The sequence below is a fragment of the Clostridium sp. CS1-1 genome, assembly GCF_056135525.1.
Window position 1 is genome coordinate 1211102 of sequence record NZ_CM148680.1, and the last position, 115343, is coordinate 1326444.

Genomic DNA, 115343 nt, shown 5'->3' on the forward strand with positions numbered 1-115343 from the left:
CAGAAAACTGTAAAAATAATTGAGGGCTTTTAAGTGCTTTAGTATAAGATTTTGTAACCTCTTGTTCGAAGCTTATTCCACACCATAAACCTAACCTTATAACAGTTGTAAATTATAGTTTTAAATCTAACTTTCTAAATTACATGCTGTAAATTATCCATCCTAAAGGCATAGTAATGCCTCATGCCGCAGGCTTCAAAAGCATATATCTTTTATATTATTATGATATAACACAGTATAGAAAAACAGTATCCGTAAGGATTCAAATATAATATGAGTAATATACTCAGAGAGAACTTATGAATAGAAATTTCTTATGATATAGTACTAAATTAAGACATATTAGAGTGCTAACGCACTGAGTTATTGTTTGAATTTAAATAGCTTATTTTTATATTAATTTGCAAGACTAGTCTTCAAACAGTGTTCTAAACTTACGGGTAAGTCGCACTCTTCTTTTAAGTAGATTCTAATGCCAGATCTACAGCTGATAATGCGTGAATCATAGCAGTATTAAATACGGGTATATTACAGTCCTGTTTACCTATTAAAAGGGGAAGTTCTGTACAACCAAGTACAATACCTTGAGCACCTTCAGAAACTAACCTAGATATTATTTCTTTAAGTTTATCTCTAGAAGCATCTTCAATCTTTCCTAAAACTAACTCTGTAAATATTATCTCGTGAATGGTTTGTCTATCAAATTCATTCGGGGTTACTACAGCTATGTTATGTCTAGAACTCAACCGATCGATATAAAAACTTTCTTCCATTGTGAACCTAGTTCCTAAAAGGCCTACTTTTTTCAAATTCATATCTTTGATTCTTTCAGCTAGTGTATCTGCTATATGCAGTATTGGGATTTCAATATGTTCTTGAACATCTTCGGCGATTTTATGGGTTGTGTTAGTGCATATAACTATAAAATCGGCACCAGCGTTCTGTAGTTTGCGCGCTACATCAGTGATGATTTTAGTGATTCTATTCCAGTCTCCTATATCTTGAAAGGAAGCAATTTCATCAAAGTCAACTGAGTACATTATACATTTGCTAGAATGAAGTCCGCCTAGTCTTCTATTTATTTCTTCATTTACTATTTTGTAATACTCTAATGATGATTCGAAACTTAGCCCGCCAATTAATCCTATGGTTTTCATGGGTATCTCCTCCTTCAAATTACTATTTAAGTTATATCCTATACTAAGCCTAGCTTTTTCGATTAATTAAATTTTAGAATGTAAGAATTTTTCAAAGAATAGCTTTAAAACTGATATCTTAGATTTATGAAGATTTTATAATTAAATAATATAGTTGAAAATAAATTATAATTACTATTGATACTATTTTATAATGGAACCATAATATATAGAAATAAATTAATAAAAATATTTTAACATATGTTATATAACTAAAATTATATAGGTTTTATCATCAGGATATGGATTGATTAATGCATATAAAGCAATAAACAAACTGAAAAACAATAGTTAACAAAAACTTTGAACAACGAAATTCCACAATTAAAGGAAGAACTAAGATTTATCTGAGGACTACCAGCTCTAATATTCCCTATCTCAAAAGAAGGAGTATTAAGGCGGATACTCATCAGATAAATAGTTATCAGTTTTTTATTTTATAAGGTAAGCTTTCGTTTATAGTCTATTTAACGACATTGGGAGCCTGAGACTTTACCATAGGTGTAACCACCTTTACTCTTATTTTCTCTTCTTTCTTTTGAGAAATACTCAATTTTGAAGAAGTAATTAAGTATGATGAAACAAATGTAGCAACAAGCAATAAAAAGATAAATGCTATTTTAATTCTAGATTTTCTCTTCCTATTTTTTCTTCTGCTACTTCTAGTTGAGGTCACACTAATCACCTCGCTATTATCTTTCGAAATAAAGTAAAATATTAATTTTATTAGGATTGTATTCACGTACAGTATTAATACTTATTCTGCTCAGAATAAACAAAACAAATTCCTTTCTTTTGATGTACACATATTTTAAATGGTCTAGTTATTTTTGTAATTTTTGTTCGAAAAATTTCATAATGATATAATACTTAGAGTATTTAAAATCATTCATTTCATAGGAAGTCTAATACCAACAATTCTTACACGTGGAAAGACCCGCTTTAAATTAATTAAGTAGGGGCTTAATAAAATTGTATTTATCCGATGACTACCCGCTCTAATACCTCCTTTTTTCAAAAGAGAGAGTAAAGATCGGTTATATCCCTGGATAACGAGTTCTAAGTGTCAAAGACACTAAGAACTCTGTTTATGTAAGTTTCACTTTATTAAACCTATTTAAAGGAGGCATATGAAATAATGCATTTAAGTGATTCTTGTATTTTTACGATAAGTGAAGTTCGTAAACAATTTCCGGCATTAAGAAGAATTTACAATGGTAAACCAGCTGCTTATTTAGATGGGCCAGGTGGATCACAAGTGGTTAATTCATCTATAGAAGCCGTAGCAAACTATATGATAAATGGTGGTGCAAATCTTCACGGAGAATTTCCGACTAGTAGAGAAACAGAAGGTATAATAATGGAAGCTAAAGAAGCTATTGCAGATATGTTTGGAGCAAAAGCAAAAGAAGTGGCATTTGGAGCAAATACTACAACGTTAGAGTTTTCAATTTCAAGAGCTATTTCTAGAAATTGGGACGAGGGAGATGAAATTGTTATCTCTGAACTAGATCATAGAGCAAATGTAGATCCGTGGCTTTTAGTTGCAAAAGATAAGAAAATGATAGTGCGCTCCCTAAAAGTTAATCCGGATACTCTGACTTTAGATTTAAGTGATCTTGGTTCGATTATTAATAATAAAACTCGTGTTGTTGCAGTGGGGCTTGCTTCGAATGCTGTTGGAACTATAAATGAAGTGGAGTATATTTCTAGTCGTGCAAAAGCTGCGGGGGCTATAGTTGTAGTAGATGCCGTTCATGCAGCACCGCATTTTTCAATTAATCGTGATAAGCTAAGAGCAGATATTTTATTATGTTCATCCTATAAATTTTTTGGTCCCCATGTGGGGATAGCGGTAATTAAAGAAGAGTTATTTGAAAGAATGAACACATACAAATTAGAACCAGCATCGAACGATATACCTGATAAGCTTGAAACTGGCACTCAAAATCATGAGTGTATATCTGGTATTAAACCAGCCGTTGAATTTATTTCATCACTAGGCACAGGTAAAAACCGTAAAGAAAGGATAGTTTCAGGTTTTGAGAGAATTGAAGAGCAAGAGAATAGATTAGCAGCAAAAATCCGAAAGAGGTTAGGAAAGTTAAAAAAAGTAACATTATATCAAGCTCCAGAATGGTGTAAAAAGACTCCAACTATTGCTTTTAGAATAGAGGATATGTCTCCAAAGGATGTATGCAGGATAATGGCTGAAGAATATTCTATATTTATAGCGGATGGTGATTTTTACGCTACTACCTTAGCTGATAAGCTTGATGTTAATAAGAGTGGCGGATGGATACGTGCAGGGCTAGCACCTTACAATAGCGAAGAGGAGGTCGATAGATTTATAGATGCTATTAAGAGAATAACTGGTGTGTAGTTATCTAAGTAATTTGGGTCGGTAAATGGGTTGAAATTCATATAGTGTATTACTTCCTAACGAAATATGGATATAGGGAAGTAAGTGTTTTAGTTTTATTAGATATCCGATGAGAGATAGTGTTATACTATCTCTTTATTTGTTATCAACTATTAAGTTAAGTAAATAAGATGATGAAAAAACTACAAAATATGACACAATATGATTTGTAATGACAAGAAATTTATAGAATGTTATACTTAATTTATATGATGAGTTCATCTTGATAAGATGGTAAGCGCGATAGGGTCGAGAAAGATTTCGAAAATAGAGCAAGAACATTAGCTGGATATGATAGTCTTAAGAGGAACTCTTCATTACTGGAGTAACAGGTGTTACCGAATTACCGACTAAGTAACACTATAATTAAATGTGAATTGAATTTTCAACCCGTATAAACAAGGTGAATTATTATTTTATCATCTTTGAAAATCATAACAAGCATCCGAAAATACATATTGGTGATTGACCAAGTTATCTGTAAAACAAAATATTATATTAAAATTAATACCATAAAAATAGACCAAGATTGCGGATGATAACAATGCGAAATATAAATCAACACAGAATGTTTAATTTATTAGTACAGTAAGTGTAACTGTACTAATAATATTAATAATTCTTTTAAAATAGTAGCAAAAAGGTATTGATACAGATGTAAAAATAGTATATAATAGACTCATAAGATAACAAAAACAAATTGAAATTTTAGTTGAAATGTAAATGAAAGAATCAAAACATCAATAATTTATTGGTGTGATTAAGGAGTGAATATAAATGATGAAACAATGGACAGGTTTTAAGAGTGGTAAATGGGCAGAAGAAATAGATGTAAGAGATTTTATTCAGAAGAACTACACAGTATATGAAGGAGATAAAAGCTTTTTAGCAGCTCCTACAGAAAAGACTAAGAAAGTTTGGGATAAAGCAGAATCTCTTATTATAGAAGAAATCAAAAAAGGTGTTATGGATGTTGAGACTAACAAATTCTCAGGAATAAACAGTTTTGAACCAGGATACTTAGATAGAGAAAATGAGGTTATTGTTGGTTTTCAAACAGACGCTCCATTAAAAAGAATAATGAATCCATTTGGTGGAATGAGAATGGTAGAGCAATCTCTTGAAGCTTATGGATTTGAAATGAATGCAGAATTAAATAAGAATTTTAAGGAGTATAGAAAAACTCACAATGAAGGTGTTTTCGATGCTTACACAGAAGAGATGAGAAAAGCAAGAACAGTAGGATTACTTACAGGGCTTCCTGATGCTTATGGAAGAGGAAGAATAATAGGTGACTATAGAAGAATAGCTCTTTATGGAATGGACTTCCTAATTGCTCAAAAGAAAAAAGACTTGAAAGAGTTAAAAGGATCATCAGAAGAAATTATAAGACTTAGAGAAGAAGTGAATATGCAGATTCGTGCTATGGTTGAGATAAAGGCAATGGCTGCATCATACGGAATTGATATATCAAAATCGGCTGAAAATGCGGTAGAAGCTGTTCAATTCTTATACTTTGGATACTTAGCTGGAGTTAAAGAAAACAACGGAGCTGCAATGTCACTAGGAAGAAATACTAGTTTCTTAGATATATATATAGAAAGAGATTTACAAGCAGGACTTATAACAGAAGAGCAAGCTCAAGAAATAATTGATCAGTTTGTTATAAAGTTAAGAATGGTAAGACACTTAAGAACTCCTGAATACAATGACTTATTTGCAGGAGATCCAAATTGGATAACAGAATCAATAGGTGGAGTTGGTGTAAATGGAAAGCCGCTTGTAACTAAGACAGCTTACAGATTCCTACACACATTAACTAATTTAACACCAGCACCAGAGCCAAACATGACTGTATTATGGTCAGAGAAGTTGCCAGAGAACTTCAAAAAATATTGTGCAGAAATGTCCATAAAGACAGATGCTATTCAATATGAAAATGATGATATAATGAGACCAATATACGGAGATGACTATGCTATAGCTTGCTGTGTATCTGCTATGGAAGTTGGTAAGAGAATGCAGTTCTTCGGAGCAAGAACAAACCTTGCAAAAGCATTATTGTATGCTATAAACGGCGGAGTTGATGAAAAGAAAAAAGCTAAAGATGGAAGCCTAATTGAACTTGTACCAGGAATTGAAAAGATAACTGATGAAGTTCTTGATTTTGATAAAGTAATGAAAAGCTACAATAAAGTTATGGAATATGTAGCGGAGTTATATGTTGATACAATGAATACAATTCACTACATGCATGACAAATATGCTTATGAAGCAGGACAAATGGCTCTTCACGATACTAGCGTTAAAAGATTTATGGCTTTTGGTATAGCAGGACTATCAGTTGCTGCTGACTCACTAAGTGCTATAAAATTTGCTAAGGTTACACCTATAAGAAATGAACAGGGAATAGCTGTTGACTTTAAGATAGAAGGAGATTTTCCTAAGTTTGGTAATGACGATGATAGAGTTGACGATATAGCTGTAGAAGTAACAAAGAAATTCTCAACTGAGCTTAAAAAGCACAAAACTTATAGAGATGCAGAACATTCACTTTCAGTTCTTACTATAACATCTAACGTAGTATATGGTAAGAAGACAGGTTCAACTCCAGATGGAAGAAAAGCGGGAGAAGCTTTTGCGCCAGGAGCAAACCCAATGCATGGAAGAGATGAAAATGGAGCACTTGCATCATTAAACTCAGTAGCTAAAATACCATACAGAGAATATTGTCAAGATGGAGTTTCTAACACATTCTCTATAATACCAGATGCCCTTGGAAAAGATGAAGAAAGCAGAGTAAATAACCTTGCAAATATGATGGATGGATATTTTGGACAAGCAGCTTTCCACTTAAATGTAAATGTACTTAGAAGAGAAACATTAGAAGATGCCATGGAGCATCCAGAGAAATATCCAACTTTAACAATAAGAGTTTCAGGATACGCTGTTCACTTCAACAGATTGACTAAGGAACAACAAAGGGAAGTTATAAGTAGAACATTCCATGGAACAATGTAAGAAATACTAAAGATATATTGTAGTACCCCCTATAATATAATAATATATAGATATTATACAATTGCCCGTTGTTATTTAGCAGCGGGCAATAATTATAAGTGGGCAGTTGAGAATTAATAGTGTATAACTATATATTTGTGAAGAATCCATTTTAAGTTTCATTTTTAATAAGATTAAGTTAAAATTAAAGCAAGTTTTAATTTTAAGTAGTATGTTTTAGCGAAGATAAAACAGGCATTGAAGAAATCAGTTGTGTTTCCGACGTAAGAAGGAAAGACCTACTTAACTATCCGCTGTCAACTAAAGAAAGAGGAGGTAATAAGAATGACCATGGGAAGAATACATTCATTTGAAAGTATGGGGCTGGTAGATGGACCAGGAATAAGGACAGTAGTATTCATGCAGGGGTGTGCCTTAAGATGTTCATATTGTCACAATCCAGATACATGGGCTTTTGCAGGTGGTACAGAAATGACACCGCAGGAACTTGTTAAGAAAATAAGTAGATTTAAACCTTATTTTAAAGATGGTGGCGGAGTTACATTTTCTGGCGGAGATCCTTTAATGCAGCCAGAATTTTTAATAGAAACGTTAAAATTATGCAAAGATGCGGGAATTCATACTACGATAGATACTGCTGGATATGGTAAAGGAGAATATGAAAAAATATTAAAATATACAGACTTAGTTCTTTTAGATATAAAGCATGTTGATGATGAGGGATATAGAGGTTTGACAGGGGCGAGTAAAACAGGGTTTGATATATTCTTAGAAGCTGTACAAAAATCAGGAACAAAGCTTTGGATAAGACATGTAGTAGTGCCAGGTATAACCGATTCTAACGATCATATAAAAAAGCTTGCTAAAATGATAAAGGGAATTAAAAATGTAGAAAAAATTGAACTTCTTCCATACCATACTTTAGGGGTGGATAAGTATAAAAAGCTAGGAATAGAGTATAAGTTGGAAGATATCGAGTCAATGGATAAGGACGATTTAAACAATTTAGAAAATGTATTGAAAGAAGAATTAAGTAGTTAGGAAGATTGCTTCTATATTTATAAGTAAATAGAAGATAGTTGTGAAATAGATGAGTTTTGTTAACAAAAACTCATCTGTTATTTTGAATAAATTTAATATATAAAAAGCAAGGTTTAATAATTTAATAAAAGTTTGTATAATAACAGTTTTCAATGGCCTTTGTGGCGTTGGAAGCTGTTATTCTTTATTATTTTAAAATACCGAGAAAGGAAACAATATAAAGAGAAAAAAAGTATGGTTTATTACATAAAGTGTTATGTAAATATAAATAGAGAAATATGCGGAATTCTATTATCACAATATACTGAAAATTGTAATAACAATGATATGGAATTATATGGAATAAGATGATAATATTATTTTAGGGATAAATTACATATATCCTTTTAAGTTAAATATATTTTCCGAAGGGGGAAAGTAAAAAATGGGGAATGAAAAATACTTAGCGGAAACAAAGAAAACAATGTCTCCTATCATAGCAGTGGAAGAAGCATCAAGATGTCTTCTATGTCATGATGCTCCATGTAGTAAAGCTTGTCCTGCAGGAACTGACCCTGCAAAATTCATCCGTTCAATTCGTTTTAGAAATTTAAAAGGTGCAGTAGAGACTATAAGAGCAAATAACCCACTTGGAGGTATTTGCGCCAGAATATGTCCTTATGATAAGTATTGTGAAGGAGCTTGTAGTAGGACAGAAATAGACAAGCCTATAAAAATCGGTGAATTACAAAGATATTTAACAGATTATGAAAAATCTATAGATATAGAGATATTGGAAAAATCACAGTTAACTAAAGAGAAGGTAGCTATTATAGGATCGGGGCCAAGTGGGCTTACTGCAGCGGCAATGTTAGCACAAAAAGGATATAAGGTTACTATATTTGAAGAAAAAGATGTTTTAGGTGGATGGTTAACATATGGAATACCACCACAAAGGTTACAGCAGGAAGTCGTGGAAAATGAAATAAGCTATATAAAAAAATTGGGCATTGAGGTCAAAACTAATTGTAAAATAGGAGAGAAAAATACTATTGATTGTTTAAGGAATGATGAATATAAAGCGTTTTTAGTAGCATGCGGAGCACAAAAAGGTAAAAGAGTAGATATAAAAGGTGCTGATTTAGAAGGTGTTGTAAATGGTGTGGATTTCTTGGCTGAAGCTAAAACTAAAAAAGGTGAAGTTAAAGTTGGTAGTTATGTAATTGTTATAGGCGGTGGAGATGTTGCCATGGATTGTGCTTCAACAGCGAAACTACTAGGTGCTAAAGATGTTAAAATAGTGTATAGAAGAACTATAGAGAAAATGCCCGCTAGTAATGAAGAAAAACAATACATCCAGGGAGTATTAAAAATCCCTATATTTACAGGATTCAAACCATTAGAAATATTGAGCAAAGAAGGAAAGGTTACAGGATTTAAAGCAGAAGGTATGTTTGATGGATCAACAATGGAATTAGAAGCTAATATGATATTGTTTGCCATTGGACAAGAAGTTGAAGATATTTATAAGATAGCAGACCCTAATTTAGAAGATGTATTTGTATCTGGGGATATAGTTGAGGGAGATAAGACGGTTGTTCAAGCGGTTGCAACTGGTAAATTAGCTGCAGAGAAGATAGAAGCTTATTTAAATGGAAAAAGAGAATCGGATGAAGCAACCATAGAAGCCGCATCATCTAAGGAGGGTGTAAAGTAATGAAAAAGAAAGATCTTTCAATAGAGTTTTGTGGAGTAAAATGTGAAAATCCCTTTTTCCTATCATCCTCACCAGTAGGAAACAATTATGAAATGTGTGCAAAAGCATTAGAAACCGGTTGGGGTGGTATAGTATTTAAAACGGTTGGAGTTTTTATACCAAATGAAGTTTCACCACGTTTTGATACTTTGAGAAAAGAATCTACTCCATTTGTAGGATTTAAAAATATGGAGATGATAGCTGAACATCCATTGGACTATAATCTTGAACAAATGAGATTACTAAAGCAAAATTATCCTAATAAAGTTTTAATAGCTTCTATAATGGGAGAAAATGAAGAAGAATGGACTAAACTTGCTCAGCTTGTTACTGAAGTTGGTGCGGATATCATAGAATGTAACTTCTCATGTCCGCAAATGACAACCAGTGCAATGGGTTCTGATGTTGGGCAAAACCCAGAATTAGTTAAGAAATATACGGCAGCAGTAAAAAGAGGAACACATCTTCCGATTTTAGCTAAGATGACGCCTAATCTTGGAAATATGGAACCACCAGCAATTGGAGCGGTAGAAGGCGGTGCTACAGGAATCGCGGCTATAAATACAATAAAATGTATAACTGGTGTAGATTTTGACAAACTCGTTGGTACGCCAATTGTTAATGGTAAGTCATCAATATCTGGATACTCAGGAAAAGCTATAAAACCAATAGCTCTTAGATTTATTGCCCAGTTAGCTAAAGAGCCTAAGCTTAAAAACGCACAAATAAGTGGTATAGGTGGAATAGAAACATGGGAAGATGCACTTGAATTCATAATGCTTGGAGCAAGTAATATTCAGGTTACTACAGCTATAATGCAATACGGATATAGAATAGTTGAAGATATGATAAGTGGGCTTTCATACTTTATGGAAGAGAAAGGAATAGAAAAGCTTCGAGATTTAGTTGGAGTTGCTCTAAATAATATGGCTCCAGCTGAAGCTCTAGATCGTAATTATGTGGTATATCCCAATTTTGCACATGATAAATGTGTGGGTTGTGGTAGATGCTATATATCTTGCTATGATGGGGGACACCAAGCTGTAGTGTGGGATGGTGAGGCTAGAAGACCTTCGCTTAATAAGGATAATTGTGTTGGTTGCCATTTATGTTCTTTAGTATGTCCAGTTGATAAATGTATAACAAAGGGAGAAATAATCTTTAAAAATGGAGAAATGCCAAGGGAAGTGGTATTGTAGGTATTGAAATTTTGGCCAGAACTTAATAGTTCTGGTTTTTTTGCTTTAAAATAACTTGTATTTTAAAATTCTTAACCTGAGATAAAGTAAGTAATTTGGTTAACGGATGATATTTATACATATTATTTTGGTAAATTTATGGAAAATGATTTTGTACAAAAACTAAAGATATTTTATAAAAATCCGAAAAATCTCAGATAAGGCCAATGATTAAGGGCGAAATAAAAACTGTTTTTTTATGCACATATATGCTATACTAATTATATAATATATTACAATATATATTACATACTATACTAATTGGTAGTAATATTGAATGAAAAATATCGATGAGTTTATAATATATTAATTTAAAAGGGGACAAAGATTATGATTTTCTATGATGAAAATAACTTGGATGTAATAGAAAAGGATTTAAGATATTTACAATTACTATCTAAGCAGTATCCAACAATATCGAGCGCAAGTACAGAAATAATTAATCTTCAAGCTATTTTAAACTTACCTAAAGGAACAGAACACTTTATGACTGATGTGCATGGAGAGTATGAATCCTTTACTCATATGCTTAGAAATGCTTCAGGAGTTATAAAGCGAAAAATAGACGACGTGTTTGGTAACTCCCTTCGTGAAGAACAAAAATCATCACTTGCAACGTTAATTTATTATCCAGACCAAAAGTTAGAACTTATTAAACAAACAGAAAATAATTTAGAAGATTGGTATAAGATAACTCTTTACCAATTAATTGATTTATGTAAAAATATATGTTCAAAGTACACTCGCTCAAAGGTTAGAAAGGCCTTGCCAGGGGATTTTGCTTATATTATTGAAGAACTACTTCATGAACATGATGACAGAGTAGATAAGCAGGCTTATTATAATGGAATTATAAAAACTATAATTGATATAGATCGTGCGGGAGAATTTATTGTTGCTATATCTAATGTTATTCAGAGGCTTGTTGTTGATAGGCTTCATATTATAGGAGATATTTATGATAGAGGACCAGGTGCAGAGATTATTATGGATGCTCTAATGGACCATCACTCTGTTGATATTCAATGGGGGAATCATGATTTATTATGGATGGGGGCTGCTGCAGGCTGTGAAGCTTGCATCTGTAACGTAATTAGAATATCCTTAAGGTATTCTAACCTAAGGACTATTGAAGATGGTTATGGAATTAATTTACTACCTTTAGCTACCTTTGCAATGGAATTTTACAATGACGATCCTTGTAGTGGCTTTGCAACTAAAACATTAGACAAAAATATAAGTGAAAATGAGTTAAGCCTTCTTGCTAAGATGCATAAAGCTATTTCTATACTTCAATTTAAGGTTGAAGGGCATATTATTAAAAGGCATCCTGAATTTAAAATGGATGACAGATTGCTTTTAGATAAAGTAAATATAGAAAAGCAAGAAATTGAGTTATATGGCGGAAATTATAAATTAAATGATACTTTATTTCCAACAGTTGACTGGAATGATCCATATGCCTTAAGTGATAGAGAAAAGGATTTATTAGAGAAGCTTACTCGTTCATTTATAAATAGTGAAAAGCTCCAAAGGCATATTAAGTTTTTATATAGTAAAGGGAGCATGTATTTGATATATAATTCTAATCTCCTATTCCATGGATGTATCCCTTTAAATGAGGATGGAAGCTTTAAAGAGATGAAAATAGGAAGCATTAAATATAGTGGAAAAGCATTACTAGATAGGATTGATCGTGTAGCAAGAGACTCTTACTTCTTTAAGGAAGATCCCCAGTTGAAAAAGTATGGTATGGATATGATGTGGTATTTATGGTGTGGGCCAGATTCACCTGTGTTTGGAAAACAGAGAATGACCACTTTTGAAAGATATTTTGTTAAAGATAAGAGCACTCATTTTGAGAAGAAAGATTATTATTATAAATATAGAGATAATGAAACTGTGTGCAAAAACATTTTATCAGAGTTTAAGCTAGATCCTGAGACTTCCCATATAATTAATGGGCATATTCCTGTAAAGACAAAAGAAGGGGAAAGCCCTATTAAGGCAAATGGAAGATTACTTGTAATTGACGGAGGTTTCTGTAAAGCTTACCAACCACAGACGGGAATTGCAGGATATACCCTGATTTATAACTCTTATGGTCTTTTGTTAACATCACATGAACCGTTTGCAGCTATCAAAAATGCTGTTCAAGAGGATAAGGATATTATATCTTCAACTAGTATATTGGAACATGTAGCCATAAGACAAAGAGTAGATGATACTGATATAGGTATAGATTTAAGAAGGCGAATAGCAGATTTAGAGAAGCTTCTTATAGCTTATAGAAAAGGGCTGATTAAAGAAGGAAGCGGCGAGATAATTGCATAGATGCAGGAAAGGGCGGCTTAACCGTAAGTTACGGCATGTTATAAGGTTAGGCTTATGATGTTTCATCAGCCCTCACTTCGAGGACAGAATCTAATACTAAAACACCTTTAAAAGCTCCAATTATTTTTAATGTTTTCTTACAGAAAACTGTAAAAATAATTGAGGGCTTTTAAGTGTTTTAGTATAAGATTTTGTAACCTCTTGTTCGAAGCTGATTCCACACCATAAACCTAACCTTATAATAGGTGTAAATTATAGTTTTAAATCTAACTTTCTAAATCACATGCTGTAAATTGTCCACACTAAAAGGCATGCTAATGCCTTATGACGAAGTCTTAGAAAAGTTTCTTTTTTCTGATTTATACTTATATTATAAAATATAACAAGATAATTGCCCGCTAGGGCTCTAGTATAAAATTGGTACATATTCTTAGCGAAAATTTTAAAATAGGATATAATTAGAATACAGAGCTTTTTAATATCATTAAATGAGTCGCATCAGTAAATAAAGGCGATGCAATATAATTTTTTTACTTAGTATCAGTTTTTCTTCATGGAAAATGCATATTTGTATAATATAATTATTTATTAATGGTCCAAAATTTAAGGTATCATAAAAACAAATAGGTATTTTGGGCAAAAGTATACTATAGTTTTATATATAAAACTATAGTATACTTTTTAGAGCGAGGCTTTATGTATTAATGTTTGACGAAAACAACGTTAATAGCTTTAATTAAAGCTTCAACTGTATCACCTTGTTTAAATCCAGCATCCTCTAAGCTTTCTTTAGTCATTACAGACGTAACGACAGGAGAGTTGGCTCATCCATCAACAGACATTTTTATCTGAGCCATAACAGCATCAGATTTTATGTCTTCAACTTTACCAACTAACTTATTTCTTACACCAGCTTCCATAATTAATTATCTCCTTTCTTGTCTTGAAATCAATATTAGCATTTGTAATAGTTAAACTTAAATCCATAATTTTAATTTATAGGTTCTATAAGCTAAAGTTATGGATTTAAAACTCTTAGAAGGTTAGGTTTATAGTGTTACGTCAGCCCTTCAAACTATGCTATACATTATAATTAGGTCGTAATATTCTTATTGTGTAAACATATCTAATTATCTAGATTTTTAAATATTAGGGTGCTAACGCACTAGGTAATTGTTTAAATTAAATATCTTATTATCATATTAGTTATAATTCTATTATCATTTTATGCTGTCGCATAATAGATTAGGGAATTGAAAATTAAGAGATTTGATTATTAGAAAAACTTATGTAACTTCTGTGTCAGCTAAAAGAACGTTATAATAATAATCTAAATTTTGGTATGTTTTAAGAGTAGGTTTATAGTGTGAAGTCAGCTTCGAATAAAGGATTACAGAATCTTATACAAATAAACTTGCAAGCTCATAATATTTTTCACAGTTTTATGTAAGAAAACATTGAAAAATATTGGAGCTTTTAAAGGTCTATTTGTATTAGATTCTGTTCCTGAAGTGATGGTTGATGAAACACTATAAGCCTACTCTCAAAATAATGTTCTAAATTTACAATTAAGTCGTACTCTCCTATAAAAGTGCAGAGAACATTCTGGAAAAGGCTTCGAAGGCTTTTGTAAGAGGAGAAAGATTATTAAAATAATCTTCAGTTACTCTTTTACTTCTTTTTAGATCTTCAAAAAATAAATTTTCAAGTTCTTCAGTAGTTTCCTCGTCATAAATTACTGCGTTAATTTCATAGTTTAATACATAACTTCTAATGTCCATATTGGCAGTACCAACAGTACATATTTTGCCATCTATTGAGGTGGTTTTTGCATGAATAAAGCTATCACCGTCATAAAGATATACCCTAACTCCATTTCGTGCTAATTCTGATAAATAGGTTCTAGAAGCGTAGTGAACCAGAATGTGATCGTACCTTGCTGGAAATAATATATGAACACTAACTCCACTTAGTACGGCTATTTTTAGAGCATTTAATATGCTTTCGCTTGGTATAAAATAGGGAGTAGTTATATAAACATGATCCTTTGCCATGCCAATCATTTTCAAAATAGTTTGCTCTATAGCAGGGAATTCTGAGTCTGGGCCGCTTTTAACTAGTTGCATTAGTTTTCCGTTACCGCTCACTATTTCAGGAAAGAACTCCTCAAAGTTATCCCCGTAATAGAAAAATTCTTTATTAGCTTCTTTTATAGTAGCAAAGTCGTCTAGGAAAACTGCCTGTAATCCGTAAACAAAATCACCTTTAACCATAATGTGAGTATCTCGCCAGTATCCAAACTTGCTCTTGCCCATGTATTCGTCGCCGATGTTTATGCCGCCAATAAAGCCGACTTTCCCATCAATTACTACAATTTTTCTATGATTACGGTAATTAATTTGGGTGTTTATTTGTCTAAGTAAAGGGGCAAGAAAATAAGAATATTGGACAACATCCACTCCAGCATCCTTTAGTTCTTTGATATAGCTTTTTTTTAATCTAATACATCCTACCCTATCGAGCATTATTCGTACTTTAATACCTTCTTGTGACTTTTTTGTAAGAATATCCTTTATTTCATTACCAATACCATCACTTTTTACTATATAGTATTCCATGTGAATGTGATTTTTGGCTTTTAACAATTCCTCTTTCAATATTTTAAATTTTTCATTACCGTCCTTAAAAATTTTTATACTATTATCTTTAAAAAGAGGAGATTCACTATTTTTTGAAAGCAACTCTATTAAAGGGGTATAGGTGCTGTCTTTAACATTTTTTATCACTTCATAGATTAGTTCCTCTAAGTTGATACTAGTTTCATTATGGAGTTTATGTTTCTTCCAATTTCGTCCTAAGAAAATATATAGAAACAAACCTACTGGAGGAAGTACAATAAAGACTAACAACCAAGCAATGGTTTTTTCAGGATTCTTCCGTTCTAGGACTATTAAGAAAATGGATACAAGTGCATTTATGAGGAATATCCAATATAAAGTAGATCTCATAATTAACCCCCTTTCACAGCAATTATTTTATTTAAGAATACGCTTTAGTTATATTCGTAAGTATTGAATGGTTTTTGAATACTTACTTAATTATAACATATTTGGAAAGTTGAAATATGTACCTAAAAATATAAGATTATAGTTAAGCTATCATGATCAATATCAGATTTTCTTAGTAAGGTATCTTTTACTTTGCCCATTAGTGTGTGGTTTTAGTCGCATTTAGTAGTTGTTATAGAGAATATCCTAAACTTAACTCTATAATATGAAGTAAAAAAGGAATTTTAGATTGAATCTAGAATAGTTAATACTTAATATACTAAATATGAAACCTAAGAATAGTAATTTTTATGGAATAGATCTATTAAATAATCTTAATAAAGTATAGTTGAAAGGATGAGGGTTTATGGACTTTGGGAAAATAATATATTATTCAGCTACACCTATTTTTACTTTACTACTTATTTTTTTACTTTATGCAGTAATAAAAAATCTTAAAAATAATAAGAAATAACTAAGGTGTTTATACTATAGGTGAAATTAAATAATTTAATCTAATTTTACTTATAGTATAGGAGAGTGATAATATATGCCACCATTAGTAGTTAAGGCAAGTACGAAAAGTATTAATAATAGTACTGCAGTAAAGTGTGAGAGTAGAGGTTTTAGTTTTATCTTAGAACAGACAAAAGAAGCACCAGAAAAAAATTATGCAATGAATCCAATGGAAGCAGTATTATGTTCCTTAGGAGGATGTGGAGTTATTACTGCAATCAATTATGCGAATAAAAACAATATTAAATTAAATGATGTTTCCATTGAACTAGAAGGCAATTTTGATACTGATGGAATGATGGGAATGAAGGATGTTAGACCTGGATATAAGGATATAAGATGCAAAGTTATATTAGATACCGATGCAAATACTGAGCAAGTTCATAATTTGATAAAATGCATAAATGAGTCAGCACCGGTTGTTGATACTATCAATAATCCAGTAAATTTAACTATGGAAGCGGTAGTTACAGCTAATCACTAATAATAAATAGAAAGAACGAAATTTACATATTTTGTGATTTCGTTCTTTTTTGTTGTGGAAAGTAATGGTGTTTTTAAGCTTTTATTAAAGAAAGTGGACCGATTATAGATAGAGTTACATATTCTAATAATAAAAGAATTTAACTAGATGTTTAGTATATAGGTTTACTACGAATTGAATTGCTTAAATATATGTTCACTACTAACTATATGTTTGTGTGAATTGATTTTTACTGTATGATTACTTAGGCATTTTTTCTTAAAAGGAATTATTATAAATTTAAATAATTTATGGATATGGTGATGAAGAATGGGAAATGGTGTTAACTCTCTTAAACTTGTCTTAAGTGAGAAAGAGTCATTAAATCAAGTTTTAAACTTCGGTTATATCAAGGTAAAGAATCTATTAAAGGGCCAAACATCTCAATTCATCAACCTATACGAGAATTGCTGTGAAGCAGTTGCCATTCTTGATAATCAAGACAAAATTGTAAATATAAATAAAAGTTTCACGAAGATTTTTCAATATTCAGCTCATGAAGTAATTGGAAAAGAAATAAATAGTGTAATTTCAAGTGATGATATAAATAAAGGTAAGGTTAGTATTCCTAGAATAGCACTAGATAGAGAACACATTAGCCAGGAAACTATAAGGAGAAGGAAGGATGGAAAATTAATAAATGTAAATATAATAACTTTACCAGTAATAGTAAGTAATAAACAAATAGGACTTTCTGTTATATATGAAGATATAACAGAAAAGAAGAGAATAGAACAGGAAATGAAAGACTATCAAGAATGGTTAAAAGTAACTTTATCTAGTATAGGAGATGGAGTTATAGCTACAGATAAGAAGGGGAAGATAAAATTTATAAATGATGCAGCTGCGAAACTTACCGGATATAGTATAGAAGAAGCAGAGGGGAACAATCTCAGAAGAATATTTAATATAATATGTAGAAAAACATATGATGAAACTTTTAGTAGACGAGAGGATTTGCTTACTACGATAATAGATGAAGGAAGTCAATTTAAAAGCGATGAAGACATTATTCTAGTTTCTAAAGAAAATAAAAGATATAGTATAAGTATAGCAGTTGCACCAATAAAAAGTGAATGTAAGGGGGATATCGGAACAGTAATTACCTTTAGAAATATTACAGATAGGGTTTTGCTGGAAGAAAAACTAATGAAAATTAGTATATGTGACAGTTTGACTGGCGTTTATAATCGAACTTATTTTCATAATTTTATCAGTGAATGTGATAAAAAAAGGCTAACTAACCTTGGATTAATTGTATGTGATTTAGATGGATTAAAAATTATCAATGATACATTAGGGCATTTTATAGGAGATGAGTTAATAATCAGTGCTGCTAATGTATTAAGGAGAGTTAGTAATAATAAGCATATTGTGGCAAGAATAGGCGGAGATGAGTTTATAGTTTTGCTAAAAAACAGTAGTGAAAAGGAAGTTAACAAACTAAATAAAAGGATTAAAATTGAAATAGCAAAAAACAATTTTAATAGTGACAAGATACATTTAAGTATGTCAACAGGAACAGCATTTAGTGGAGATAGTTTTAAGCCTATAAAAGATATTTTTAAGGAAGCTGATAACAAGATGTATGCTTCTAAACTAAATGGAAAGGATAACACAAGAAGTGTTATAATGAGAACTCTGATAAAAGCTCTCAAAGAAAGAGATTTTGTTATGGAAGGGCATATAGAAAGAATGAAAAGTTTATCAGTAGGATTTGGAAAAAGGTTAGGATTACCAAGTAGTATTATGAACTCACTAGAACTTCTTGCACAATTCCATGATATTGGTAAGGTGGGGGTTTCTGATAGAATAATAAAAAAGCCTGGTGAGTTGAATCAAGATGAAAAAGATGAAATGATGCGTCATAGTGAGATAGGATATAGGATTGCGAAACACACCCCTGATTTGGAACAGATTGCTGAATTAATATTAAAACATCATGAGAGTTGGAATGGAAAGGGGTATCCTATTGGTATTAAAGGAGTGGATATTCCTCTAGAGTGTAGAATAATCTCAATTATTGATGCTTATGATTCTATGACAAGTAAAAGGCCGTATAAGAAAGTTATGAGGAAAAGAGAAGCCATAGAGGAATTGAAAAAGTTTAGCGGTACTCAATTTGACCCTCTATTGGTTAATAAATTCATTAAATATTTGGAATCAAAAACTTAAAGCTTTAAGGCGGCTAGTAAATGTTTTAGCTAGCAGCCTTAAAGTCAAGTTTAATGCGTAAATGAATTTGTAAATTAAGCATTAACCTCAGTAGAAACTTCTGTAGACTTCTTTTCCTTATTTCCAAAATAAGTTGACAGAAGAATCAGTAGGCCACCAATTATTTGAAATACAGTCATAGTTTCTTTTAAGAATATAACACCAAAAATAACAGCTGATATTGGATCTATATAGCTTACAATGGCTATACTTTGAGCTCTTAAGTCCTTCATGGCAGAAAAGTATAGTAAATAAGGTATTCCTGTATGCACTAAGCCGACTATTAATATAAATATTAAAGTCTTACTGCTTGATATATGAAGATTACTTCTGTGGATAATAAAAGGAATCAAAACTAATGCAGCTGTAGAAATTTGAACTACAGTCATTTGGTAACCTGATAACCCTTTAACATATTTGTTTAATAGGACAACTGAAGAATAAAAAACGGCAGCCATAAGTCCGAAGGTAATTCCCTTAACATGATTGTATTCTATATTAGAAGTAGATGCTTGGTTGTTTAATATTAAAAATAATCCAAGTAAAGCTCCTGTAACTGCAATAAGGTTAAATTTAGTAAACCTCTCTTTTAAAATAAATGGGGATAGCAGTATTACAAATACAGGTGCAAAATAATAACTTAATGTTGCATTTGAAATCGTAGTATACTTATAGGCCTGGAATAGAAGTATCCAGTTAAATGCCATTGCAACACCTGATGCAATTAAAAAATATATGTTTTTCTTATCTATACTTTTGAGTTCTACTTCTTCACCTTTCTGCTTAGAATTATTGAAGTTTTTCGAAATAAAACCATACAACATAAGAAAAACACTGGCAGTAGCAGCACGCAAGAAAACTGTTTCTATTGACGGTAAGTCAATGTTCTTTACAAATATTCCGATACTACCCCATATGGCCATTGAAAGAATAACTTTAAACATTGCGCTCATTAAAATCCCCCCATAGTAAAAGATTATTGTCTTAAATGAAATTTTTTCAGATGGACAGTAGAGCCAAAAATATATCCTTAATTTCTGAACATTAATGTGCTCTATTACTCCTATCTGATTTAAGCTATGTTTAATTATAACATATACCTAGATAAGGTTGATAAGATAAAATATAGTTTGTTTGAGCGAAACTGAATATCTTAATGCTCTAAATTAAACCAATTTCATAATTATTTGCATATGAAATATTTATGAGATTATGATATAATTGATTTAGAAATTAATTGTTTGATTAAATAGGAGGGGAAAAATTGCTAAGGTGCGAAATCTGTGGTAAACAAGCGGATAAACATCATATAGTTTACAGAAGTCAAGGCGGCGTAGATTTTCCGATAAATTTTAGGTATCTATGTTCTGAGCATCATAGGGGAAAGAATGGGCCTCATAAGAACAGGAGATTAGATTTAGAGTATAAGATTGAAATGCAGAGAAATTTAGAGGAACTGCTGTTTAAGGACTATTATACCATGGATGAACTCTCTTTCTTGTTAGAAATAAATAGAGGGATGCTGAAAAAGCTCCTTAAAGATTATAGGTTATATAAAGAAGGATACAAGAAACCAGATATAATTCATAGGCTTATGGGCAAAAAAGTATACACAGAAGATATGATTGAAGAATATTATGATTTTATAGCAAACTTTTAACATAAATAATATATTAAATTGAGATTAGATGACAATACTAAACCCTTAGATAGATATAATACTAAAAAGGAATAAAGTGTTGTTGGTAAACATATTCTTAATTACTAATGAATTGTCAGGTGTATTTAGGCATCTGACTGAAAAAATGACTTCAATTTTCAGAATCTTGAATAATATGAAAAAACGAAGCATACTAACAACCAATTTGTATATACTTTATTTAAAAAGTGCTTTACTAAATGATGTTAAAAGCTTAATTTGTAAGCACTATTAGATTTAAATAATAAAATATGAGAATAAGGGGGAAATAAAAATGCAAGAAAATATATTGATGATTTTAAGCTTAGATGAAATGAAGAAAATTACAGAAGGATTAAAAATTGCTTTGTGCTATATGGATGAAGATGATGAAAAAATATATGAAAATAAGAGAGATAATGTTGAAGATGTATTAGTAAAGCTACTTAATGCACAATATGAATGTTCAAAAAACTAAATTAAACCCTATAATACCAATAATCACCTAAAAGCCTGAATTTATTTTATAATAATTTTAGACTTTTAGGTGATTTGTTTTAAGGAATACTATCATAGATTCTATAAAACGGAATAATTATCCAAAGTATCTTATTATAGTCACACATTATTTTATAGTTATATGGATAATCTATAAATGTAAAAAAACATATAAGGGGGCTATAAAGTGAAGGATAGATTTGAATTAGATGATATAAAAGATATTCATGTTGGTGATGTTCCAATAGCTAAAATGGGGGTAATTGATAGCCTTACAGGTAAAGATACCCATAAGGACTCAGTTCCGCTTGAAAAACTTTCATCTTACAGAAAAGGACATGAGATTGGAACTCATATAGAAAACTTACTTAAAGGAGACCAAGTAGATCGTAAAAAAGATGAACCGGAAATTGATTAAAATTTAAGAACTAAGTTTACTAAAAGCTACCTTTGCGTTAAAGATAAGGTAGCTTTTGGTATGTACAAATGCATATTGTATAAAATATAAACCACCTATATTTAAAATCTTAAAATTTAATAATGTGCAGGATATGCTTCTTCTATGCAGGCCATTCTATAGGAAACTAGAATTTATTACTATAATGTTAATATTATAACTTGCAAAAGTAAAGAATTTCTAATATTATATATATAAACAAACTATTAAAATTAATCAATATATTAAAAATTAAACTTTATAATTATGGTCCTAGATTAATGATTTATATAAAATCAAAATAAATGAATTATATGTTTTAATAACTAAGGAGGTACTGTATTATGAATCAAGGAAGACTTAATAAAGTATTAAAAGAAATGGAAGCTAGACATATACAACAAATGTTGGTTTCAGATCCAGCAGCTATATTTTATTTAACAGGAAAATGGATTCACCCTGGTGAAAGAATGCTTGCATTATACATAAATCTTAATGGAAATAATAAGTTATTTATAAATGAACTTTTCCCTGTAACTGAAGATTTAGGTGTTGAAAAAGTATGGTTTAATGATACTCAGGATGCTGTTGAAATCGTTTCAAGATATGTAGAAAAAGAAAAGCCAATGGGCGTTGATAAGAATTGGCCAGCTCGTTTCCTTTTAAGACTTATGGAATTAAAAGGTGGAAGCACATTTGTAAATGGTTCTTTAATACTAGATCGAGTTAGAATGTGCAAAGATGATCAAGAAAAGGATTTTATGAGGGAAGCGTCTAGAATAAATGACTTAGCAGTAGATAGAATGATTAAGATTGTTCCAGAAATGAATTCTGAAAAGAAAATGGGACAGATTTTATCAAGCATTTATGAAGAATTAGGAGCAGAAGGATTTTCATTTGATCCAATAATAGCTTATGGTGCAAATGCAGCTGATCCACACCACGGATGTGATAACACAGTAGTTAAAGAAGGAGATAGTGTAATAATAGATATTGGATGTGTTAAGGATTCTTACTGTTCAGATATGACTAGAACTGTATTCTATAAATATGCTTCTGATAAGGCTAGAGAAGTATATAATATAGTTTTAGAAGCTAATAAAAAGGCTATAGATATTATTAAACCAGGTGTTAGATTCTGCGATATAGACGCAGCAGCTAGAGATCATATATCTGCTCATGGTTACGGAAAATTCTTTACTCATAGAACAGGACATTCAATCGGAATAGAAACACATGATTTTGGTGATGTTTCTTCAGTAAATACTGATATAGTAGAGCCAGGCATGATATTCTCAGTAGAACCTGGTATATATTTACCAGGAGAAGTTGGAGTTAGAATAGAAGATTTAGTATTAGTTACTGAAGATGGATGCGAAATACTCAATAAGTATGATAAAGAATTAATAATAGTAGAATAAGAAAAGCATGATATAAGTTACAATAGGGCTAAATACTTGTTTTTCAAGATAAAAATGATTTCGTAATTTCAATAAATATCTAAGCGGTAGATTAGGAAAAAACCTTATCTACCGCTATTTTAAAAAGTTTTATTAAATTAATTTGTTAGTGATATTAACAATCTAAATTACATATGGGAACCATTATCATTATTTCTATTAACTCTTGCTTTTTGATGAATAGTTGCAGGATTACCACGATGCTGAAATCCATGTTCAGACTCTCTACTTTCATTACTTTCAGCTGCCATAGAATGTAATTTTGCATCTAATGGAGATAGTTTCTTTTTTTGCATGATTTTATCCCACCTTTATTTTTAATATTGAAATTAAACATCAAAAGATTATCTACCGGAATATTTTCCAGATAATCCTGGGGTTTCTTTATCCATTCTTCCTTTAGTATCTTTTACTGCTGGGTTATGAACTCTATCTTTTTTTGTTAAAACTTCAATTTTCTTTTTAACCATTTTCAACTCCCCTTTCAAAATTAGTTTTACCTTGAAGAATAGTTTTATTCTTAATAAACTGTGGTTAGTATTCCATTTTTCTTTAAAGAAAAATTCTGAATAAAACAAAAAAGTTTATTTTTATAATTGACAGTAAAATGTTTAAGTGGTAGTATTTAAGTAAATTAATAAACTTAATCTTTAGACGAGGAAGAGTAGTTAATAAGTTTAGCTTCAGAGAACTGAGGGGGGTGTGATCTCAGTGCAATAACTATTAGTGAATGGACCTCCGAGGTGTAGCCCGAAATTTAAATTAGTTCTTTAAAGAGTAGTAGCTACCGTTAGCCATACGTTATAATGGATAGAGCATGTTAGTGCTTGAAATTTTAAGGGGTATCAATTTTTTAGATACAATTTAGGTGGCACCGCGGATATCACTCCGTCCTATTGTTTAGGACGGAGTTTTTTTATTTCTCAAAATAATTTAAGAATTCTTAAATAAAAATTTTAAGGGGGGCTTAGTATGTTGTGAAGGTCAAATAAAGATACTAAAGAATCAATATTTTTTCATGTGAAAATTAATATAACAAGATTAAGAAGCTCAATGGTTAACCAAATTTATTAAATTTCTTATGTAGATGCTTGCAAGCTATTGTTAATTATTTAGAGATTTATACGTTTAGTAAACCCAAAATTAAAATTTTTAAAGAGAATAAATTAATAAAGAGGAGAGATTTGTTATGAGTATAAAAAAGATTATTATAAATTCATTATTTTTAGCTATGGGAGCAGTACTTCATCAAATGGCACCACCATTAGTTTTTGGGATGAAACCAGACTTTTCTTTAGCAATGTTATTTATCATAATGATTCTAAATGATGACTATAAGACTTGTTTAAGTGCTGGAGTTGTAGCAGGAATATTAGCAGCTGCAACAACAACTTTCCCTGGAGGTCAATTAGCAAATGTGATAGATAAACTTATAACTACTAACGTGATTTTTGTAATAATAAAACCTTTAAGAAATGTATTAAACAATCAAATAAAGATAATTATAGCCTCTGCAATTGGAACATTGGTAAGTGGAACAGCTTTTTTAATGGTAGCCTTAATAACAGTTGGATTGCCTATAAGTTTCCGTACCTTATTTTTATCAGTGGTTGCTCCAGCTTGTTTAATAAATACAGTGTGTGCAACTATATTATTTAATGCATTAAATGTCGCTCTAAAGCGAGGAGCTATCAAGGGAATATAATTAGAATGGAGGTTTTTGTACAATCTCTGTTAGTTCTTATTTTTATTGTCTTAAAAAACTAATTAAAAGATTGAACTTAAAGAAAAAGATATATCTTGTCCAGTTAAGATTAGTTGAAATAAGCCTGTGTATGCAATAGGAACATTATACATATTGCATATACAGGCTTGATATAATGAGTATATTTATCGACTGAGTTATCACTAATTAGATATTGGTTGAAAATCCAAATTTTTTAATAAAATATCTAAATTACCTTTAAAGGTAAAAAAAAGTGCGTTGTCATTGGTATCAAATACCATAAGATATTCCCTATCCTTTTCAGGGAATATTATAATTACTTGGTCAACAAAGGCGCTTAACCATTTATTCTGTATCATTATAGGCGTTTCTAAGGGAATCTTAACCATATACCCTTTATCAGGTATAGGATTAAATTTAGTATATATTCCTGTTATTCCTTTAAGGTAGTTTTCAACTTCTTTTTGTATTGCAGGGTTGTGTCTAACTTCTTTTACTATGCATTCCTTATTTATATCAAAGATTTCAATGTTAATATTTTCGTAAGCTGAAGTTTGTACTGAAGTTAAGAGTATAAAGACTAAGATAATAGCAATTTTTTTAAACATTAAGACCACCTCTTAGTTAATGTCTCCAAAAAGGAGAAATGCTATTTTGAATAAATAAGCAAATAATTAAATGGCAAACTATAAAAAATACGCATACATATATTTTTATCTAAATGGAAACTTCTTTCAGATAATTATAAAAGCAGTAATAACCAATTTAGTAACTAATTGATTATTACTGCCTACTAAAACAATGTTACTCCATTTGGTCCATTGTTCTTTCTCTATTTTTTTGCTTTTCTTCTACATTTGCTAAAGTTTCATCATCAAGTCCTGAACCATAATGCTCTAAGTATTCTTTTGTATCTTCATAGTTTTCTTTTAGGTTTTCTAAAGGATGATCATGATACTCAGAGCCATATACAATATGATTTTTTAAGTGCTGAATTTCTGATTGTCTTTCACATTGTATATCTCTTGCATGAGCTCTATTTTTAGGATCACCTATATTTGAATACTGTTCAAGGTGTCTTTCAGTTCTAGTATAATTTTCTACAGTATTAATCAATTGATCTAGACGATGTTCTGTATCTTCTTGAAGTCTTCTTTTTTGTAATTCTCTATCTTTTTCTTTATCGTTTGTCATTTTTAAATTCCTCCTTACTTGTCATATGATACACTATTATTTTGACTTTTAAGAGGAGATTTAATACTATAGAAAGTTTACTAAAATTGCAATTATTTTAGTGGTTATTTAAAGGTGTTTATTTACATATAAAAATAAATTTAATAGATAAATATTAGAAAATCTAATTTTGTTGTGTTTCCCACTGAGAAGAATAATATGCCAATACAGGTAAAATTTAGATTTCGTAAATGAATAATAAATATTAGGTTAAAGCTTTAAGGTTCTTCATGCTTATATCTAAAACCTTAAAGGAGTGAGTCAAAGCTCCTGTAGATATATAATCTACTCCAGTTTGTGCTATGGAGTTAATAGTGTCCAATGTCACATTTCCAGAGGCTTCAGTTTTAGTTCTTCCATTCACTGTTTTTACAGCAATTCTTAATGTTTCAATATCCATGTTGTCTAGCATTATTATATCAGCATTTGATTCTAAAGCTTCCCTAAGCTGATTTAAGTTTTCTACTTCGACCTCTATTTTTCTAATAAAAGGAGCATTTATCTTTACAAATTGGATAGCGTTTTTTATTCCACCCGCTGCATCAATGTGGTTATCCTTTATAAGTACTCCATCATTTAATCCAAATCTATGATTATATCCGCCTCCAATCTTCACTGAGTATTTTTCGAAAATTCTCATATTAGGTGTAGTTTTTCTTGTGTCTAAAAGTTTTGTATTTGTACCTTCTAGTTTTTGTACAAACTGTTTTGTGAGAGTGGCTATACCACTCATTCTTTGAAGAAAATTTAAAGCTGTTCTTTCTCCAGTTAAAATTGTTCTTGTGCTACCATTAACCTCTCCGATTTTTTGACGTTTATGCACTATATCACCATCTTTTACAAAAAACCTCACATCAGCATTTCCAAGAATATTAAAAACTCTTCTAAAAACTTCAAGTCCTGCTATGATTCCTTCTTCTTTTACTATTAAGTCAACAGTAGATTTTGAATCCTCAAAAACTATAGAGTTTGTTGTTATGTCTTCATAGCTTATATCTTCGTTAAGAGCTTTTTTTATAATATCATCAGCAAATAACCAATTCATTTTTTAAATCTCCTCTCAATTCAAGTAGGTTATAGATTATAATTTTTTTACTTAAACTTTCATAGTAGTCTAAAGAATGTTCAAGTTTTTTAGCAAATATGTTAGAGAAAGATATTTTGTTAATTTCTAGGTTGATTCTTTCTGCTCCTCGCTTGGAGAATACTAAAGCTTCTAATAGTGAATTACTAGCTAATCTATTAGCGCCATGAACTCCAGTACAGCTTGTTTCACCGAAAGCATATAAATTTTTCATGGAAGTTTGTCCGAATAAATTTACATCTATTCCACCCATAAAATAGTGTTGAGCGGGAGACACAGGTATAGGTTCTTTGGTTATATCAACACCATTTTCTAAGCATTTTGCATATATATTAGGAAATCTTCTTATTAAGAATTCCTTAGCCATGAAGCTTACATCAAGATAAACATTTGTGCAATTAGTTTTGATTTGTTCATCAATAATATGTTTTGTTACTACATCTCTTGGAAGTAGCTCATCGACAAAACTATTTCCCTGAGAATTTATAAGTTTACCACCTTCGCCTCTGACTGATTCGGAAATCAAAAATTTTCTTTCATTATTAGAATGTAAGAAGAACGCAGTAGGGTGAAATTGTATATAATTTAAATGTTTAATTTTAATTCGATTTTTTATAGCGATGGATATACCATTACCTGTAAGTATTCTTTGATTTGTTGAATTTTTAAAAATGCCACCTATTCCCCCAGTAGCAAATATAGTTATTTTTGAGTGAATATTAATTTGTTTATTATCTTTCACGCAGATACCACCAATACAAAGGTTATCTTTCTTGAAAATATCTACTAAGCTACAATTTTCTAATATATTTATATTATCTTTAGATTTGATGTTATCCAGTAGAACATCTTCAACTCTTTGACCGGTTATATCCTTGTAATGCACGATTCTATTTATACTATGGGCACCTTCGCGAGTATAACAGAGACCTTCTTTGTCTTCATCAAAATCTAATCCCAAGTTACAAAGGTTATCTATATTCTTTATAGATTCTTTCGCTAAAATTTTAACAGCCTCACTATTATTTTGAAATTGACCTGCCTTTAACGTATCTTCAATAAATGAATCTACATCAGTATAACCTCTTGCTACAGAAATTCCTCCTTGGGCTAGGCTTGTATTACATTCATCGATTTTACCTTTTGAAATCATAGTTATTTTTAAGTCGTTTCTTAGATTAAGGGCAGCGTAAAGGCCTGAGATACCAGTACCTACTATAAAAATATCAGTGAATATTTCCATAGGTCTTACCTCCCAAGTTCGTGCATATTAGCCAGTGCTATATAGGCTTTTAATCTTACCTCTTCATTTACTTCTATTTCATATTCCATATTTAAAAGACTATTGTATATATCCTTTAGATAAGTTTTTTTCATATTGATACATGACATGCCACCACCAGGAATATAAAATTTTTTTTCTGGATTTTTGCTTTTCATTTGATGAAGAACACCTTCCTCAGTAACAATAAGGAATTTTTCTTTTGCACTTGTATTTACAAAATTTATAATTTCACCAGTACTGCCAATGAAATCGGCTAAATCTCTCACTGGTTTTTCACATTCAGGGTGCGCCGCAATTAAAATATCCTCGTATAAGTTTCTAGCTTTTTTGAGCTCTTCGGCTTTGACTTTTTTGTGAGTTATACAAAAACCATCCCATAAAATAAATTTTTTATTTGGGATTTGTTCGGAAATATACTGACCTAAGTTTTTATCAGGTAAGAAAATTATTTCTTTCTCTTGTAAGTTTTTTATTATTTTTAAAGCATTGGAAGAAGTACAACATACATCAGATAATGCCTTTACTTCTGCAGTAGAGTTTATGTAGCAAACCACCTTTGCATTAGGGTGTTTAGCTTTTAATTCTTCAACAGCGCTAGGTTCAGCCATATCGGCCATAGGACATCCTGCATCTATTGCAGGTAAAAGAACAGTTTTTTCAGGCGATAATATTTTTGCACTTTCAGCCATGAATTTAACACCGCAAAATATGATTACTTTTTCATTACATTCTCTAGCTACCTTACTTAGGTAGTAAGAATCTCCAACCTTATCGGCTATATCCTGAATTTCTGGTCTTTGATAGTAGTGAGCTAAGATTATTGCGTTTCTCTCTTCTTTTAGCTTTAGGATTTTTTCTTTTAAATCTGTTTCCATGACTATACCTCCAAAAAATATACAATTGACATTACAGGTGTATATACACCTGACTATATATAAACTATACCACTAAAAATTATTAATGACAACCTTGCTAATTAGTATTTTATTTATTAAATAACGAAATTTATATTTAAATTTTTATAAAATTAAATATATTTTCATTTGAAGGTAAATAATAAAATAAGGTTAAAACCAAAAGAATTTAATATTTTTGATATTTTATAAGATATATCTAAGGAGGGATTTTTGTGTTAAAACATAGTATACAAGGTAATAAAAAGGGAAATGTGGATAAAAGCAGCTCTGGAGTAATAATTGTAAAGGAAAATATAGATAATCTTAGAGGAACTGAAAGAGAAAAAGCAATAAAGAAAGACATATGGGATTATTAATAGGTAATATGTACAAGTATAATAACTTTTTAAAAGGACATTATAAATAATGTACACCGGAAAATGTACATTAAAATGTTGGAGGTGTTCGATAATATGAGAGTAGGAGATAAAAGAAACTTTAAACAAAAAGGCTTTAAAGATCAACATCAGTTTTCAAAAAATCAAATAAAACAAACTATACAGAAAAGAGCTTATAACGAGAGTGGATATAACAATAAAGATGGAGAACAGTTTGTTTAAAACAAGTTTTTAGCTTTAGACTAGTCTTTAGAAACCTTCAATTTCTTCAATATATATGTAAGTATTGTAGATTAAAGTCGATTTGTAAAGGTTGACAAAAATTTATCTAGTGATAAAATTAAACTATAACCTAATTGTTTGCTTAATCGAATATTTTTAGAGATGTCTAAATTATTGGATTAGCAAATGAGTTTAATGTGTCTAAGTTGAAACCTAACAGAGAGGACTTATCTAATCTGGAGGGGAAAATTGGAATACACAGTAAATAGATGGTATAGTTGTATATATCTATAAACTTGCGTAGAAATCTAACTTTCCCTAAATAGATAATTTTAGGGAAAGTTTTTTTGTTTTAGGTTAGAACACAATATTAAACAAGAATTTTTGGCAATTGTTAGTTAGCGAATAAAGACTTTAAAATATGGTTTGGGGGGAAGTAAAATGAAAGAATTTTTAGCAGAAGAATTTATTGTAGATTCTGAAATAAGAGAATCTATACAAGAAGGAAAAAGAAGGGCTGAAGACAAAGAGTATGTAAAATCCCTTATAGAAAAAGCTAGAGAATGCAAAGGTCTAACTCACAGAGAAGCAGCTGTACTTTTAAACATTAAAGAAGAAGGAATACTAGAAGAAATGTTTAAAGTAGCAAAGGAAATAAAGGAAGCTATTTATGGGAAAAGAATAGTTTTGTTTGCTCCTCTTTATGTAAGCAGTTACTGCGTTAACAACTGCCAATATTGTGGATATCAGCATTCTAATGATACTTTTAAAAGAAGAAGATTGTCTATGGATGAATTAAGAGAAGAAATAAAAATTGTTGAATCAATGGGACATAAAAGAATTGTAATGGAGGCAGGAGAGGATCCTGTAAATTGTAATCTTGACTATATAATAGATTGTATAAAAACTATATATTCAATGAAGTTTGATAATGGAAGTATTAGACGTATTAATATTAATATAGCAGCAACGACAGTAGAAAATTATAAAAGATTAAAAGATGCGGAAATTGGAACATATACGCTTTTCCAAGAAACATATCATAAGCCAACTTATGAGAGATTGCATCCAAATGGACCAAAGCATGATTACAATTATCATACAACAGCAATGGATAGAGCAAGAGTGGCAGGAATTGAGGATGTTGGAATTGGTGTGCTTTACGGATTATATGAATATCAGTATGAAACAGTAGCAATGCTCATGCATGCAGAGCACCTTGATAAAGATACAGGGGTTGGACCGCATACCATATCAGTTCCAAGATTAAGAGCTGCAGAGAATGTAAAACTTGAAGATTATCCTCATTTAGTAACTGATGAACAATTTGAGAAGATAGTAGCTGTCTTAAGACTTTCAGTACCTTATACTGGAATGATCATTTCTACAAGGGAAGAATCAAAATTTAGAGACAAAATTATATCTCTTGGGATTTCTCAAGTAAGCGCTGGCTCTTGTACAGGAGTTGGTGGTTACAAGGAAGAACATGGATTTCAACCAAGTGATGAAAAACCTCAGTTTGAAGTAGGGGACCATCGTTCACCAGCACAAATTCTGAAGAGTTTATGTGATTCTGGATATGTACCAAGTTACTGCACAGCTTGCTATAGGGCAGGTAGAACTGGTGATAGATTTATGGAATTTGCAAAGAGTGGTACAATTCATAATTTCTGCTTACCAAATGCATTAATGACATTTAAAGAATATCTTCAAGATTACGCAGATGAAGAACTTCGTGTAGTTGGGGAAAATATGATAAAGCAAAATTTAGAAGATATTCCAGATGAAAAAATACGTGAATTTACTATTGAAAGCCTTGAAAAAATCGAGCAAGGTGAAAGAGATATTAGACTTTAAAGTAATGACATAAGATATTAGTAAAATTTTATTGATATTTAATTTAACTTAATTTGAATGAATAATAGGCAGTTGATGTTAATTGTAAGTTTTTCTTAATAAAACTACAAAAACATCAATTGCCTTATTTAGTTAATCATACTTTATTTTACATAGCTAAATTTATTAACAAAAAGTTCTAGTAATTTTAATATATAATTTTAGAATATTACTACTTTTTAATATTTATATGCTATAATGTATTATTAATAAAATGAATAGGAAGGAGATAGATATCAAGAGTGTACTATCTTGATACAGGTACAGAATAATGAACAGATTAGTAAAAGTGGTAAGTGAAAAAGATATATTTTTACAGTATAAGGATACACCAATTGAGAAACTACTAAAATATAATAACTTAAGATATCCATTTGAGAATTACGAGAAAGCAGAGTTAGTAGTAGGAATGTGTATGGATAACCGTAAACAACTACATATACCAAATAATTTTTCATATATTATTCGTTCGGCAGGCGGAAACTTACGTTATAGTGAATTTAAAGTTTCCTATGCAATTTCTGTTGGTGGAGTTAAAGCGATAGCCCTTATAGGTCATAATAATTGCGGAATGGTAAATCTAATGTCAAAAAAAGAGAAGTTTATTCAAGGTTTAGTAGAAAATGCAGGATGGAGTGAGAAACAAGCAGAGGAACACTTTATAAGTTTTGCTCCAATGTTTGAAATTGAAAATGAAATTGACTTCTTGTTAAGTGAAACAAAAAGGTTAAGAAGCAGATATCCAAAGATACTGATTACGCCATTATTTTATAGGATAGAGGATAATCTGTTATATTTAATTGAAGAATAAACTTTCAACTATAGGGAAAAGGCGACTTAATCGTAAGTTGCAACACTGTTAGAAGTAGAGGCTTATAGTGTTACGTCAACCCTCTCTTCAGGAACGGAATCTAATACTAATAAACCTTTAAAAGCTCCAATATTTTTCAATGTTTTCTTGCGGAAAACTGTGAAAAATATTGAGAGCTTTTAAGTTCATTAGCATAAGATTCTGTAATCCTTTGTTCGAAGCTGACTCCACACTATAAATCTACTATTCAAACAGGCCAAAATTTTAATATTTAAAAATCCAAATAATTAGATAGAGTTACATAATAAGAAAATGTAGTATATAAAATTAAACTATAACTTGTGCAGGTGTATTTTACTTAAATAAGGTATAGTTTTAATTGATAGGGAGGTAGGAGGTTTGAACCTAATAAGAGAAAACTTTTTAAAAAAGTATCATCTTACAGAAGATGATATAGTAAATAATAAAATAAATTGGGATGATTTAAACAACATATATCTTGATTTTAGCATTTACAAGAATACTTATGAAACTCAAGCTGAATTTATAGCTAGTACACTTAGAACACATGAAAAGATACACACAGTAAAATCAAGAGTGAAGGATCCTGAAAGATTAATTGAAAAAATCATTAGAAAGACAGCTGATAGAAGAGAAAAATACGGTGAGGAATTTCAGTTTTCTGTTGAAAATTACAAAGAAGAGATAACAGATTTAATAGGAATAAGAGCAATACATATTTTTAAAGATGACTGGGAAGATATACATAATTTTATTACTAGTACGTGGAAGGTAATTGAAATTACTGCTAATGTTAGGGAAGGGGATGGTACTCAAAGATTTGAAGAGTTAAACATACAAATTCACTCTAGAAAGTCTGGGTATCGATCTGTACATTATTTAATAGAATTTTTTCCAACGAATCAAAAAGTTATAGCTGAAATCCAAGTAAGAACAATATTTGAAGAAGGATATGGTGAAATAGATCACCAATTAAGGTATTCTCATAGTGAAATTCCAGAAGTATTGGCTTTAAATCTTCTATTATTCAATCGCATAGCTGGTAGTTCAGATGAAATGGCATCCTTTATAAATTTACTTAATAAAAATTGGACTGAGATGGAGAAAGAATACGAGAGAGTAATAGATTTGAAGGATAAAGAGATAGAAGATTTAAAAAGAAAGATAGAACAAAACTCCCTATAATGGTAGTTTTGTTCAAAATGCTTAGTATTTAATTTTTATTAACTATAATTTGCTTATTCTGAGTCAATACTGTTCTAATACTGTCTCTTATATGTTTATTTTGGTAGGCCATGTCCGTTGTTATTTTGCATTTATTTATTATTGCCATAAAAGTTATCCTTCTTGCAGACTTAATTAAACTTTTAACAGCTCTATCTATTTTTTGATTTATAACGTGCATTTCTTTATAATAAACCATTTTTTGTAAGATGTAGTTTCTCAGCTCTGGATATTGTCTAATTACAAAGCGAGTCACACCTGCTCTTTCCGCAATAACTGCAAATACTAATCTTTCCTTTTTAGAGATCATTGATATAATAACAGTATCTACATCGACTTCATAGTCATCTATTTCTTTATAATATGATTCGGTAATACTTAGACAATTTTCCATTTTTAATCTCCTCATTCGATAATATCTATAATTTAATAATATAACATTATCGATATATTGTAAATTATGTTATTATTTATAATTATATATCATATAACCACTTTTTATACGATTAATACTCATATTTTAAAGAAGAGTTAACCGATATTTTTATAAAGAAATTACAAAAATGTTCGAGACTAAAATAATAGGAGTTAAAATATTGTTCATATATAGGGAGGATTACAAATGAAATATACTAAGTATGGTAAGACTGAGAAAACAGTTTCTGTAGTGGGCTTTGGCGGACTTAGATTTGATTTAAATAAAACTAACGAAGAAAACGCCGAGTTAGTAAAATATGCTTATAGTAAAGGTATTAATTATTTTGATACAGCTCCAGGGTATTGTGATGGTAGAAGTGAGGAGATATTTGGAGTAGCTTTTAGAGAAATGATGAAAGAAGGAAAAACGGACTTTTACGTTTCGACTAAAGGAAGACCTACAGTGTTTGATACTGCAGAAAAGTCCATAGAAGGAGTTAAGAAATCTTTAGAAAGATTAGGAGTACCAAAGATTGATTTCTATCACATATGGTGCATAAGAAAGATGGAACACTATGAACTAGCTATGAAAAAAGGTGGACAATATGAAGGGTTATTAAAATGTAAAGAAGAAGGCCTAATAGATCATATTGTATTTTCATCCCATCAACCAGGAGATGAAGTAGTAAAAGTACTTGATGATAACAAGTTTGATGGGGTTACTATGGGAATAAATATTTTGAATTTCCCATATAGATGGAAAGGTGTTACACATGCTTATGAAAATGGTTATGGAGTAGTTGCAATGAATCCATTAAGCGGAGGGTCTATACCAAGTCATGAAAAAGAACTATCATTTTTAGCTTCTGAAGGAGAAACAGCAACAGAGGCAGCTATAAGATTCAATATATCAGTACCACAAATAACAATATCATTAATCGGATTTGGAAATAAACATGATATCGATGTAGCTTGTAGAATAGCTGATGAAGCTACAGTTTTAGATGAAGAAGATATTAACAGCATAAAAGAAAAATTAGGGGAAAATATGAATCAAATTTGTACTGGATGTGGATATTGTAAGGTTTGCCCAATGGATATTAATATACCAGGGTATATGCTATTTTATAATGAAAAACAAATGTTTAAGAAAAGTGATGAGGAAATGATAAAAGAAGTTTATGGGCTAGAATATTGGAATTATACAATGAATGGCAAAAAGTTTGCTGCTGATTGTATTAAGTGTGGCAAATGTCAGCAGGAGTGTACTCAGCATCTTCCTATTATTAACAGGTTAAAAGAGATTTCAGTATGGGAAGAAAAGGGAACAAATAATATAACTGTATAGGTAAAAAAACAAAGACAGAATTAAATTTCCAGAAATTTAATTCTGTTTTTTACTTTCAAAGATAGCAACATAGAGAATTTGAAAATTGACTTCTAAAAAATTATAAAATTTTTTGTTGTTTTTAAAGTAAGGATGATCAAATCTGAGTTATAATATTTATAAAAGGAGATATAAAGGAGGATGAAAAATGAGTGACTCAAAGAAAGTGGACATCAGGAATACTGTTAGAGAGAGCTATAAAAAAATTGCTATAGGAAATATAAAAAAAGGTGGATGCTGTGGTGGTGATAGTATTAGTTTAAAAAATTCTGCCATAGAAATATCTCGTAAAGTAGGATATTCTGATGAAGAAATATTAGTTGCCCCAGAGGGGGCTAATATGGGGCTTGGTTGTGGAAATCCCCAATTAATAGCAAATATAAGAGAAGGAGAAACAGTTATAGATCTTGGAAGTGGTGGAGGATTTGATTGTTTCTTAGCTTCAAAGAAGGTCGGATATAATGGTTATGTTATTGGAGTTGATATGACTCCAGAGATGCTAAGTAAATCAAGATTTATCGCGAAGAGGGATAAATACAGTAATGTAGACTTTAGATTAGGAGAAATTGAAAATCTTCCAATTGCAGACAATACTGCTGATGTAATTATATCTAATTGTGTTATAAATTTATCACCAAATAAACAAAGGGTATATGATGAAGCCTATCGCACACTAAAAAAGGGTGGTAGAGTTGCTATTTCTGATATAGTTCTTGTGAGAGAGTTAACAGAAGAAATGAAAGCAGATGAAAAATTGTATTGTGGCTGAGTAACTGGTGCATCTTCAGTTGAAGAGTTAAGAGTGTATTTAGAAAAAGCTGGCTTTCAAGAAATTAGCATTGATACTAGTGAGGTTTCTAAGGAATATGCTGAAAAATGGGGTCATAATTTAAAGGTTGGGGAATATATTATGTCTGCATCTATTAAGGCAAGAAAATTGTAGTAAAGATTTAATATTTTTATAAGCCCTGTATTTTTAATAGTACAGGGTTAAATTTTTCTATTATTATGACAATATTACAAAAAAATGCTATAATGTATTCGAAAATATTTTACAAATTATGTTATTGTCTTATATAATTAATCTGAATATATTAAGGAGGAAGAGTTAATGTTCCTTATGATTGATAATTATGATTCATTTGTATACAACCTAGTAAGGTACTTCGAAGAGCTTGAAGAAGATATTAAAGTGATTAGAAATGATAAGTTAACTTTAGAAGATGTAGAGAAAATGGAGATAGAAGGAATAATAATATCACCTGGACCAAAATCACCAGAACAATCTGGAATTTGCGTAGATTTAATTAAAAAATTTAGTGGAATAGTTCCCATATTAGGAATATGTCTAGGGCACCAAAGTATTGGACATGCTTTTGGAGCAAAAATAGTAAGAGGTAATGAACCTGTGCATGGTAAAGTAGATGAAGTAAAACATAAAAATGTAGGAGTATTTAAAAAACTGAAAAATCCTATAAAGGTGACTAGATATCACTCGTTAGTCATAGAAAAGAAAACTCTTCCTGATTGTTTCGATATCACTTGTGAAACTTTTGACGGAGTGATAATGGGGATAAGGCATAAGCATTATCTGATAGAAGGAGTGCAATTCCATCCAGAAGCAGAACTTACAGAATGTGGACATGAAATGATTAAGAATTTTTTAGAGGAGGCAAAGATTTTTAATAGGTCTAAAAGGTAAGACTAGTCTACGTAGTTTTTGAGATAACTTAGTAGTAGAATTTAATTAATAATGGGAGTAAGTTTTGATTTATGGACAAGTTGAAACATAATGATTTAACATAAAGTGAAACTTATACTAGACTAGAATATTATTAAATTGTTTTTGCAAAGCAAAAGGGAGAATATATGGTAGTAGAGATTATATGAATTAGGAATTGGGGGTACTAGAATGCAGGTTTTAATTCAGGAGATACAAACGCAGTTAGATGGATTTGATATATATTCATTGTTTAGGGAGGATAAAACAGTTGCTCTTCTTGACAGTGGAATGGGCGCTGAAGACTTAGGAAGATACTCTTTTATAGGATTAAACACTTTTAAAATATTTAAATATCAAGAGAACCTTTGTACTATGGATGATATAAAATTTGAGGGGGAACCTTTTGAAGAACTAAAAAAGCTAATAAATACATATAAAATTGAAAACAATACTGAGCTGCCTTATGTAGCTGGTGCCATGGGATATTTTTCTTACGATTTAGGTAGATCCATAGAAAAACTCCCTGCTACATCTTTAGAAGAAGTAAAAATACCAGATTGCTATTTTTATTTTTATGATAATGCTATTATAGTAGATAATTTGAAGGGAAAAACCTTTATTACCGCATTAGGAATACTAGAATCAAGGGAAGTTAGTATTGATAAGATAAAGAATAAAATATTAAAAGGAAGTAAGATTCAGTATACACAAGTAGATAAAACTAATACAGAATTTATATCAAATTTTGATAAGGATAATTACATAGATACTGTAGAAAAGGTTAGAAATTATATTAGAAGCGGAGATGTTTACATTACAAACTTAACTCAAAGATTTTGCTCAGAAACTAGAAAGGAGGCTTATGAGGTTTATAAAAACTTAAGGAATATAAATCCAGCTCCTTTTGCCGCTTTTATGAATATTGAAAATTTTAGTATAGTATCGTCATCACCTGAAAGATTTTTGGAAATAAGGAATAGAGTTGTGCAGACAAGGCCTATAAAAGGTACAAGACCTAGAGGAAGAACTTATGAGGAGGATTTACAAAATAAACTAGAATTAATAAACAGTGAAAAAGATAAGTCTGAACTACTAATGATTGTAGACTTAGAGAGAAACGATTTGAGCAAAGTTTGTAAACCTCGTTCTGTAAAGGTAACAGAACTATTCAAACTTGAAGAATATAGTACAGTTTTTCATTTAGTTTCAACTGTAATAGGAGAATTAAGAGAAGAATATACAGCTGTAGATTGTGTGAAGGCTTGTTTTCCCGGAGGTTCAATAACCGGTGCTCCTAAGATAAGATCGATGGAGATTATTGAGGAACTAGAGCCTACGAGAAGAAATCTTTATACAGGCTCTATTGGATACCTAGGTTTTGATGGTAATGCTGATTTAAATATTGTAATAAGGACAATTCTTATTAAGGATAAAAAGGCTTATTTTGGTGTTGGTGGAGGGATAACTTGGGAGTCTATAAAGGAAGCAGAGTATGATGAAACTATAGACAAGGCTAGGGCTCTTATGAGAGTATTGTAATAGCGCTATACACCTGATAGATAATGAAATGAATAATTTGCTAGTTATCAAGTGTATGGTGTTAAAGAGAGTGAGGAAAATAATGATAATTTTGAATGGAGAACTCACAAATGAAGCAAAAGTAAACATAGATAGTGGTTTATATTTCGGTAAAGGACTTTTTGAAACCATTCTTGTTAAGGAAAAACCTATTTTTCTTAAAGAACATCTTGACAGAATAAACAATGGTCTTAGAATTATAGGAATAGATAAAAGGATAAAATCTGAAGATGCTTTGGAAGCAATAAGAAAATTAGGGTGTAGAAATTCCGTACTAAAACTAGTTGTTACCGAAAAAAACACTATTTATACTATAAGGGAAAACAGTTATGTTGAAGAGCAATACAAGAAAGGCTTTAGGGTTAAAATAAGTTCTACAAAAAGAAATCCTTATTCACAGATTACTTATCTAAAATCATTAAATTACTTGGAGAACATTTTAGAGCGTGAAAACTGTATTAAGGAAGGATATAATGAAGTATTGTTTTTAAATTCTAATGACAAACTAACTGAAGGTAGTATATCTAATATGTTTTTTATAAAGAATAAAAAAATATACACTCCCTCAGTAAAATGTGGTCTACTTAATGGAACTATAAGAAAGTTCATAATAAATAATTATCCTGTAATTGAAGGAGAGTTTAGCATAGAAGATTTAATGAATGCAGATGAAATTTTTTTAACTAATAGTATAATGGGGGTTATGAGCGTTTCAAGTATCGGTAGAAAAGTTATTGTAAATAGTGGTATTATAGAAGTTATAAGACGAAATTATGAAGGTAAGATTAAAGAATAGATGTTTGTCAAATAAAACAACAAAAAGGGGGGAACTGGTACATAGCTGTAAAATTTACAGCAAATAGAACCAGAAAAACTATGGCAAAAATAATGAAAATAGGAAATAGAAATTTTGAACTAGGAAAAAAGACTTATATTATGGGGATTTTAAATGTTACCCCAGATTCTTTTTCAGATGGAGGAAGGTTTAATAACCTTGAAATAGCCATTAAACGCGCAAGAGAAATGATTGATGAAGGAGCAAATATAATTGATATTGGTGGTGAGTCTACAAGACCCAATCATGAGCCAGTATCCGCGGAGGAAGAATTAAGAAGAGTTATACCTGTAATACAAGCCTTAGTAAAAGAAATAGACGTACCTATTTCTATTGATACATATAAAGGAGTAGTGGCAGAAGAAGCTATAAAGTCTGGGGCTGCACTAGTAAATGACGTCTGGGGTTTTAAAAAAGATCCTTACATAGCTGAAGTAACTGCAAAATACAATGTACCATGTTGCCTAATGCATAACAGAAACAGCACAAATTATAATAATCTTATGGAAGATGTGTTAAATGATTTGAGAGAAAGCATAGATATTGCTCTGCAGGCTGGAGTCAAGCCAGAAAATATCATGGTGGATCCAGGAATAGGATTTGCTAAAAACTATGAACAAAATCTAGAGGTTATGAATCACTTAGAGAATCTTCATATCTTAGGATATCCTGTGCTCCTTGCAACCTCAAGAAAATCAATGATTGGAAATGCCCTAAACCTTCCATCAGATCAAAGAGTTGAGGGAACTGTTGCTACAACTGTTATTGGCATTATGAAAAAATGTGATTTTGTAAGAGTACATGATATAAAGGAGAATATAAGAGCAGCTATTATGACTGATGCGATAATTAGAATATAAACATAATAGGAAAAGGCTTTTGGATGTTTTATACCAGAGGCCTAATTTTAATTATGGTCCAAATTTATTAACATTGTCATTTATAAAACTTAAGTTAAATTTTATCTAAAAGAATAATTATATTCTATAGGGTATTGGTTCATTGTCCCACTTTTAATAAAGGTTGGACTTTTTTCATATAATTCAATAGATTAATAATTCTAGAACTGCATATACTTTTACTACAACAACAGATAAACATTATAAATAAAAATCAAAGGAGGAATGTAATTATGGCAAACAGAAATAGTAATAGAGTATTAGTACCAGAGGCAAAAGCAGGATTGAATCAATTTAAGATGGAATCAGCAAGAGAAGTTGGAGTAAACTTAAAAGAAGGATATAATGGAGACCTTACATCAAGAGAAGCTGGATCAATAGGTGGAAATATGGTTAAAAAGATGGTTGAAGCTTATGAAAGAGGCTTGAAGTAAAATATGAATAAATATTAATAAGTCAGATAGTGCTATTTACTATCTGACTTTGTTTTTTTCATTATTTTCAATATAAATATTTAAAGCAGTATTTGCTAACTTCGCAAGTTGTATGAATTCAATAAGGGCATATATTGATAAACCCACAAGTGCAAGGCATAGTATTAAACCTAATATCATTACTATAGTTGCTAATGCCATATTCATTTTGGTATCACCCCCTAAAACAAATATATTATAGGACTTACAAAAAAATTCTATTTCATAGAAAATTAGAAGCCGATAGTTAACAATTCCATTAGTTACAAATAATTAGTTCGCGTGATTTAGAGTTCTAATTATAAAACTCTAAGGATATTATAAGAAAATCTTGTGATGTTAGAAGTATACAGGTTTAAAAACATAAAAACTGTCAATAATTATAGAAAATATAACTTTAATGAGGGGAGATTAAAATGACTAGTGACAAAATAGTATGGTTCATTTGTGGTCTATTCACAGGATCATTAGTGGGATTTTTAACGGCTTCTTTGCTCGTTGCTGCTGGATTAGAGGAAAGCAGAGAAAATAGAATATAAAGTTTACAGATATAATATGGAAATTGGATTGTGTTTCTCCACAGGGACTACAAAGGTGGGAACAGCTTTAATTTCTAATAATATTTTAAAGGCACCTGGAATCTTCTGGGTGCTTATTTAAGTTTTATAACTTAAAGTTTAGATATATTTATAATTTATAGGGAATAAAGCTATTTGAAATAGATTACAAGAAAAATTAGTATAAATCTTGTCAGATATGCAGAGCATAAATTTAAAATCTTAAGAACAGCTGGAGAGGTGCAAATTATGAATGAAAAAGTGGATAGAGATAAAATTACAAGATATGAGAAGGACGGAAGTCTAATTGAGGATGGTATAAAGAGAAATCTAGACAATATGCTATCTTATGGTTCCAACAACTTAGGGCTAAATAGAGTGGAAAAAGATAATACTGCCAAAGAAAGACTAGAAGAAGATATAAAAATTTGAAATGTTAGATTGCTTTTATGCATAAGTTTCTACTCTTAAGAATATGTAAGAGTAGGAGGGGTTTATTATGATAAATACAGTGGTATGTAAAAAAGAAGGTTGCGTGGGGAATAGATTTAAACTTAGTGTACAAAGGCTAAAAGTCGTTCTAATATGCACGGAGTGCAGAACCTGTGAAAAGTATAGTAGGGATGTTAACCAAAATGTTCCGACAATCTGTACTGCATGTGGAGGAGAAACATTTAAGGTGTGCAAGGACGTTGAAAAGGATGAAATGTATTTTGAATGCGTAGAATGTGAGAAAAAGTTTACATTTAGCTCAACTTGTTGATTTTAAATATATTTAAAACATTGCTGGATAAATAAGAATTTTTAACTAACGGTTTAAAAGTTCTTATTTATTCAGCAATTTTTATTTCCTATTTTTGTTCATAATAAATAGTTTTTATTGTATTATTATAATGATAAGTATAATCTAAAATAGTAATTAAGCATTTGTTGATAGATAAATAATTAAACTGGTTGGTGATTTTATTGACGGACAGAATTAAATCCTTTTTATTAGAAAATAAAAAACGATATGCTAAGGGGGCTATAGCTCTTCTTTTTATAAATGCTCTTCAAATAAGTATACCTAAAATTACAGGAAAGCTTATAGACAGTATTCAAAATGGAAGTATTGGGATAAAAGGTACTATAGCGTATTCATTACTTGTAGTAATTACTGCAACTTTAATTTTTGGCTTGAATTATTTATCAAGACTTCAAATTATGGGAGCATCCTTGTTATTTCAATATCAAACTAGAAATCATATGTTTAGACATGTTGAAAAGCTTTCTATGAAATTTTTTAATAAAAATAGCATAGGAGACATAATGGCTCTTTCCGTAAACGACATTTCTGCAGTTAGAATGGCGCTAGGAAGAGGTATTAACTTAATTATAGACACATTCATATTATTATTTTTAAGTTTGCTCATCATGGGGAAAACTGTAAGTGTTAAGTTGACCCTAATGGCTTTTTTACCTTTTCCTATTTTAATTTTTATAGTAACTAAGTTTGGAATAGTTATTAATAAGAGATTTAGAAGAGTTCAGGAGTCATTTGGAAATTTAACAACAAAAGTTCAAGAAAACATTTCTGGTATTAGGGTTATAAAAGCTTTTGTTCAAGAAAAAGAGGAAATAGAGAATTTTAGAGAGATTAATAGAAAAAATTATGAGGTTAATATGAAATTAGTGAAAGTATGGGGAATATTTTATCCTCTTATTGAATTTACTACCTCATTATCCTACTTAATTGTTTTGGTATATGGAACTTATTTAGTTCTAAAAAGAACTATAACTTTAGGAGACTTTATTGCAGTTAATAGTTATGTAGGAATATTAGTAAGACCTATTAAGTCAATAGGATCTATATCAAATGTTATTCAAAAAGGTAAAGCATCTATGGAAAGAATAGAGAAACTCTTTAATGAAAAATCGGAGGTAATAGACAGTGACAATAATAAAGAAAATAATGTTACTAGCTCTATAACTGATTTATCTAATGTGAAATTAAAAGGAGTCGTTCAATTTAGAAATCTCACATTTTCGTATGATAACTCTGACAAGAATGTTCTGACAAATATAAATTTACTTTTAAAACCAGGTAAAATTACAGCTATAATTGGAAAGGTAGGTGCTGGAAAATCTACAATAGCAAATTTAATTTTGAGACTATATAATCCTAGAGAAAAAGGGCAGATAACAGTAGATGGAGTTGATATTACAGAAATTCCTTTGAGAATCCTAAGAAATAGTATAGGATATGTTACACAGGAAAATTTTTTATTTTCCCAATCAATTAAGGATAATATTGATTTTTCGGAAGATAAGTATGATATAGAAAAGATAGAGGAAGTGACTAAAATAAGTAAAATTTATGAAGATATTTTAGATTTTCCTTATGGGTTTAATACGATTTTAGGTGAGAGAGGAGTAAATATATCTGGTGGACAAAAGCAAAGAATTTCAATAGCTAGAGCGATTATAAAGGGACCTTCGATACTTATTTTAGATGATTGTTTATCGGCAGTGGACACCAGTACAGAACATAAGATACTAGAAGATTTAAGAACTGTTATGAAAAGTTCCAGTACACTTATAATTTCTCATAGAATCAGGAGCATTGAATATGCTGATGAAATTATTGTGTTAGATAAAGGGGTTATTGTAGAAAGAGGATGTCATGCTGAACTTTTGAAGTTAAACGGTGTGTATTCTAGAATGTATGAAAGACAATTATTAGAAGACAAGCTAAAGGGCATATAAGGTGGTGAGCAATTAAATATTATGACAAAAGAGTTTGCAGGTCGCGGTTTCTCGGAAGCCAATGAAGAAAGAAAATTTGAAAGAAAACATGTTTATAAAGATGATATTCAAATAACAAAAAGACTTATGCAATATATTACTCCATATTGGAGGGAGTTTCTGTTATCGCTAATACTAATCCTAATAGTATCTGCTGCTAGTCTAGCTAGACCTTATATAGTAAAAGTAGCTATAGATAGCTATGTCAAAAAAGGAATATCTGGAGATTTAACGTTAGAAAGGTCTTTAGCAGGGATAAAATTATTGGGTTTTGTGTATTTTTTATTTATGATTACTGAATTAGTTTTAAGTTATTTTCAAACCTATATTTTAGGTATGACTGGAAAAAAGATAATAATGAATTTAAGGGAAGAGATTTTTAAGCATATACAAAAACTTCCTATTTCATATTTTGATAAAAATTCTGTAGGAAAAATGGTTACAAGAGTTACAAATGATACAGATTCACTAAATGAAATGTTTATGGATGTAGGAGTAGGCTTTATTCAAAATATATTTATAATGATAGGCATAATTATTGTTATGGCAAGCTTAAATTTAAATCTTACAATAATTTGCCTTTTAGTTACACCACTAATGTTTTTTGTTGCTCTTTTATTTAGGGAGAAAGCAAGATTAGTTTTTGCTGAAATAAGAAATAAACTTGCACTTATAAATAGCTTTATATCAGAAAATATATCAGGCATAAAGATAATTCAAATATTTAATATGGAAGATAAAAAGTACGAAGAATTCAGAAAACTAAATAAAGATCACTATAACTCTAGTTTAAAGCAAATAGTGCTATTCGGTATTTTCAAGCCTTTTATGGATGTAGTGAAAAATTTATCTCTTGCTTTGATTTTGGTTTATGGAGGAATGGGATTAATCAAAGGAGCAATAGAAGTAGGAACCTTGTATGCTTTTATTAACTATATAAATAGATTATTCCAACCGATAATAGAGCTTACAGACCAGTATAACACTTATCAAAGTTCTATAATCTCTGCTGAAAGGATATTTAACCTGCTAGATGAGGAAGGTGAAGAAAGCCCTAATCATGCTGAAGGAAGAGAACAAGTTAAAAAACAACATACTCAAGGAACAAGTATATTAACGGATGAAGAAAAATCAGGGCAGAAGATGAAATTAGGAAAGATAAATGGAGAGATAGAATTTAGGAATGTATGGTTTGCCTATGAAGGTGAAAATTGGATTCTTAAGAACGTTTCTTTTAAAATACTCAAAGGACAATCAGTAGCATTTGTTGGAACTACTGGGGCTGGGAAAACAAGCATTGTAAACTTAATTTGCGGATTCTATGAATATCAAAAAGGAGAAATATTTGTAGATGGCTTAGAAATAAAGAGTATAAAAAAAGAAGACTTAAGAAGAAATATAGGACTAGTTCTTCAGGATGTATTCTTATTTGCTGGTGACATAGAGGATAATATAAAGCTATTCAATAAAAATATTACTTTAAAAGAGGTGAAAACAGCAGCAGAGTATGTAAATGCTGATTATTTCATAAGAAATTTACCAAACGGATATAATCATAAAATAAGCGAGAAAGGGAGTACCATTTCAATGGGACAAAGACAGCTGTTATCCTTTGCTAGGGCTTTAGTGTATAACCCCACTATACTAGTTATGGATGAAGCTACGTCTAATGTTGATACAGAAACTGAAAGGCTTATACAGGAAGGGGTAGAAAAGCTTATGAAAAATAGGACTAGCATCACAGTGGCTCATAGGTTATCTACCGTAAGAAATGTAGATAAAATTATAGTACTACATAAAGGAGAGGTTAAGGAGACGGGGAGTCACGAGGAACTTATAAAAAAAGGTGGTCTTTATAACGATTTATATGAATTACAATATAGGTAAAATTTAAATTTGGTATAATATCCTTATAGAGAAAGAGTTCATACATTAAAAGGTGTAGTAGTTGCTTATGATTCAAAAATTTTAAGACGCTTTACTACTAGATCAAGCCAATTGAATAATACATGAACTTTGCCTTCTTGATGATTTGATATATAATAATTATTGAACTGAAGAACTTGATATCATAACGATTTAAAAACTAAAAACAAGTGAAGACTTGGGCACATCTGAATAATTCGGAGTGTCCAGTTTTTCTTCTCCTGTAAATTTATTTCATAGAATAAAGTGTATATTTAATTCGGTAATTATAGAGAGAAAGATTGGTAATAGAAAAGCTTTGCAAAAAAATTATGATAAATATAAAATATAGATGATAATAAAATTTGGAGTTGATTGATATGGATAAGATTCTAAACGTAATAAAGGATAAGGTATTAACTTATGAGCAAAAGGTTTTATCCCTTGCTCGAGAAGCAGAAGCTTCAATAAATGTTTTAAATATAAGCAAAGATGTACAAGCTCTTAGAAAAGAAGGAATAATTTGTGATTTAAGTGAAGGAAATGCTCCATATAGACCAAGATATATAGTTCCTGATTATGAAAAGTTTATGAAGCATGGTAGTGAATTTTTAGATTTAAGACCTGCAGAAGACATATGGGATGCAGTGAATAATTTATTAATTTTATACAAACATGTTCCTTCAATTACGTCAATGCCAGTTTATATAGGGAACATTGATAAATTATTGGACCCATATATCACCGATGAAAAAGAAGCTTATAAAGCAATAAAGTTATTTTTAACTCATATAGATAGAACCGTTACAGATTCATTTTGTCATGCTAATATTGGACCAGAGGAGACAAAAGCAGGAAGGATGATACTAGAGGTACAACGAGAACTTGAAACGGCCATACCAAATATAACCTTAAAATATGGCACAGATACGCCAGAAGACTTTGCAATAGAAGCAGTAAAGACATCATTAGTCACAGCAAAGCCAAGCTTTGCAAATCATAAGATGTTTTCTGATGAATTTATTCATCATGATTATGCAATTGCAAGCTGCTATAATGGTCTTTATATAGGTGGGGGAAGTTATACTTTAGTCAGATTAAACTTGGCTGCTCTTGCTCAAAAAGCTGAAGGAGTAGAGCACTTTGTAAAAAAAGCACTTCCAGATGCAATGAGGAAAATGGCTGATTATATGGATGAAAGAATAAGATTTATTATAGAAGAAAGTGGATTCTTTGAGTCTAACTTCTTAGTTAAAGAAGGATTAATTCATAAAGATAGATTCACAGCAATGTTTGGCATGTTTGGACTAGCAGAGTGTGTAAACAGACTTTTGGAAGCAGTAGAGGAGAAAGACAGATTTGGACATAGTGAAGAAGCTAATATACTAGGACTTAAAATTATAGAAAAGATGTATGAAGTAGTGAATAATCGCACTAATTCATATTGTGGAATAACGAAAGGACACTTCCTTCTACATGCACAGGTAGGTATTGAGACTGATAATGGAACAAGCCCTGGTTGTAGAATACCTATAGGGGAGGAACCGGAATTATTTATGCATTTACTTCAAAGTGCCAAGTTTCATAAGTATTTTCCTTCAGGAATTGGGGATATATTCCCGTTTGAGCCTACTGCAAAAGAAAATCCAGGTGCAGTTTTAGATATTATTAAAGGTGCTTTTAAGGAGGGAATGAGATATTTTTCCCTGTATTCAGCAGATTCTGATGTAATAAGAATAACGGGATATCTTGTTAAAAGATCCGATATAGAAAAGCTGAATAGAGGAGAGCAAGTACTTCAAGATACTGTTGTATTAGGACTTGGAGCAGTTAAAAACTCAAGGATATTAGAGAGAAAGGTTAGAAATAATGCTTAGAGGATATATAAATAAAATTATTCCATTTAGTTCAGTAGATGGACCAGGAAATAGAACCGCAATATTTTTCCAAGGTTGTAATTTCGATTGCTTATATTGTCATAATCCAGAAACTATAAAAAGATGTGCAAATTGTGGAACCTGTTTATTCAGCTGCAATTTTGGTGCTATATCTATGACTCAGGATATTGTGATATGGAATGAAGACAAGTGTAAGAACTGTGATGAATGTGTAAAGATATGCAAAAATAGTTGTGGACCAAAACAAAAAAGAATGAGTGTAGGAGAGATATTAAAAGAAATATTAAAAGTCAAATCTTTTATATCAGGAATAACGGTGTCTGGTGGGGAGTGTACTCTTCAAAACGAATTTTTAGTGGATTTGTTTGATAAAGTTAAGAAACTAGGACTTACAATCTTTGTTGATACAAATGGCTCAACAGATTTTGCAAATAATAGAGAGTTGACAAATCTAATGGATATGGCAATGCTTGATATAAAGTCTTTCGATAGTGAAGAACATAAGAGGCTCACAGGAAGAAGTAATGATATAGTACTGAAAAATGCTAAATATCTTGCTAGTGTAAATAAACTCTATGAAGTTAGAACTGTAATAGTACCTGGTGTTTTGGATAACTTCAATAATGTAAATGAAATTAGTAAATTACTTGTATCATTAAATCCAGAAATAAGATACAAGCTTATAAAATATAGACCTTTAGGAGTTCGTCTAAATAGGATAAATGCTAATCAACCTACAGATGGTATGATGGAAGAACTTAAGAACATAGCCAATAATAATGGATGCAAAAATGTAATAATAGTTTGATGCGAGTCGCTGAGGTATAACCTTAGCGGCTCTCTGCTTTTATCCAAGGTGTACGTCCCTGGATAACGGTTTTTAAGTGTCAAAGACACTAAGAACTCTGTTTATATTATAAAGTGAAATTAGATTAGTATAGAATTATATTTTCAACTGATTTATTTCTAGTTACTGTATTAATATTTAATATTATTGTCAAAAATATAAGCTAAGTGATAAATATAGATATACAACATAATTGAATTTTATTGTTTGCCTGAAAAAAAGTTAACGTTTAGGTTTGATTTTTGGTAAAGTTAAGATTTTCAAGTTAGATATCTATAACCTATTTAAACATTTTAATTTAGAAAGGTAAGGATAAAATAATGATAAAGGCATTTAAAAAACAAATGTGTATTGTCGTGTTTTTTATAATTGTATCATCTTTTGCAGGATGTACTACCAATCCGGATATAACTATAAAAAGTTTTTTTGATGCAATAAAAAAATCAGATATTGAAACGGCCTCGAAATATTTAAGCGAAAATACTTCTGTAAATAAAGGTGGACTAAAATTTGATAAACCTGAACATGAAAAATTAGCTAAGCAGGTTTTCTCAAAAATAACTTATCAAATATTATCATCTAGTAATAGCGGTGATACAACTATAGTGAAAACAAAAATTACAGCTCCTGATTTAAGTGGTGTTAGTGGGGAACTAGTGACGGAGCTATTTCCTACAATATTTAATCGGGCGGCAAAAGGAGAAGAAATTAGTCAGCAAAAAGTAAATCAATTAGTTATGGAGTATTATAGTAAAAGACTTAACGAAAGTAACATTCCTATGAAGATCAGCGAAGTAGATATAAAGTTAACTAAAAGTAAAGACAAAAAAATGTGGCTTATAAATCCAGATGAAGGACTTTTAAGTGCCATGACAGGTAATTTATTTAAATCAATTGGAACATTGGAAGGTGGAAAGATAAGTATAAATCCCAGGAGTGATTCTGGAGTTCACAAAATAGGAGAAGAGGCTAGAGTTGGATCTTTAGCAGTAAAAGTAGATAAGGTGCAAAGATCTTTAGGAGACGATTATATTAAGCCATCAACTGGGGATGAATTCGTAATAGTTACTGTGAGAGAAAAAAATTTAGGAGATGGCGGAAATCTAGACTACAATGAGGCATATTATCAGTTGCAGAACTCAAAAGGTCAAATAAAAAATTTATCTATTAACGCCTTTGACAAGAGATTGGACTCTGGAAGTTTGGTACCAGGTGGAGAAGTTGATGGAACTCTAACCTTTGAGGTTCCTAAAGATGACCCCCAGCTAACGCTTATATATAATCAAAATTCCATACCAGTATTAAGATTTAGATTGAATTAGATAATACTTTACATTGAAAAGATATATGGTGATATACACTAATACATTAAATTTATAATGTGATATAAGTTGATAAATTAGCTATTGATAAAATGGAATGTTATAAAAACGTGTTTTGTGTGATATAATTATACTAGAATAATGGAAATGTAACGTAAAACAATGTGGAGGTAATTCATATGATAAGTTATGTAGTTGCAATGGATTATAATAACGTTATAGGAAAAGACAATACATTACCATGGTATTTACCAAACGATTTAAAAAAGTTTAAGGAAATCACCACTGGTGGAACTAAAACGATAATAATGGGTAGAAAAACCTATGAATCCCTTCCTAAAATACTTCCCAATAGACACCATATTGTTCTGACGAGAGATAAAAACTACAGTGTAGATGATAGTAGAGTTACTGTGGTTAATAGTTTAAAAGAGTTGACACCCTTAATCGAAGATTTTAATGAGTATTTTGTAATAGGTGGAGGAGAAATTTTTTCTTTATTATTCCCATTTGCTAAAAAAATGTACATAACTAAAATAGATTCAGATTTTATGGGAGATACTTATTTTCCTAAGTATGATGAAAAACAATGGAAGATAGTTAAGGAAGAAAAAGGTTTAAAGGACGAAAAAAATAAATATAATTACACATTTTTAACATTGGAGAATATTGGTGGTAGTTTGCATGAGAGATAGGATTTACAGCTTTAAAGTAAATCCTATCTCTTTTGATATATTTTAATTACAAGGATAGCCTAAAATTTTATTTCTCTAAGATAGTATGTCATACCCAGTGCTTTTTATACATTCTGTTATTTCATTAGGGCTTACTGGTTCATTATAGTGTACTTCTACAGTCCCCCTACTAATATCAACACAAACTTGTTGAATTCCTTCTATTTTTTCCAAAGCGTTTTTAACTTTAGTTTTGTCTTGTGAGTCGATTATTCCAGTAACATTGCAGTGTAATGTATACATATAAAATCTCCTTTCAGTGCTATATTTGTATTAGTAAGTCTAATATTCCATTGGTTCAATACTTTAGGAGGATTCGTGTTTACCAGTGGTCATTACTACTTATACAGAGTAAAACTATAATAGTAAAGCAATTTTGTAGTTACATGTATAGTATTAGAAAAAATGATGAATTTTATAGATGCAATTTAAAAGTTTTAAATTATAGTATCGTAAATAAATTATTTATAAATTACGAGGCTTTCTCAAAAAAACAAGAATACTTGAATATACGCATTTTTAAAAATCTATTTATATCCTACCTAAGTAAAATAAGCATACAATTAACTTTTTTTACACATAATTTTAAAGTATAACTTTAAAGAATGGCAATACAATTTATTTAACATAGGGGGTGCTGATATGCCAGAAAAATATTGGCCAGAAACAGTAATATTATGGGGTGCGGGAGCTACCAAGTCTTTAGGGCTTTATGCAACTATGGAACTAATTCAACTAGTTATCAAGATAAACAATAATGATTTTTCTTTTTTGGAAAGCAAGAATAAAAAACTGAAGGAAGCATTTAAAAAGTTAGTAACAGAGGATCTTATAAATGACTCCAGACTTTCCAAGACGTATGACTTAAAAGCCTTGGAAATTATTATAAATACAAATCCAAAATTAAATATGCATGAACTTTTTACAATGCTTGACCAGCTTATAGATAATGATATGGGGTTTAATGCTTTTTGTAATGGTAGGACAGAATTCTTAAGAGTTGAACGAATAAAGGGAGCGAAACGGTGTTTGATTTTGCTTATAGAGGAATTAGAGAGACTTAGCGTTCAGAAGACGCCAGGATATATGGATAAGATAGATGTTGAAGCTTATTATGGATTTTCCAAAATTCTCACCAAACTTATGAGAGAAGAGGCTTTACATTTTGAAAAAAGAGGATATAAGAGAGACACTAGGAGATTTTATCTTTATTCCTATGCTATAATATCTTTTAACTGGGATCCAATATTACTTTGGAACATCTTTAATGCTCATAAAGAAGAAAATGATAATCCTGTTTGTTTAAAAGATGGATTAAAGCTTAGATTATTCGATGATTTTGGGACCAAAATAGCGTCCACGGAGATAGGATGTAAAGAGTCGGAGATATGGTATACAGCAGACGAGTCCCAGTGCAAAAGAGTAAATGATTATAGATATCCATCTAGAATAGTAAGAATAGGGAAAATTCTTTTTCCTCACGGAATATTTGGATCAAGAATATGTCCAGAGTGTAGTAAATATATAACTACTTTTGGTGGACGGTGGGACAGATTATCTACAGAAGTTTTTGGGCCATCTGTATGTGAAGAACTTCAGAGCAATTGGCAATATAAGACTAAGAAAGAGACAAAATATAGAAGAGGAGCGTTAGAATGTCCTTATTGTGGTCAAATAACATATCCTTATGATATGCCTCTAATAATGCAGACGCTTGCTAAAAAGAGGAGCATACCTCCACTTGAAGAAATAAAAACTGAAATGGGATTACTTATGAAAAATGCAAGACATATAATATTTGCTGGCTACAGTTTACCCTTAGATGATATTATGGTAAAAACCTTCTTTATGTCCTCTATAGCAGGTAATGATAAAAATAAGCTAAAGTGTACAGTTATAAACTTTGACGAGAATTATAAAGGGAATGAAGAATGGTTAAAAGGAGATAGTATATATAAATATATAAAAGCAAATAAGAATAGGCAAGTGGTTGAATGTATAGAGAATGTATGTGATATATTTAATTTATCGAACGTTAGAGTTTCCTTAAAAGGAATACCAGAGGTATTTATGGAAAATGGTAAATGTACAAAACAAAAAGTTATTGATTTTTTATATCCAAAAGAATATTTTAGTGAAGGATTTCCACTTATTAGAGATTAATCGAAAGGTATATAATCAAATAACTAAGTATCGATTCAGTTAAATATATATTCAAAATCCAGCTTATATTACATTGAACTAGTTATTCACAAATAATTTAAGTAACAAATTTTTCTCTTGGTGCAGTATAAATGGGAATTTTTTGAAAACTAAGAATGTTACTACTTTAGTAGTTATATTGAAATTCTCTATAAAAGTGATAAAATTAGATTGTCGGTATTCGTAAGAAACTGAACATTAATTTTATTAAGGAGGATTCCGAATTATATCCCTTGGGGAATAATAGCGGAGAAGAATTATGGAAAAAGGATTAAGAACAGGAACAAAACTAAAAACAAGACAAATTACTGTAATTGGAATGCTATCAGCAATTTCAATTATACTAGGGGTAACAGGACTTGGATTTATACCAATTCCACCTGTTAAGGCAACTATAATGCATGTACCAGTTATTATAGGGGCTATACTAGAAGGGCCAGTAGTAGGAGTTACAGTAGGGTTAATTTTTGGCGTGTTTAGTGTAATACAGTCGATTACAACGCCTACACCAGTATCTTTTATCTTTATGAATCCATTAGTATCGGTGGTGCCAAGAATACTTATCGGATTAACAGTTTATTATACTTATAAAGCAATGAAAACGAATGCAAAGGGTTTAAATATAGCGGTTGCAGCAGCAGTAGGCTCACTCACAAATACAATAGGAGTACTTGGAATGATTTTCTTAATCTACTTAGAGCCTTACGCAAAAGTACTTCATTTAAGTGTTGGTGCAGCAAAGAAGGGAATAGTAGCAGTTGGGGCTACAAATGGAATTCCAGAGGCAATTATATCAGTAATACTTACTGTAGCTGTTGTAAGTGCAGTCAATAAGATAAGGCGTAAATAAAGGAGAGTGTGACTTAACGCAAAGGTAGCTACCTGTTTGAAGATTAGGATCATAGTGTTTCGTTAGCACTTCCTTCAAGAATATCATTTAATGCTAACTTATATTTAAAGACTCCAATTTTTTCAATATTTTCTTACAGAAAACATTGAAAAAATTCGAGTCTTTAAATTCGTTAGCATAAAAAATGCACTAGCCTTATACTTAATATTATGAGAGAATATCTAACTTTAAACAAAAATAAAAAAGACTTCTTATTTTTTATAACTAGAAGTCTTTTAATCATTCCTTATCTTATTTATTTCATTTACTAGTCCTGCTTTGGAATGTGTTTGTTGGGCTTACTTTCTGAACTAGATTTATTTCCACTTGAAATAGGATTCTTCTGGTTAGAGTGATTTTTTGCATTATCTTTCTTAGACACTAAAACTCCTCCTTCTAAAACAATATAGATATATTATCTCTAACAAATTTCTTAATATACCATCCAAATTAGTTTATTTACAAAAGAAAAATGATAAGGTAAGAAATAAAAAGCATGCTTATGATAGATATTCACTACTGACCATTTGTTTTTAAAACATTAGCTTGATGCTCAGGAGTAATCTTATTTGTATCATGGCTTGTACTATTATGAAAATAAGTATCAAAATGTCCATTCATGCCATTATCATTTATATTTGTAGTTGAGTGAGGCATTCAAGAAAAGCTCACTGCCATCTAATATTTAATTTATTGTATATAAAGTATATCGGAGATAACGGGCAGATATTAGCTTGTAATATATTCTGATACTGGATAAGAGTATCTGCAATTCATAATTTGAATAAACATAACAAGTTTATAAATAGAATAATGAAGTTTCAGAGTAATTTTACAGGTAATTGTTATGCAAAAGCTTATGAACATTTACTAAATAAGTTGTACATTACGAATTGTAGGAGAGTGTAAATGAGTTGAGTAATAGATATATTAAGAGTAAAATGTTAGTTAAAATTAGTTAATTAGATATTGTTTTAAAGCATAGCTGATGACTAATTATATTTTACTAATAAGTTTATGCTTAAAAATAGATTAACAAAGGATAACTAGGAGGTAATTGTAAAATGGAAGAGATTTTAGTGAATCAAATAGAAGGAATAAAAATAGGCAATGCACAAAACATAGAGGCTGCAACCGGGTGTACAGTGGTGATATGTGAAGAGGGAGCGGCGGCTGGAGTAGATGTTAGAGGCGGAGCACCAGGAACGAGAGAAACTGATCTGCTTAATCCAGTCAATATGGTAGATAAGATTCACGCAGTAACTCTTGCTGGTGGTAGTGCATTTGGTCTTGATGCAGCTAGTGGGGTAATGCAATATTTAGAAGAAAGAAATATAGGATTTGATGTTGGAGTTACAGAAGTACCTATAGTGTGTTCAGCAGTACTTTTTGATTTAGTCATAGGGAATCATAAAATAAGACCGGATAAAGCAATGGGATATGAAGCTTGTAAAAATGCTGAGTTGAATGAATGTAAAGAAGGTAATTTTGGTGCTGGCGCTGGTGCGACTGTAGGAAAAATTTTTGGACCAGAGTATTCAATGAAAGGTGGACTTGGATGCTATGCTGTACAGGTTGGAAATCTACAAGTGGGAGCAGTTATTGCAGTTAACTGTCTTGGAGATGTAGTAGATCCTTCCTCAGGAGAAATTATAGCTGGAGCACTAAAAGAAGATAAGAATTGTTTTGCTAATACAGAAGAAATAATGATTTCAAAATATTCAGAAAAGAAAAATTTATTCAATGGAAATACTACAATTGGAACAGTTATAACTAATGGCAAATTTTCAAAAGCTGAAATGAACAAGATAGCATCTATGGCTCATAATGGCTACGGAAGAACCATGAGACCCGCCCATTCTATGTTCGATGGGGATACAATTTTTACTATGTCTACAGGTAAGATTGAGGCAGATATAAACGTAGTAGGATTGCTTGCGGCGAGAGTTGTAGAGCAAGCAGTGCTAGGGGCAATTAAAAATGCAGATTCAGTTTTAGGTTATAAATCACATAGAGATTTAAGCAAATAGAGGAAATAGGGATTTGATTGTATGGTCAAGCGAGAAAGTATAATTTATGGAACTTAACCATGCGATTAGCACTTTTTTCTTTAGGTGGCATGTAATTAATAACACACATTTGGATAAATTTACATATCGGTGTAGGAGAATGTATAGAATCTATGGTAGAATAAAATTGGAATTAAAGTAAATCTTAATAATATGAATCTAAAAGGAGATGGTTATATGTCATTTGATAATAATGAAGTAAACTCAATGGATGAAGTTATGGGGGATATAGATTCCTCAATGAAAACAGTTAAAAAAGGAGAAATAGTAAAAGGAAAGATAATTTCTGTAACGTCCGATGAGGCAATAGTGAACTTAGGTTACATGTCAGATGCTTTGCTTCCTAAAAATCAGGTCTCTGATGATGTAGATGTGAATCTTAAAGAAATACTAAAGGAAAATGATGAAATTTATGTTTACATAGTAGATATGAATAATGGAGAAGGAAATGTAGTTGTATCTAAAAAAATTGCTGATAAGGAAAAAGCTTGGGAAGACTTCCAAAATTATTTTACAAACGGCACTCCCTTCGATGTAACGGTAAAAGAAGTTGTAAAAGGAGGAGTTGTAGCCTATGTAAAAGGAATTAGAGCATTTATTCCAGCTTCTCAGCTATCTACATCCTATGTAAAGGATTTGAATGAGTTTTTAGGAAGATCATTAAATGTAAAGGTAATAGAATTAGATATAGAAAAACAAAGACTTGTCCTATCAAGAAGAGAAATAGAGCAGAAAGAACTTGAAAGTAAGCAAGATAAGGTTTGGGAGAGTTTAAAAGTAGGCGAAAAGAGAAAAGGAGTTATAAGCAGACTTGCTAAGTTTGGAGCTTTTGTTGACTTAGGAGGAATAGATGGGCTAATTCACATATCAGAACTGTCATGGAAGAGAGTAAAAGATCCTTCAGATGTAGTTTCTGTTGGAGATCAAGTAGAGGTGTATGTACTTGAGGTAGACAGAAACAAGGGCAGAATCTCATTGGCTTTAAAGGATGTCAGCGAAGATCCTTGGAATAACGTAGTTAAAAAGCATAAGATCGGTGATGTAGTTGAAGGTGTAGCTACTAAATTTTTAGAATTTGGTGCTTTTGTTGAGATAGAACCAGGTGTAGAAGGCTTAGTTCATATCTCAGAAATATCTGAAGAAAGAATAGTAAAACCAAGTGATGTATTAAATGTGGGCCAAGAGGTTAGAGTAAAAATATTAAATATTGATGAAAAGGAAAAAAGAATAAGTCTAAGCATCAAAGAAGCTGTGGAAAAACCAAAAGAAGACATTAAAAAATACGTAGATACCGAGTCTGGAACAACCATAGGAGATTTATTTAAAGATAAGTTAAAAGATTTCAAGTTTGATTAGGAACTTAAATAAAGTAAAAGAGTAAGTTACTATAATTTTAGTAGCTTGCTTTTTTATTAACAAAAGGTTAAATATTCAATATCATGTATAAAAATAAAAATCATTGTAAGAAACTCAATTCATATTATATTATAATGTATAATTAGTGTATATTTCATATTTTATGTGGAAATTTATATAAAATATGATTGTAAATTATAGAATTTTTATATATATTAATAAGTAGATGTTATTATATGGTTAATAATTTCCACAGAAATCAGTAAGTTATAAAATTTGACAAAAAAACTATAAATTTTTAACACAGGAGTTATTTAATGTGGTAAAATGGTAGAGAAGATGATTTGAAATTTTATTTGCATTGAAGTTTTAGGTAAAATTTATATTTTTTTTATTATTATATATTAATTACAAGAAAAATAATGGGAAATATAGCAAAAATAGTTTGTTAAAGTATATTATTTCACTATGAAAGATGAAAGTTGGTGTAAACTTGAAATATAAGTTTTCAGAGCTAGTGGACAGGAGTGAACTGCAAAAGTTAATGGAAAGCTTTCGCTCAATGACAGGAATAAGGTGCTCAATAGAGGACAATAATCAGAAAATCTCAAATTTAAATAAAAATAATAATTGCTGTGCTAATCTTGATGAAGCAAATTCCATTACTAACTTTAGATGCTATGAAGCTGAAAACAATATATTATCACAGATAAGTAATGGAAAAAGACATGCAATTTTCAAATGTGAAAATGGATTAATATATTTAGGTGTTCCTATAATTGTAGATAATAATTATATTGCAACTATCTTCGCTGGTCAGGTATTTCTCAAAGAACCAGATATGGAATACTTTAGAAATCAGGCTAAAGAACTTAGAATTGATGAAGATGAATATATTGAAGTTGTAAAGAGAATTCCTGTTATTCCAGAGGAAAAAATAAAAAAAATAATTGATTTTTTTTGTGAATGTGGAAAAATGCTTGGTAAATTAGAATATAAACAATCAAATGAGTTAGACATAAACAAAAGATTAAATGAGAATTATATTGAACTTTCAGGGGTATATGATCAACTAAGGGCAGCTGAGCATGAATTGAGAGAACAAAATGAAGAACTTAAAAGAATGGCATACTATGATTTGGTTACAAGTTTACCAAATTTAAATCTTTTTAGAAAGAATCTTGAGGAGAAGATTCTTTCTAGGGAAAGGTTTGCAATTTTTCATATTGATTTAGATAACTTTAAAAATGTTAATGATACTTTTGGAAGTGAGTATGGAGATAGATTATTAAAAAAAATTGGACAGGCTATTAGAAAAGAATTAACTGAAGACATTAGCGTTGCTAGAACTAATGGGGATGGATTTCTGATTTTGCAATCGCATATAGATGAAAGAAAACAAGCTGTGCACACAGCTGAAAAAATATTAGAGTCACTAAATGGTTTGTGGGAGATTGATGAGAAAGAATTTTTTATATCTTGTAGCATAGGTATAACAATTTATCCCGATGATGGGGAAAGTGTTACTAGAATATTAGGGAATGCTGATATTGCGGTAAATAAGATAAAGAATGATGGTAAAAATTCTTATAAGTTTTTTGAAGATTCAATGTATGATGAAATATTAAGAAAAACGGAACTTGAAAGAGAACTAAGGAAAGCTGTAAAAAATCAAGAGTTTACCTTGTATTATCAGCCACAAATAGATGTATTGACTAGGCGAATAGTCAGTTTTGAGGCTCTAATTAGATGGAATAACAAAAAATTTGGATGGGTTTCACCGCGGGAATTTATTAGTTTAGCAGAAGAAACTGGGCTTATTGTTCCTATTGGAGAGTGGGTACTGCGAACTGCTTGTATTCAAAATAAGGAGTGGAGGAAAAAAGGCTATTCTTATAATTTTATTTCTGTTAACGTTTCTGCCATACAACTTCAAAAAAGCGATTTTGTAAATGTAGTGAAAAGCATATTAGAAGAAACAGGAACAGATTCTCAGCATTTAGAAATTGAAATAACTGAAAGTGTTATGATGGAATCACTGGAATTAAATTTAAATGCACTTAATGAGTTGAAAAACATGGGAATAAGAGTTGCATTAGATGACTTTGGAACAGGTTATTCATCATTAAACTATTTAAAAAGCTTGCCTATAAATACGCTGAAAATAGATAAAACGTTTATAGATGGACTTTGTAAGAGTTCTTATGAGGAGATAATCACTGAGCAAATAATAAAATTAGCTCATAAGATGGATTTAGAAGTTGTAGCTGAAGGAGTAGAGTTAGAAGAACAATTAAAATCGCTAGAAGGAAAGAATTGTAACAAAATTCAAGGATACTATTTTGCTAAACCGCTTCCACCAGATGATGTGAAAAATTTTTATGAAGGTTCGATTGTCGAAACTAGTAATATGATAAAAATAGTAAAATAATACAGCTATGCTAACAAAAATAAAGAGCCACGAAAGTTTAACTGCTTTGTGGCTCTTATTTTAGTTATAATAAAACTTTATCAATATTTGAGTACTTTCATAACATCTTCTCTTTTTAGTAAAAACCTAAATAGAGGATAGCCTACACAAGTTACTACTACGATTTCTCCAAGAGCAACATATAGAGCTGATGACCAAAATGGTAGATGTAAAACATAGAACAATTCCGCACCAACGATTAAACCATTTACAATTGTAGGCCAAAGAGTGGCAACAAATAGATTTCTTGTTTTATTCACCATATATACAGCTATAAGTGTAGCAGTAGTTCCTACAACCACATCTACCAGCCCTAAAGGACTATATAGATTAGAGATTGCACAGCCAAGCGCAAGACCTGGTATAAATATAGGGTCAATAAACGCAAGCAAGGTCATTACTTCTGAAAATCTGAATTGCACTGCTCCATAACTTAGAGGTGCTATTGCCATTGTTGCAACTGCGTAGATTGCAGCGGTTATTGCTATTTTAACTAATTTTTTTAAGTTCAAACTTCTTTTTTTACTCATATTAAACCTACCTCCTTGTTTTTTGATTAAAGAAGTGGTTAAACAAGGAACACTTCTTTATACTCACAAACATTGATTATACAATACTTCTAGCTTGATGACAACCGATTCGTCAAAAATTCCTAAAAAATTAAAAAATACTATTAATTAATTTAGAAGCGGTATTTATCATATCATCATTTACATGAGAATAAGTTTGCATAGTCATTTTAATATCATGCCCGAGTAGCTTGGATGCAGTTTTAAAATCCACACCATTGGATATTAGTAAGGTTGCATAAGTATGTCTTAATTCATGTACAGATACTTGATTGGATCTATGTCAATATTTTGGACACCAAAAGTTGAACAAATTATGCAGATTTTCTAGCTAGATCCTCACACTTTTGTGGAGTCATATATCCAATGCTGCTATGCAGCCTTCTTAGGTTGTACCAAGCTTCTATGTATTGAAAAATAGCAAGTCTAGCAGATTTAAAATCTAGGTATGTAACAAGATTTACTTCCCCCTTCTTGAGAGATGCGTGAAAAGACTCTATGCAAGCATTATCATATGGGCATCCCTTAGAACTAAAGGAGTGAGTGATTAAGTTAGTACTCTCTATATATTCTTTAAAAGCGGAGCTTGTATACTGGCAACCTAAATCACTATGAAGTACAAGACTATTTGTTGGCTTCTGGAGCCTCACGGCATTTTTCACTGCCTGTAGGGCTAGTGTAGTATCAATTGATTTTGACATGGCGTAGCCTATTATTTTCTTACTATATAGATCCATAACTGATGCTAAATAACACCATCCGTCTTTGATAGTATGAATATAGGTTATATCAGTTACCCATTTCTCGTTGATACTCTCAGTTTAAAAATCTCTTTTGAGTATATTTTCTTTTTCTTCTATTTTATATTTAGAAGTTGATGGTCTGTATTTCTTTGTTATTACAGATTTTACTCCGATTTTCTTCATCAACCTTTGAGTTCTTTTTATACTAATTGTTACACCTATTGCTTTTAGAGATGCGTGTATCTTATGTGCTCCATAGCGACCTTTACTGGATTTATGTATATCCATAATTGCTTTCGCAATGTTACTATTTTCTAACTCTCTTTTGCTAGGCTTCTTTTTTAGGTATAGGTAATAGGAGCTCCTAGATACCTTAAGAACTTTACACATTAGTCTGATATCATGATATTTCTTGTTGGCTGTGATAAATTCAAATACTGACGTTACTTCCTTGCGAATATGCCCATAGCTTTTTTTAGTATTTCATTTTCTTCCTCAAGCCTTGCCATTTTCTTAAGCATTGCTTGATAGTCTGCTGCTGTTATTGTTGTATCTTTATCTATAGAGACAGGCTTATTCTTTTTAAGCCATCCAGTTATGGTTGATTTAGAAAGGGCATATTCACTACTTAACTCTGCTAAAGTCTTTCCAGAGTTGTAAAGTTCTATTATTGTGTTCTTAAATTCTTCTGTATATTGGTTTTGACCTCTTGCCATTGTAACACTTCCTTCTCTTTTCTTTATTATAAAGTGTTCGGCTTTTTGTGTCTACAATATCATACTAACACCAGTATTCCGAATGTGATTATATTTTAGCTGATGCGTTTTTAAATGAGGATGATATAGATTTGCAGGATTCTGAACATAAAGCTAACACAGGAATAGCTATAATGCAGTTATTGCTTAATGGCCAAGCTAAGACCAGAGAGATAACTCTAGAAACTGCAGCTAAGGTGTTTACATTATTAGAATTTGAAGCAGATCCAGGAGTAGATATTTTCATTAATAATGCTAAGTTTGTTACTAACCAAGCAATACTGCAGGAGTCTGTAGATAAATGCACTATAAAATTTATTAATACTACAAATAAACCTAAGTTAGTTAAATCTTATGCTATAGGATATTAGGAGGTGCGATATGTTACAAATAACAAGGGAAACAAAAAAAAGCCTAAAGAACTTACACCAGAGGAAGAGTTAGAAAAGTTAAAAGAAAATCAGGCTTTAATGCAAAAAGCATTAGATGACTTATTACTAGGAGGTACAATGTAATGGCAGATTACTTAGGACAAAGGATAATAGATGGAGCTTATAGCTATAGTTATGTAATTAGTAAAAGACCAGATCTTAAAACTGGAATTGATGCTTATTTAACTGAACAAGGTAGGCAAGATTTAATAACTCAATAGAATATACCTAGGCAAAATAAGGACTAAGGATAGTCTTTTTATTTTGCTTTTTTGTACAATTGAAAGATTAGACGTAAATATCATAAGATTTGAATATAAAATTTGAATTAGGAGTTTGGATAGTTCAGGCTCTTTTTACTTGAAGCAAACTTGATGTATTATAAAAATGTTGAATATATTATTTAATTGTATTATAATTTACATTAAGTATAATTGATTTACAAGAGGGTGTAATTATGGAGATTAAAATAGTATTATTTTTAACATTTTTATCACTTGCAATGTTTTATATTGTATACAAAGTTATGTATAACCAAGATGAAGAGGGAGAAGAAACAACATATCAAGATTTTGAGTCATGTAACAACGTATGTTACCGGTGCAAAGTCTCCCAGAAGTGTTGGGAATTATTTAATCATGTGTATTAGACAAAGGGAACTTGGTTTAACCAGGTTCTTTTTATTTATATAAGTGGAGTACTTGTATGCAGGGTAGAAGATAGTTTTAGTGATTATTGGCAATAATTTAACTAAAATATTTATTAGTTATGTAGGAAAGGTTTAAAATGAAATATCTAGTTATAACAATTGCAACTTTAATAATAGGATTAACCTATGCACTAGCAAAAGTGGCAGGAAATGCTGATAAGAGAATCGACGAAATGAGGGTAAAAGAGGAACTGAGTAACAAAGATAATAATACTAAATAGAAGAATTTAACGAATAAATTATGAAACTTGAATATGTCAATATAAATTGAGGCCTAAAAATGGCCTTTTTATGTTCACTCTAAATGAATTTTTAACCTTTTATGACAAGAAAAGGTGCTTTCATGACAATAACATTCAATGCCTTGGAAAATATTGATAAAATGTAAGTACAAATACGATTAAGCATAGATTTTAAATTAAACAAACATTAGAATGGGGGAAGAACAAATGAAATCAAAAAAATTATTATCAAGTTTAATGGCTCTTTCAATTATTGCTACAGGAAGTGTAGCTTTTAAAACTAATGTTAGGGCTGCATCATTAAATAAGACAAGTACTAGTAGCTCTAATAAATTATTTGCAGCTACTACATCAAGCACTGTGTTAACAGATGGAGGATCTTGCACACAAACAGTAACTGGAGGTAACATTGGCGCATTTTCTGTAACTGTAAATGATTCTGATATGAGAGACTTCATGGTATCTAGTAATGCACCTGTAAAAACAATAATATCAGCACCATATCCATATTCAAATTTTATTGGCTATAATTCAGGCGATTACAGAATGTTTAATCAAGTTGGTTGGCATTTTATACCCGGCATACAATATAACATATTGGTTATACCTCAAACCACTGCTGATGTAACAGTAAGTATGTCGAAAGCAAGCGCCTTAAATTGGGTAGTACAAGGAAAGTCTACAACCAAAGAACAAAATATTTTAACTGGTGGACAAGAAGAGGACTATGGAATTGCATTTGATACAGCTGGGACATATAGAGTCACTGTATCAACAGTTAGTAAGTTAACAGCATCGTTGAATGATACAATTACTCCATATCAAAAGGTTGCTACGCTTTCCAATAACAGTTATGTATTTAATAATGTTGTAGTAAAGGAACCAACTGGTTCATCTCAAACTATGTATACTTTATCTCTTTTAGGCACTGATACTGTAGGGAATGGTGGAGCTTATACTGTTACAATAGAAAGATTGTACTAAAGCTTACTATTAGAAATTTCATTTATTAAGAGCAAGTTAAAAAAACACTCTAGCAATAGGGTGTTTTTTACTTCAGATTAGAAATAATTCCTGCTCTAAAACAAGCTTCTACTGTAACTATATACCTTAGAGATAGTGATGCTACTGCAATTGAAAAATGGATGTATGAATTTTTACAGAAAAATAGCATTTTAAGATTTGCTAGAGGAGGAGTGCGCATTGGCGGGAATGGGGCACATCATGAATTTAGTATAATACCAGATATTAAATTTCAAGAAATTAAAGATAACCTAAACTTCAAGTATTAAGATAAAAAACTAAGTTTAAGGGCAGATTGTAAGTCTGCTCTTTTTTAATACATAAAAACAGGAGGTGCAGCATGCATGAAAAGAATATATTCAACACTATCGTTGCCCTAGGAGGATCTATCCTAACATATCTATTTGGATATTGGGATGAACCTTTAAGAATACTATTAATATTAATGGTTCTTGACTACTTAACTGGAATCATATCAGGAGTAATTCAAAATAAATTAAACAGTCACATAGGTTTCAATGGGATACTTAGAAAGTCAACTATCCTTTTGGTGCTTATAGTGGCTGTTTTGCTTGATAGGCTTATTAGCAATGATACTTGGGTATTTCGAACAGTAGTATGTTATTTCTATATTGGAAATGAGGGGATTTCTATATTAGAGAATTGCGGTAAGTGCGGCGTACCACTTCCAGCAAAGTTACTAAAAATTTTAGAACAATTAAAGAAAAAAGAGGAGGAAGTTATATGAATATTATAGAAACAAATTTAACTTTTAAAGGACTGGCTTACGGAAACAAGCCTAACAAAATAGTATTACATCATTCAGAAGCTTCAAAATGCACTATCTACGATATCCATTCATGGCACCTGGATAGAGATTGGGCAGGATGTGGATATCACTTTTTAGTTAGAAAAGATGGTAGTGTTTACAGAGGCAGACCAGAAAATGCTATAGGAGCTCATTGTCCTGGTGCTAATAGTAATAGCATAGGAATATGTGCAGAAGGTGAGTACATGACTGAGACAATGCCTGAAGCACAAAGAAAAGCTATCGTAGAGTTAGGACAATATCTTAAGGGCAAATATCCTATAAATGTAGTCTATGGACATAGGGAGCTATATTCTACAGATTGTCCAGGTGCTAACTTTCCTTTAAGAGAGTTGGCTAGTTCCATAATGAACGAAAGTTCTATTATTTTAACTTCATCTACAGCACCTACAGCTAAAAATCCTATATTATTAGAGCAAATAAAGGCTTTACAATACAACTTTAACAAGGTTAGAGGGACAAACTTAACTATAGATGGTGTAGCTGGACCAAAGACTATAGAGGCTGTAAATTCATATTTAGTTAAAAAGGGTCAAAATAACACTATAGTGCAGTGGTTACAACAAAAACTACAACTATGGGGTTATAAAGTAGCTTCTATAGCTGGAGTTTTTGATAATGAAACCTTCCAAGCCATTACTGAATTACAGAAAAATTGGGGACTGGCTACTGATGGGATCATAGGACCTAAGACCTGGAATATATTCTTGAATAACTAGGGAGCTGTAAAAGGCTCTCTTTTAGTTTATAAAAATAAATTTTGGGAGTGATATGTATGGATATAAGGAAAAGACTACAAAATAAAGCTTTCTGGTTGGCTGTAGTTGCTTTTATTGCACTTATGGGAAAGACATTTAATCTCTTTCAGATCCCAGATAACTATAATGAGTTAGTTAATGCAATTTTAGGAGTGCTTACTATGTTGGGGATTATAATAGATCCTAGTACCCCTGGACTATCAGATAAGTAATTTTCTCCCCTAGGTTAACACCTAGGGGATTTTTTATTTTTTGTAAATACTTGTCCTTTTTGGTAAAAGGTTTTACAATATAATAAAAGAAACCACCTTGACGACCAAATCAGTAGTGGTTTCTAAAAATTCAATGTATTTCATTATAGATACCTTTATTATAGCACAGATATAGTGAAATACAAGAAATTTGGCTATACCGGAGGATGAAAGACTGTGGAAAATGATAATATAAATAAAATACTTGAAAGTATTAATATAAAAAATATAAGTTCAACGATAAATTTTTGGATGGTAAGAAGTAAGAAAGGTTTTTTCTTTGATGAATTTGTTAATGAAAAGTTTATAGCACTTGGTTGGAATAATATTACGTATAAAGAGGTTGAAAATATTACATCTCAAAAAGACAAGAAAAGTGAAAAAGCTGTAAGGGATAGACTCAAAAAAGATATTGAGAAAAAATATCCTAGGAATAAACAGCTATCTCAATCTCTTAACAAATGTATACGTTTTATTTGCGAAATAAAAAAAGGAGATATTATAATGATACCAAGTAGCGAAAATCAGCAAATAGCATTCGCTACTGTAGGGGATTATTATGAAGATCCTACATGTACATATAAAGAAGAGGTTGAAGTAATTGATAGGATTGATAGTCATATAGACTATGGTATTAATGAAAAATGCCCATATAGAAAACGTAGAAGAATATCAATTTTAAAGATTATTGATGGAGGCAAACTAAATATAAACTTATACAAAGTCTTAGCATCATATCATGGTTTAAGTGAGATAAATAAATACAGTGACTTTATTTTAAGTTCTATTTATAATCTTTATTATCGGAATGATAAGATAAATATGGTATTTAACGTAGAGAAAAAAGGTGAAATTGATGCTTTTGATTTATCTTCATTTATGTATAACTCTTCAAATATGTTTAAAATATTAAATGACAATATTAAAGTCTCTACAAAGGCTAATTTAAATTCTCCAGGAGACTTAATATTGAGCGTTCAACATTATGGTGGCACTGCAATAGAGCTATTGAAGTCCCATAAATTTATTCTGGCAATGGCAACAATCTGGTTTAGTGTAACTGGTGGCAAAATAGGACCAATTGAATTTAAATCAGCCGCAGAGCTTTTAATGAAATGGAGAGAACATAATCTTAAGATAAAATCAGATAAGTTAGATTTAACTAAAAAAGAGAAGGAAATATCAGAACTAGATATGAACAAACTTCTAATTAGCCAAAAAGAAATTGAGAAATCATCAGAAAACCTAGAAATAAATAAACAAAATGCGTCTAATATTATTGATTTCTCAAAGTATCATCATTATAAAAATGAAAATAATTAGAAGGAGTATATAACCTAAAAGTGATAAATAAAGATAACAAAATATTAAATACTAATAATATTAAATTAATAGCATTTGCATAATCAACATAAGCAGAGGGCATTACTATTTCAAATAAGTGAGTGATAAAAAAAGTAAATAAGGATAGGAAAAATAAAAAAGATACTACGTATGAAAAAAGTATATGGAACTTTCTTATAAAATTTTTTATCATCTTATTTCCCTCCTCTTATTATAATTATAAACGAATGTCAAATATTTTCAACTCATATTACAATCAATTATAATCAATATAATACATAAATATGATGTTATCTTTAAGTTTATGATATTTAAGTGCTAGCTTTATTTTATGCAAAAAACAAATAGCCCTAGACTAAGCCAAGGCTATTTATCAACTCTATGTATTTAGTTAGAGTTTTGAATAAAGTAATTTTAATCGAGGTATCTTAAATTATAACCACATAATAAAAATTCATAAACTAAACACCCTTACTTTTAGGGGAATTTTATTATAGCAAAAAGCCTGTGTCTAATTGATGCAGGCTTTTGATATGCTACAAAATAAGAACATTATGTACTAATCATAACAATAGAGTTTATATATTATATGCATACATCAAATTATTGCTGTAAGAGACCATGAATTAGAATAAGAAACAAAAGTGGAAAAATTGGTGTTGATATCACTTAATGTATTTAGTTTGTAAAGAACTTTTAATTGATATTTTATAAAAAGGTATTGCAAAAGTTTAATTTGTATGATACTCTATGTTTGATTTTAATGAATGGAGGGTTGCTTAAAAATGTGGATTTCATCTCGATTATATGCTTTATGTAACTAATTGAATAGTACTTAAAGGCTCTACCCATGTGTAGGGTAATCGGGATTAGTCTATCTATTTTTAAGAACCCTTATTAACGGAGTTTATGTAATGCGTTTAGGGATAGAGACAAATCTATCCTTTGTGTGTTTGTTTAAAGATAGAATGGTACTTAATGAAAAACAAATAAAATTTTCTTAATCAAGATGAATTTAAGGTTTCATTTCTTTATTTTTGCTTGTGTAAGCTTATAAGAGGGGTGTATTTTATACTTAAGTTCTTAGATTAGTGAGAAGTATTTTGTCATGTTATGTGATTATAGGCTAAATCAACAAGGATAACTTTTTTTGCTATTGTAGAATAAGGAATTCTTGTGATTTTTGTCATATTCTTCCGTTTACTTAAAGCATAGGTAGCTAGCCTGTGCTTTTTGTATTTAATATGTAAATGAGGTGCAAAAAATGCGTTAAAAAGTTTGGAATTAACAATGCTTTATTTCAATTTTGAACAAGTATTTAATAGTAAAGGAGATTAGATATTATGACATACAATAATGAAAATAAAAGAATATGGTTTATTACAGGAGCAAGTAAAGGTCTTGGATATGCGTTCACCCTTTCTGCTCTGAAAGCTGGGGATAAGGTTGTAGCAGTCGCAAGAACTATCGACAAATTGGAAAAGCTAAAAGAAGAGTATCAAGATACTTTATTGCCATTGAAACTAGATATCACAGATAGAAAAGCTGTTTTTTCCACGGTTGAAGCAGCAGTCCAACATTTTGGGAAGCTTGATGTTGTTGTTAACAATGCGGGCATAATGACTTTAGGTATGATTGAAGAACTAAGCGAATCTGATGCTAGAAACCTGATGGAGACAAACTTTTTTGGAGCTCTTTGGGTATGCCAGGCAGTAATGCCTTATTTGCGTTCTCAAGGCTCTGGACATATCATACAAATTTCCAGTATCGGTGGAATTATCTCAGGTCCTATGAGTGGTATTTATAGTGCAAGTAAATTTGCTATAGAAGGAATGAGCGAAGCCTTAGCAAAAGAAGCAGCTCACTTTGGCATAAAACTCACTATAGTAGAACCTGGCGGGTACTGGACAGACTTATATACCTCAATGGGTTACAGCAATCCATTAGACTCATACGGAACGCTACGTGAAGAATTGGCTAAACAGTACTCAGAAGGTTCTGTAGATAGCGACCCTTCACTGGCTGCAGAAGCTCTTATGAAATTAGTAAATAGTGACAATCCTCCTCTTAGGCTTATCCTTGGCAGCGTGGTCTACGATTTAGCTATAAACACATTAACAGAACGAATAGTTACTTGGGAGGAATGGGAAACAGTTAGCCGAGCTGCTGAAAAAGGTATCCCTGCACCTGAGGGTTATGGGGTATCCGAAGAGTAAAAACTGAAATGCTTCGAGCGGAGATTTCTTATGACGCAGTAGCAATTTAATTATTTAAGTTCGCTTTTTCTTATAATGTTCACCAACTACTAATGAGATAAGAATAGGCTGCATTATGGAAACTTACTCAGTCATGTGGTATATTTTTACACATATCGACTGCACCAGATTTACTTTGCCCTGGTTAAGATGCTCCCTCCACCACAGTTAGCACGTTTCATAATATTCAGAAAAAATGTATCAAGGACTTACTTTATAGTAAGTCCTCCTTTATTTAGCCTTTATTACTATTACTTATTATATTGGTATTTTGCTAAGCCTCTAGTCTGCAATGACTATATAAAAAAGTCTGCGTCATTTATGGTACGGTTCGGCGTTCCTAATTCTAATACTATGATATAATTAAATCGTCATAATCTACAATTTCGTCACTTCATAAGAACTTTTTAAAGTATCATTTAGCACCTTCTCGTGATTTCTCATAATTTCTTTTCGCAGTTTCTACTGGGCAAATTTCAAACTCTTTATCTGTACGCATTAAGCATTTCTTATAGATACATTCTTTACAGTTTTTCATCATTCCCACCTACTTAATTCTAATATAATTACTATATAGGTTGTACCATTAACTTAGATACATAAAAATAATAGACACTAAAATTAATTAACACCTACTATTAAAAACTCTCTTCATTATTCTCATCCACTATATGCTTTATAAAAAACCCGGCCAGTACTGTCGCGTATACAAATAACATTATAATTGCACTTCCAAACCCGTAACACATTACTTTTATTATATCTAATTCCAATACCATCACCCCTTTTAAATTAAGTCCATGCATTCAGGAGCAGTAACAATAAGTCCAGCAGTATTTTCATCTATAGCTTGTATAGCTTCCAAACTCTTAATCAAATTCTTAATCAAATTCTTAATCAAATTCTTAATAATTGTCTTATTTTCATTTATAATTTTTATCTTTACAGGTATCTCAAAAGTTTCTTTCAAAATCATCACCTCATCTTAATTCTTGCCTTAAAAAGGAAACTTAATCTTTATGTAGAATAATTAACAAAGAGAAATTTATTTCGACACTATATACAGGAGGGGATGTAATGTAATTTTTAAGAAAAAAGATAGTATCAATTCCACTGGCTATTATTGTATTTTTTATTTTAATAGGAATTTCTACTAAGTTAGCAGGAAGCATAGCTGTATTAGGAGCCTTAGGTGGAGGAGTTTATCTGTATAAGAGAAGTGAAAAATTTAGAGCATGGAACAAAGGAATAAAAGGTTTAATTACTGTAGGATTAGCTTTCATATTGTTGTTTGGTGTAGGACTATTTAACACGAGTCCACAAGCAACAGAGCAGCAAACGCTACAAGCAGAAAATACAAAAGTAGAACAGCAACAAAATGATGATGTTGCTAAGAAGGAAGAAGTAAAGAAAGCTGAGGAAGCAAAAGTAGCAGAGCAACAAAAATCTAGTATGATAGCAAAGCTTAATTTTAAGCAAGTAACAGTATCCAGAGTAGTTGATGGAGATACTGTAGAGCTTTCAGACGGCAGTAAAGTAAGATTAATAGGGATAAATACACCAGAAAGCACTACACAGCATGAACAGTACGGGAAAGAAGCAAGTGATTATACTAAATCGCAATTAACAGGCAAAACAGTATATGTAGAAAAAGATGTTAGTGAAACTGATAGATACAGTAGATTGCTAAGATATATATGGTTAGATGTCCCTACAGAAATAACTGATGCAGAAATAAGGACAAAAATGTATAATGCTAATCTGCTGCTAAATGGATATGCTGAACAATCTACATATGCACCAGACGTTAAATATGCAGAGTACTTTAAAAACTATGCTGCAGATGCTAGAAATGCAAGCAAAGGACTATGGGCTATAGATCCAAACGGAACTACAAAAGGGGACACAGATAAAGCAGTCCCAAGCAGTGCTTCAAATGGTTCTTCAAGTAGTAGTTCTTCTACATCAAGCAACTCATCAAGTTCAAGTAGCTCTGGTAGTTCTACCAGTTCAAATAGTAGTTCAGCAGTAAACCAAAATAGTGCTGGGCCTTCTGCTATAGGAACAGTTTACTTTACACCAAAAGGAAAGTCTTATCATAGCACACAAAGCTGTAGAACATTAGCTAGAAGTAAGACTATACTTAGTGGAAGTGTACAAGATGCAATAAATAGCGGACATGGAGATCCATGTGATGTATGTGTCCATTAGAATTCTAGCATAAAGGAGGGCTGGTAGATTTTCTACTGGCTCTTTTCTTTGTAATAAAAAGGAAATTATAAACACTCTATAGAATATATACATAAACTAAAATACTATAGAGTGGAGAAGAGTTATGAATTTAAAATTTGGTGATATTGAAATATTGATGTTATTAGAAGCATTAAGAGATGTACGAAGGGAGTCTATATATTATTATGAAGAGCATAGAGATGAAGAGGAACGGATAGGTATAACATCTCCAGAAGAGTGGGAAGAATTATATAGTACAATAATTAAACAGTTGCATGAACAGGGAGAACTTGAAGTTTTAAAACCTTTTGAAACTAAATCAAAGAAATATAATGCATAAAAAATTAGATATGGGGTGGTTTATATGGGGTGAAGAACAATCTTAAAGCTATACGAATGAGAGAATATATGATGAATCAAAAGGAATTTGCTGAGGAGATTCTTAAGATTAGTGTATTTACTTACAATCCAATAGAATCAAATAAGAAACAGGGTAATATAGAGACAATATTTAAGATATCAAAAGCTCTTAATAGGAAAATAGAAGATATATGGTTTGATGAGGCTGAATAAGCCTTATTTTTTTACCCTTTAATTGTTTGAGTGAAAAATAAATATAATATATGAAAAAAATTTTTTCGAGTAAGCAACTTTTACGAAAAGCATACATATATTATTAGTAAAGAAGGCGAAAAGGAGATGAAAGAGTTGCTAAGAATAACAGTAAGTTTTAAGCAAACCAGTAGAGATATAAAGTTATATACAATAGTTAACAACATGGAAGAAAAGAGCGACTTTGTTAAGGATGCTATAGAACATTACTTAGAATACTTGGAAAAAAGTAAGAAAGAAAGTTAAATCTATATAATCAAGAATCACTTCTGTAATATAAGCAATTCAAAATAATCATAGCTCTCCCAGAGCTACAACGCGAGTTAATGACCTGTAACATTAAATTTAAATAAGGGAGGGATCATACCATGAAACATTATAAAGGTGAAATTATTGATGTTTACGATGGAGATTTTATTGGATGGACTACTGCGGAACTCACTGGATTTATAGGTGAATGTGGAGAATATGAACACTGGAGAATGATGACAAAGGAAGGCTCTGAACTCATGAGATTGGTTGGATTTGATAAAGATGTAGAAAAAAAGAAAACCAGCACTTATAAGCTGGTTAAGATTGAGACCATATATATAAAATGACACCTGCTATAATCCATGGCATACTACCAACTCCTCATGTGATATTAGTAGTATTTTGCTCGTAATTTATGCTTTTATGCATTAGGACGTAGATATTCTAAGTCGCTGTAAGTAACGCTTTACTACAGCTTATGAAGGGTATTGGAAAAGTTGCTACTTTTTAAGATAAGTTAACAAATTATTAATATTTGGAGGATGAAAATGAGTTTCTTTACAAAGTTATCTCTTGGAATTTTAATCGGCTTAATATTAAGTCACAAGCAAATAAAGACAATATTAGATAGTTATAAAAATGATTAGGGGGCTTGTTTATGCAAATAGTTGGTTTTAGAGTTAAGGCTAATGGAAAGATTGAAAGCTTTGATATAGATGTAAATAAACTACTTGTTAAATCTGGAGCTATAGCTTTTTTAGTTGCAGAAGGACTAAATGGTGGAGTAGTTCATGCTGGGACAGTTACTGATAGCTTGCAACCATTAATAGATGTACTTAAAGATCTTGCTGAACCTGTAGCATACGGTTTTATGGTTAAAGGATTCATGAAGATTATGGCTGGTGAGGAAAACGAGGGAATGAAAACAATAAAAGGAGCTATAGGTGGATTCATAGGAATTCAGTGGATACCATACATCTTTAAAATTATAAGGGGGATACATTTTTAGGGGGTAGAATAATGGTGAATTGGATTGCTAAAATAGACAGTATGATAGCTGATAAGGTAAATAAAGTATGTGATGCAGCTATAGACAAAGTATTAAATGATGTAAGTATAATCTTATTAAAGGTTATACAAGGTGTTATTTATATTGTCCTGCAGTATGACGATTTGTTTGTGGCAGTAGCCATAGTTGGTGTATTTATAATGATGTTTGGCAATAGAAGATTAGATACAAAAGTAACTAGTTTATCAATAATTATATATGGTATTTTAAGGGTGGTGTTTAGTACATGCAATTAGTAAGTAGTAGGATTAAACAGGGTGAAAAATCCCTGTTACCTTTTATAAATATAGTTCCAGAGGACATGGTAACATATAAGATTATACCTGACTATACTATAGATAATTCAAATAATGACATTATAGCCCACTCGTTAGCTTCTATGTATTTAACCCCAAAACAAAGGATAAGCATATTTAAAGGTAGTTATAGCACTCCACGACAGGCTTATTTTGATATGATATTTAAGAAAAATCAAGCTAACTTTTATTTAACTCTAAATAATGACTACATTGAATTGATAGAAGGTAAAATGAAAACAGCATGGAATAAGTCAGAGATAAGTAAGATAGCTTCATCTAACATTCCTAAATTAAATGAGAAGAAAACAGAGTTATGTGAGGTAGTATTGAAAGATTATAGTTTTAAAAGCCTATCTACAAGTAAAAAAGGCTTATTTCCTTTAACAAATATGATGGGGATTCTAAGAATGTTAAAGGATGATGAGCAAATTAGAGTAAATATAGCGATAGAGCCTACTAGAAGAACTAACTGGATAAGTGTTGCTAAAGATGAATTCAAGATGTATCAAAAGGGTAAAGTCAGAAATAATGAAATGAGCACAAAAGAAAAGCTAATGAAACTAGGTTTCAATAGTGTAGAAGCTGCAATTCAGTTATTTATAGAGTATAAAATGTTACTATTTGAAAGTGTATTTGGAATAGTCATACGTGAGAAAAAGGAAGATGAAGTTCCTAAGTTTGACCTAAAATTAGACAGCTTAGAAAGAATAAAGGAAGATTTAAAGTACACAGGACTGCAACCAGCGACTACCTATAAAATGACATCTGAAGCTTTTAAGGTTAAAATAACTGTATTATCAGAGAGTAGTGATTCTAACAGAGCTAAGTTAAATATGCTTTCAGTAGCTAATAGTTATAAAGATATATCATTAGACAATGAGCTAGTAATACGCCCTTTAAGTAAAAATGAACAGGAGTTAGTATTTAAACAAGTTATGAAGTTTGATGTATCTACAAGTAATAAGTGTATAATGAATGATAAAGAAGTAGCTAAGTTAATTCAATTACCTCAAAGGGATTTGCAAAGCGAATATAAGATACAAAACATAGATACGAGAGAAGTTGAGATTCCAAAGGAGCTACTGAATGGTAAGGTCAGAATAGGTTATTCTGGGCTTAAAGGTCAAAGGTTACTAACTACATGGTGTGAAAATATAAATGTTATGGCCTTAGCTAAACTATTTGTAGGTCCACAAAATGCAGGAAAGACAACAGCGTTGAAGCGTACCGTAAAAGATTGTCATAAAGCAGGTTACAGTAATATTGTTATAGATTTTATAGAGGCATGCGAAACGGCTAGAGAAGTAGCAGAGGTAATATCTGATAATGAGAAGGTAATTATCAGATTAGGAGAGAAAGGGTACATCCCTGCATTAGCATATAATGAGGTTACTAAATTGATTACTGAGGATATGGATAGTTGGGATAGAGTTAGGCTGGCTAATTTATTAGCAGAGCAAGTTGAATATTTAATAAATGCAGTAACAGATGCAAGTACAGGAGAATTAACAGCACCTATGCTTAGATATCTTCATGCTGCATGTATGGTAACTTTTATCAGGCCAAAAGCTAAAATTAATGATGTGTTCGAAGTTTTAAGACGTTGGGATAAAAGAAATGAGGCTATAAGATATGCAAAATACTCTAAATGCTTTGATGAAGATGATGATATATTCTTCGACATAAATGAATTACATAAGAGGGATAGTAAAGATAAAATAGTAGGTACTAGAGAAGATTTAGTTGTAGGTATTACAAATAGAATAACCCTACTACAGAAAAATCCTTACCTAAAAGCTATGTTAAAAGCAGAGATAGATGATAAACAGGACCTAACTAGATATATTGAGGAGGGTAAGAGTATATTTATAGAAGTACCTCAATACCTGTTTCCAAGTATCATAGTAAGGGATATACTAACTACTTTCTATATTAGCAGAGTGTGGCTAACTGTTCAGATGAGACAGAATAATAAAGATGCTAGATTATGTAATGTAATTTTTGATGAGGTCCACCAAGTACCTACGACAGCTAGATTTCTTAGTAACCATGTTACAGAATTTAGGAGACACAGGTTAGGATTAATAATGACCTGCCACTACCTAAAACAAATGAGAGAATTATTAATAGCTCTAAAATCATCTGGTATTAGTTATATAATGATAGCAGGTACAGAGAAGGAGAATTTAGAACTACTAAAAGAGGAAATATCACCATTTACAGTAGAGGAGGGACTAAATCTAAAGCCTCATACTAGCTTAAATGTTATTAACTATGGTAATCAGTATGCTAGATTTATCACAGAACTACCAGAAAAATAATAAGGAAATTTAAGCGTTTAAAGGAGCCTATCAAGGATCTTTTTACATTAAAAGTTAAATTAAGGCATTGGCTACAAACTAGTGTTCCTATATAATAAAGATTAGAAACGTATGTTTGGGGTGAATTTATGAAGATATTAGTGAAGCCTATTGATGTAGTAGCTTGGTTTGATAAAGTTGGCAATCCTAATCCAGTTAGATTTAGAATAGATAATGAAGACTGTGAGCAGGTTACAATAAAGATAGATAAGGTAATCTGTAAATCAAAGGAGAAGCTTGCAGGTAATAATATGATTGTATTTCAGTGCCAGGGAGTGATAAATGGTACTATTAAACCTTTTGAATTGAAGTATGAATTAAGTACTTATAAGTGGATACTGTATAAAATGTAAAAATTAATTAGGGGGAAAGAGGGATATTATGACTACTAAGAAGCTAACAGAAAAACAAAGGAATGTATTGAGTACAATAGAAATGTATATTAATGATTATGGATACTCTCCAACAATTAGGGAGTTATGCAATTTATTAGATATAAAATCTTCATCAACAGTGCATGGGTATGTTGAACGATTAGAAAACGGTGGATATATAACAAAGCTAGATAAGGGAGCAAGAACTATACGAATAATAAAAAGCATATAATGTATTAAGTATAAAAGTGAGACATTAGGAGATAAAATTATCCTAATGTCTTTAATTTAAGTAACTACCTAAAATACATTTTGACGTCAAAAAAACGTCAAAAAAATAAATAAAAATATTCAACTTATGCAAAGAAATAATCACTAAGAATAAAGCAAAGTTCGGATTTATAGTAAATTTTCTAATATATATAATATACAGTATGGTTAAACAAGGAACACTTCTTTATACTCACAAATACTGATTATACAACACTTTTCAGGGTCTAGTCAATTGATATGGCAAAAATTAAAATTATCAATTGGTCTGAAGATACTACAGATATATGCGCTATAAGTCACCTTTATGTCTTAGATATCCAAAAATCCCTCCACAGAAACCACCGAAAATATGTGCAAATTGAGATACGTTATCTTTTATCAGTAAACCATTCATAATTTCTTTACCTAAAAACACAAAAGTAACTAGTACGAGTGTAAGCGGTATTGTTCCTGATTGATAGTTAGAAAAAGAGCTTAATAATATTAGCATAAAAACTATTCCGCTAGCACCAAGAAGGCCGGATTTAAAAAATAGGGTATTTATAATTCCAGTTAAAAATGCGGTAACTAAAATCATTTCTAATAGTGAATTCGAGCCATATTTTTCTTCAACCATTGGACCCACTAAAAGAATAATTAAGAAATTACCAGAAAAGTGGCTCCAATTAGCATGACCTAATATGTAACTAAAAAGTCGTAAGTATTGAAGTGGATCTTTAATGGAAGTTCTAAAATTAGTGAAAAGAAGATTGTTTGAGAAGCCTCCAGTAGCCATATCTAATAAAAGTGTTGCAAATGATATAAAAGTAAATGTTAATATTATTGGGGAGTTATAATGAATTCTTTTAAACATATTTACACCTGCTTTTCATAATGAGTTTTAATCGTAGACTAATAATTATAATGTCCAAATCTATGCAATTATATAAAAAGTTCCTTGAAAGAAATTAATAGTTATGATGTAATAATTACGAATAGATATCAAAAGAAACAAAAAAAGGAGGAAAACACATGCCATACATAAATTCCAGAACAACATTGAAATTAACTGAGGAAAAAAAGGAAACTATAAAAACCGAATTTGGCAAAATAATGAGTGAGGTTCTTGGGAAAAGTGAAGAGTGGCTAATGATAGGGTTTGATGATAGTCACGCTCTTTACTTTAGAGGTGTTAAAAAGGAAAAGGCCGCTTTTATTGAAGTTGAGATGATTGGAAAAGCAGAAAGAGAAAATAAAAACAAAGTTACATCATTAATATGTGATTTGTATGAAAAGGAATTAGAAATACCTAAGGACAGCATTTATATAACCTTTAGAGAAGTTGAAGATTGGGGTTATAATGGAAGCCTATTTTAAGACTTATAACTAAGAATGACAGAGGTTAACTCTGCCATTCTTAGTTATGGTATTTAAAATAATTTAATAATGGGTTATGAATTCTAATAACCTGGAAAACTAAATCTATGGTAGGATACCCTATTGTCTGAAAAAAATTAATTAGAGAATCATAAAAACTTAAAATTTCATTCGAGGAACAGGTTTCTTTCGCCAATACACATTTCGAATTCAATACCAAGTATAAGAATAATATAAAACCTACAGTATGCTTTTTTGAATTTAAGTTTTTTATTTTGTGATTAAATATTATATTATTTATTTTTGACTGAGTGTTTTTTTTAGGTGAGTCTAGGTTTATTGAAGTAATCATTTCTTTCTCCAATAAAATTGATTATATATTAGTATATGGTTTGCATATGAAAATGTGAATTTATTTGCTTTGAAGCGATAATATGCTATTTAGAAAGGTAGTAAATTATTCTGTATAATACTGGCAATTCAAAACATAAAAAAATGTATTATTTTTTTACATTTTGGATAAAATTATATCGAAAAGTTGTTGACAAACAAATTATTTGTCGCTATAATATATAAATGTGGAGTGAAGAAAACAACACATTGGGATATCGCCAAGCGGTAAGGCACCAGACTTTGACTCTGGTATTCGTAGGTTCAAATCCTGCTATCCCAGCCAAATGGTTTACTAGCTCAGTCGGTAGAGCACATGACTTTTAATCATGGTGTCCGGGGTTCGATTCCCCGGTAAGCCACCAACTAATTTGCAGGTGTGGCGGAATTGGCAGACGCACTAGACTTAGGATCTAGCGCCTTAGGCATGGGGGTTCGACTCCCTTCACCTGCACCATTTAATTAAAAAAATAAAAACATCAATGGTTCGAACCATTGATGTTTTTATTTGTAGGCAGTTAAAACCTTTATGATGAATATATTAGATAATATTGTACTTTACTCCAAAAAGCAAAATATTAAATATCCGTATAAAACAGTAGTTAGACTTAAATGAAGGTCTAATTACTGTTTTATTATTTTTATTAGAATATTAATAATGCTATCTTGTAAAAATATAATAAAGAATCTTTTACAAATACTCAAATTAAAGTTTGAAATCCATATAAAATCTAGCAAACTAATACAGATTAAAATGCGATTAATTATAAGGTAAATGAATTTTCAGAGTAATTATAGGTGTTTAATATCTCAATTTAACCAATTCAGTTATGAATTTTGTCTTTAATATAGAGTAGTATCTTAGTTTTAAGGAGGGCCTCTAATGAATAATGCTAATACCAGCATAATACCAGAGCTTATTCTAATATTGATATTGACTTTTATAAATGCATTTTTTTCAGCTTCAGAAATGGCCATAGTATCTTTAAATAAAAATAGAATAAATCATTTAGCTGAAGAAGGAAATGAAAAAGCAAAAATAATCTTAAAGCTGTTAGAGGAGCCTAGCAAATTTCTTTCAACAATACAGGTCGGGATTACTCTTGCCGGTTTCTTCGCCAGTGCTTCTGCTGCTACATCTGTTTCTCAGAGTTTTGCGCTAGCATTGAGTAGGTTTAATATTCCTTATATTGACCGAATTTCTGTTGTTATAGTTACAATACTACTTGCATATGTGACTCTAGTATTTGGAGAATTATTTCCTAAAAGAGTAGCGTTGCAAAAATCAGAAGTCATAGCTATGTTTTCTATAAAATGGATTTTATTTGTATCAAAGGTAGCTAAGCCTTTTATAAAATTACTTTCTACGTCTACAAATTTTTTGATTAAGCTTTTTGGGATGAATTTAGAAAATTTAGATGAAAAAGTATCGGAAGAGGAGATTAGATCGCTCATAGAAGTAGGTCAGGAAAATGGACTCTTTAATGAAACTGAAAAGGAAATGATTAATGGTATATTTGAGTTTGATGATACATTAGCAAAAGAAGTAATGACCCCAAGAATTGATGTATTTGCAATAGATATAAATACTGCTAGCAATATAATTGTAGAGAAGGTTTTAGAAGAGAAATATTCTAGGGTGCCTGTATATGAAGAAGATATTGATAATGTAATTGGTATTTTATATATAAAAGATTTATTTACTCCAATAATGGAGTATAACATTGATAAAATAAATATAAGAGAATTACTAAGAAGTCCTTATTTTGTACCAGAAAATAAGAATATAGATATACTATTTAAAGAACTACAAAACACTAAGAACCATATGGCGATTCTTATAGATGAGTATGGAGGATTTTCTGGAATTGTCACTATTGAAGATTTAATTGAAGAAGTTATGGGGAATATCTTTGATGAATATGATGAGTATGAACAATTGACAAAGAAAATAGATCCTGACACTTACATAGTTAGCGGACTTTTATCAATAGATGAAGTGAATGAGCTTTTGCATCTTAATTTGCAATCGTACAATTCAGATACTATAGGAGGATTTGTTGTTGATCTTATAGGAAGTATTCCAACAGATGATGAAGAACATACTGTAGAGTATGAAAACATAGTATTCAAAATTGAGAAGGTAAGTGAGAAGAGAATAGAGGAGTTGAAGATATACATCAATAGGTCAATAACCACTACCCTAAAGGGATAGTGGCTTGTGAGTAATTGCAAGCTGCTGTTTCTTTAAGATAGTATCATTTAGTTCGCTATTTGATGATTGAATAGCTTTAGTTGGTCGGAATGTGTTGTGCACAGCGAATCAACTACGTTATGTTAGAATGTATAGGCACTTCAGAGTGTTTCCCAAGCTCTGAACACTGCGGTGAGTGATTAAACATCTCTGAGGCAAGGAGAAGTGTTGCTCGTTTGAAACCTTTCATAACATTAGCGAAGGGAGCCTACCGCCTTCAGGCGAGATTAATTTAAAAGGACTGACTTTTATGGTGTATTTGAATAGTATCGAGGGAAAACCTTTGATGCCAACATCGAACGCGAAAGCGAGAAAACTGCTAAAACAAGGAGGAGCTAAGGTTACAAGTTTAAGACCTCTTGTGATTCAACTTACATACAAAACAAAGACTGAATATGTGCAACCTATAACTCTAGGAGTTGATAGTGGATATTTGAACATTGGGTTCAGTGCTATTTCTCAGCAAAAAGAGTATATTGTAGGTGAGGTTAAATTATTAAAAAGTATGAAAGATAGACTTCTGGAGAAATCTTCATACAGAAAAGTTAGAAGAAGTCGATTGAGGCATAGAAAACCAAGGTGGAATAATAGAGCTAAATCTAAGAAAAAAGGTTGGTTAGCACCAAGCTTAAAACATAAGTTGGATACTCATATTAAATTTATAGATTATTTGAATAACATTCTACCTATTAAAAGAACAATAATTGAAGTTGCTAACTTTGATATTCAGAAAATGAAAGATGATACTATAAGTGGAAAGCAATATCAAGAAGGTGACATGATAGGTTTTTGGAACATACGTGAATATGTGTTGCATAGAGACGGTCACAAATGTCAAAATCCTAATTGTAAGAATAAGAAAAAAGAACAAATATTAGAGATTCACCACATAAGATTTAAAAGTCAAGGTGGTTCGGATGCACCGAGTAATCTTATTACTTTGTGTGATAAGTGTCATACCTCACCTAATCACAAGAAAGGCAAATTTTTATATGATTGGTGTGAAAATGGTAAGAAGGTTAAAGGATTTAGGGATGCTACATTTATGAGTATGGTTCGATGGTATCTTGTAAGGGAGTTAAAATCAAAGTATTCCAATATATCAACTACATATGGATATATCACAAAAAATCATAGAATAGAGAATAATATAGAAAAAAGCCATTCTAACGATGCTTTTGCTATAGCAAAAGGAGTTCATCAATTGAGATGTAAAGATATTTTCTCTGTAGTTCAAGATAGGCTAGGTAATAGAAGCTTAGAGAAATTCTATGATTCAAATGTTATAGATATTAGGGCTGGTGAAAAAGTTAGTGGTGGAGATTTAAATAATGGTAGAAGAACTAGAAATAAGAATCTTAACACTGAAAATTTAAGAAAATACAGGGGACAAAAGATCTCTAAAGGTCAAAGAAGGATTAGGAAACAGAAATACTTCTATCAACCAAATGATTTGGTTAAATTTGAGGGTGAAATATATACAGTCAAAGGTACTCAAAATGAAGGGAAATATATTGCATTGAAGGAGATTAAGAAAGTTCCTAGAGTAGATCTTCTTATTCCTTACAAATTTAAGAAAGGTTTGAACTGGACACATGAAGTGTGTTAGTGAAAACCATAGTAAACATCTATTAATGGTTCATCTTATATCATATTCATTTACTGGTTCACTACAAACCTACAATGTATATCTTAGATATTGTAAGATGGTTCAAGCAAATTTTAACTTATAGGATATGGAGAATCGGGAGCAATTCAGATATTCTAAGGAAACATTTTTGGAAAGAACGAACTTTTTGGTCAGATGGCTATTTTGCTTGTAGTATAGGCAACGTCTCGAAAGAGACTATATAGAAGTATATACAAAATCAGGGGTAGAGCGTAAAAATTGAAGCCGAAATAAACGCTATTTATTATTGCTTGAATAAATTTAGAGATTTAATTATCGAATAAAAAGTGACTTCTATAAAAGATTGTTAATACTCTTTTATAGAAGTCACTTTAAGTCAGAAAAATACTTAGATAACTTTGAAAATAGTAACAATACTTAGGGGAATGGGAGATAGTAAAAATTTAAAAATTTTCACCAAGATATTAATTAAGTGTCCTTATTGATATTATATATCAGTTGAAAATTATTATCAAGAGTTTATATATTTATTCTTGAAATTATTTAAAAGCCTGGAAGTGATAAAATGTATTCTAATAGGAGAAGAGAACATATTCATATTATTAGACAGTTTGAAATAGAAAGTGGGAATTATACTGGCCTTAGATTAGTTATTTTTAATAATAATGGCTTAAAGTATATTAAAGATTATGATACCTTTATAAAACATAAGTATAAAAACCCTAAAAATAAGATTCATAGTAAATCTCTCTGGAAGATTACAAATTCAAATATTCCTGGTGTGATTAAAAAAGAGATGATAAATACAGATGATGATAATAAATTTAGAATGGAACATGTTTTATACGATTCTCAGGAAATTCCTATCAGTGATTATGATGAGGCAATATTTAAAAAAGAAAAAATATACATAGATAAAAATATACATGAGTTTATTAATAAAGCTAAAAGTGATTCAGATGATGGGTTACTATAATTTAATTCTTAGTTATTAGAAAAATAATCCTATTTTTTTAGATAACTACACTATAATATTTTAAAAGAGAATAAGTGTAATAGTAATGTGCTTTTGGAGGTTAATGACCAAATTGGAATTTAAATAAATAAAAGTGAAATTTATAATCCGATATTTGTGAATATGTGTGCTAAAATAGAGTGTGTATGAAGTGAAGCTTAGATCACATCAGGTGATAATCTAATAAATCTGACGAATGAGGTGATTTAAATAGAGTATTTTGAAGTAGAAAATAAAGTGTTAAATAATATGGACACTGAAAAATATGCATTAATTAGTGGTAAATCAGCTAGTGGAAAGACAACATTAGCAATAAAAACATATAAGAACTTGGTTGAAAAAGACAAAATTAATACTAATGAAATATTAGCTTTGATAATGAATAGGCACCAGGGATTAACTTGGAAGAAGGAATTATGTCTCGAAAATTTATCAGAAACAAAGGTTTTTACATATCAAGGCTTTGTGAGAAAAGAACTTATAAAGTACTGGCCGTTAGTAGAGAAAAACTGCCTTAAAATAAAGAAGGATAAGGTAAGGCCCGAATTTGTGTCAGCAGATACAGCTAATTATATGATGGAGATTCTGGTAGATTTTTTTAGAAAAAAGGGATATTTTATAAACATCACTTCGACTTCAAACAGAATTGCAGCAGACTTAGTTTCTAATATTAGCAAAGCAGCATTGTCTTTACTGGATTTAAAGGAAATTGGAAGTAGAATATACAATTCTTTAGAAGTCAAAGAAGGCATTCAAAAAGAAAACTATGATCAGATGGATGATGTAATAGACAGGTACATAAATAGATTCTTGAGCCAGGGAGTTGTAGACTATGGTATTAGTGTTTATTTATATAATAGCTTTCTTCTAACAGATTCACTTTATCTAGAACATTTGAAGAAGATAAAATATATTATAGTAGATGATTTGGATGAAGCTTCACCAGCACAATTAGAACTTATAAATATATTAACAAAGGATACAGAAAAAGCTTATTTGTTTACCAATCCGGAAGGTGGATTTTGTAATTTTTATGGGGCAGATAGTATATACTTAGAAGAAAATCTGCCATACAATTGTACTAAAATTGAATTGAAAGATCATTTTTCTTCTAATGATCAATTCATAAATTTTGCAGATAAAATAAACGAAAGAACGTTAAATATTATTTCTAGGTGGGAAAGCAAAATACCAGTATATTTTGATATATCGTCACAGTTAAGAAGTGAAATGATAGAAAAAATAGGAGATAAAATTAAAGAACTCATTTTAGAAGGGAACAACCCAGAAGACGTGGTAATTATATCTCCTTTTAATGATTTTATATTAAGTTCGGAGATAGAGAATAGATTAAAAAGTGAGGGAATAAATATTTTTGATACTTCTAAGAAAAAAAGGCTTATTGATAACCCATATGTTCACTGCCTAATAGTAATAGCCTATCTATGTAGTGATACTATTAAAATCAAGCTTACTGTGGATGACTATAGAAATTTTTTTAGAACTATTCTAGAAATAGATGTAATTAGAGCATCTATACTTTCTAAGAATGCAGTAAAAGATAAATTATTGCTTGTGTTATCAAATGACATTGTGGATAGAATAGGCTTTGAGAAGACAGAAAGATATAAGTATCTAAAAAACTGGATCGATAAATATAGAGTCAATACTCAAATGGGAAGAATGCCTTTAGATGAGTTATTTAGAAGAGCTTTTTTAGAACTACTTATTACCCTCCCGAAAGCTAGAGAGAACATATCTATATGCAAGAACTTAAGTGAAACGGCAGAGAAGTTTATTGGAATTCTTTTGCAATTTAACAAGATGGATAATCCAGAAGAAAAGTTTATAGAGTTTATTAAAAGAGAGGCTTCAGACTTCTACTCTTTAAGAGAATTAGAAGAGATAAAATTAAGAGAAAATAGTGTAGTTATAACGAGTCCATATAGCTTTTTAACTTCAAATATCAATAGTAAAATTCAGATTTGGACAGATATAAATAGTAATACCTGGACACCAAGAAATGTAAAGGAACTTACAAATGCCTATGTACTAAGAAAGACATGGTATATGAACGATGTATATACCGATGAAATAGAGGTGAGAAACAGACAGAATAATTTAGTTTCTGTAATTAGATGTCTTATGAGAAAATGTAATAAAAAGTTGTATTTCTATGGAAGTGAGTACTCTGTAAATGGTTATGAACAACAAAGCTCTTTATCAGAGATTATTATGGATATTATGAGCGAGAGAGGAGATATTGATGGGATTTAGAGAGGATCAACAGCCTATAATGGAATATACAGGTGGAACTATGGCGATACCAGCAGTACCAGGAGCAGGTAAAACCTTTATTGTTGCGAACTTATCGGCCAAAATAATAGAAGAGAAAAGGCATAAACCAGGTAAGGTGTTAGTAGTAACATATATGAATAGTGCAGTAAACAACTTTAAAAGTAGAATATCCTCAGTATTAAATGAAAAAGGAATAACTGCATTTAATGATTATGAAGTCATGACAATACATAGTCTAGCTATGAAAATTTTAAGAGATAGGCCAGATGTTGTAGGAGTAAATGAGGAATTTGGAATACTGGATGATATAAGAAAAGTTTTCTATTTGAGTGAGTGCATAGATGAGTGGAGAGTTAGAGGTGGAGAGGAAATATTTAAATCTCTTTTAACAGACCGCGCTAGAGAGGGTTATAAACAAAAGGGTGCAGACTGGTGGAAAAATTTTTTTAGTGTGGCTGACAGTTTAATTAGTGAATTAAAGCTAAATGACATTTCACCAGATAAGCTTAGAGAACAGAGAGGAGTTCTTGGACAGAGTAGTATTATAGGAATTATTTACGAGATTTATAGACTCTATACTAAAAGATTAAAACTGGAAGGATATTTAGACTATAATGATTTGCTTATATTATCTTATAAAGCACTATTAATAGATGAAAAGCTAAGAGACAAGTTTCAGAGTAAATATAGCTTTATATTTGAGGACGAGTGCCAGGACTCTAATCTAGTGCAGTGTAGGATGTTATCACTACTTTCAGAGAAAAGCAAAAATTTGGTTAGAGTTGGAGATCTTAATCAAAGTATAATGGGTACGTTTACCTCCTCTGATCCTAAGTTTTTTGCGGATTTTTGCAGAATAGCTAATCAAAAATATGTTATGAATATGGCTGGAAGAAGCTCGGAAAATATCATTAATTTAGCAAATTATTTAGTAGACTATACAAGAGAGAGTCATCCAGTTCAAATGTGCAGAGAAGCATTGGCTAATCAAAAATTAAGACTAGTATCAGGTTTGGAGGATTTTAAAAATCCGGAAATAGATGAGTATGGAATACAGTCACTCTGTTTAAATTCATGGGACGAAGTTAAGAAGAATACAATAGGAAGAATTATCAGGTTTAAGAATAAGTTTCCGAATAAAACTATAGGAGTATTAGTTCCTTTTAATAACCATGTAAGTGAGATAGCAAAAGACCTTAGAAAGCTTAATATAGAATGTGATGAGCTTTCAAACACTGCAGAAAAAAGAGTCAAAGTCACTAACATTTTAGGATATATCCTTGCATTTTTAGGAGAGCCTGATAATATTTACAAACTTAAATCTTTAATAGATGTATTCATAGAGGAAAATAGCGAAGAAAAAGATATTCTGATAGAATTTATACTAAAGAATAGAGTTGAAGATTTGCTATGTGACACGTTTAAGTTTTCTGAAAGAATCATAAAAGGTAGTCTGTATAAGATATTGAAAGAAAAATTAAATATCATAAATAAAATAGTAAACTACAATCAGACTTCCTTAGACAGCTTAATTATATACATAGGGACTTCATTAAACTTAAGCGTAGAAGATAAAGCAATGGTTCATGCAGTAGCTTCATATGTTAGGTATGAAGTAAAGTACAATCCCAATTTGACATTAGATGAACTTTCTGAGCAACTTTTAAATATTAAAAATCCAGTATTTAAACATATTGCTGATATAATATATGATCTTCAAGGTTATGAGCCAGTGCCAGGGAGAGTAACTGTAGCTACTTGTCATAAATCAAAAGGCCTAGAATGGGATTGTGTATTTATATTATCTCTAACGGATTATAACTTTCCAGCATTATTAAGTGCTAACTTTAGGTCTGATTACTATTACCTGAAAAATGAATTTAAAAACCCTGTAGCTTTTGGAAAGGCTGAAATACAAAGAATTATTGGAGAAAAAGTTTTTGATAACCCTCCTCTTCAAGCAAAGGTAGATATTTTAAATGAAAAAATAAGATTGTTATATGTAGCTGTAACTAGAGCAAAGGAGTATTTGTATTTGGTAGCATATAAGGAAAAAAGGGGCAAAATGGAGGATAAGCCTTCATTATACTTTGAAGTTATGGAAAAGTTTGTGGTAAATGAAACGACGAGTCTTAGAAGATAAGTTATGATAAGGAATTTCTTATAGCAAGATTTATCTCAAAATAATGTTATTTAGACAATGTTAAATTAATATGATATAGAAATTTGGAAGTGATAAAAATGATTGATGTGAGAAGGTTACAATATTTCTATTATAGTCAAAACTCTTTAAATACATTTAGTAAGTGTCCTTTAAAATTCAAATTAAAGTATATGGAGGATATAGCCTGGAGAAATGATTCGCCTATGGATGTGGAGTTTTATGGCAGTATGAAGGTAGGATTAGATTTTCACTTGATTTGCGAAAGATATTTTTCAAACATTCCTTTAGGTGTGGCTGGGGACAGCGAGGAACTTGTAAGGTGGACGGAAGCGCTTAAGAGCAAAATGCCTCTAAGAAAGGAATATATATACTTACCTGAGTATGAAATAAAGATGGCAAAAGGCGATATTAAGCTTCAAGCTAAATATGATTTAATAATTATAAAGCCAGAGGGACAAATAGAAATATGGGACTGGAAAACAGAAAATAGGAAGCTTACACATAAGGAAATAGAAAAAAGGTTTCAGACTATTGTTTATATGTACGTTTTAAAAGAGAGGGCCAAGGAAATTTTACAAGTAGAGGATGAGGCTAAAAATATAAAGATGATATTTTGGCAACCACAATATGAAGAGGAAGAACTTATAGTAGACTATTCAGATAATAAACATTATGAAAATGAAAAAGCTATCAAAAAGCTTATTTCTAGCATAAATAACTATGATTTTAAAGAGAACTTTAATAAGGATTTATATATTAAAAATTGTAAGTTTTGTGAGTTTAATTATTTTTGTAATAATGAAAAAGTTGATTTTAATATAGTAGAAGAATAGTATTGTGTGGTAGAATAAATGGCAAAAATAAGATGGTTTTAATTTTTATCAATGGGTATTTAGTACACTTAATATAATAAAAAACAGGTTTTTTTCGGCTCAAAATCACATAAGCTATTATTGAAATGGGGAGATACTATGAAAATAAATAGCTTTATTTTACCTAAAAATCATAAAGGTGAAAGGTTTGAGTATGGAGTAAAATTAATACCCAACAGAACTTTAGATAGGCTAACAGACAGCATGGTTATCTCTACAGAAAAAAATATTCAAGGGAAAAACTTATTTAACCTATGTTTTAAAAAGAGGCAAAATGCTAAATTAGTTGTTAACAAATTTGTGTTAACGGAAGCACAGTTTGAAAATTATATTTATTTTTTAAGTAAATTTAATAACAAAAATAATATTAAAACAGAATTTATTGTAGAAAATATGGGTACAATAAAAATATCCTCCCTTAATAAAGATTATATAAAAATATCCTCCGAAAAAGTGGAAAATGATTTTTTTATTAAAGTATTTTTTACCTTGTTAAGATTGGAACTTTCAGCATATATTGAGGCGTTAAAAGATGTCTATTCAGGCAAGGAAATAACAAGTTTATTAACTTACCAGATGGGATATTTAATTAATCCTCTTAGCAAATTAGAAAGAGATGAAGTTTATCTAAATGCACTATATATATTCATTGACTGGGCTTTGGATAACAGAAACAAGGAGGTATTTGGACTTTTGGTAAAAGAGGTTCAAAGAGTTTTAGATTCTTAAGCTTTTATATTTGGTGTTAGGATTGTAATATTTACATACCTAACGCCTTTTATTATTTAACGTTATTGGTTTATATGATAAAATTAATAAATAAACATATATATTTTTTTGTCAAAAGAAATCTCTTTATAGAGAAAAGGATTTTGTTGTTAATGGCTGTATAACGAGATTAAATAGTTAGATTTAACAGGAAAGAATGTGATAGAATGAGAAAAGTAGATTCGATAGAGAAAGCCATCAGTTTTATAAAAGAAAATAGTTTAGCATTAATTTATATATCTTCAGAAGATTGTAGTGTGTGTAAGGTTTTGATGCCTAAGATTGAAGAGTTACTTAGTAAATATGAAAAAATACAAAGTATAAAGATTGATATATCTGAAATTCCGGCTGTATCTGGCCAATTTTCAGTTTTTACGATTCCAACTATTATATTCTTTATTAATGGTGAGGAATACATTAGAGAATCGAGATTTATAAGTATATTAGATTTAGAGGGAAAGATTGAAAGATATTATAATATGTTATTTAGGTAGAAGTTTATTTGACAAACGTTAAGGATAAAAAGTTTTCCTAATTGTCCGTTACAGAATAGAGGAGATGAGGTAAGTTGAACAAGAAAAATACTAAACAAATAATTATTTATTCGATACTTGTGGTAGTGGTTGCTATATCTGTAGCTTTGGGAATATATAAATATTTTAAGGTACAAGCTTATAATAAGCTTATAAATAATGCTAACAATTACATGGATAACGGAAACTATAATAAAGCAATTGCGATATTTAATGAATCGTTGCAATATAAAAATGATCCTAATGTCAAGAGAAGTATTATACTTGCAGAGAGCCTTTTATCCTCCGAAAAATCATATGAACAAGGAAATAAACAGATGGAAAATAAAGAGTTCCTTAAAGCAATTGAAAGTTTCAAAAAGGTAGTAAAGGAGGATGAAAAAAAATATGAGGAATCACAGAAAAAAATGGAAGAGTGTAAAAAATTATATATAGCACTAAACCTTGAGAATGCATCAGAATATGCTAAGAATAATAAGTATGATGAAGCTAATAAGTACTTAGATGATATTCTAAAAATAGATAGTAAAAATACACAAGCAAAGAAACTAAAGGATACATATTTAAAGGAAATGAAACAAAGCACTAACAATGCAAAGCAAGAATCAAATAGGCAAGATACTGGTGTACAGGTGACAGTGAACGAAGCGATTGAAATAGTTGCAAAATACTTAAATTCCCAAGGAACCAAAACTCAATTTACCTTTGACCATGAGGATATAAAAAATGGTAGTAACTATTATGTAATTCAAGCTTTTGAAAATATGGGCGATCATATTGCAACGAGCGGGTGGTATTATGTTGATAAGAATAGTGGAAAAGTATATGAATGGGATTTAGCAGCAGACAAATTAGTACCTCTTAATTAGTTAGCAATTGACAGTGGGCAGTTAAGGACGATTTAATTAGTTTTATCTTCAATAAAATTATGGGCCAGGCTTAGGTTAGGTTTTGCCTACAACAAAACGGGCTTTTAGGAAATTAAATTTTCCTAGTGAAAGGAGGTAAAACTTCCTTAACTGTCAATTGTCACTATCAACTAAAATATTATAATAAAATCACCAACATAACTTAACTAATATAATACTTTCTATTATTCAAAAGGCTTCATATCTAACTTTTTATAAAGTTCTTCATTGATATCATGAGTAATTTGAAGATTGTTATCTTTTCTAAATTTAATTACTTCACTTTTCATCCTATCACCATAAACACCATCGGGATTCCCTGAATAATATCCTAGGTTTTTTAATTTTCTTTGGACTTCAAATACATCAGAACCTCTGTCTCCAGGAATTAAATCTCTAAATTGATTTGTAAAAAGTCCGTAGGGTCCACCATATATTACAACAGTTGTACCAACTTGAACATGACCGTAAAGATCTTCTACATCCTTATTAAACATTCTTATACACCCTAAAGATTCAGCACCTCCAATTGTCAAAGGTTTATTAGTGCCATGTATTCCATAGTTTCCCCAAGGAACATTCAATGCCATCCAACGACTTCCAAAACCTTTACCCCAATCAGCCTCCTTATGTCTAATAGTCCAAGTGCCGATTGGAGAAGGGGTAGTTGGTTTTCCACCAGCAACGGGGTAAGTTTTCACTATTTCATTAGTGTCTTTGTTTATTAAATATAATCTTAATTCGTTTAAATCTACTAAAACATTATACTTAATTCTGTTTTCTACATCTAAATTATATTCTGATGAATAAGCTTTTATAGAAATATTAGAAATTGTTACAAATATAAACAAGAACAATACAATTAATAGTAAAGAATTACGTCTTTTCATTTAAACACCTCTAGTCTATTAAATATATGAAAATTTCATTGCAATTAATTTGTACTGATTGCAATAGATAGATTATTTAGATACTCTAAAATGGTATTCCGGTGTAGCATTAGTAATTGCCTTAAATTCATATCCTAAATCTTTATAATATTTTATTACTTTTGGTAATACAGCACAGGTATTTTTATTAGGCTGATCACAGTGGGCAAGTAAGAATATTTTATTAGGATTAACACACTTAGTAGTAGCTTCCCTATAAAGTTTATCGGCAGATGTATTATAGTCTAATCCATCTGATAAACTTAAATTCCAATCATATATTTTATAACCTCTAGCATGAAGTCTTTCTAAGAGAGACTTACTTAAGTGTGGTTTACTTCCGGATGGAAATCTAATTACTTTAGGTTCAAAATCTAAAATTTTTTTAATTTCCAATGCAGTCTTATCCATTTCCTCTATAAAGGTAGTATTACTGGAATACAGTTGTTTATAGTGGTGAGTAAAGCTATGAAGACCTATACTATGACCTTCTCTATAAATTCTTCTTATTAAATCTTCTCTGCCTTCAATTTTATATCCTACAACAAAGAAAGTAGCTCTTATATTTTTTTCTTTTAAAATATCTAAAATCTTACTAGTGATTACAGTACTAGGCCCATCATCGAAGGTTAGATATATAACTTTATTATTAGCAGCAGAAGGGTTTTCCCCACCTATTATTAAACTAGTTGCTTTAGACACATTTATATTAACTAAATAAATGCTAACAAGCAGTAATGAAATTATAACTGATAAGAGTCTTTTTTTATTTTTCACAGCACACCCTCCTTTTTTCTACTTGTATTTTATACTCATTATAGGATTCTAGATTTGGAGATAACTAATTTGATTAAAGTAAGTAATTAAGATCAATACCTGAAACCTTATAAAAATTTATTTTGATAGACACATACATTATCCGTTAATATGTATCAGGAAAAACCTAATTTTATTATCTCCCCAACCTAAATCCCAAGGCACATGGTATCTGTCTGTGGTATGAGAGTTTATTAAGGGATATCCGTGAGAATCCCAACCAGTAACGACAACAAAGTGGTCAATATTCCCCTTCTTTTCATAACATACTAAATCCGCCAACTGACCGTACTTTTGAGAGGTATCAAAAATCTCCTTTAAAGATAATAAATCACCAGTTACAAATGCAGAGGAACGTTTATTATAGATATCTTTTACTATTGTTTTCAACTCTTTTTCATCATATTTTTTATTTGTTTTTGCATTAGGGTTTTGTAAAGCATGAACAATATGATTATTAAGTAAGTTAAAAAGAGGTATAGTAACTAATAAGCCTATAGAAAAATATATAATTAGTTTTTTTCTAAAGTGCAGATTATGGTACAAATAGAAAACCCCCTTACGTTGGAATTAATATATGCTTTTCTTAGTATTTACATTTTAAAATGTTTTAACTTAAATAATTAATAAAATGGCTTGTTAAGTTATGTTAATAGATTAATTTTCTACATGAAATCTCAATATTAACAAGGCAACCCTTAAAAATCAAAAAGTTGCTGTTTTATCGTCAAAAGTTCGTTAAAATTTTTTGAAAGTTCTAATTAGTTATTTTGGTAGCTCTTTTTATCATATCATCAGTAATATAGCTATAAGTTTTAATTATTTGCTGAGCATCATGTCCCATTAATTTTGCAATAGTTTTACAATCTAAACCTTAAGTAACTAAACTAGCAGCGTAGGCATGTCTTAGTTCGTGTACACTTATGTTGTAGCCTAATCTATTACAACACTTATATGACATTAGGCTTACAGAATTGTAATTCAGCAAGATTATAATGTATGAATAATTGATGAATACTGAAATGAAATGTACCTAGCTGTGGACAAACTGTGAATTGTGTGGATAAAAATGGAAAATGTTTGTTTTGAAATTTATTTGGATGAAATAGGTAAATAAAAATAGGCGATTAAAAATGATTAGAAAAGTACTATACTGTATCAAAGGACGAAGGAAAAGCACCGCAACTACTTAGATAAGAAATGGCAGGTTAAAATATGGCACTAGATATGATGGATATGGCACAGGGGATTTCCCAGAGTTCTAGAAGGCTAGGTAATAGTGGTGGTGTATTATTTTCTCTTGCGAGAGAAGATGCAGAAGCCGAAAAAAACTTACAGAGAAGCTTTAAGGACAGAAATTATTAAGCTAGATGATAATATTACTAAAACAGTAAATTCTTATTTATGTTAGTTGAATAGTACACGTCCTATTAGTATAATAAGTATTATGCATAAAATGTAAAATAAAAGAATAATTTGTTGAATGGAGACTGTATTTATGGATTATAATAAGTATTTTAGTGAAGAACTAAGCGATGAAGAAATTTTAAGAGCATTTTCTGTTGTTCTACCATATTTAAACAATCTTTCAAGAGATGATACAGCATTTGGACTATCAGATAAGGAAAAATATATTTATTATCAACCTGCTGAAGGATTCGATTTACAGGTTAAGTATGGTACAGAAGTAGTCCAATCGGTAAAAGACTGCCTTAGTAGTGGCAAGATACAAAAAGGAGATATACCAACAAGTGTATTAGGGAAGGCTATAAAAGTTATAGCAATACCTATAAAAAATTCAAAAGGGCAAGTTATTGGAACTATTAGCAATGGAATTGATATTGAAGATTCCAATCAGATGACAACTAGTATTAATGAAGTATTTGAGTCAATCGTTCAGATATCAGGTGGCATGGGTGAATTAGCTGATACAGCTTCTGAACTTGCTAGGTCTGGACAAAGTGCAGTTCAATTGGCTCAAGTTACAATTGAAACTTCAAAAAAGACTTCAGAGGCATTGGAAATTATTAAAGGAATTGCTGATAAAATAAATTTACTTGGATTAAATGCAGCTATCGAATCTGCTAGAGCTGGTGAACAAGGAAGAGGATTTAATGTAGTATCAAGTGAAATCAGAAAGCTTGCACAACAAAGTAAGGAATCCGTTACTACTATAAGAAGTATTATTGAAGAGATGAATGAATCAGTAAATAATATAAATAAGGCAATTACCGAGTCGGCAGCAGTAAGTGAAGAACAAGCAGCATCTATTGAGGAAATAGATGCGACAATTGAAAACATTAATGATAACCTACAAAACTTAAGTAAGTTTAGTAAAAGATTCCTATAGTTAATGTGTATTACTATTATGAGGTTTGAGTATGCACATCACAATGACCGAATAGGCACTAATATAATCTCTCGATTTTGTCTATTACGTTGAAGCATACCATAAATGCTTATTAATACTTAATTTAGGTTACAGTATTCATATTAACGGTCAAAACTGAAAAGACGAAGAATTTAATATAACACTGTATTATTCATATCTGAATTTTACAGTGTTTTTTGTCGCATTTCAAAAATTTATATACCCAGGTGTTCTTTTTTACAAAGTTTTAATATAGACTAAACATAAGCTATACAATCAAGTGCTAATATAAAGTTGTGAATCAAATATATTTTATTTGAAGGTAAGTCACCCTATTTCAATTTTGCATTGATAAAAATATCGATGCTTTTTTTATATAAAATTTTAATCTAAAAAGTATATGATTATTTAACATTAATGTAATAAAGATGTAACAATAAGTATTTATAATAATAAGTTTCCTAAGGAATTAAACTTTAGAGGAATTTAAAAGTATATAATAAGTCTCCCTTGTTATATAGAAGATAAGCACTGGTAGAAATACTAGTGCTTATTTATTTTGTAAAAAGGATGTTAGAATATGCTAAATATCTATACAAACTATAGAAGACAAACTTTCAAAGGGGACGATTTAGCGAATCCAAATGAAGAAATAGTTCAGCCTAGTAGGAATTTTAAGTTCATTAGTATAAGATTCTGTAATCTTTTGCTCAAAGCTGACGCAACACTGTGAACCTAACCTTAAAACAGCATGCTAAACTTAGATTTAAGTCGCAGTTATTTACTTTTCTGACATATCTCCTAAGTAAATTATATCATTACAATTGAACTTAATAAGGTTCAAGGAAATGCAGAACAATCAACTGCTAAAGCACTTAATCGAGAGGTAGAATATATATGATACCTAGAAGATTAGGTGCTCTTTTTCATGCCTTGTGATACTAAAAATAGGATTAAGAATAAATTATTAAATTTAATATTAAAATTAGGAAGCATATGTGTAAGCCTTACATATATTAATTGAAATTTCTACATATAATTACATCTTTTCTTCACAAAACCTGCATAATTTGGTATTATGATAAGGCGAATCAAATTTAAGACAAGATAAATATTATCTAATATGTCAATAATATTTATAGGTTCATATATGAAGTTAAACTATAATAAAGAGAAATGATTTAATTAGGGAGTGATAAATAGTGGAAGTTTACTTTGATAATAGTGCTACAACAAAACCTTACGACGAAGTTATTGAGGTTATGGTAGATGCGATGAAGAATTATTATGGAAATCCTTCTTCTGCATATTCACTTGGTATAAAAGCAGAGCAAAAGATAAATGAAAACAGAGAAATAGTAGCAAGTACTCTAAATTGTACTAAAGATGAAATAATATTTACATCAGGGGGAAGTGAAAGCAATAATTTTTTAATTCGAGGATTTTTAAAAGAGGGTGCGCATATAATAACTACTAAAATAGAACATCCAAGTGTTTTAAATACCTGTAAAGAGTTGGAAAGACAAGGGATTACAGTTACATTTTTAAGTGTAGATAGTAAAGGTAAAATAGACTTAAAGGAGTTAGAAGAAAGCATAAATAAAGATACCCAAGTAGTAAGTATAATGCATGTAAATAACGAACTCGGGATAGTTCAGGATATAGAAAGTATAGGAAGGCTTATAAAGGAAAAAAGCAGCAGAATTAAGTTCCATGTAGATGCAGTTCAAAGCTATGGGAAGTATAAGATAGATGTTCAAAAATGTAAGATAGATTTGCTCTCTGCAAGTGGACATAAGATTCATGGACCAAGAGGAATTGGTATAGCATATGTAAGAAAAGGACTTATGCCAAAACCACTTATATATGGCGGAGGACAAGAGAAAAACTTTAGATCTGGTACTGAAAACCTTGCAGCGGTAGTTGGATTTGCAAAAGCTGCAGAAAAAATTTATAGCCAAAGAGTGCAAAATTTTGAGAAGCTATCACAAATTAAAGGCTATTTTATAGATAAAGTTAAAAATATACCTAATATAAAAATAAATAGTGAAGGCGAAGAATATGCACCATATATACTAAGCATATCTTTTGTAGGTGTCAGGGGTGAAGTGCTTCTTCATATGCTAGAGGAAAAGGGAATTTTTGTTTCAACAGGTTCAGCTTGTTCAGCAAAAGGTACTAAGGATAGTCACGTATTACAGGCTATAGGTATTAAAAGCGAAGATATAAAGGGGACTATAAGGTTTAGTTTTAGTGATTATAATACTAAAGAAGAGGTAGAATATACTGTAGATGCTTTAGAGAATGCTTTAAAATTTTTAAGGAGAGTTGGAAAAAAATGAAGAAATTATTATTAATAAAATATGCACCGGAAATATTTTTAAAAGGGTTAAATCGAGGAAAATTTGAGAAAAAACTAATGGATAACATAAAAAGAGTATTAGAAGGGACAAATTGTACATTCGTTTCTGACCAAGGAAGATGGTTTTTAGAATGTGAAGATATAGAAGAGGCTATTAAGAGAGTTAAAAGAGTTTTTGGAGTTTCTGAAATATGTATTGTAACTGAAGTTCCAGCAGAGATGGAAGAAATAAACAAGCAAGCCTTAAAGGAAATAGAAGAAATTAAACCAGCTACTTTTAAAGTAGAAACTAACAGAGCTAATAAAAAGTTTCCTGGTAACTCAATGGAGATAAGTGGATCAGTTGGAGCTTATATTTTAAGAAATAGTGAAGGTTTAAAGGTAAGTGTAAGTAAACCAGAGACTGTAGTAAATGTAGAAATAAGAGAAAGGGCATATGTTTATTCTAAAAGAATAAAAGCTGTAGGCGGTATGCCATATGGTACAAATGGTAGCACAATGCTTATGCTTTCAGGAGGTATAGATTCTCCTGTAGCTGGATATATGATGGCTAGACGTGGAGTAGAATTGCATTGTGTATATTTCCATAGTCACCCGTATACTAGTGAAAGAGCTAAAGAAAAGGTTAAAGATTTAGCAAATATTCTAAAAACTTATACAGGAAGAGCAAATTTGCATGTGGTTCCATTCACGGAAATACAAATGCAGATAATTGAAAAGTGTAGAGAAGATGAGTTAACTATTATTATGAGAAGATTCATGATGAGAGTAGCCTGCAAACTAGCTGAAAATCATGAAATAAATTCTGTAACTACTGGTGAGAGTGTAGGTCAGGTTGCAAGTCAAACTATGGAAGGGCTCGTAGTTAGTAATGATGTTGCTGATAGACCAGTATTTAGACCACTAATAGCTATGGATAAAGTTGACATAATGGATATTTCAAGAGACATTGGAACATATGAAACTTCAATATTACCTTATGAAGACTGTTGCACTATATTCGTTCCAAAGCATCCAAAAACAAAACCAAGACTTGAGAGTATAAGAAAATCTGAAGAAGCACTTGATATTGAAAAACTTGTTGAAGATGCGGTTAATGGGACCGAGATTTTTAGGTAAGCCAAGACTAGAATGTAGTAGGCTGACAACTAAATTTTGTTTATAAAATTTATCCGATGACTACCCGCTCTAATACTCCCTCTTCTCCAAGAGGGAGTAAAGAGCGGCTATGTCCCTGGATTTGTTCAACTAAGAATCAGGTGGGGTTAAAACCCCATCTGATTCAAGTTTCACCTTATAGTTGGCTTTTAGAAAATTGACAGCCGACAGTAAACAGTTAAGAAGTAAAAAAGCTCCTTAACTGTTACTTGTCGACTGTCTTAACTCCTAAAAGAACTCAAAATCATCATCCTCATCCCTATCCTTCCCTTTATCAGTAACTGTATCAGTCTTATCAGGCGCGTCTATTTGAATAAAAGTAAGCTGTCCACCAGGATATACACCATTGTTGGTAACTTTATAGTCATCATGATTATGCATAGGATAAAACTGGGGAAAGAAATTATCGTTAGGATCATTCCTACCTTGAGCACAAACTTGTAAGTAATTTATAAAATTAGGATTTGGATATTCTACAGGTTCTGTAGGAATATCCAGAATTGATTCAGGATGATGTTTATATAAGGATTTTAATTGACTATATAAATAAGGAATTCCAGGGAAGCCTTTATCTATATAATTTTTATATTCCAATCTCTTATCATCAGCAGATACAATTAAATCATAAGTTTCACCAGCGGCAATAGAAGCTGTAAAGGCCATTTCACGAAGTTGATCTTCAGATTCTTTTAGATTAAGAAGTGCATTTAATTTTAAAAATTGATTTAAGTTTGCATCTTTTCCCGCTATCATGAAGTGCCAACCGTGGAGATGCCAAGGAACAACCTGGTAGCCTATATTAATCATTCTTAGAAGAAATTTTTCTCCGGTTTTAACATGAACATAAGATTCATAATTTAATTCTCCTATGTCAGGATTAATTTCATTTGGTGTTAGGTGATGGTGGCGTAGTGTATCGGGAAAAGCTCTTCCATTAACTATCCAGTAATCAGGTTTATAATCAATTGGATTAAAGTCAGCATCAGTTAGAACACTGTTGTGCCATTTAGAGTCTATATCAGATAAAATCATCACATATTCCTTGTCGAAATAGGTACAAATATTTTCATAAGCAAAGTTTCTATTTGTAGCTGTTGATGGAATATGCTTCTGAGGGCGTCCATTAAAATACCACCTTCCTGATTTACTCTTTCTTATTCCAGCTTCATTTAAACTTTTCATAGATGGATAAGTAACTAAAGCTCCGTACATACCCATTTGTATATGCTCTGAGGCTTCAACATGACAATGATACATATAGGTCCCACAATTCATTGCCTTAAAATAATATGTGGCTACAGGAGGGCATTCCTTGGTTTTTTCCCACATCGGAACTCCAAAAGAGGTTTCCGGTATACCATCAACTTGAGTTGCAGCATGAGCTCCATGAATATGAACAGTATGAAAGTCTGTTAGGTCTGGTCGATGTCTCATGCCTAAATTTATAAGTGTAACGAATATATCATCATCTACTTCACTCAATATCAATGGGGAGGGTATGGTAGCTGTTCCTCTTAGATTCTTGTACTTGGCCCAGTTTTGTGGGTTTTGCCAATTTAAGTTTGGATTTACAATTTTGTTATCTACTTTAAATAATCCGCCTATAAAACCAAAAACATATGTGTTTTTTAAGTCTTGCGGTTCAGTACATAATTCTGAATTCGTAGGTAAATCTATAAAACCATCTGTTGCAAACAAGACATAGTGCCTTAAAGACATATTAAAAACACCTCACTTTTTACGCTTATTGATTATAATTACTTTTTTCATAGTTTTATAATATTCTTTTATGAGAAGTAAGGTTACAAATAAGAATAAAAGATCGGTGTTGTTTATCTAGAAAGTGACACATATGTAGTAAAAGAAGCAGGCAAGAACGTTAAGTCCTGTACCTGCTTCTAAGGTCTCATAATGTATATATAGGGGGAGGAGTGTTTACATTAGCAAAGAAAAATACTAATAATCTGATAAAATCAAAGTTATCTGTATATAACTTGTATCCACTAATACGTATTTCTCCTTGATATTTATTATTATATAGTAGTTTAAGTAAAATTACAAGTATAAGTTTATCATTTATATACAATTTTAATAAATTATAAAGTAACTAACTTCAATTAATAACATGCAAAGCTATCTACCTTTCTGAGGTCTACTTCAAAGTGACTCCAAGTGACTCCATCCCACCGCCAACCGGCAGTATGTCCGCCCCCTATAAAAGTAACATAAGCCCAAAATTCGATACCATCTCTAAACCATAAATAGATATTTTTAAATAGGCATAATCTTAATGGTTTATCGTTAATTCCAATCCCGGTCATTTCAAGATAACCGTTAGCTTGAGATTTTTGTGGAATAAAACTTGGTGGAAAATCACTTGGAGGTTTAGAAAGTAAGTCTCCAATTGTACCACCTACAGGTGGAAAGCAGTTAGGCCCTCATCTCATCAATAATTGTGACCTCGACTGAAAAAATTCATTATTTCTACTCATTGCTAATCCCGCCTCTACATAAGCTAAAAGCAGCCAAAACCGTGTACTGCATTAATATTTAGCCTAAATTGAATCCAACTTGTACCAGACCACCTCCAGCCACCAATAGAGTTATTATCTACGTAGGTTATCCATGACCAAAAACCCGACCCATCTTTGAGCCATATATATACATACATAAACATGCAAGTACTAAATGTGCTAGGATCTACAGTTAAAAAAAAGCCAGTTCCAGCACCCATATGCTGAAATGTTGCCTGTGTTTCTGACGGTATGAAAGGAGGTGGAGGGCCAATAGGTACCATAAGCTGTGGCACACCTGTTACTCCTGGTGCTGTTGGTAATACACCGGTATCAAAATTTTGACGATAACAATTATTAAAAGGACAATTCAAATAGCTAAAACACATTCTTATACTCTCCCTTAAAAGATTACACTACATATTATGTTCTTAGTAAGTAAAAGGTTATTATTTATTTAATTTACTGAAAGAATTCTTCTTTTAAAAATTGTAAAAAAAATATACATGTAAAAGTATTAGACAATTGTTAAAAATGTTGTTTTATATACGAAAAAATATGAAATGAAAAAAGTGTGTATAAATAATAGACAGATAAATTTGAGTAAATGACTTAGTATTAAGTCATATAATCTTTTATTAAGAATATTATATTATAACTTATGCTTTATTAATGAAATTAAGGTTTTAATTAAACATAAGTATTTTCAATGGCTGTAAGGATTTAATTAATCAGCAATTAGCACGAAAAGTACCAATTAATAAATGTATTTTTTTTAACAACCAAGGTGTGGCACGGTAATTGCTATATAAAAGAGTGGGGGCGATGAATATGTTAAATAAAAATATCACGTTAGAAATACAAAATAATATTGGGATTTTAAAATTTAACAGACCTTCTGTTTTAAATGCTTTAAATAGTGAGGTTCTAAACGAGCTTGACGAAGCTTTAGACCAAATAGAAAAGGATAACAGCATTTATGTATTAGTAATAACAGGTGAAGGTAAAGCTTTTGTAGCTGGAGCTGATATATCTGAAATGAGAGATAAAACTGCTGATGAAGGTAGAAAGTTCGGAGAGCTAGGATTAAAAGTATTTAGAAAAATAGAACTTATGGAGAAACCAGTAATAGCAGCAGTTAACGGATTTGCATTAGGTGGTGGATGTGAACTTGCTATGAGTTGTGATATAAGAATAGCTTCAGAAAAAGCAAAATTTGGACAACCTGAAGTAGGTCTTGGAATTACACCAGGCTTTGCAGGAACTCAAAGACTTGCACGTTTAGTAGGGCTAGGAAAGGCAAAAGAATTAATATTTACGGCAGATATGATTAATGCATCAGAAGCAGAGAAATTAGGTCTTGTTAACAAAGTTGTAGCACCTGATGAGTTAATGAATGAAACTTTGATGTTAGCGAATAAAATTGCTTCAAAAGCTCAAATAGCTGTAAGATATTCAAAAACAGCTATAAATAGAGGAATCGAATGTGATATTGAAACAGGTATGGCAATTGAAAAAGACTTATTTGGTTTATGTTTTGCAACAGAGGATCAAAAGGAAGGTATGACAGCTTTCTTAGAAAAGAGAAAACCAAGTTTTACAAATAAATAACGTATTGTAAAAGGTTTTTAGTAGTAACTCTGATTGTAATAAAATTCTAATAACCACGTTACTTGTAAGAATTAATATTACGATTAATTAATTCTATAGTTATAGACTTATATAAAAGAATTTCTTAGGGGGAAGAGGAATGAAAGTATTTGTTTTAGGCGCGGGAACTATGGGATCAGGAATAGTTCAGGTATTTGCTCAATCAGGTTTTGAAGTAATAATGAGAGATATAGAAGAGAACTTTGTACAAAGAGGACTTTCAGTGATTACTAAAGGTCTTGAAAAGGCTGTTCAGAAGGGAAAAATGACTGAAGATGCTAAAAATGAGATTCTTAGTAGAATATCTATAACAACAGATATGAATTTAGCAAAAGATGCTGACTTTGTTGTGGAAGCTGCTGTTGAAAATATGGCAATTAAGAAAAAAATATTTGCTGAGTTAGATGGAATATGTAAACCTGAGGCTATACTTGCTACAAACACATCTTCACTATCAATCACAGATGTTGCAAGTGCTACTAAAAGACCGGATAAAGTCATAGGCATGCATTTCTTTAACCCAGTTCCAGTAATGAAGTTAGTAGAAGTTATAAAGGGAATTGCTACTTCAGAAGAAACTAAAGATACAGTTGTTGAGATTTCGAAGAAGCTTGGAAAAGATCCAGTAGAGGTAGAAGAAGCACCTGGCTTTGTAGTAAATAGAATACTTATACCTATGATTAACGAAGCTGTTGGAATATTGGCAGATAAAGTTGCTACTGCTGAAGATATTGACTTAGCAATGAAACTAGGAGCTAATCATCCAATAGGACCTTTAGCTTTAGCTGATTTAATTGGTAATGACGTATGTTTAGCAATTATGGAAGTACTATATACAGAGTTCGGTGATTCTAAATATAGAGCACATCCATTACTTAGAAAAATGGTTAGGGCTGGTTATCTAGGCAGAAAAACTGGAAAAGGATTCTACGACTATACAAGATAACCTTAGATATGAGAGGTTTTACGTTTAATAGAAATTTAGTGAATTAAAGTAAGGTTATTTTAACCTTCTGTGGGTATATATAGGATTAATAAAAAGTAATGGAGGTAAACAATGCGAGAAGTAGTTATAGCAAGTGCGGTTAGAACAGCAATAGGTTCTTTTGGTGGGAGTTTAAAGGATGTAGCAGCAGTTGATCTCGGAGCTATAGTTATAAAAGAAGCACTAAATAGAGCCGGAGTAAAACCAGAACAAGTAGATGAAGTGATTATGGGAAACGTATTACAAGCAGGAATTGGTCAAAATCCAGCAAGGCAAGCATCTGTAAAGGCTGGTATTCCAGTAGAAGTATCATCCCTTACAATAAATAAAGTATGTGGTTCAGGATTAAGAGCAGTTAGTTTAGCGTTCCAAATGATACTATCAGGCTATAATGATATAGTTGTAGCTGGAGGAATGGAAAACATGTCAAGATCTCCATACATATTAAATGATACAAGATGGGGACAAAGAATGGGTGATGGAAAGCTAGTAGATAGTATGATTGTAGATGGGTTATTTGATGCTTTTAATGAATATCACATGGGAATGACGGCAGAAAACATAGCAGAACAATGGAATTTAAGTAGAGAAACGCAAGATGAATTTGCTTTAAGATCACAACTAAATGCAGAGAAGGCTATAAAAGAAGGAAAATTTAAAGATGAGATAGTTCCAGTACTTATCCCTCAAAGAAAAGGGGAGCCAAAAGTATTTGAACAAGATGAATTTCCTAGATTTGGGGCGACTTTAGAAGGGTTGAAGAAGTTAAAGCCAGCATTTAAAAAGGATGGAACTGTAACAGCAGGTAATGCTTCTGGTATAAATGACGGAGCAGCAGCTCTAGTTATAATGAGTGCAGAAAGAGCGCAAGAGCTAGGAATTAAGCCATTAGCTAAAATAATATCTTTTGGTTCAAGAGGGGTAGACCCTTCAATAATGGGATATGGACCTGTGCCTACAGTTAAGGCTGCTTTGGAAAGAGCAAACTTAAAGATTGAAGATATTGATTTAATAGAGGCAAACGAAGCCTTTGCCGCTCAGAGTTTATCTGTAGCAAAAGATTTAGGATTTGATATGGATAAGGTTAATGTAAATGGAGGAGCAATAGCACTTGGTCATCCAATAGGGGCATCAGGAACTAGAATATTAGTTACACTTATTCATGAAATGATGAAAAGAGATGCTAAAAAAGGCCTTGCAACCTTATGCATAGGTGGAGGACAAGGAACAGCTATTATAATTGAAAGATAATAATAGTTAAAGCTAATAGTTAAAGGGGAGTACAAGCTGTGGACCTCTACTCTGGCTGTGGACTTAGAAACTCTTTAATTTAAATATATTACTACTAAAGTCTCGATTATTTCGGGTAAAAACTGGAGGGAATAAAATGATAGTTGGAAAAAGCATAAACGAGATAAAAATCGGAGATAAAGCTTTTGTAGAAAAAACAATAGGTGAATCAGATGTTTACTTATTTGCAGGTATAACTGGAGACCTTAATCCAGCACACGTAAATCAAAAGCAATCAGAGCAAACTATGTTTAAAGGTAGAATAGCTCATGGAATACTAGTTACTGGATTAATTTCAACTTGTTTAGGAATGTATTTACCAGGGCCTGGAACAATATATATGGGACAACAAGTTAAGTTCACTGCTCCAGTTCATATTGGAGATACAATAAGAGCTGAAGTTGAAGTTATAGAAATGAATGTTGAAAAGAACAGAATAAAATTAAAGACTACATGTGTTAACCAAGATGGTAAATTAGTTATTGATGGAGAAGCAATGGTTATGCCTCCAAAAAAAGCATAATTTAAATAAATTAAGCTGAATTAAAAGACTATTAATCAATTAACTAATAAACTTAGCACCCACTAATTTAGACTGATAATTCAAAATAGCTTTTATTTAAAAGCTATTGAAATAGAGGTCCTAGGATGCTTAGGTGCTGATAAGTTCTAATATAGAAATAAGTTTGTGTATTAACAAACAAAGTGTATAATTTTAATTAAAGTAGGAGGAGTAGTTATGAATTTTGCGTTAACTAAGGAGCAGCAATTAGTACAGCAGATGGTGAGCGAGTTCGTAAAAAACGAAGTTGCACCAATAGCAGCAGAAATTGATGAGACAGAAAGATACCCAATGGAAACAGTAGAAAAAATGGCTAAATACGGGATAATGGGTATGTCATTCCCTAAAGAATATGGTGGATCAGGTACAGATTACTTAAGCTATATAATGACAGTTGAAGAGCTTGGAAAAGCTTGTGCAACATCATCAGTTATACTATCAGCACACGTATCTCTTTGTGCAGCACCAATATTTGCATATGGTACAGAGGAGCAAAAGAGAAAGTACTTACCAGACTTATTAAGCGGTAAAAAGATAGGTGCATTTGGTTTAACAGAGCCTAATGCTGGAACAGATGCTGCAGGACAACAAACTACAGCTGTTCTTGAGGGAGACTTCTATAGACTAAATGGTTCTAAAATATTTATAACAAACGGTAAGGTAGCTGATACATTTGTAATATTTGCTATGACAGATAGAAGCAAGGGAACAAAAGGAATATCAGCATTCATAATAGAAAAAGGAATGCCAGGCTTTAGTATTGGTAAAGTAGAGGACAAGTTAGGAATAAGAGCATCATCAACAACTGAGCTTGTATTTGAAGATGTTATGGTACCAAAAGAAAACATGCTTGGGAAAGAAGGAAAAGGCTTTGGTATAGCAATGAAAACTCTTGATGGAGGAAGAATTGGTATAGCAGCTCAAGCACTCGGAATAGCAGAAGGCTCTTTAGATGCAGCTATTTCTTACATGAAGGAAAGAAAACAATTTGGTAAGCCAATTGCAAGTTTCCAAGGTTTACAGTGGTATATAGCTGATATGAAGGTTAGAGTAGAGGCAGCTAAATTAATGGTATATAAAGCAGCATACTTAAAAGACGCAGGACTTCCTTATGGAGTAGAGGCAGCAGAAGCAAAACTATATGCTTCAGAAACTGCAATGTTTGTTGCAACTCAAGCTGTTCAAATTCTTGGTGGATATGGATATACTAAGGACTATCCAGTTGAAAGAATGATGAGAGATGCTAAGATAACTCAAATCTATGAAGGAACTTCAGAAGTTCAAAAAATGGTTATAGCTGGTAATGCATTAAAATAGGAGGTAAGGTAAATGAATATAGTTGTTTGTTTAAAACAAGTTCCAGATACAACAGAAGTTAAAATAGATCCAAAGACAGGAACCCTAATAAGAGATGGTGTTCCATCAATAATAAACCCAGATGATAAGAATGCTTTAGAAGAGGCATTAGTAATAAAAGAAAATAGTGGTGCTAAGGTTACAGTAATAAGCATGGGACCTCCACAAGCAGAAAAGGCTTTAAGAGAAGCTTTAGCAATGGGAGCTGATGAAGCAATACTTATAACTGACAGAGCTTTCGCAGGAGCAGATACATTAGCTACATCTCATGCCCTTGCTGGTGCATTAAGAAAGTTAGAGTATGACATAGTATTTGCTGGAAGACAAGCTATAGATGGAGATACTGCACAGGTTGGACCAGAAATAGCTGAACACTTAGGAATACCACAAATAACATATGTAGAAAAAGTGGATATAGATGGTGATAAATTAAAGGTTAAAAAAGCTTGGGAAGATGGTTACGAAATAGTAAGCGTAAAAGCACCAGTTCTTTTAACAGCTATAAAAGAGTTAAATGAGCCAAGATACATGCACATGGCAAATATATTTGATGCATATAATAAAGAAGTAAAAATATGGAGTGCAGCTGACATAGAAGTTGATAAGGTTTTTCTTGGACTTGCTGGTTCACCAACTAAAGTTAAAAAGTCTATGACAAAGGAAGCAAAGGGTCAAGGAGAAATAGTAAACAAGCCTGTTAAAGAAGCAGTAGAGTATGCAGTTTCAAAGTTAAAAGAGAATCACTTCATCTAAGCAGACATCCAAAATCTTTGATTTTGTGATGGTCGCTTACTCATCCGACGATAGGAGGAGGAGTTTCATAAAGAATTTAGGAGGAATTGAATATGAACATATCAGAATATAAAGGCGTTTGGGTATTCGCTGAGCAAAGAGATGGAAAGCTTCAAAAAGTATCATTAGAGTTACTTGGAAAAGGTAGAGAATTAGCAGAGAAGTTAGGAGTAGAGCTTACAGCACTTCTACTTGGAAACAACATAGATGACGTTGCTAAAGAGTTAATTGCATATGGAGCAGATAAGGTAATATATGCTGAAAACCCACTTTTAGCACACTATACAACAGATGGATATACAAAAGTAATCTGTGAGTTAGTTAACGACATAAGGCCAGAAGCAATACTTGTAGGAGCTACATTTATAGGAAGAGATTTAGGTCCAAGAGTAGCAGCAAGACTTTCAACAGGACTTACTGCAGATTGTACATCACTTGATATAGACCCAGAAAACAGAAATCTTCTTATGACTAGACCGGCATTTGGTGGAAACCTAATGGCAACGATAGTATGTGGAGATCACAGACCACAAATGTCAACTGTAAGACCAGGCGTATTTGAAAAGTTAGCTAAGGATGCAAACAAAACTGGGGAAATCCAAAAGGTTGCAGCTCAAGTTTCAGAAACTGATATAAAAGTAAAAGTAGAAGAAGTAGTTAAGCTTGCTAAAGACATAATGGATATAGGAGAAGCTAAGGTTCTTGTATCTGGTGGAAGAGGAATCGGAAGCAAAGAAGGCTTTGATTTACTTAAAGAACTTGCTGATGTACTAGATGGAACAGTAGCAGGATCAAGAGCATCTATAGATAATGGATGGCTTGATAAAGCATATCAAGTTGGACAAACTGGTAAAACAGTTAGACCTGACTTATATATAGCTTGTGGAATATCAGGAGCAATACAGCACTTAGCTGGAATGCAGGATAGTTCATACATTATAGCTATAAACAAGGATGCAAATGCAGCAATCATGAAGGTGGCTGACCTTGCAATAGTAGGTGACTATAAGAAAATTATTCCTGAGCTTGTAGCTCAAATAAAAGAAAAGAAAAATTAGTTTAAAAGCTTCAATTTTTTCAACATCTTCTTTCAGAAGACTGAAAAAATTGAAGCTTTTAAGTTTGAAAAGTAAGATAACAAAAGGAGAAATATACTTGCAAATTCTGTCGTTTTATGTATTAATACAATTCTTATATTCTCTTAATAAATATAGTATAATTTATTTAAAGAAACAATATTAGAGTGGATTGTTAAATATGTGACAAAATAACCGTAAAGGTGTTACTGTTTTGTAATTTCTATAGGGGTGATATATTATGTTATTGGAAGCAAGTTTTAAGTTAATAATGGAGAATATAAATGAAGCGTTAATTGGAATTGACAAGGAAGGTAGCATATTTGTTATAAATAAAATGGCAGAGGAATTACTTGGAATTGATGCTAGTAATGATTTAGGTAGACAAATAGAAGAGGTTATACCTGCAACATATCTTCGACGGGTAATAGCAAATGGTAATAAGGAGTTGACTCAGAAGTTCTTTTTTAATGAAAGGGAGTTTGTAACAAGTAGAATACCTATAGTTATCGATGGACAAGTTGAAGGGGCAGCAGCTATCTTTCAGGATGTAACAGTTCACAGAAGAATGCAGGACGAAATGAGTGCTGATAAACTATACATAGATATTTTAAATACAATAATGAACATTTTTAATGAGTGGGTAGTTGTAATAAATGAACAAGGAATTATAACTATGATGAGTAAATCTTATAAGGAATTTCTAAGTTGCAACAATCCAGAGGGTAAGCATGTTGTAGAAGTTATAGAGAATACTAGAATGCACAAGGTTTTGGAAAACGGCAATATGGAAATTGCTGAAGTTCAAGAGATAAAAGGAAATAAGATGGTTGCAATGCGTGTTCCTCTAAAGAAAGATGGAAAAGTTATTGGAGCTGTAGGAAAAGTTATGTTTAAAGATATTAATGATTTTCATTCCGTAAGTAAAAAACTAAATAATCTAGAGAAAGAAATTGAATTTTATAAAAATGAACTTGGAAAAGAAAGAAAAGCAAAGTACTCTTTTGAGAATATTATAGGACATTCAAATAAAATTGAAGAGGTAAAAGACCTTGCAAGAAAGGTTGGGAATACAGATTCAAATGTATTAATAATTGGTGAAAGTGGAACAGGAAAAGAATTATTTGCTCATTCAATTCATAACTCGAGCAAGAGGTATTTAGGTCCATTTGTAAAAATAAATTGTGCGGCTATTCCAGGGGAGTTATTAGAAGCAGAGTTATTTGGGTACGAGGAAGGTGCATTTACAGGAGCTAAAAAAGGAGGTAAAAGAGGGAAATTTGAACTAGCTAATGGGGGAACTATATTTCTAGATGAAATAGGAGATATGCCTATAAGTATGCAAGTTAAACTCTTAAGAGTTATACAAGAAAAGGAAATTGAGAGAGTTGGTGGAAACGTATTAAAAGAAATTAATGTTCGAATAATTGCAGCTACAAATAAAGATCTTGAAGGATCCGTTAAAGAAGGAGAATTTAGAGAGGATCTTTACTACAGGCTTAATGTCATGAAAATTGTATTACCTCCCTTAAGAGAAAGAAAAGAAGATATAGTACCCTTAGCAAATTCCTTAAGGGCTAAAGTTGCAAATAAACTAGGTATTTATGTTGAAGGAATATCAAAGGAGGCCTTTGAATGTTTAGCCAACTATGATTGGCCAGGAAATATAAGAGAATTAGAAAATATTATTGAAAGAGCAATCAATCTATTAGATTCAGACTTAGTTATAAGACCACACCATCTTCCAGAAAGGCTAACTAAAAATAAATTTAAGAAGTATGTTACGGAAAGTAAATACTTAAAAGATATAGTTGAGGAAGTTGAAAAGCAGGTAATTCATGATTGCTTGATGAAGAATGAGTGGAATAAAAATAAAACAGCAAAAATACTGGGGATAAGCAGAGCAGGACTCTATAAAAAAATTGAAGAATATAAATTAGAAAATATATAAACAGAGTGTGATGAGAGTATTAGAGCGGGTAGTCATCAGATAAATATGATAAAGAAAAAGACATGTTAATTGTGCATGTCTTTTTTCTCTGTGATGCAACATAAGTGTTAGGGGATATGGTATAAAATAACACTTCATGGAATGAATATAGAATGATTTGTTAAATTAATGTTAATCTAATATACTAAATATGTGCATATAAAATGAGTGATAAATAAGTTTAAGTGAAATAACAACAGTAAAAGTATATAGTTAGTTAGGTAATATAGAAAATATTAAAAGGATTATTTGTTCTTGTGTACAAAAAGTTTACATGTAAATAATATACGCAAGGCTGAACATTAGATAATTGAACAGTTACAAGTTAAAAAAGTAACAAGTGTATATAAAAAATACATCCTCGATTAAAATGTAATTTATATTTTAATCAAGGGTATACATTATAGGCTTTAAAAACCTTGATTCTACTGGGATTTATAAGAAATTTTGAATTTTTGATTAATTAAAAAAATATGCTTATCATTGGCATGAATTTTGCTTTATATAGTATAACAAAGGAATACTATATAAGGAGGAATATAAGATGAAATCTAAGGTAATGACAAAAGAGCAAGCTATAGATTTAATCAAAGATGGAGATACCGTTGCTGTTGGGGGATTTATTGGATGTGGACATCCAGAAGAAATAACATTAGAAGTAGAAAAAAGATATTTAGAGAAGCAGACTCCAAAAAACTTAACTTTAGTTTATGCAGCTGGACAAGGTGATAGTAAAGATAAAGGCTTGAATCATTTTGGTCATGAAGGGTTAGTATCAAAAGTAATTGGAGGTCATTGGGGACTAGCACCAAAGCTTCAAAAATTGGCTCTAGAAAATAAAATTGAAGCTTATAATTTACCTCAGGGAGTTATATCACATTTATACAGAGATATTGCTGCTGGAAAGCCGGGAACAATTACTCACGTAGGGTTAAAAACCTTTGTTGATCCAAGGATTGAAGGTGGAAAATTAAATGAAGTAACAAAAGAGGATGTAGTAAAAGTTATAAATATTGAGAATAGAGAATACCTGCTTTATAAAGCTTTTCCAATAAATGTTGTTATATTGAGAGCAACTTATGCAGATGAGGATGGTAATGCCACTTTAGAAAAAGAGGCAGCAACGCTTGATGGTACTGCAATGGCTCAAGCTGCTAAAAACTCTGGAGGAATAGTAATTCTTCAAGTTCAGAAGGTTGTTTCTAAAGGATCTCTTGATCCAAGAAAAGTTAAAATTCCAGGAATATATGTAGATGCTATAGTTGTAGCAAATCCTGAAAATCACATGCAGACTTTCGGAGAAGCTTATAATCCATCATATAATGGTGAAGTTAAGCTTCCAGTGGATGCAATAGATTCACTACCACTTGATGAGAGAAAAGTAATAGCTAGAAGGGCAGCTATGGAACTTGTTCCAAATGCAGTTACTAACCTCGGCATAGGTATGCCAGAAGGAGTATCTATTGTCGCTAATGAAGAGGGAATAGGATCAGAAATGACTTTAACTGTAGAAGCCGGTGGAATAGGTGGAGTACCTGCAGGTGGATTAAGTTTTGGTGCATCTACTAATCCAGAGAGTATACTAGACCAAGCTGCTCAGTTTGATTTTTACGATGGCGGTGGACTTGATGTTGCATTCTTAGGTCTAGCTCAATGCGATAAGGTTGGTAATGTAAACGTTAGTAAATTTGGACCTAAAATCGCTGGTTGCGGCGGATTTATTAACATAACTCAAAATGCTAAAAAGGTAGTTTATTGCGGAACATTTACTGCAGGTGGATTAAAGGTAAAGGTTGAAGATGGTAAATTGATAATAGAAAAGGATGGTAAGTTCAATAAGTTCTTAAATAATGTTGAACAAATAACTTTCAGTGGAGAATATGCAGCTAACATTGGACAACCTGTACTTTATATTACTGAAAGGGCTGTATTTAAATTAACTAAAGAAGGCTTAGTGTTAGAAGAGATTGCACCAGGAGTAGATTTAGAGAAAGATGTCCTTGCACATATGGACTTCAAACCAATAGTATCTTCAGAACTTAAGGTCATGAATGAGAACATATTTAGCGAAGGATTAGTTGGAATAACAATTTAGATAAATAGAGTTAAAAGTTCTCTATTAAATAACAACAGAATAATTTAATCTGTTGCGCTAGTTAAGGTATATAAATATAAAGTGAAACCTGAATCAGATGGGGCTTTAACTCCACCTGATTCTTAGCTAAACCAATCCAGGGACGTAGCCGCTCGAAACGTACTGTCTAAAGAACAGGGAGTATTAGAGCGGGTAGTCATCGGATAAAAAAATGAACTGGCGCAGCAAATTAATTTTAAATATTAACGGAGGTGTTGTAAAATGGCAGTATTAGGTATCATATTAAGTTTAGCATTATTAATGTTCTTGGCTTATAAGGGATTCTCAGTTATCTTCTTTGCTCCAATTTTTGCACTATTAGCTGCTTTATTCTCAGGACTGGCACTTATGCCAACATACACGGAAATATTCCTACCCAACTTAGGTAACTACGTTAAAGTATATTTTCCGTTCTTCTTATTAGGTGCAGTATTCGGAAAAGCTATGGAGCAATCCGGTGCAGCAAAGTCAATTGCTAAAGCTATCGTTGAAAAATTAGGGAAAGAGAGAGCAATACTATCAGTTGTACTATCAGCTGCTATCCTTACATATGGTGGGGTAAGTCTTTTCGTTGTTGCTTTCGCAGTATATCCTTTCGCAGCTTCAGTATTTAAAGAAGCAGATATTCCAAAGAGACTTGTTCCTGCAACAATTGCTGTAGGTGCTTTCACATTCACAATGGACTCCCTACCAGGAACACCACAGATTCAGAACTCAATACCAATGAAATTCTTTAATACAGACTTATATGCGGCTCCTGTATTTGGTACACTTGGAGCAATCATAATTCTAATTGGTGGAGTAGCTTATTTAGAGTGGCGTAAACGTAGTGCTCAAGCAGCAGGTGAAGGTTATGGAGACAATCATACAAATGAACCTGTGTTAGTTGAAGATACTAGTTTACCAAATCCATTATTAGCAGCAATACCATTAATCTCAGTTCTTGTAGTTACTCTTATTCTACAAAAAGTAATCTTTCCTAATTGGGATATTATGGCTTGGGTAACAAAAGCACCATACAATATTCCAAAAACAGGCGTTGTAGGTTCAATGAATAACTGGGCACTTATTATTGCACTTGTGTTTGGTACTGTTCTAGCATTTGCTATTAATCCAAAGCGTGTTAAAGGTAATCTAGCAGCAACAATAAATGCTGGTGCTATCGGTTCATTACTTGCTGTTATGAACACTGCATCAGAGGTTGGTTTTGGTAATGTTATTAAGACTCTTCCAGGCTTCAAGTCTATAGCCAATGCTTTAATAAGCATAAATCCAAACGGCAGCCCGTTAT

The 115343-nt window shown here is 31.0% G+C and carries 108 protein-coding genes, 3 tRNA genes, 3 pseudogenes and 1 other annotated feature (1 of these 115 cut by a window edge); of the genes and pseudogenes, 87 read left to right on the forward strand and 27 right to left on the reverse strand.

Translation table 11 applies throughout. The features are described from left to right. Nucleotides 1–458: 458 nt before the first annotated feature. Nucleotides 459–1157: an aspartate/glutamate racemase family protein gene (locus AC0N0V_RS05420; RefSeq protein ID WP_474462576.1), complete on the reverse strand. Its 699-nt coding sequence runs from the start codon at nt 1155–1157 to the stop codon at nt 459–461. A 502-nt stretch (nt 1158–1659) separates the two neighbouring features. Beyond that, the gene (locus AC0N0V_RS05425; RefSeq protein WP_474462578.1) at nt 1660–1872 is read right to left on the reverse strand and encodes a hypothetical protein; all 213 of its coding nucleotides are present in this window, start codon (nt 1870–1872) and stop codon (nt 1660–1662) included. A gap of 462 nt (nt 1873–2334) precedes the next feature. Between AC0N0V_RS05425 and AC0N0V_RS05430 the strand changes: the two genes are divergently transcribed. From AC0N0V_RS05430 to AC0N0V_RS05455, 6 genes are all read left to right on the forward strand, one after another. After that, nucleotides 2335–3579 carry a cysteine desulfurase-like protein gene (locus AC0N0V_RS05430; RefSeq protein ID WP_474462579.1) on the forward strand — a complete coding sequence of 415 codons (1245 nt, stop codon included), beginning with the start codon at nt 2335–2337 and terminating at the stop codon, nt 3577–3579. An 816-nt stretch (nt 3580–4395) separates the two neighbouring features. Further along, nucleotides 4396–6639, forward strand: coding sequence for a formate C-acetyltransferase (gene pflB, locus AC0N0V_RS05435; protein ID WP_474462580.1), 2244 nt, complete (start codon nt 4396–4398; stop codon nt 6637–6639). Between the two features lie 324 nt (nt 6640–6963). Then, nucleotides 6964–7680, forward strand: coding sequence for a pyruvate formate-lyase-activating protein (pflA, locus tag AC0N0V_RS05440; RefSeq protein ID WP_474462581.1), 717 nt, complete (start codon nt 6964–6966; stop codon nt 7678–7680). Nucleotides 7681–8104: 424 nt separating this feature from the next. Continuing rightward, nucleotides 8105–9376, forward strand: a complete 1272-nt coding sequence (locus AC0N0V_RS05445) for an FAD-dependent oxidoreductase (RefSeq protein WP_474462582.1) — start codon at nt 8105–8107, stop codon at nt 9374–9376. Beyond that, nucleotides 9376–10614, forward strand: coding sequence for an NAD-dependent dihydropyrimidine dehydrogenase subunit PreA (gene preA / locus AC0N0V_RS05450; RefSeq protein WP_474462583.1), 1239 nt, complete (start codon nt 9376–9378; stop codon nt 10612–10614). The genes AC0N0V_RS05445 and preA overlap by 1 nt, the downstream gene beginning before the upstream one ends. A 369-nt stretch (nt 10615–10983) precedes the next feature. Continuing rightward, the gene (locus AC0N0V_RS05455) at nt 10984–12987 is read left to right on the forward strand and encodes a fructose-1,6-bisphosphatase (RefSeq protein ID WP_474462585.1); all 2004 of its coding nucleotides are present in this window, start codon (nt 10984–10986) and stop codon (nt 12985–12987) included. A gap of 1583 nt (nt 12988–14570) precedes the next feature. Here the strand turns inward: AC0N0V_RS05455 and cls are convergent. Then, nucleotides 14571–15995: a cardiolipin synthase gene (gene cls / locus AC0N0V_RS05460; protein ID WP_474462586.1), complete on the reverse strand. Its 1425-nt coding sequence runs from the start codon at nt 15993–15995 to the stop codon at nt 14571–14573. A 589-nt stretch (nt 15996–16584) separates the two neighbouring features. Here cls and AC0N0V_RS05465 point away from each other — a divergent pair. Next, the gene (locus AC0N0V_RS05465; protein ID WP_474462587.1) at nt 16585–17034 is read left to right on the forward strand and encodes an OsmC family protein; all 450 of its coding nucleotides are present in this window, start codon (nt 16585–16587) and stop codon (nt 17032–17034) included. 309 nt (nt 17035–17343) lie between these two features. Then, the gene (locus tag AC0N0V_RS05470; RefSeq protein ID WP_474462588.1) at nt 17344–19248 is read left to right on the forward strand and encodes a sensor domain-containing diguanylate cyclase/phosphohydrolase; all 1905 of its coding nucleotides are present in this window, start codon (nt 17344–17346) and stop codon (nt 19246–19248) included. A gap of 74 nt (nt 19249–19322) precedes the next feature. On the opposite strand, the gene AC0N0V_RS05475 is transcribed toward AC0N0V_RS05470, so the two are convergent. Continuing rightward, the gene (locus AC0N0V_RS05475) at nt 19323–20240 is read right to left on the reverse strand and encodes a DMT family transporter (RefSeq protein ID WP_474462589.1); all 918 of its coding nucleotides are present in this window, start codon (nt 20238–20240) and stop codon (nt 19323–19325) included. Between the two features lie 311 nt (nt 20241–20551). Between AC0N0V_RS05475 and AC0N0V_RS05480 the strand changes: the two genes are divergently transcribed. The 4 genes from AC0N0V_RS05480 to AC0N0V_RS05495 all read left to right on the forward strand — a co-directional run bounded on the left by AC0N0V_RS05480 (nt 20552) and on the right by AC0N0V_RS05495 (nt 23320). Then, a complete protein-coding gene (locus tag AC0N0V_RS05480) occupies nt 20552–20947 on the forward strand; it encodes an HNH endonuclease (protein ID WP_474462590.1) in 396 nt (131 codons plus the stop codon). Between the two features lie 313 nt (nt 20948–21260). Then, on the forward strand, nt 21261–21443 hold the full coding sequence (locus AC0N0V_RS05485) for a hypothetical protein (RefSeq protein ID WP_474462591.1): 183 nt from the start codon (nt 21261–21263) through the stop codon (nt 21441–21443). 207 nt (nt 21444–21650) lie between these two features. Continuing rightward, nucleotides 21651–21881 carry a hypothetical protein gene (locus AC0N0V_RS05490; RefSeq protein ID WP_474462592.1) on the forward strand — a complete coding sequence of 77 codons (231 nt, stop codon included), beginning with the start codon at nt 21651–21653 and terminating at the stop codon, nt 21879–21881. 362 nt (nt 21882–22243) lie between these two features. Then, on the forward strand, nt 22244–23320 hold the full coding sequence (locus AC0N0V_RS05495) for a M24 family metallopeptidase (protein WP_474462593.1): 1077 nt from the start codon (nt 22244–22246) through the stop codon (nt 23318–23320). 167 nt (nt 23321–23487) lie between these two features. Here AC0N0V_RS05495 and AC0N0V_RS05500 read toward each other — a convergent pair whose 3' ends face one another. Together AC0N0V_RS05500 and AC0N0V_RS05505 are read right to left on the reverse strand one after the other, a co-directional pair. After that, the gene (locus tag AC0N0V_RS05500) at nt 23488–23655 is read right to left on the reverse strand and encodes a hypothetical protein (protein WP_474462595.1); all 168 of its coding nucleotides are present in this window, start codon (nt 23653–23655) and stop codon (nt 23488–23490) included. Nucleotides 23656–23703: 48 nt separating this feature from the next. Beyond that, complete coding sequence (locus tag AC0N0V_RS05505) at nt 23704–23829, reverse strand: hypothetical protein (RefSeq protein WP_474462596.1); 126 nt, start codon at nt 23827–23829, stop codon at nt 23704–23706. A gap of 172 nt (nt 23830–24001) precedes the next feature. Next, nucleotides 24002–24258: a binding site (T-box leader), on the forward strand. 290 nt (nt 24259–24548) lie between these two features. Between AC0N0V_RS05505 and AC0N0V_RS05510 the strand changes: the two genes are divergently transcribed. Next, the gene (locus AC0N0V_RS05510; protein ID WP_474462597.1) at nt 24549–25064 is read left to right on the forward strand and encodes a tryptophan transporter; all 516 of its coding nucleotides are present in this window, start codon (nt 24549–24551) and stop codon (nt 25062–25064) included. 203 nt (nt 25065–25267) lie between these two features. Here the strand turns inward: AC0N0V_RS05510 and AC0N0V_RS05515 are convergent, their stop codons facing one another. The 5 genes from AC0N0V_RS05515 to nadA all read right to left on the reverse strand — a co-directional run bounded on the left by AC0N0V_RS05515 (nt 25268) and on the right by nadA (nt 29562). After that, nucleotides 25268–25693, reverse strand: a complete 426-nt coding sequence (locus AC0N0V_RS05515; protein WP_474462598.1) for a hypothetical protein — start codon at nt 25691–25693, stop codon at nt 25268–25270. 196 nt (nt 25694–25889) lie between these two features. Beyond that, entirely contained in the window at nt 25890–26279 is a 390-nt protein-coding gene (locus AC0N0V_RS05520) for a hypothetical protein (RefSeq protein WP_474462599.1), read from the reverse strand. Between the two features lie 244 nt (nt 26280–26523). Beyond that, nucleotides 26524–27363, reverse strand: coding sequence for a carboxylating nicotinate-nucleotide diphosphorylase (gene nadC / locus AC0N0V_RS05525; RefSeq protein ID WP_474462600.1), 840 nt, complete (start codon nt 27361–27363; stop codon nt 26524–26526). Beyond that, nucleotides 27344–28645 carry an L-aspartate oxidase gene (locus AC0N0V_RS05530; protein ID WP_474462601.1) on the reverse strand — a complete coding sequence of 434 codons (1302 nt, stop codon included), beginning with the start codon at nt 28643–28645 and terminating at the stop codon, nt 27344–27346. The genes nadC and AC0N0V_RS05530 overlap by 20 nt, the downstream gene beginning before the upstream one ends. 5 nt (nt 28646–28650) lie before the next feature. Further along, nucleotides 28651–29562 (reverse strand): quinolinate synthase NadA, encoded by a 912-nt coding sequence (gene nadA, locus AC0N0V_RS05535; protein WP_474462602.1) that lies wholly within the window; start codon nt 29560–29562, stop codon nt 28651–28653. 254 nt (nt 29563–29816) lie between these two features. Between nadA and AC0N0V_RS05540 the strand changes: the two genes are divergently transcribed. From AC0N0V_RS05540 to AC0N0V_RS05560, 5 genes are all read left to right on the forward strand, one after another. Next, nucleotides 29817–29960 carry a hypothetical protein gene (locus tag AC0N0V_RS05540; protein ID WP_474462603.1) on the forward strand — a complete coding sequence of 48 codons (144 nt, stop codon included), beginning with the start codon at nt 29817–29819 and terminating at the stop codon, nt 29958–29960. 96 nt (nt 29961–30056) lie between these two features. Further along, entirely contained in the window at nt 30057–30203 is a 147-nt protein-coding gene (locus tag AC0N0V_RS05545) for a hypothetical protein (RefSeq protein ID WP_474462604.1), read from the forward strand. Nucleotides 30204–30644: 441 nt separating this feature from the next. After that, nucleotides 30645–32060 carry a [FeFe] hydrogenase H-cluster radical SAM maturase HydG gene (hydG, locus tag AC0N0V_RS05550; protein ID WP_474462606.1) on the forward strand — a complete coding sequence of 472 codons (1416 nt, stop codon included), beginning with the start codon at nt 30645–30647 and terminating at the stop codon, nt 32058–32060. A gap of 310 nt (nt 32061–32370) precedes the next feature. Then, nucleotides 32371–32910 carry a carbonic anhydrase gene (locus tag AC0N0V_RS05555; RefSeq protein ID WP_474462607.1) on the forward strand — a complete coding sequence of 180 codons (540 nt, stop codon included), beginning with the start codon at nt 32371–32373 and terminating at the stop codon, nt 32908–32910. 399 nt (nt 32911–33309) lie between these two features. Then, the gene (locus AC0N0V_RS05560) at nt 33310–34116 is read left to right on the forward strand and encodes a RelA/SpoT domain-containing protein (RefSeq protein WP_474462608.1); all 807 of its coding nucleotides are present in this window, start codon (nt 33310–33312) and stop codon (nt 34114–34116) included. A 28-nt stretch (nt 34117–34144) separates the two neighbouring features. On the opposite strand, the gene AC0N0V_RS05565 is transcribed toward AC0N0V_RS05560, so the two are convergent. Beyond that, nucleotides 34145–34549 carry a hypothetical protein gene (locus tag AC0N0V_RS05565; RefSeq protein ID WP_474462609.1) on the reverse strand — a complete coding sequence of 135 codons (405 nt, stop codon included), beginning with the start codon at nt 34547–34549 and terminating at the stop codon, nt 34145–34147. Between the two features lie 228 nt (nt 34550–34777). Here AC0N0V_RS05565 and AC0N0V_RS05570 point away from each other — a divergent pair, with 228 nt between their 5' ends. From AC0N0V_RS05570 to AC0N0V_RS05600, 7 genes are all read left to right on the forward strand, one after another. Then, entirely contained in the window at nt 34778–35920 is a 1143-nt protein-coding gene (locus AC0N0V_RS05570) for an aldo/keto reductase (protein ID WP_474462610.1), read from the forward strand. Nucleotides 35921–36107: 187 nt separating this feature from the next. Then, complete coding sequence (gene arsM, locus AC0N0V_RS05575) at nt 36108–36902, forward strand: arsenite methyltransferase (RefSeq protein WP_474462611.1); 795 nt, start codon at nt 36108–36110, stop codon at nt 36900–36902. Nucleotides 36903–37070: 168 nt separating this feature from the next. Further along, nucleotides 37071–37661, forward strand: coding sequence for an anthranilate synthase component II (locus AC0N0V_RS05580; protein WP_474462612.1), 591 nt, complete (start codon nt 37071–37073; stop codon nt 37659–37661). A gap of 210 nt (nt 37662–37871) precedes the next feature. Further along, entirely contained in the window at nt 37872–39221 is a 1350-nt protein-coding gene (gene pabB / locus AC0N0V_RS05585) for an aminodeoxychorismate synthase component I (RefSeq protein ID WP_474462613.1), read from the forward strand. Nucleotides 39222–39303: 82 nt separating this feature from the next. Beyond that, nucleotides 39304–40056: an aminotransferase class IV gene (locus tag AC0N0V_RS05590; protein ID WP_474462614.1), complete on the forward strand. Its 753-nt coding sequence runs from the start codon at nt 39304–39306 to the stop codon at nt 40054–40056. Nucleotides 40057–40148: 92 nt separating this feature from the next. After that, nucleotides 40149–40955: a dihydropteroate synthase gene (gene folP, locus AC0N0V_RS05595; protein ID WP_474464456.1), complete on the forward strand. Its 807-nt coding sequence runs from the start codon at nt 40149–40151 to the stop codon at nt 40953–40955. 272 nt (nt 40956–41227) lie between these two features. Next, on the forward strand, nt 41228–41428 hold the full coding sequence (locus AC0N0V_RS05600) for a small, acid-soluble spore protein, alpha/beta type (RefSeq protein WP_474462616.1): 201 nt from the start codon (nt 41228–41230) through the stop codon (nt 41426–41428). Between the two features lie 39 nt (nt 41429–41467). Here AC0N0V_RS05600 and AC0N0V_RS05605 read toward each other — a convergent pair whose 3' ends face one another. After that, on the reverse strand, nt 41468–41635 hold the full coding sequence (locus tag AC0N0V_RS05605) for a hypothetical protein (protein WP_474462617.1): 168 nt from the start codon (nt 41633–41635) through the stop codon (nt 41468–41470). Nucleotides 41636–41883: 248 nt separating this feature from the next. Here AC0N0V_RS05605 and AC0N0V_RS05610 point away from each other — a divergent pair, with 248 nt between their 5' ends. The 9 genes from AC0N0V_RS05610 (at nt 41884) to AC0N0V_RS05650 (ending at nt 51475) form a co-directional block, all read left to right on the forward strand. Next, the gene (locus tag AC0N0V_RS05610; RefSeq protein WP_474462618.1) at nt 41884–42006 is read left to right on the forward strand and encodes a hypothetical protein; all 123 of its coding nucleotides are present in this window, start codon (nt 41884–41886) and stop codon (nt 42004–42006) included. Nucleotides 42007–42273: 267 nt separating this feature from the next. Beyond that, complete coding sequence (locus AC0N0V_RS05615) at nt 42274–42456, forward strand: hypothetical protein (RefSeq protein WP_474462619.1); 183 nt, start codon at nt 42274–42276, stop codon at nt 42454–42456. 67 nt (nt 42457–42523) lie between these two features. Then, nucleotides 42524–42787 (forward strand): hypothetical protein, encoded by a 264-nt coding sequence (locus AC0N0V_RS05620; protein ID WP_474462620.1) that lies wholly within the window; start codon nt 42524–42526, stop codon nt 42785–42787. 194 nt (nt 42788–42981) lie between these two features. After that, nucleotides 42982–44769 (forward strand): ABC transporter ATP-binding protein, encoded by a 1788-nt coding sequence (locus AC0N0V_RS05625; protein ID WP_474462621.1) that lies wholly within the window; start codon nt 42982–42984, stop codon nt 44767–44769. 21 nt (nt 44770–44790) lie between these two features. Continuing rightward, nucleotides 44791–46695, forward strand: coding sequence for an ABC transporter ATP-binding protein (locus AC0N0V_RS05630; RefSeq protein WP_474462622.1), 1905 nt, complete (start codon nt 44791–44793; stop codon nt 46693–46695). 398 nt (nt 46696–47093) lie between these two features. Beyond that, the gene (locus tag AC0N0V_RS05635) at nt 47094–48590 is read left to right on the forward strand and encodes a YjjI family glycine radical enzyme (protein ID WP_474462623.1); all 1497 of its coding nucleotides are present in this window, start codon (nt 47094–47096) and stop codon (nt 48588–48590) included. Further along, complete coding sequence (locus AC0N0V_RS05640) at nt 48583–49419, forward strand: YjjW family glycine radical enzyme activase (RefSeq protein WP_474462625.1); 837 nt, start codon at nt 48583–48585, stop codon at nt 49417–49419. Before AC0N0V_RS05635 ends, AC0N0V_RS05640 begins: the two co-directional genes overlap by 8 nt. A gap of 359 nt (nt 49420–49778) precedes the next feature. Continuing rightward, entirely contained in the window at nt 49779–50780 is a 1002-nt protein-coding gene (locus tag AC0N0V_RS05645) for a DUF4352 domain-containing protein (RefSeq protein WP_474462628.1), read from the forward strand. A 179-nt stretch (nt 50781–50959) separates the two neighbouring features. Then, nucleotides 50960–51475: a dihydrofolate reductase gene (locus AC0N0V_RS05650; RefSeq protein ID WP_474462629.1), complete on the forward strand. Its 516-nt coding sequence runs from the start codon at nt 50960–50962 to the stop codon at nt 51473–51475. 75 nt (nt 51476–51550) lie between these two features. On the opposite strand, the gene AC0N0V_RS05655 is transcribed toward AC0N0V_RS05650, so the two are convergent. Next, nucleotides 51551–51757, reverse strand: coding sequence for a heavy-metal-associated domain-containing protein (locus AC0N0V_RS05655; RefSeq protein ID WP_474462630.1), 207 nt, complete (start codon nt 51755–51757; stop codon nt 51551–51553). A 399-nt stretch (nt 51758–52156) separates the two neighbouring features. Between AC0N0V_RS05655 and AC0N0V_RS05660 the strand changes: the two genes are divergently transcribed. Continuing rightward, the gene (locus AC0N0V_RS05660) at nt 52157–53677 is read left to right on the forward strand and encodes a hypothetical protein (RefSeq protein WP_474462631.1); all 1521 of its coding nucleotides are present in this window, start codon (nt 52157–52159) and stop codon (nt 53675–53677) included. A gap of 298 nt (nt 53678–53975) precedes the next feature. Then, a complete protein-coding gene (locus AC0N0V_RS05665) occupies nt 53976–54566 on the forward strand; it encodes an ECF transporter S component (protein WP_474462632.1) in 591 nt (196 codons plus the stop codon). Between the two features lie 555 nt (nt 54567–55121). On the opposite strand, the gene AC0N0V_RS05670 is transcribed toward AC0N0V_RS05665, so the two are convergent. Next, entirely contained in the window at nt 55122–55262 is a 141-nt protein-coding gene (locus tag AC0N0V_RS05670; RefSeq protein WP_474462634.1) for a hypothetical protein, read from the reverse strand. Nucleotides 55263–55669: 407 nt separating this feature from the next. Here AC0N0V_RS05670 and AC0N0V_RS05675 point away from each other — a divergent pair, with 407 nt between their 5' ends. The 3 genes from AC0N0V_RS05675 (at nt 55670) to AC0N0V_RS05685 (ending at nt 60461) form a co-directional block, all read left to right on the forward strand. Then, complete coding sequence (locus AC0N0V_RS05675) at nt 55670–56635, forward strand: P1 family peptidase (protein ID WP_474462635.1); 966 nt, start codon at nt 55670–55672, stop codon at nt 56633–56635. Nucleotides 56636–56851: 216 nt separating this feature from the next. Continuing rightward, nucleotides 56852–58030 carry a 30S ribosomal protein S1 gene (gene rpsA, locus AC0N0V_RS05680; RefSeq protein WP_474462636.1) on the forward strand — a complete coding sequence of 393 codons (1179 nt, stop codon included), beginning with the start codon at nt 56852–56854 and terminating at the stop codon, nt 58028–58030. Nucleotides 58031–58505: 475 nt separating this feature from the next. Beyond that, entirely contained in the window at nt 58506–60461 is a 1956-nt protein-coding gene (locus tag AC0N0V_RS05685) for an EAL domain-containing protein (protein WP_474462637.1), read from the forward strand. An 80-nt stretch (nt 60462–60541) separates the two neighbouring features. Here the strand turns inward: AC0N0V_RS05685 and AC0N0V_RS05690 are convergent, their stop codons facing one another. The 3 genes and pseudogenes from AC0N0V_RS05690 to AC0N0V_RS05700 all read right to left on the reverse strand — a co-directional run bounded on the left by AC0N0V_RS05690 (nt 60542) and on the right by AC0N0V_RS05700 (nt 62528). Continuing rightward, nucleotides 60542–61030: a QueT transporter family protein gene (locus tag AC0N0V_RS05690; protein WP_474462638.1), complete on the reverse strand. Its 489-nt coding sequence runs from the start codon at nt 61028–61030 to the stop codon at nt 60542–60544. 130 nt (nt 61031–61160) lie between these two features. Then, a pseudogene (locus AC0N0V_RS05695) lies at nt 61161–61337 on the reverse strand (tyrosine-type recombinase/integrase); the annotation flags it as partial. A 46-nt stretch (nt 61338–61383) separates the two neighbouring features. After that, nucleotides 61384–62528, reverse strand: a pseudogene (locus AC0N0V_RS05700) (IS3 family transposase). 131 nt (nt 62529–62659) lie between these two features. On the opposite strand from AC0N0V_RS05700, the gene AC0N0V_RS05705 reads away from it, so the two are divergent. The 10 genes from AC0N0V_RS05705 to AC0N0V_RS05750 all read left to right on the forward strand — a co-directional run bounded on the left by AC0N0V_RS05705 (nt 62660) and on the right by AC0N0V_RS05750 (nt 70370). Continuing rightward, nucleotides 62660–62938 carry a hypothetical protein gene (locus AC0N0V_RS05705; protein WP_474462639.1) on the forward strand — a complete coding sequence of 93 codons (279 nt, stop codon included), beginning with the start codon at nt 62660–62662 and terminating at the stop codon, nt 62936–62938. Between the two features lie 3 nt (nt 62939–62941). Beyond that, on the forward strand, nt 62942–63082 hold the full coding sequence (locus AC0N0V_RS05710; RefSeq protein ID WP_474462640.1) for a hypothetical protein: 141 nt from the start codon (nt 62942–62944) through the stop codon (nt 63080–63082). Then, entirely contained in the window at nt 63082–63219 is a 138-nt protein-coding gene (locus tag AC0N0V_RS05715) for a hypothetical protein (RefSeq protein ID WP_474462641.1), read from the forward strand. Before AC0N0V_RS05710 ends, AC0N0V_RS05715 begins: the two co-directional genes overlap by 1 nt. Nucleotides 63220–63784: 565 nt before the next feature. Further along, on the forward strand, nt 63785–63928 hold the full coding sequence (locus AC0N0V_RS05720) for a hypothetical protein (RefSeq protein WP_474462643.1): 144 nt from the start codon (nt 63785–63787) through the stop codon (nt 63926–63928). Nucleotides 63929–64156: 228 nt separating this feature from the next. Then, a complete protein-coding gene (locus tag AC0N0V_RS05725) occupies nt 64157–64933 on the forward strand; it encodes a hypothetical protein (protein WP_474462644.1) in 777 nt (258 codons plus the stop codon). A 379-nt stretch (nt 64934–65312) separates the two neighbouring features. Next, nucleotides 65313–65720 (forward strand): phage holin family protein, encoded by a 408-nt coding sequence (locus AC0N0V_RS05730; RefSeq protein ID WP_474462646.1) that lies wholly within the window; start codon nt 65313–65315, stop codon nt 65718–65720. Next, nucleotides 65717–66520: a peptidoglycan recognition protein family protein gene (locus AC0N0V_RS05735; RefSeq protein WP_474462647.1), complete on the forward strand. Its 804-nt coding sequence runs from the start codon at nt 65717–65719 to the stop codon at nt 66518–66520. The genes AC0N0V_RS05730 and AC0N0V_RS05735 overlap by 4 nt, the downstream gene beginning before the upstream one ends. 56 nt (nt 66521–66576) lie before the next feature. Then, nucleotides 66577–66771, forward strand: coding sequence for a phage holin (locus tag AC0N0V_RS05740; protein ID WP_474462648.1), 195 nt, complete (start codon nt 66577–66579; stop codon nt 66769–66771). Between the two features lie 216 nt (nt 66772–66987). Beyond that, a complete protein-coding gene (locus AC0N0V_RS05745) occupies nt 66988–68133 on the forward strand; it encodes a hypothetical protein (RefSeq protein WP_474462650.1) in 1146 nt (381 codons plus the stop codon). A 1364-nt stretch (nt 68134–69497) separates the two neighbouring features. Continuing rightward, entirely contained in the window at nt 69498–70370 is an 873-nt protein-coding gene (locus tag AC0N0V_RS05750) for an SDR family oxidoreductase (RefSeq protein ID WP_474462652.1), read from the forward strand. Nucleotides 70371–70824: 454 nt separating this feature from the next. On the opposite strand, the gene AC0N0V_RS05755 is transcribed toward AC0N0V_RS05750, so the two are convergent. The 3 genes from AC0N0V_RS05755 to AC0N0V_RS05765 form a co-directional block, all read right to left on the reverse strand. Beyond that, complete coding sequence (locus AC0N0V_RS05755) at nt 70825–70947, reverse strand: hypothetical protein (RefSeq protein ID WP_474462653.1); 123 nt, start codon at nt 70945–70947, stop codon at nt 70825–70827. A 100-nt stretch (nt 70948–71047) separates the two neighbouring features. Then, nucleotides 71048–71182, reverse strand: a complete 135-nt coding sequence (locus AC0N0V_RS05760; RefSeq protein WP_474462654.1) for a hypothetical protein — start codon at nt 71180–71182, stop codon at nt 71048–71050. Nucleotides 71183–71196: 14 nt separating this feature from the next. Next, on the reverse strand, nt 71197–71379 hold the full coding sequence (locus AC0N0V_RS05765; protein WP_474462656.1) for a hypothetical protein: 183 nt from the start codon (nt 71377–71379) through the stop codon (nt 71197–71199). A gap of 317 nt (nt 71380–71696) precedes the next feature. On the opposite strand from AC0N0V_RS05765, the gene AC0N0V_RS05770 reads away from it, so the two are divergent. The 10 genes from AC0N0V_RS05770 to AC0N0V_RS05815 all read left to right on the forward strand — a co-directional run bounded on the left by AC0N0V_RS05770 (nt 71697) and on the right by AC0N0V_RS05815 (nt 77839). After that, nucleotides 71697–72620, forward strand: coding sequence for a thermonuclease family protein (locus AC0N0V_RS05770; protein WP_474462657.1), 924 nt, complete (start codon nt 71697–71699; stop codon nt 72618–72620). A gap of 124 nt (nt 72621–72744) precedes the next feature. Continuing rightward, nucleotides 72745–72981: a hypothetical protein gene (locus tag AC0N0V_RS05775; RefSeq protein WP_474462659.1), complete on the forward strand. Its 237-nt coding sequence runs from the start codon at nt 72745–72747 to the stop codon at nt 72979–72981. A gap of 29 nt (nt 72982–73010) precedes the next feature. Further along, on the forward strand, nt 73011–73214 hold the full coding sequence (locus tag AC0N0V_RS05780) for a helix-turn-helix transcriptional regulator (RefSeq protein ID WP_474462660.1): 204 nt from the start codon (nt 73011–73013) through the stop codon (nt 73212–73214). Nucleotides 73215–73349: 135 nt separating this feature from the next. After that, nucleotides 73350–73499 carry a hypothetical protein gene (locus AC0N0V_RS05785; protein WP_474462662.1) on the forward strand — a complete coding sequence of 50 codons (150 nt, stop codon included), beginning with the start codon at nt 73350–73352 and terminating at the stop codon, nt 73497–73499. 122 nt (nt 73500–73621) lie between these two features. After that, nucleotides 73622–73852, forward strand: a complete 231-nt coding sequence (locus tag AC0N0V_RS05790; protein WP_474462663.1) for a hypothetical protein — start codon at nt 73622–73624, stop codon at nt 73850–73852. Between the two features lie 311 nt (nt 73853–74163). Further along, nucleotides 74164–74514 carry a hypothetical protein gene (locus AC0N0V_RS05795; RefSeq protein WP_474462665.1) on the forward strand — a complete coding sequence of 117 codons (351 nt, stop codon included), beginning with the start codon at nt 74164–74166 and terminating at the stop codon, nt 74512–74514. Between the two features lie 11 nt (nt 74515–74525). Further along, nucleotides 74526–74810, forward strand: coding sequence for a hypothetical protein (locus AC0N0V_RS05800; RefSeq protein WP_474462666.1), 285 nt, complete (start codon nt 74526–74528; stop codon nt 74808–74810). After that, entirely contained in the window at nt 74801–77194 is a 2394-nt protein-coding gene (locus tag AC0N0V_RS05805) for a hypothetical protein (protein ID WP_474462667.1), read from the forward strand. The genes AC0N0V_RS05800 and AC0N0V_RS05805 overlap by 10 nt, the downstream gene beginning before the upstream one ends. Before the next feature lie 128 nt (nt 77195–77322). Continuing rightward, nucleotides 77323–77586 carry a hypothetical protein gene (locus AC0N0V_RS05810; RefSeq protein WP_474462669.1) on the forward strand — a complete coding sequence of 88 codons (264 nt, stop codon included), beginning with the start codon at nt 77323–77325 and terminating at the stop codon, nt 77584–77586. A gap of 28 nt (nt 77587–77614) precedes the next feature. Continuing rightward, nucleotides 77615–77839: a LexA family protein gene (locus AC0N0V_RS05815; protein ID WP_474462670.1), complete on the forward strand. Its 225-nt coding sequence runs from the start codon at nt 77615–77617 to the stop codon at nt 77837–77839. A gap of 330 nt (nt 77840–78169) precedes the next feature. On the opposite strand, the gene AC0N0V_RS05820 is transcribed toward AC0N0V_RS05815, so the two are convergent. Then, entirely contained in the window at nt 78170–78733 is a 564-nt protein-coding gene (locus tag AC0N0V_RS05820) for a rhomboid family intramembrane serine protease (RefSeq protein ID WP_474462671.1), read from the reverse strand. 158 nt (nt 78734–78891) lie between these two features. Between AC0N0V_RS05820 and AC0N0V_RS05825 the strand changes: the two genes are divergently transcribed. The 14 genes from AC0N0V_RS05825 to AC0N0V_RS05890 all read left to right on the forward strand — a co-directional run bounded on the left by AC0N0V_RS05825 (nt 78892) and on the right by AC0N0V_RS05890 (nt 92029). After that, nucleotides 78892–79236, forward strand: coding sequence for a phenylpyruvate tautomerase MIF-related protein (locus AC0N0V_RS05825; RefSeq protein WP_474462672.1), 345 nt, complete (start codon nt 78892–78894; stop codon nt 79234–79236). Between the two features lie 601 nt (nt 79237–79837). Beyond that, nucleotides 79838–79912 (forward strand) — tRNA-Gln (locus tag AC0N0V_RS05830). Between the two features lie 3 nt (nt 79913–79915). After that, nucleotides 79916–79991: transfer RNA gene (locus AC0N0V_RS05835), tRNA-Lys, on the forward strand. An 8-nt stretch (nt 79992–79999) separates the two neighbouring features. Then, nucleotides 80000–80083, forward strand: a tRNA-Leu gene (locus tag AC0N0V_RS05840). 426 nt (nt 80084–80509) lie between these two features. Continuing rightward, entirely contained in the window at nt 80510–81841 is a 1332-nt protein-coding gene (locus AC0N0V_RS05845; protein WP_474462673.1) for a hemolysin family protein, read from the forward strand. 289 nt (nt 81842–82130) lie between these two features. After that, complete coding sequence (iscB, locus tag AC0N0V_RS05850) at nt 82131–83489, forward strand: RNA-guided endonuclease IscB (protein WP_474462674.1); 1359 nt, start codon at nt 82131–82133, stop codon at nt 83487–83489. 53 nt (nt 83490–83542) lie between these two features. Then, nucleotides 83543–83734 (forward strand): transposase, encoded by a 192-nt coding sequence (locus tag AC0N0V_RS05855; protein WP_474464458.1) that lies wholly within the window; start codon nt 83543–83545, stop codon nt 83732–83734. 341 nt (nt 83735–84075) lie between these two features. Next, nucleotides 84076–84486 carry a hypothetical protein gene (locus AC0N0V_RS05860; RefSeq protein WP_474462676.1) on the forward strand — a complete coding sequence of 137 codons (411 nt, stop codon included), beginning with the start codon at nt 84076–84078 and terminating at the stop codon, nt 84484–84486. Nucleotides 84487–84762: 276 nt separating this feature from the next. Then, the gene (locus tag AC0N0V_RS05865; RefSeq protein ID WP_474462677.1) at nt 84763–86802 is read left to right on the forward strand and encodes a UvrD-helicase domain-containing protein; all 2040 of its coding nucleotides are present in this window, start codon (nt 84763–84765) and stop codon (nt 86800–86802) included. Beyond that, on the forward strand, nt 86792–88966 hold the full coding sequence (locus AC0N0V_RS05870) for an ATP-dependent helicase (RefSeq protein ID WP_474462678.1): 2175 nt from the start codon (nt 86792–86794) through the stop codon (nt 88964–88966). The genes AC0N0V_RS05865 and AC0N0V_RS05870 overlap by 11 nt, the downstream gene beginning before the upstream one ends. Nucleotides 88967–89064: 98 nt before the next feature. After that, nucleotides 89065–89820, forward strand: coding sequence for a PD-(D/E)XK nuclease family protein (locus AC0N0V_RS05875; protein WP_474462679.1), 756 nt, complete (start codon nt 89065–89067; stop codon nt 89818–89820). A gap of 138 nt (nt 89821–89958) precedes the next feature. Continuing rightward, nucleotides 89959–90588: a hypothetical protein gene (locus AC0N0V_RS05880; RefSeq protein ID WP_474462680.1), complete on the forward strand. Its 630-nt coding sequence runs from the start codon at nt 89959–89961 to the stop codon at nt 90586–90588. A 173-nt stretch (nt 90589–90761) separates the two neighbouring features. Further along, nucleotides 90762–91121, forward strand: coding sequence for a thioredoxin family protein (locus AC0N0V_RS05885; RefSeq protein WP_474464460.1), 360 nt, complete (start codon nt 90762–90764; stop codon nt 91119–91121). A 74-nt stretch (nt 91122–91195) separates the two neighbouring features. After that, nucleotides 91196–92029, forward strand: a complete 834-nt coding sequence (locus tag AC0N0V_RS05890; protein WP_474462681.1) for a tetratricopeptide repeat protein — start codon at nt 91196–91198, stop codon at nt 92027–92029. Nucleotides 92030–92253: 224 nt separating this feature from the next. Here the strand turns inward: AC0N0V_RS05890 and AC0N0V_RS05895 are convergent, their stop codons facing one another. From AC0N0V_RS05895 to AC0N0V_RS05905, 3 genes and pseudogenes are all read right to left on the reverse strand, one after another. Next, on the reverse strand, nt 92254–92958 hold the full coding sequence (locus tag AC0N0V_RS05895) for a L,D-transpeptidase family protein (RefSeq protein WP_474462682.1): 705 nt from the start codon (nt 92956–92958) through the stop codon (nt 92254–92256). A 72-nt stretch (nt 92959–93030) separates the two neighbouring features. After that, a complete protein-coding gene (locus AC0N0V_RS05900; protein WP_474462683.1) occupies nt 93031–93774 on the reverse strand; it encodes a polysaccharide deacetylase family protein in 744 nt (247 codons plus the stop codon). A 138-nt stretch (nt 93775–93912) separates the two neighbouring features. Continuing rightward, nucleotides 93913–94098 (reverse strand): annotated as a pseudogene (locus tag AC0N0V_RS05905) (amidase domain-containing protein); the annotation flags it as partial. 930 nt (nt 94099–95028) lie between these two features. On the opposite strand from AC0N0V_RS05905, the gene AC0N0V_RS05910 reads away from it, so the two are divergent. The 4 genes from AC0N0V_RS05910 (at nt 95029) to thiI (ending at nt 99665) form a co-directional block, all read left to right on the forward strand. Beyond that, the gene (locus AC0N0V_RS05910) at nt 95029–95178 is read left to right on the forward strand and encodes a hypothetical protein (protein WP_474462684.1); all 150 of its coding nucleotides are present in this window, start codon (nt 95029–95031) and stop codon (nt 95176–95178) included. Between the two features lie 133 nt (nt 95179–95311). Further along, nucleotides 95312–96163, forward strand: coding sequence for a methyl-accepting chemotaxis protein (locus AC0N0V_RS05915; RefSeq protein ID WP_474462685.1), 852 nt, complete (start codon nt 95312–95314; stop codon nt 96161–96163). Nucleotides 96164–97386: 1223 nt separating this feature from the next. Next, nucleotides 97387–98526 carry a cysteine desulfurase family protein gene (locus tag AC0N0V_RS05920; RefSeq protein ID WP_474462687.1) on the forward strand — a complete coding sequence of 380 codons (1140 nt, stop codon included), beginning with the start codon at nt 97387–97389 and terminating at the stop codon, nt 98524–98526. Next, on the forward strand, nt 98523–99665 hold the full coding sequence (gene thiI, locus AC0N0V_RS05925; RefSeq protein ID WP_474462688.1) for a tRNA uracil 4-sulfurtransferase ThiI: 1143 nt from the start codon (nt 98523–98525) through the stop codon (nt 99663–99665). The genes AC0N0V_RS05920 and thiI overlap by 4 nt, the downstream gene beginning before the upstream one ends. Nucleotides 99666–99932: 267 nt before the next feature. Here the strand turns inward: thiI and AC0N0V_RS05930 are convergent, their stop codons facing one another. Both AC0N0V_RS05930 and AC0N0V_RS05935 read right to left on the reverse strand, forming a co-directional pair. After that, the gene (locus AC0N0V_RS05930; protein WP_474462689.1) at nt 99933–101423 is read right to left on the reverse strand and encodes a multicopper oxidase domain-containing protein; all 1491 of its coding nucleotides are present in this window, start codon (nt 101421–101423) and stop codon (nt 99933–99935) included. A gap of 796 nt (nt 101424–102219) precedes the next feature. Further along, nucleotides 102220–102606: a hypothetical protein gene (locus AC0N0V_RS05935; protein WP_474462691.1), complete on the reverse strand. Its 387-nt coding sequence runs from the start codon at nt 102604–102606 to the stop codon at nt 102220–102222. Nucleotides 102607–103048: 442 nt separating this feature from the next. Here AC0N0V_RS05935 and AC0N0V_RS05940 point away from each other — a divergent pair, with 442 nt between their 5' ends. The 10 genes from AC0N0V_RS05940 to AC0N0V_RS05985 all read left to right on the forward strand — a co-directional run. Further along, nucleotides 103049–103828 (forward strand): short-chain-enoyl-CoA hydratase, encoded by a 780-nt coding sequence (locus tag AC0N0V_RS05940; protein ID WP_474462692.1) that lies wholly within the window; start codon nt 103049–103051, stop codon nt 103826–103828. A 139-nt stretch (nt 103829–103967) separates the two neighbouring features. Further along, nucleotides 103968–104813, forward strand: a complete 846-nt coding sequence (locus AC0N0V_RS05945; RefSeq protein ID WP_474462693.1) for a 3-hydroxybutyryl-CoA dehydrogenase — start codon at nt 103968–103970, stop codon at nt 104811–104813. Nucleotides 104814–104924: 111 nt separating this feature from the next. Beyond that, nucleotides 104925–106103: an acetyl-CoA C-acetyltransferase gene (locus AC0N0V_RS05950; RefSeq protein WP_474462694.1), complete on the forward strand. Its 1179-nt coding sequence runs from the start codon at nt 104925–104927 to the stop codon at nt 106101–106103. 139 nt (nt 106104–106242) lie between these two features. Further along, nucleotides 106243–106665 (forward strand): MaoC family dehydratase, encoded by a 423-nt coding sequence (locus tag AC0N0V_RS05955; RefSeq protein WP_474464461.1) that lies wholly within the window; start codon nt 106243–106245, stop codon nt 106663–106665. A gap of 216 nt (nt 106666–106881) precedes the next feature. Beyond that, a complete protein-coding gene (locus AC0N0V_RS05960; protein ID WP_474462695.1) occupies nt 106882–108021 on the forward strand; it encodes an acyl-CoA dehydrogenase in 1140 nt (379 codons plus the stop codon). A 12-nt stretch (nt 108022–108033) separates the two neighbouring features. After that, nucleotides 108034–108813, forward strand: coding sequence for an electron transfer flavoprotein subunit beta (locus AC0N0V_RS05965; protein ID WP_474462696.1), 780 nt, complete (start codon nt 108034–108036; stop codon nt 108811–108813). Nucleotides 108814–108905: 92 nt separating this feature from the next. Next, entirely contained in the window at nt 108906–109910 is a 1005-nt protein-coding gene (locus AC0N0V_RS05970; RefSeq protein WP_474462697.1) for an electron transfer flavoprotein subunit alpha/FixB family protein, read from the forward strand. Between the two features lie 259 nt (nt 109911–110169). After that, nucleotides 110170–111879, forward strand: a complete 1710-nt coding sequence (locus tag AC0N0V_RS05975; RefSeq protein WP_474462698.1) for a sigma-54 interaction domain-containing protein — start codon at nt 110170–110172, stop codon at nt 111877–111879. Between the two features lie 583 nt (nt 111880–112462). Next, complete coding sequence (locus tag AC0N0V_RS05980; RefSeq protein ID WP_474462699.1) at nt 112463–114013, forward strand: acyl CoA:acetate/3-ketoacid CoA transferase; 1551 nt, start codon at nt 112463–112465, stop codon at nt 114011–114013. Nucleotides 114014–114274: 261 nt separating this feature from the next. Further along, on the forward strand, nt 114275–115343 hold the 5' portion of the coding sequence (locus AC0N0V_RS05985; protein ID WP_474462701.1) for a GntP family permease. The gene runs 326 nt beyond the window's last position; 1069 of the gene's 1395 nt are visible here — the first part of the coding sequence; the start codon lies at nt 114275–114277; the stop codon falls past the right edge of the window.

Excerpts from the sequence above, each read along its gene's own strand:
- AC0N0V_RS05420 (WP_474462576.1), bottom strand. The coding sequence starts at position 1,157 with ATGAAAACCATAGGATTAATTGGCGGGCTAAGTTTCGAATCATCATTA.
- AC0N0V_RS05430 (WP_474462579.1), top strand. The coding sequence starts at position 2,335 with ATGCATTTAAGTGATTCTTGTATTTTTACGATAAGTGAAGTTCGTAAA.
- pflB (WP_474462580.1), top strand. The coding sequence starts at position 4,396 with ATGATGAAACAATGGACAGGTTTTAAGAGTGGTAAATGGGCAGAAGAA.
- pflA (WP_474462581.1), top strand. The coding sequence starts at position 6,964 with ATGACCATGGGAAGAATACATTCATTTGAAAGTATGGGGCTGGTAGAT.
- AC0N0V_RS05445 (WP_474462582.1), top strand. The coding sequence starts at position 8,105 with ATGGGGAATGAAAAATACTTAGCGGAAACAAAGAAAACAATGTCTCCT.
- preA (WP_474462583.1), top strand. The coding sequence starts at position 9,376 with ATGAAAAAGAAAGATCTTTCAATAGAGTTTTGTGGAGTAAAATGTGAA.
- AC0N0V_RS05455 (WP_474462585.1), top strand. The coding sequence starts at position 10,984 with ATGATTTTCTATGATGAAAATAACTTGGATGTAATAGAAAAGGATTTA.
- cls (WP_474462586.1), bottom strand. The coding sequence starts at position 15,995 with ATGAGATCTACTTTATATTGGATATTCCTCATAAATGCACTTGTATCC.
- AC0N0V_RS05465 (WP_474462587.1), top strand. The coding sequence starts at position 16,585 with ATGCCACCATTAGTAGTTAAGGCAAGTACGAAAAGTATTAATAATAGT.
- AC0N0V_RS05470 (WP_474462588.1), top strand. The coding sequence starts at position 17,344 with ATGGGAAATGGTGTTAACTCTCTTAAACTTGTCTTAAGTGAGAAAGAG.
- AC0N0V_RS05475 (WP_474462589.1), bottom strand. The coding sequence starts at position 20,240 with ATGAGCGCAATGTTTAAAGTTATTCTTTCAATGGCCATATGGGGTAGT.
- AC0N0V_RS05485 (WP_474462591.1), top strand. The coding sequence starts at position 21,261 with ATGCAAGAAAATATATTGATGATTTTAAGCTTAGATGAAATGAAGAAA.
- AC0N0V_RS05495 (WP_474462593.1), top strand. The coding sequence starts at position 22,244 with ATGAATCAAGGAAGACTTAATAAAGTATTAAAAGAAATGGAAGCTAGA.
- AC0N0V_RS05500 (WP_474462595.1), bottom strand. The coding sequence starts at position 23,655 with ATGCAAAAAAAGAAACTATCTCCATTAGATGCAAAATTACATTCTATG.
- AC0N0V_RS05505 (WP_474462596.1), bottom strand. The coding sequence starts at position 23,829 with ATGGTTAAAAAGAAAATTGAAGTTTTAACAAAAAAAGATAGAGTTCAT.
- AC0N0V_RS05510 (WP_474462597.1), top strand. The coding sequence starts at position 24,549 with ATGAGTATAAAAAAGATTATTATAAATTCATTATTTTTAGCTATGGGA.
- AC0N0V_RS05515 (WP_474462598.1), bottom strand. The coding sequence starts at position 25,693 with ATGTTTAAAAAAATTGCTATTATCTTAGTCTTTATACTCTTAACTTCA.
- AC0N0V_RS05520 (WP_474462599.1), bottom strand. The coding sequence starts at position 26,279 with ATGACAAACGATAAAGAAAAAGATAGAGAATTACAAAAAAGAAGACTT.
- nadC (WP_474462600.1), bottom strand. The coding sequence starts at position 27,363 with ATGAATTGGTTATTTGCTGATGATATTATAAAAAAAGCTCTTAACGAA.
- AC0N0V_RS05530 (WP_474462601.1), bottom strand. The coding sequence starts at position 28,645 with ATGGAAATATTCACTGATATTTTTATAGTAGGTACTGGTATCTCAGGC.
- nadA (WP_474462602.1), bottom strand. The coding sequence starts at position 29,562 with ATGGAAACAGATTTAAAAGAAAAAATCCTAAAGCTAAAAGAAGAGAGA.
- AC0N0V_RS05545 (WP_474462604.1), top strand. The coding sequence starts at position 30,057 with ATGAGAGTAGGAGATAAAAGAAACTTTAAACAAAAAGGCTTTAAAGAT.
- hydG (WP_474462606.1), top strand. The coding sequence starts at position 30,645 with ATGAAAGAATTTTTAGCAGAAGAATTTATTGTAGATTCTGAAATAAGA.
- AC0N0V_RS05555 (WP_474462607.1), top strand. The coding sequence starts at position 32,371 with ATGAACAGATTAGTAAAAGTGGTAAGTGAAAAAGATATATTTTTACAG.
- AC0N0V_RS05565 (WP_474462609.1), bottom strand. The coding sequence starts at position 34,549 with ATGGAAAATTGTCTAAGTATTACCGAATCATATTATAAAGAAATAGAT.
- AC0N0V_RS05570 (WP_474462610.1), top strand. The coding sequence starts at position 34,778 with ATGAAATATACTAAGTATGGTAAGACTGAGAAAACAGTTTCTGTAGTG.
- AC0N0V_RS05580 (WP_474462612.1), top strand. The coding sequence starts at position 37,071 with ATGTTCCTTATGATTGATAATTATGATTCATTTGTATACAACCTAGTA.
- pabB (WP_474462613.1), top strand. The coding sequence starts at position 37,872 with ATGCAGGTTTTAATTCAGGAGATACAAACGCAGTTAGATGGATTTGAT.
- AC0N0V_RS05590 (WP_474462614.1), top strand. The coding sequence starts at position 39,304 with ATGATAATTTTGAATGGAGAACTCACAAATGAAGCAAAAGTAAACATA.
- folP (WP_474464456.1), top strand. The coding sequence starts at position 40,149 with ATGAAAATAGGAAATAGAAATTTTGAACTAGGAAAAAAGACTTATATT.
- AC0N0V_RS05600 (WP_474462616.1), top strand. The coding sequence starts at position 41,228 with ATGGCAAACAGAAATAGTAATAGAGTATTAGTACCAGAGGCAAAAGCA.
- AC0N0V_RS05605 (WP_474462617.1), bottom strand. The coding sequence starts at position 41,635 with ATGAATATGGCATTAGCAACTATAGTAATGATATTAGGTTTAATACTA.
- AC0N0V_RS05610 (WP_474462618.1), top strand. The coding sequence starts at position 41,884 with ATGACTAGTGACAAAATAGTATGGTTCATTTGTGGTCTATTCACAGGA.
- AC0N0V_RS05615 (WP_474462619.1), top strand. The coding sequence starts at position 42,274 with ATGAATGAAAAAGTGGATAGAGATAAAATTACAAGATATGAGAAGGAC.
- AC0N0V_RS05620 (WP_474462620.1), top strand. The coding sequence starts at position 42,524 with ATGATAAATACAGTGGTATGTAAAAAAGAAGGTTGCGTGGGGAATAGA.
- AC0N0V_RS05630 (WP_474462622.1), top strand. The coding sequence starts at position 44,791 with ATGACAAAAGAGTTTGCAGGTCGCGGTTTCTCGGAAGCCAATGAAGAA.
- AC0N0V_RS05635 (WP_474462623.1), top strand. The coding sequence starts at position 47,094 with ATGGATAAGATTCTAAACGTAATAAAGGATAAGGTATTAACTTATGAG.
- AC0N0V_RS05640 (WP_474462625.1), top strand. The coding sequence starts at position 48,583 with ATGCTTAGAGGATATATAAATAAAATTATTCCATTTAGTTCAGTAGAT.
- AC0N0V_RS05645 (WP_474462628.1), top strand. The coding sequence starts at position 49,779 with ATGATAAAGGCATTTAAAAAACAAATGTGTATTGTCGTGTTTTTTATA.
- AC0N0V_RS05650 (WP_474462629.1), top strand. The coding sequence starts at position 50,960 with ATGATAAGTTATGTAGTTGCAATGGATTATAATAACGTTATAGGAAAA.
- AC0N0V_RS05655 (WP_474462630.1), bottom strand. The coding sequence starts at position 51,757 with ATGTATACATTACACTGCAATGTTACTGGAATAATCGACTCACAAGAC.
- AC0N0V_RS05660 (WP_474462631.1), top strand. The coding sequence starts at position 52,157 with ATGCCAGAAAAATATTGGCCAGAAACAGTAATATTATGGGGTGCGGGA.
- AC0N0V_RS05665 (WP_474462632.1), top strand. The coding sequence starts at position 53,976 with ATGGAAAAAGGATTAAGAACAGGAACAAAACTAAAAACAAGACAAATT.
- AC0N0V_RS05670 (WP_474462634.1), bottom strand. The coding sequence starts at position 55,262 with ATGCCTCACTCAACTACAAATATAAATGATAATGGCATGAATGGACAT.
- AC0N0V_RS05675 (WP_474462635.1), top strand. The coding sequence starts at position 55,670 with ATGGAAGAGATTTTAGTGAATCAAATAGAAGGAATAAAAATAGGCAAT.
- rpsA (WP_474462636.1), top strand. The coding sequence starts at position 56,852 with ATGTCATTTGATAATAATGAAGTAAACTCAATGGATGAAGTTATGGGG.
- AC0N0V_RS05685 (WP_474462637.1), top strand. The coding sequence starts at position 58,506 with ATGAAAGTTGGTGTAAACTTGAAATATAAGTTTTCAGAGCTAGTGGAC.
- AC0N0V_RS05690 (WP_474462638.1), bottom strand. The coding sequence starts at position 61,030 with ATGAGTAAAAAAAGAAGTTTGAACTTAAAAAAATTAGTTAAAATAGCA.
- AC0N0V_RS05715 (WP_474462641.1), top strand. The coding sequence starts at position 63,082 with ATGGCAGATTACTTAGGACAAAGGATAATAGATGGAGCTTATAGCTAT.
- AC0N0V_RS05720 (WP_474462643.1), top strand. The coding sequence starts at position 63,785 with ATGAAATATCTAGTTATAACAATTGCAACTTTAATAATAGGATTAACC.
- AC0N0V_RS05725 (WP_474462644.1), top strand. The coding sequence starts at position 64,157 with ATGAAATCAAAAAAATTATTATCAAGTTTAATGGCTCTTTCAATTATT.
- AC0N0V_RS05730 (WP_474462646.1), top strand. The coding sequence starts at position 65,313 with ATGCATGAAAAGAATATATTCAACACTATCGTTGCCCTAGGAGGATCT.
- AC0N0V_RS05735 (WP_474462647.1), top strand. The coding sequence starts at position 65,717 with ATGAATATTATAGAAACAAATTTAACTTTTAAAGGACTGGCTTACGGA.
- AC0N0V_RS05740 (WP_474462648.1), top strand. The coding sequence starts at position 66,577 with ATGGATATAAGGAAAAGACTACAAAATAAAGCTTTCTGGTTGGCTGTA.
- AC0N0V_RS05750 (WP_474462652.1), top strand. The coding sequence starts at position 69,498 with ATGACATACAATAATGAAAATAAAAGAATATGGTTTATTACAGGAGCA.
- AC0N0V_RS05755 (WP_474462653.1), bottom strand. The coding sequence starts at position 70,947 with ATGAAAAACTGTAAAGAATGTATCTATAAGAAATGCTTAATGCGTACA.
- AC0N0V_RS05775 (WP_474462659.1), top strand. The coding sequence starts at position 72,745 with ATGAATTTAAAATTTGGTGATATTGAAATATTGATGTTATTAGAAGCA.
- AC0N0V_RS05790 (WP_474462663.1), top strand. The coding sequence starts at position 73,622 with ATGAAACATTATAAAGGTGAAATTATTGATGTTTACGATGGAGATTTT.
- AC0N0V_RS05795 (WP_474462665.1), top strand. The coding sequence starts at position 74,164 with ATGCAAATAGTTGGTTTTAGAGTTAAGGCTAATGGAAAGATTGAAAGC.
- AC0N0V_RS05800 (WP_474462666.1), top strand. The coding sequence starts at position 74,526 with ATGGTGAATTGGATTGCTAAAATAGACAGTATGATAGCTGATAAGGTA.
- AC0N0V_RS05805 (WP_474462667.1), top strand. The coding sequence starts at position 74,801 with ATGCAATTAGTAAGTAGTAGGATTAAACAGGGTGAAAAATCCCTGTTA.
- AC0N0V_RS05810 (WP_474462669.1), top strand. The coding sequence starts at position 77,323 with ATGAAGATATTAGTGAAGCCTATTGATGTAGTAGCTTGGTTTGATAAA.
- AC0N0V_RS05815 (WP_474462670.1), top strand. The coding sequence starts at position 77,615 with ATGACTACTAAGAAGCTAACAGAAAAACAAAGGAATGTATTGAGTACA.
- AC0N0V_RS05820 (WP_474462671.1), bottom strand. The coding sequence starts at position 78,733 with ATGTTTAAAAGAATTCATTATAACTCCCCAATAATATTAACATTTACT.
- AC0N0V_RS05825 (WP_474462672.1), top strand. The coding sequence starts at position 78,892 with ATGCCATACATAAATTCCAGAACAACATTGAAATTAACTGAGGAAAAA.
- AC0N0V_RS05845 (WP_474462673.1), top strand. The coding sequence starts at position 80,510 with ATGAATAATGCTAATACCAGCATAATACCAGAGCTTATTCTAATATTG.
- iscB (WP_474462674.1), top strand. The coding sequence starts at position 82,131 with ATGGTGTATTTGAATAGTATCGAGGGAAAACCTTTGATGCCAACATCG.
- AC0N0V_RS05860 (WP_474462676.1), top strand. The coding sequence starts at position 84,076 with ATGTATTCTAATAGGAGAAGAGAACATATTCATATTATTAGACAGTTT.
- AC0N0V_RS05870 (WP_474462678.1), top strand. The coding sequence starts at position 86,792 with ATGGGATTTAGAGAGGATCAACAGCCTATAATGGAATATACAGGTGGA.
- AC0N0V_RS05875 (WP_474462679.1), top strand. The coding sequence starts at position 89,065 with ATGATTGATGTGAGAAGGTTACAATATTTCTATTATAGTCAAAACTCT.
- AC0N0V_RS05880 (WP_474462680.1), top strand. The coding sequence starts at position 89,959 with ATGAAAATAAATAGCTTTATTTTACCTAAAAATCATAAAGGTGAAAGG.
- AC0N0V_RS05895 (WP_474462682.1), bottom strand. The coding sequence starts at position 92,958 with ATGAAAAGACGTAATTCTTTACTATTAATTGTATTGTTCTTGTTTATA.
- AC0N0V_RS05910 (WP_474462684.1), top strand. The coding sequence starts at position 95,029 with ATGGCACTAGATATGATGGATATGGCACAGGGGATTTCCCAGAGTTCT.
- AC0N0V_RS05915 (WP_474462685.1), top strand. The coding sequence starts at position 95,312 with ATGGATTATAATAAGTATTTTAGTGAAGAACTAAGCGATGAAGAAATT.
- thiI (WP_474462688.1), top strand. The coding sequence starts at position 98,523 with ATGAAGAAATTATTATTAATAAAATATGCACCGGAAATATTTTTAAAA.
- AC0N0V_RS05930 (WP_474462689.1), bottom strand. The coding sequence starts at position 101,423 with ATGTCTTTAAGGCACTATGTCTTGTTTGCAACAGATGGTTTTATAGAT.
- AC0N0V_RS05935 (WP_474462691.1), bottom strand. The coding sequence starts at position 102,606 with ATGTGTTTTAGCTATTTGAATTGTCCTTTTAATAATTGTTATCGTCAA.
- AC0N0V_RS05940 (WP_474462692.1), top strand. The coding sequence starts at position 103,049 with ATGTTAAATAAAAATATCACGTTAGAAATACAAAATAATATTGGGATT.
- AC0N0V_RS05945 (WP_474462693.1), top strand. The coding sequence starts at position 103,968 with ATGAAAGTATTTGTTTTAGGCGCGGGAACTATGGGATCAGGAATAGTT.
- AC0N0V_RS05950 (WP_474462694.1), top strand. The coding sequence starts at position 104,925 with ATGCGAGAAGTAGTTATAGCAAGTGCGGTTAGAACAGCAATAGGTTCT.
- AC0N0V_RS05960 (WP_474462695.1), top strand. The coding sequence starts at position 106,882 with ATGAATTTTGCGTTAACTAAGGAGCAGCAATTAGTACAGCAGATGGTG.
- AC0N0V_RS05965 (WP_474462696.1), top strand. The coding sequence starts at position 108,034 with ATGAATATAGTTGTTTGTTTAAAACAAGTTCCAGATACAACAGAAGTT.
- AC0N0V_RS05970 (WP_474462697.1), top strand. The coding sequence starts at position 108,906 with ATGAACATATCAGAATATAAAGGCGTTTGGGTATTCGCTGAGCAAAGA.
- AC0N0V_RS05975 (WP_474462698.1), top strand. The coding sequence starts at position 110,170 with ATGTTATTGGAAGCAAGTTTTAAGTTAATAATGGAGAATATAAATGAA.
- AC0N0V_RS05980 (WP_474462699.1), top strand. The coding sequence starts at position 112,463 with ATGAAATCTAAGGTAATGACAAAAGAGCAAGCTATAGATTTAATCAAA.